Raw genomic sequence first — 115343 nt, forward strand, 5'->3', positions numbered from 1 at the left:
AATTTGCAGCATTTAACGCTGTCTAGTTTTGTCGAATGAGTACATCCTATGTCACATTCCAGTTATACAGTTACCCTGGAAAACGGCGTTGGTGATATTCTCGACTTTAATACGATGGTAGAAGCAGATGAAGACGAATTAACTAATTACGGGGTCTTATAGGGCTCCTTTTTGTATCATCTCCTTTTGTATATAAAAGCGCATACGGCCTTATGGCTCACACATTTAATTTAAATGGTTGTCTTTCACTTTAAATACTTGGTCCAACACTTTCCCGATAGACGATATAACAAATTAAGGAGGTGTTCTCCATTTTCAGAAAGTCTAAAATTAATTTTAGAGAGTAACTTCTATCCAGTTGTTCTCTCTTTTACTTTATTGGTATGTAACTTAGTCCTCGCTCGATATAAGTATTTCAAGCCTTTTATACTTATTTGTAATGTTCTTAGTTAACCGGCTTTTGTTTTCGTTAAACGATTGTAATGACCTACTTGGATTAAGCGCCGTATTAAAAAATGGTTGTGTCAATGAAGTCTATTAATCATTGACACTCTCCCTCACCTAAAGGCCCCTTGTCATTTCCCCGCTTTAAAAACCTTAACCAATTATTATAGATAAAATGCTTTTCTTTAGATTTAGGCCATTCACCTATTACTAGGTACGCTCATACACTATCCCATCCACCTACGAAAGAAGGATGCCTAATGGACTTAACTGCACCGCATTGGCTGTATTTTGTCGGGATTTTGCTGATCATTGGCACGATGCTGATGCGCAAAAATGTCGTTGTCCCTGCAATCCTGATGACGTTTTTAGTTGGTTATGCCTTTAGCGGTTCGATCGCAGCCGCCTTACAGACTATTTTCTCAGCGAGCCTTGTGGCAGCTGGAGAATTATTTAGTATTTTTTTGATCATCGCTATTATGACGGCATTGTTGCAAAGCCTTGACTCCCTAGGGGCAAACGAACAAATGATTAAACCATTTGGGAAAGTCATGAAAAATGCCACTCTCTCTTACCTCATTCTCATTGCCATTACGTATGTCATATCGCTATTCTTTTGGCCTACCCCCGCTGTGCCTGAGGTAGTGGGAGGTACCTTCTTTAGCATACGTCTTTTTCTTTTGGTCGAAATTACCACTAGAATACCGAACAAACATTTGCACATAATACAAACATACGTTCTATTTATAAGGAGTGTTTGCATTGAAAAGCATGGACGATGTTAAAAAAGAAATTTGGCGTGGCAACCTACTATGGGAAGGAAGTCGAATGATGTTGCCTGAGCATAAGCAGGCATGGATTGAAATGCAGAAAGAGGAAAATAAAGTTGAGCTTCACGGTGAACTCGATGATGACCAGTGGCGTGAGATTGGCGAAGTTATCATGGACGCGCTTAATCATACATTGGTCGTACGGCTCACTTACTGGCAGGATGGCTACTACATAAACAAGGATTGTCACATCTACAAAGTAGATGAACTGAATAAAAAGATTAGGATTGAATACGGCCCCTTAAACGATTCTATCCGAGAATGGATTGACATGCGTGTCATATACGATGTACAGCGCATCTAATTCCAGCTATCCCCTAAAGCATATCGCCTTTGCTCTATAATAAAATTAGGTAGAGTGATTTCTATTTTTGTTTTCCCAATGCTTCTTAAACGAATAGACGAACCCACTAAGGATGACTGGCTGACTGAACTAAAATTCGATGGAATTCGTTTGATCTTATCTAAACATGAGGGTGTAACACGGCTGTATACTAGACATAAAACTGAGGTTACAAACCGATTTCCCGAACTGTGCAACAATGATATTGCCGACGGATTAATACTGGATGGCGAATTGATTGTACTAAACGAAGATGGCCAGCCCGACTTTGAGTTGGTCATGTCTCGCTTTCGCTCTTATAAATCAACTCCCCTACTCCCCGTACAGTTTGTGGTATTTGACATAATTAAGCACAAACACACCTGGGCTACTGCCCTGCCCCTCATACAACGTAAAGAAATCCTATCCAAGGCCTTACATCCACATCCTCATATGTTTGAGATTAAATGGATAGAAGGCTAAGCTACCGCTTATTTTGATGCTGTAAAAGATAGAGAGTTAGAAGGGATTGTCATAAAAAATCCTGCGTCTACTTACAAAATAAACAAACGATCAGAGGATTGGCTCAAGGTTATTAATTATCAGTACGCAGAAGGTTTAATTACGGGATATAGAAAAGACGAATTCGGCTTGCTGCTAGAAAGTTTTGAGGGCGAGTCATGGGGAGTCATGGAGCATATGCCTATCAAGTCATGCAGAGAGTTTTACGAAATTTCCAGGAGGCAGCATGTGAGCGACAGCAAAAAGTTCGTGTTTTTAGAAACGCCGCTCCCCTGTAAAATTCGTTATAGGTATACTACAAGCAAGGGCTACCTTCATATCCCACTTTTTTGGATTGGTTGATATGAAGGCTGTTTAACGGGCGCGTTTATCGAGTAACGCTTCTTTTTGTATTTATAGAACCATATAGTTGGAAGATCAGCAGGGAATTAGTAAAAAGGAAATAGATTGACTTTGTTGAAGTATTTAGGAGTAAAAAAGAATTCGAGGAGATGAAGCATGGATTTTGTATTAACAGAAGAAATGGTATTGAACGACCTTTTAATACTTGTAATCAACATTTTGGATTTAAGGTATTAGATGCTACACCTATAAAACGTGGTTGGTTAAATTTAAAGTGGAAAATAACGACAAATTCTGGTGTTTTTTTAATCAAGCAATATAACAAGGAAAGATACAAACTGTATAACCATGAAGAACTACTACTAGCCTTCTCTCAACAAATGCGATTACATAATAGTGGTCTTCCATGCCCTAAGCTATATACTCATGAAGGTCAGTTTCTTATTGAATCTGAGAAGGGCGAACTTTTTATGTTAATGGATTATTGTAATGGAACTGTGATCCCTCCAGGAAAATTAAATGTTCATCAAATGTATGATTTAGGACAAGTTACAGGGTATATGCATCATTTGTTAAATGACGGTACACTTGGGGTTAAGAAACGCCCTGAATTTATCCCCCCAAGCCGTGAGGAGCGTTTAACTCATTGGGAATCTGTTTGGAATCACGCAAATAATACTGACAAATCGCATTTGTTACCGATAATAGAAACACAATATAAAGTAACAGAAGCTATAAATTTAGGAGATTTTAAACTTAATGAAACCGGTTGGGCTCACCGTGATCTCTGGGTAGACAATTTATTGTTTGAAGAGAAAAAAATAAGTGCTGTTTTAGATTTTGATAGAATGAAATATGACTATCCACAGCTTGATGTTGCAAGAGCTGTTATATCTGGGGCCTTAAATGAAAATAACTTTAATGTTTCTCTTGTTCAGGCTTTTATAGAAGGGTATAGTGAGCAACGTTTACTTGAGAAGGGATTTATAAATACCTCTTTAAAAATGTTATGGTTTATGGAAAGTACATGGTGGATAAATTCAAGCATGGATCAGCATAGTGGACCTCCAGAGCGTTTTGCAAAGGAAATGCTGTGGCTTTCGGAAAATCATAAAGAATTAGAATCCATGTTAGAGAATATATAATTAAATGATATCCGATTATCTGATCGAGTCAAATGCAACCTTTATTATACTTGCCTCCACTCCTATATGGACGGTAAGGCAAGCAAAGGCTTACAAACGTAAGCCTGATGACCAGTAAAATGAGTAGCCCCGCCAAAGATTAGCTCGTATGTTGCAGGCTTAAATGGGGTAATAGAATCTGGCGTAAACATTACAGCACTTGCCGGCTACATTGCTTCTCAAGATGTGCCACCGGAAATAAAGGCAATGCATCCGATGCTAAACAGCACGTACAGTGTTTTAAACCCGTATCAGTCTTTAAGACCAAGCCGTACATACGCAGAACTTTTCGTTTTCGCCAAACCCGTTTGGATTTATCTATTTTAGTAACCGTTCATCGTAAACGTTGCAAGAATTTAATTACAGGTCGAGAATTAGAAGAATGGGAACGGTACCTGGCAGGTGCTGCTATTATAGGTGGACCCATAGCAAAAGGAACTTCCAAAGGAATAAGGGCGGTTAATAACGTTAGCAACGGAACACGAATCAGTAATCCAGCCCATAGCGCCGCACAGTATGATAGACTTCAAACTCATTATTACCAGAGCGAAAGGTATGGAGTCGCTAGTGTAAGAGAACTACCAGACGGTAGGTACAGATATTACGCTGAATTACAGACAGCATCTAAACCAGGTGAAATGGCAGGAAGGCGCACAGTAAGAGAATGGGATCCGTTAACAGGTCGAAAAAGAACATGGATGGAAACGATCGATCATTCAGGGAACATAAGGCAGGTAAGACCAGACACTCAATTTACTAATAACGTAAAGATTCACTATCAATTTGACAGAGACGGAAAATATATTGGAAAGTGGTAAAGGAAATGAGTGAGCCTACTAAAAAGGAAATTATTAATAAGCTAGAGCTTGTTCTTAAAAACCAGCTAACCAGGGAGGAAGTTACTGATTGGGCAAGTGAATATACGATGAAAGAAAAACATTATGTATCTGACCTAAAAGTGTGGGATATGTTGATGACTGTATCAGGGTTGGACCTTCAGGACAGCCCAGGCGAATATCTGCATACTGACGACGACATTCGAGATTGGATCAAAGAGTTTTCAAACAAGTGATTATGTAAGCATCCCCGCTACTTCAGCGGGGACTTTTTGTTTTAGTTCACCACTTTATCCAATTCGCGATAAGTGTTAGGCCCTGCAACTCCATCAACCTCTCGCGGAAGATATACCTTTTGAAAGCGTCGGACCGCATCTTCAGTCAGTTTACCAAAGTCGCCGTCTATTTTACCGACCTTAAAATTTGCAGCATTTAACGCTGTCTAGTTTTGTCGAATGAGTACATCCTATGTCACATTCCAGTTATACAGTTACCCTGGAAAACGGCGTTGGTGATATTCTCGACTTTAATACGATGGTAGAAGCAGATGAAGACGAATTAACTAATTACGGGGTCTTATAGGGCTCCTTTTTGTATCATCTCCTTTTGTATATAAAAGCGCATACGGCCTTATGGCTCACACATTTAATTTAAATGGTTGTCTTTCACTTTAAATACTTGGTCCAACACTTTCCCGATAGACGATATAACAAATTAAGGAGGTGTTCTCCATTTTCAGAAAGTCTAAAATTAATTTTAGAGAGTAACTTCTATCCAGTTGTTCTCTCTTTTACTTTATTGGTATGTAACTTAGTCCTCGCTCGATATAAGTATTTCAAGCCTTTTATACTTATTTGTAATGTTCTTAGTTAACCGGCTTTTGTTTTCGTTAAACGATTGTAATGACCTACTTGGATTAAGCGCCGTATTAAAAAATGGTTGTGTCAATGAAGTCTATTAATCATTGACACTCTCCCTCACCTAAAGGCCCCTTGTCATTTCCCCGCTTTAAAAACCTTAACCAATTATTATAGATAAAATGCTTTTCTTTAGATTTAGGCCATTCACCTATTACTAGGTACGCTCATACACTATCCCATCCACCTACGAAAGAAGGATGCCTAATGGACTTAACTGCACCGCATTGGCTGTATTTTGTCGGGATTTTGCTGATCATTGGCACGATGCTGATGCGCAAAAATGTCGTTGTCCCTGCAATCCTGATGACGTTTTTAGTTGGTTATGCCTTTAGCGGTTCGATCGCAGCCGCCTTACAGACTATTTTCTCAGCGAGCCTTGTGGCAGCTGGAGAATTATTTAGTATTTTTTTGATCATCGCTATTATGACGGCATTGTTGCAAAGCCTTGACTCCCTAGGGGCAAACGAACAAATGATTAAACCATTTGGGAAAGTCATGAAAAATGCCACTCTCTCTTACCTCATTCTCATTGCCATTACGTATGTCATATCGCTATTCTTTTGGCCTACCCCCGCTGTGCCGCTTGTAGGCACATTGTTGCTCCCAGTTGCGATCCGCGCGGGCCTGCCTCCTTTAGTGGGAGCGGCAGCAATTGCCATCGCTGGGCAAGGCATGGCTCTATCAAGTGATTATATGATTCAAATTGCTCCTATGCTAAGCGCAACAGCCGCTGGTGTCCCTGTGTCTGTTATTGCTGACCGGGCTTTGGTGCTATCTTTAATTGCAGGCAGCACGGCCATGCTCGTGCTGTATTTGCTGGCACGGAGACGGAAAGAACAGCTTCGTGCGTCCTTCCCTAAGGAATGGATGCAACCATACAAGCAAAGGTACTCAGCGGTAGCGTCGTGGAAGGCTAAACTATTTGCTGCTTTTGTGCCATTGGCTTTTTTAGCAGTGATTTTGTATATGCTATATACGTCTTTTTTTACAAATTTGCAGTTGGAAGGCGGCAGTGGAGCCGCATTGGTTGGTGGAGCCGCGCTCTTGCTTTTGCTAGTGGCAAGCTTGTTTTACCGGCCAAAACAACTATTTGAAAATGTCAGCAATCATTTAGTCGATGGCTTTTTGTTTGCTTTTAAAGCAATGGGGCCGGTTATTCCTATTGCCGGGTTCTTTTTTCTCGGTAGCAGCGATTTCGCTCCGGCCATTCTTGCTATTGACGAAGCGCCAGCGTTTTTATTTGAATTAGTCGAAGCAGGCGAATCATATATTCCTACCGAACCAGGTTGGACTGCATTTGGATTGTTAATGATTGGCATGATTACAGGCCTTGATGGCTCTGGATTTTCTGGTTTGCCATTGACTGGAGCTCTTGCTGGTGCATTGGCGCCTGTTTCAGGGATCGATCCAGCCACTTTGGCGGCGATTGGGCAAATGGGGGCGATCTGGGTTGGCGGCGGTACGTTGATCGCTTGGTCTTCTCTCGTTGCTGTTGCAGGAATTGCTCGCGTTCATGTTCAAGATTTAGTGCGGATCTGTTTTATCCCTGTGATTGCCGGTTTACTCGTTTCAACCATTCTCGCGCTTGTGATTTGGTAGGCGAATGGAAATGGCCCCCACAAAGCCAGCCTAACAAGAAGGCTGGCTTTGTATAGCTCTGCTGTGCCATCCGAGCTGCTACGATTCCCTTTGCAATACGCTTTCTGCGGCGGCTTGGACGACCATGTCGTCCATGGGCGGATTGTGGAGACCGGCGCGGACATTTTTATAATACCGCGATAATGGCGACTGATTGGATAGGCTATGGGCGCCAACAGCTCTCATCACGAAGTCGACGATTCTGTTTGCGTTGTTGACTACTGCGTATTTGACCATTTTTAATTCTGTGTTTAACTGCATACGGGTTTCTTTGTCGCTTTCATCCCACGTTTTGGCAACGCCGTACAGAAAGCGGCGGCTTTGTTCATATAAAATAGCAGCTTCACCAAACTTTTGTTTAACGTGTGGCAATTGAGCAATCGTTCCTTGAATGCTATTAGGGGAATACGAATTGGCAAACTTCGCTGCGTCTCGGATGGCAGCACGGGCCATTCCCAAATAGCAGGCAGGAATGTGGAGCAGCCATGCTGTTGGCAGGCCATCTTTTTCTTGCTTTTTAATAAAATGGTTATCTGGCAGCTTGACGTTTATTAAGTGCAAATCTTCGCTTCCAGTAGACCCCATTGCCATCATGTCCCATGTTTTTTCGACGGTCACTCCTGGCGTGTTTCGCGGTACAATAAACAAACCTACCTGTTTTTCTGGTTCGACAGTAGCGAGAATTAAGTAATAATCTAAGTGTTCGGCAAGTGTCGTAAAGGTTTTTGCACCATTTAGGACCCACTCGCCTCGTTCGTACGTGGCTGTCGTTTGAAAAGCTCCCCCTCGTGTCGGACTTCCTGTCGCTTTTTCCGTTGCAGCCGTATTCAGGAGAACCCCTTTTTCGACAACTTCACAACTGATCCGCTCGTGCCAATGCTCAGGCCAATTTTCTCCTCTGCCAATTGGTACATCGTCCCCATATGCCAGCCGATGCACAAGGCGGTCGGGCCGTCCGCTTCGGCAATCAATTGTTGAAGGAATAGCATTTCGCTAAGGGAAATCTGTCTTCCTCCATATTTCGTTTCTACCGGCAACGCTGTATAGCCAGATTCCTTAAGTACGGCAATATTTTCAATCGGCACCGTTTGTTCGTGGTCGTGGATGGCGCCAATTTCAGAAAAACCTTTTAAAATCTGGCGCAATGCTTGTTCCCGGCCCACTGCTGATTGTTCATCCAAAATTGACAACTTTGCCTCATCCTTTTCTGTGTATTCCGATAAAGTATACCATATATAAAAAGCATGTGGATCTGCCACATGCTTATTTTTTATTTTGCTGTTTTCTTTTTTGTTTATCGTCTTCCGATGTTCCTTGGTGCAACGACTCGTTAAATTGGCGTTTGACAATGTCCTCGCCTTTTTCTTTATGGTTATTGTTTTGCTTTTGCTCATTCATTTGTCTACACTCCCTTTCTCTTCGTTGCTGCCAGTATACCCTTTGTGCATGAATGCAAACCATGTTTGAACGACAGCAAAACGGAAATACAAAGGAAAAAGGAGGTGTTGGCTATGCCATGGACAATGGATGACTATCCCTCATCTTTAAAGAATTTCGAGAAAGCCGTCCGCAAAAAAGCGATTGAAATTGGCAATTCGATGGTCAAAGACGGCTACTCTGAAAGCCGCGCCATTCCAATTGCCACCGAACAGGCGAAAAAATGGAAAGAAAACGCTGACGAAAACGAAGTCGCCCACTTTTTGAAACACGGTAAAGTAACTCCGTCTAAACATGATTCCTCGTCGTCTTCACCAGAAACAGCCGACAAGCCTGAGCATGTTGTCAAGCGCGAAGATGGATGGGCTGTTTATGCAGAAGGAGCAAAGCGTGCTTCCTATGTTGCAAATACAAAAGAAGAAGCGTTGCAAAGAGCACGCAAAATTGCAAAAAACAAAGGAGCAGGCGTTAAAATCGACGATTAAGTGCCTGAGTCATCTTCGACAAATGCGTGGATTTGGCGGAGCGGTACAGCAAGCCCTTCGCCATTTCCGTTTTCCCCACTACTGCGGGCATAGACCATTCCTACGACCTCTCCTTCTTCTGACAACACCGGCGAACCGCTATGTCCAGGGAAGACAGCGTTGGTAATTGCTAAAACTTGGTAGGCATCATGGCTTTCTTTTACTTCCCCTTTATTCGTGATGTACGAATGCGTCATCGGATGGCCAATCACGTACACCGTGTTTCCTGGATTCGCTGACGTTTCGGCAAGCGTTAATGTCGGTAAATTGTCTGGCTGCCCTTCAAGCGCCAACATGGCCAAATCATTCGTTTCGTCTGTCTTCGTCTCAGTCGCCAGGTAACGCTTTCCATCTGGCAAATGGACATAAATAGACGAAGCTCCACGAATCACGTGTTCATTGGTGAGCACGTCGCCGCTTTCTGAAATGATAAAGCCTGTCCCATGGCCTCGGTCTGTTTGCACAGCAACGACCGCTTCTTTAAATCGATCAAAATCGCCTTCTTTTTCCAATTGTTGGCTTTCGCTCGTAAAGCGGAGTGCGTCTAAACTGAAATGCTGAAACAAAAAGGCACTTCCTTGCACAAGCATAGCCAACGCAACAACAGCTGCTACAATGATAACGATCGCTTTTTGTAGAGGTTTCGTTTTTTTGGGAGGCTCTTCTTCCATAAACGCCTCAAGTGGCGGCTCTTCTTCAAATCGTTCTTCTTCTGGAGGTTGGTTGGTTACCATCAGATCAATGCGCCTTTTTCACTGTTAGTAGCTACCAGTTTTTTGTACGTAGCAACAGCTTCGTTGGGTTCAACCGATCCCCTCGCTGTACGAGGCAAAGTCAATGTTATTATGATCAATAGCCACACACCCTTTCGCAAAAAATCAGGCCGATGCCTTCACCGTTGTCTTCTCTTACATTCAGTATACCATCGCTCTTCCCTTTCCTACAAAAATGACTGCCCTGCCTGTCAAGTCGTTGCCGTTGCCAGCCTTGGATCGTTCACTTATAATGTGGATACATAGATGCTACTTGCTGGAGGTTTAAAATGGAACCGATTGAGAAAGAACGCCTTCAATCGTTGCTTGATTCTTTTCTGAACGAAGACGTTTACTTGCATTTAGAAACGACAAATGGGGCTTACGCTTCCCATTTTGACGAATCGTTTTTTTCAGCCAGCGCCTACATCCGCAATGCCCTTATTTCGTACGAACATGGCGTTGTCGCTGGCAACGGCCCATACAGAGTTGGTTTAAAAATGAACATTGGCTGGGTATATGGCGAAGGGTTAACCCATTTTGAGCTAGACAAAAAGGGGCGGCTACTAATGGCTGGCCATGGCCCCGACGGAAAACTTGGCGTCGCCTTTGAAATTTCACGCACGCCTTTTGACGATTAATTGATTGCTGGGAGTTGAACGAGCATGAAAAAACAAAGCCATGTCCTTGTCATCTTTCCTCATCCAGATGATGAAGCATTCGGTGTTTCAGGAACAATATCTGCTTATATTGATGCAGGAACGCCAGTGACATACGCCTGCCTGACGCTTGGGCAAATGGGACGCAACCTAGGGAATCCTCCCTTTGCGACACGTGAGTCATTGGCAGACATCCGTCGGAAAGAATTGCAACAGGCTGCCGCCGTTATGGGCATCACCGACTTGCGGACGATGGGTTATCGCGACAAAACGCTTGAATTTGAACAACCAGGACGCTTGAAGCAAATGGTGCTTAACCTTGTTGCTGAACTTAAGCCTTCCCTCGTTATCTCGTTTTACCCAGGGTATGCTGTTCACCCTGACCATGACGCTACTGGACTAGCCGTCGCGTCCGCACTGGCAGAGTTGCCAAAGAGCGAGCGTCCTACTTTTTACGCAGTGGCGTTCTCAAACAACCACGAAAAAGAGATTGGCCCAGCGGATATCGTCCATGACGTTTCAGCATACGCCATTCGCAAGCTTGATACGTTACGCGCCCACGCTTCCCAGTTAGCATGGACGTTGCCAAGCTTGGAAAAAGCCTATTATGACGGCGTCGAAGAAGCGAAGGAACGTCTTTGCAACGAACGTTTCTGGACGTATCCGTTCGCGTAAAACGCCTCCCACTATTAGGGAGGCGGCTTTTTTCCATTAAAAAGGAGGAACTGTTTTGGCCAATGAACAGGCTCTGCTATTAGTCGACGGCTTTAACTTATTGAGCCGCGGGTATTTTGCGACGAGCTACAACCGCCCGATTGAAAAGTTAGAACGAAACGCAGAAGGCTTATATGTGAATGGCCTTCGTGTGTTTATCCAAAAACTATTTAAGCTGGTTACCGATTATTCGATTTCCCATTGCATTGTCACTTGGGACGTGCCTCGGGAGGAAGCATTACGAAGAAAGACGTTTCCTGACTACAAATTGACGCGAAATGAGCTTCCAGAACCATTAATCCAACAGTATCAACAATGTGTGAAAACACTTGACCACATTGGTGTTGAGCAATTAAAAGTGCCGCCGTATGAGGCAGATGACATTATCGGTGCTATTTCGGCCAAATGGGAAGCAGAAACGAGCGGCCCTTGTTATATTTACAGCAATGATAAAGATTTGTTTCAATTGCTGACTTCCCGCACCACTCAAATTGTTGCTAAGAAGCAAACAGAAGTGTTATTGGATGAAGCCTCATTTAAAGACAGTTACGGCCTCTCCCCTACCCAGTGGGTTGATGTAAAGGCGCTCGTCGGCGATACAAGTGATAATATTCCAGGCTGTCCGGGGATAGGCGAAAAAACCGCCCTTCCTCTAATTGCTGCGTACGGGTCAATTGAATCGCTTTATCAGCAAATCGACACACTCCAGCCTCCATTAAAGCGGGCGCAGAAAAAACTACTAGCTGGAAAAGCGTCTACTCAGCTTTCAAAAAAGCTTTCTGCGATTATCTGCGACATTCCCGAACTCCGCCACTATTCTATCAATGACGCTGTTCTCTCTTTGAATCGGGGCGAAGTTGACAAGGAACTTTCACGTCTCGCCATTCGCGTTAAATTGGCGGACGATCTGGCTTTTATTTCTTAACAGACGCCTTTACCGTTGGTTTGGCGCGTATTCCATTCTTCGCGTGTTAGCCCGTAACGAATTGAGTCATAATAGACTCCTTGGTAATAGCGAACTTTGCGAATGCGCGCTTCACGGGTAAAACCTAATTTTTCGCCAACTGCGATCATCCGCTTATTGCCTGACCATGTTGTAAAACCTACACGTTCAATTTGCGGATGCATATGAAACACGATAGCCGACCACCGCCGCAGCGCCTCAGTCCCGTAACCGCCATTCCAATAAGCAGGATTAAAGATGACAATGCCTAGCTCGAGCCAGCGGGTTTTTTCGCATTCCCAATAATACGACACCGTACCAATTAATTCGTCTTCTACAAAAATTCCTTGTACGTCTTGACGATTGACCCAGTTTTCTGCTGTTTCACGAAAATCCTCATAAGGGAGCGAATGATGCTCAAAATAAGGAGCATCCCATTTTTTCCATTCTGGGTTGTCTTGAGAAAAGACCCATTTCCACAAATGTTTCGAATACTTTATGCTTATTGGCGCGATCGCCATTTCTTTCATTCCCCCGCCCTCCTAGTCCTAGCCACATTTTTTTGCACCCATACACTTCTTCCTTTATACTAGAACACGGTGTCAAATTCAAGAGGAGTGATTCTGTGACAACAATCGATATACGGGGTGCTGACCAGACAGACATTCAGCTCATCCGTATGCAGCAACAAGTTCGGGAAATTGCGAAAGAAGAACAGAAAGAAGTGATTGGCGTTGAACAAACGCCCAACGAAGAATGGGTGATTGTGTCCAAAAAAGAACATGGGCGCACGCTCCAGCTTATGGTTAACGATTGTCATTCGCCCTATGATGGCCATTGGGATTTTGCCCTACAAGCTGAATACGTTAACGCCCATCGTCTTTTTATTGACGATATAAAAGGTGACCCGAACCGTGGTTTTGGTTCCATTTGCATGGCATACTTAAAGGATGCGGCCTGGCAACACAATTGTTTGATTGAAGGCAAGCTTGCCAAGCGTGATTGGGATCATTTGGATAGACTCATCCATTTTTACAAAAAGCACCATTTCCATGTCTCCGTGAATGAAGAAACACAATCAGGCCACGTTATTTGGCACGGTTAACTGCAAGGACCGAACCCCATAGGGCTCGGTCCTTCAAACTGTAGCCAAGCGTTTTCTATCAGCCTGAGTGCGGTTGTTTTTTCTTTCAGAATAAATTCGCCTGTGAGCGGGAACCTACATGCAAGGAGGCGGAAAAATGGATTGGTTTTCTGTCATTCAGCGGATCTGTTCACTGCTTGTGATTGGGTTCGTTTTATTCACGTATGGCTGCATCCTTAAACAAGACAAAGCGGCCAAAAGCAGAAACGAGCGCTAGCGCTCGTTTTCGACATGTTCGGCAATTGTTTGCTTTTTAATATTCCAATGCGATTCTGTCCATAGCACGGATTTGTTTTTTAAAACAAACACTTGTGGTGACTTATGAACGGTATCTAAGTCTTCCGCAATTTTGTTTGAAACTGGCCGGGATTCGATCACTTTTACGAACCCGTAACGGAAGGAATTGTTTTCACTAGCAAATTGCTTGTACTCTTCAAACGCTTCTGCAGATACAGGGCATTGCGTACTATGTTTAAATAGCAGAGATACTGTGTCCGTACTCCCCTGTAAAAACGTTTGCCATTCTGCTTCTGTTGTTAACTCTTCAATCATGCGATCATCCCCTTTAGCGTTCTGATTTTGTTGTACCATACCACAGCCGTAAGCTGCAACCGCTCTTTCTCAAAATCCGTCACCTAATTCAATGACAATACGTATCTCTGTATAAGATACCCCTTCACCGGCATGTTCCTTAATCGGCTTTAAATAAGAAGAACCGACTTCTTTGATTGCTTGGCGGATCAAGGCCGCTTTCTCTTTCTCGACGAGCTTGGCGACACCTGTCGTCTCATTGTTTTTCTCAGCAGCGATTAAATGTTTCACTATCGTTTGTTCACTAAAACCGAGCGTTGACGCGATTTGAGCTGGTGCTTGCCCAGCTTCAAAGTGCTTGATGACTTCCTCACGGCTTACACGTTTGTGCCCGGTAGACGGTGCCTTATCCAAAGGCAAATTCGTGCTTTCCCGCTTATCAAATTGGGTAAGGGTTTTTAAAAAAGCTTCTCCGTATTTGTTAAGCTTATGTTCGCCCACGCCAGAAATCGTAGCCAACGTTTCCAATGACTGAGGGATCACAGCGGCCATTTCTCTCAATGTCTTATCGGAGAAGATCAAATAAGGAGGAATTCCTTGCTCATCAGCCAATGCTTTCCGCTCAGCCCGGAGTGCGGCAAAGATGGGATCTTCGTCACTTACTGTTCGTTCAACCGTTTCTTTGTACTGATAAACTTGACCTTCTCCTTTTAAAACAGCTACGCCTTTTGGCAGCAATTGAATTGTCGGATACGAAACAGGCGTTAAACCAATGTATTCTTCTGCTAATAAAAAGTCGATAAACGCCTGGACTTCTTTTGCGGATCTGTCTTTCATCAACCCGTATGTCGACAATTTATCTAAACCGAGCTGTTCGATTTTCTTGTTTTTTGATCCTGTCAACACTTGGGCTATCACCGTTTTTCCAAACCGCTCTTTGACGCGAACCACGCAGGAAAGCACTTTTTGCGCATCGCGCGTGACATCTTGCTGTTCCCCTTCCCGTTTGCAATTGCTGCATTTTCCACACGGTTTCCCTCCATCCTCGCCAAAATAGCTTAAAATAAATTGCTCTAAACATTGGTTGGTATGGGCATAACGGCTCATCCATTGCAGTTTTTCAAAGTCATGTTTCCGTTTTTCTTCGGATGCATCGGACTGTTCAATAAAAAAACGTTGCGTTTGAACGTCTTGTGCTTGGTACAGCAACATGCACTCACTTGGCTCGCCATCTCGACCGGCACGCCCCGCTTCTTGATAATAAGCTTCGAGCGTCCCTGGCATATTGGCGTGAAGCACGTAGCGAACATTGGCTTTATTGACGCCCATGCCAAACGCATTTGTGGCAACCATGACATCAGCCCGGTCATAGACAAACGCTTCCTGACTTTCGGTCCGTTCCTTCTCTGGAAGGCCGCCATGGTAGAGAACAGCGTTTGTTTTTCCATCGATTGCTCTGTAAATGGCTTCTGCTTCTTTCCGCGTTGATGCATAAATAATACCTGGAACACCTTGGTTTGCTTCAACGTATTGCTGTAAAAAGGATGTTTTTTTCTGTCCTTTCAACACACGCAATGTCAAATTGGTTCGTTTAAATCCAGTAAGATGTTGGTTGCTTTCATCAATGTGAAGGCGCCTGCATATGTCGCGAGCCACATCCGGTGTCGCTGTCGCCGTAAGCGCTACAACTTGCACTTTTCCTGGAAGTGATGCAATCCAGTCGGCCATTGTCAAATAGCTTGGCCGAAAGTCATGCCCCCACTGTGACATGCAATGGGCTTCATCAATGGCAATTAAGGCAAGGGGTTGCTTTGCCAACGCCGCTTGAAACGATGGCTCATAAAGGCGTTCAGGTGCCACATACAACAACGAAATGTTTCCGTCAGCGACATCTTTCAAACGCTTTCGTTCTTCTGCTTTCGTCAATGAACTATTAATGTAAGTAGCTGGTATGCCGATTTCATTGACAGCGTCTACTTGGTCTTTCATTAGCGCAATTAAAGGGGAAATCACGAGCGTGACACCTTCAAGCACGGCAGCCGGAATTTGATAGCATAGAGACTTGCCGCCGCCAGTTGGCATGACGACAAGGGCACCTTCCTTATTTAAAATGGACTCAATGATTTTTTGTTGGCCAGGCCGAAAAGCCGTATAGCCATACAGTGATCGCAACACGTGCTCCGCTTGATCCAATAACGCCTGTCCCATTTGAACACTTCCTTACATAGACTTATCTGTTCTAATTAGTATAGTACGAGGCTCATGATAAAGTCGACTCCCCCTTAAGAGAAATCCTTTAACATAAAAACAACATTCAGTTGTCTTAATAAGCAAGCATAAAAAAGGACAAGTATCGGTAGATGTCGTATACTATCATAGAGTTGATCCAATTCCGATAAAGGAGTGTCTGAACATGAGAATGGTGACATTAAACAATGGTGTAAAAATGCCGCAGCTTGGTTTCGGCGTTTGGCAAGTGCCCGATGAAGAAGCAACACCCGCTGTTGCTAAAGCCCTAGAAGTGGGGTATACATCGATTGACACAGCAATGATTTACAAAAACGAAGCCGGCGTTGGAGAAGCCATTAAAGAATCGGGCATTGATCGAGAGAAGCTATTTATTACAACGAAAGTATGGAATGCAGACCAAGGGTACGAGCAAACACTGAAAGCGTTTGATGCGAGTCTGGAGCGTCTTGGCCTTGACTACATTGACCTCTATTTGATTCATTGGCCAACGCCTCACTATGACCAGTACATTGAGACATACAAAGCGCTTGAAAAATTGTACAACGATGGCCGCGTCCGGGCAATTGGCGTTTGTAACTTCGACATTGACCACTTAGAGCGCCTCCTTGACGAGTGCGATGTAACGCCTGTATTAAACCAAGTGGAATGCCATCCATACTTTGCCCAAAATGAACTGAAAGACTTTTGTGCAAAACACAATATTTATGTGGAAGCATGGAGTCCTCTTGACCAAGGCGGCGAGGTATTAACCGACGAAGTCGTTGAAAAAATTGCGAAAGCACATGGCAAAACAACGGCACAAGTCGTACTCCGCTGGCACTTGCAAAATAATACAATTGCGATTCCTAAATCAGTAACGCCATCGCGGATTGAAGAAAACTTTGATGTCTTCGATTTTGAACTGTCCAACGAGGAAATGGAGGCGATTAATCGTCTTGACCGCAACCAACGCCGGGGCGCTAAACCGAGCGAAATGAATACTCGTTAAATCCAACCAGCAAGCCCCTTCGGGTTTGCTGGTTTTTTCCTTTTTGACATTTCCAGTGATCGTAAAAAATAGGGATTTCTATGATTTTCGTGAAAATCGCTGCTTTTCGTTTACATGCATCGGTTTAAACGGTAAACTACGTAGTAGTAGTAGATGAAAGAGATAGGGATCCGACAGCGGCATCCTTTTATGCTCAATGTGTAGGAGGCTTTTTTTATGATTACTGTAGCGAACGTTGGTTTGCAATATGGCGGACGCAAACTATTTGAAGACGTTAATATTAAATTTACGCCAGGCAACTGTTATGGTTTAATCGGCGCCAATGGAGCTGGCAAATCGACCTTTCTGAAAATCCTTTCAGGGGAAATCGAATCTCAGACAGGGCATGTTTCGATGAAAGAAGGTTCGCGCCTAGCTGTTCTTAAGCAAAACCATTTCGAATATGAACATGAAGAAGTGTTGCAAACCGTCATTATGGGACATGCGCGCCTCTATGAAGTGATGAAAGAAAAAGACGCCATTTATATGAAAGCCGATTTTTCAGACGAAGATGGCATGAAAGCAGCTGAGCTTGAAGGCGAATTTGCAGAATTAAACGGTTGGGAAGCCGAATCAGATGCAGCAGTCCTATTAAAAGGGCTTGGCATTAGCGAAGACCAGCACCATAAAACCTTGTCTGAGCTTGCCGAATCAGACAAAGTCAAAGTGCTTCTGGCCCAAGCGCTATTTGGCAAGCCGGACGTGCTTTTGCTGGACGAGCCGACGAACGGCCTCGATTTAAAAGCGATTCAATGGTTGGAAGATTTTCTTATTAATTTTGAGAATACGGTCATTGTCGTTTCCCATGACCGTCATTTCTTAAACAATGTCTGCACGCATATTGCTGATCTCGACTACGGCAAAATTGAGCTGTACGTCGGAAACTATGACTTTTGGTATGAATCGAGCCAATTGGCATTAAAAATGGCACAAGACCAAAACAAAAAGAAAGAAGAAAAAATTAAAGAGCTTGAGAGCTTTATCGCCCGCTTTAGCGCCAATGCCTCTAAATCCAAACAGGCGACTTCGCGTAAAAAGCAATTAGAAAAAATTACCCTTGACGACATTAAACCTTCCTCGCGCAAATACCCATACATCCACTTTTCGCCAGCTCGTGAAATTGGAAATGATTTGCTTTTGGTTGAAGGGTTGTCAAAAACCGTTGATGGCGAAAAAGTGTTGAACAATGTGTCGTTCCGAATGAACAAAGACGATAAAATTGCTCTTGTTGGTTCAAACGATGTCGCCAAAACGACGCTTTTTAAAATCTTGATGGGTGAAATCGAGCCTGACGAGGGTACATTTAAATGGGGAATTACAACAAGCCAATCATATTTTCCAAAAGACAACTCTGCTTTTTTTGAAGGAAACGAGCTAAATCTTGTTGATTGGTTGCGCCAATTCTCTCCTGAAGATGACAGTGATACGTTCTTGCGTGGCTTTCTTGGCAGAATGCTTTTCTCTGGCGAAGAAGTGCTTAAACAGGCAAACGTCTTATCAGGCGGTGAAAAAGTCCGCTGCATGCTGTCAAAAATGATGCTCTCAGGAGCGAATGTGTTGCTGCTGGATGAGCCAACAAACCACCTGGACTTAGAATCGATTACAGCGCTCAACAATGGGCTAATCAATTTTAAAGGGTCGCTCCTTTTCAGTTCCCATGACCAACAATTCATTCGCACGATTTCAAATCGCGTCATTGAGTTGACAGCGGATGGCATCATTGACGAAGACTCGTATGAAGATTATTTAAAACATGTAAAGTAAACATCGAACCCCCCGTTGCCTTAGCACGGGGGGTTCCTATTGTCGACAAAAGCCAATCGACTTATTTTTATCTGTTTCTGTTTAAGCGCCTACTAGCCTTGAAAATACTCTTTATAATAGCCGCCCACTTTTCCGGTATTGTCAATGACAAAATAAAACTCGTCCGTTTCGTTTTTAAGCGGGTATTCTTTCCCTGCTGTTAAAGCACGGTTGACAATATATTTTTTTGCATCGGTATGTACACATTTCACCATGCGTATCGTCGGTGCATTCGTCCACGTTTGGTGAATCACTGATCGTCCCTCCTTGTGCTGCATTCCTTTATTGTACAGCAAACAGGGCTGGTTCGCCAGCCCTGTGCTGTCTTATCTCCTTAGCCTTCCAGCAACAATTGTTCAGGATCTTCAATCAGCTGTTTAATTTTCACGAGGAAGCTAACAGCTTCTTTGCCATCGACAATGCGATGGTCATAAGAGAGAGCCAAATACATCATTGGACGATTTTCGAAACGTTCGTTGTCAATCGCTACTGGGCGCATTTGGATTTTATGCATACCGAGAATGCCTACTTGGGGCGCGTTCAAGATTGGCGTTGACCAGAGGGAGCCAAACACACCACCGTTCGTAATCGTAAACGTACCGCCTTGCATATCCGCTAATTGCAATTTATTGTCCCGTGCTTTTTTGCCAAGTTCGCCAATGCCTTTCTCAATACCAGCAAAGCTGAGGCGATCGGCATCCCGTAAGACAGGGACAACGAGGCCGCTATCTGTCGAAACAGCAATGCCAATGTCATAAAACTTCTTGATGAGAAGCTCATCGCCTTGGATTTCTGCGTTTAGAAGCGGAAACTCTTTTAAAGCGCCAACAACGGCTTTTGTAAAGAAAGACATAAATCCTAACTTAACACCATGTTTTTCAGAAAATGCATCTTTGCGGCGACTACGCAAATCCATGACTGCGGTCATATCAACTTCGTTAAAAGTCGTCAACATCGCTGTTTCATGTTGAACATCGACAAGCCGCTTTGCAATCGTTTGGCGGCGCCGTGACATTTTTTGCCGCTCGACAGGTTTGCCTGCTTCCCCTTCGCTTACTGGTGCAGGAGACTGCTGTGCTTTCGGCGCTTCTGGCTGTTTTGGTTTTGCTTGATGGGCTTCGATATCTTGGCGGCGAATTTTTCCTGCTGGGTCCGTTGGCGTAATGGCATCAAGGGAAATGCCTTTTTCACGTGCCAATTTCCGTGCTGCTGGCGAGGCAAGCGGGCGATTGTTGCTTACAGCTTCCTCTTTTTCTGGCTGTTGCGTTTGCTCAGCTGGCTTCTCTTCTTGTGGTGCTTCCTCTTTTGCCGTGGCTTCTTCCTTTGTGCTTTCGCTTGTTGCAGAGGTGTCGCCAGCAGAGCCGCTTTCATCGATAATCGCGATGACTTCGCCAATTTCTACGGTATCGCCTGGTTCCCGTTTGAATTCTTTAATCACACCAGCCGTATCAACGGGAATTTCGGCGTTAACTTTATCTGTCTCAAGTTCAGCAATAAACTCCCCTTGCTCGACATAATCGCCTACTTCTTTTAACCACTGGGAAATGGTGCCCTCTGTAATCGATTCTCCAAGCTCAGGTACTTTGATTTCAGTCACGTCAAAAAGCCTCCTTAGTTTTTGCGAGTCAATGACTCAGTTACGATGCGTTTTTGTTCCACTTTGTGGGCATTGGATACGCCTTCAGCCGGGCTTGACCGGTACGTGCGGCCAATGTAGCTCAACGGAACCCCTGGAGGCAAGATTTCGCGAATGCGCGGCTCCATAAAAGTCCAAGCACCCATATTTTTAGGCTCTTCTTGTACCCATTTGACTTCTTCTAAGTTAGGAAACTCTTTTAATCGTTCGCGAATCGCGCGGCGCGGAAACGGGTACAGCTCTTCTACCCGGATAATGTGAACCCAACTCCAGTCCTTCTCATTTTTGTTCACATAATCTTGCAACTCAATCGCTAGTTTTCCGCTGCACAATATAATCCGTTTAACAGCATTGGGATCATGACCAAGCGTTGGCTCTTCCAAGATCGGCTGAAACTCGCCTTCTGTAAAAGCAGACGTTGGCGAGGCAACCACTTGGTTACGGAGCAAGCTTTTTGGCGTCATGATAATAAGTGGCCGCACTGTGTTCTTTTGCAAAATCTTTGCCTGACGCCGCAAAATATGGAAGTATTGTGCGGCTGATGTACAGTTGGCAACTGTCCAGTTATTCTCTGCTGCCGAGCTCAAAAAGCGCTCGACGCGCCCGCTGGAATGCTCAGGGCCGGCGCCTTCATACCCATGAGGCAACAAGACAACAAGACCTGATTTTTGGCCCCATTTTGCTCGCCCAGCCGACACCCACTGGTCAAACATCACTTGGGCGCCGTTGACGAAGTCGCCAAATTGCGCTTCCCATAACACAAGCGTCTCTTTTGAAAATACATTGTATCCGTACTCAAAGCCAACGCATGCCTGCTCCGTAAGAGGGCTGTTGTAAACGGCAAAGGATGCGTTGGCATCTTTAAACGTTTGCAGCGGTACATGCGTTTCATTGGTTTCCCGGTCATGCAAGACAAAATGTCGGTGTGCAAATGTCCCACGCTCACTATCTTGGCCACTTAAGCGGACCGGCGTGCCATCATGGAGAATCGAAGCAAACGCTAGAATTTCAGCCAGTCCCCAATCGACATTGCCTTCGCCGTCAAATGCATTGGCACGGCGCTTTAGGATTTTTTCAAGCTTTTGGTTAGGCTTAAACGAACTTGGCCAGTCAAGCAACTGTTCATTAATGGCAACAAGCTTTTCTTTTTCGATAGCGGTTTTCACTTTTGGCAAGCCGTCAACAATAAAGTCAGGAGGGCTCAGCTCATATTTCTTCTCTGATTTATCGCTGTTGACTTTGTTGTATTCTTCAAGCAAGTAGTTGTACATATCGGTATCTAGCTTCTGTGCTTCTTTGGCCGTAATCACTTGTTCAGCCTCAAGCTGTTTGGCGTAGATAGCGCGCACTGTTGGATGTTTGCGAATCTGCGCGTAAAGATCAGGCTGTGTCACCGCTGGCTCATCGCCTTCATTGTGGCCAAATCGGCGGTAGCCAATTAAATCGATCAAAAAGTCTTTTTGGAATTTACGACGGTACTCGACTGCAAATTTGATTGCCCTCACGCAGGCTTCCGCATCATCTGCATTCACATGCACAATTGGAATTTCAAAACCTTTAGCCGGATCGCTTGCGTATGTAGTTGAACGCGAATCATGCGTTTCAGTCGTATAACCGATATTGTTGTTGGCGATAATGTGGAGCGAACCACCAACATGATAACCGTTCAAACGGCTTAAGTTAAGTGTTTCCGTCACGACGCCTTGCCCTGGAAAGGCGGCATCGCCGTGGATAAGGATCGAATAAGCCCTTGTTGTGTCTTGCTTAGGCGCGCCTTTGCTGCTGCGATCCTCTTGTGCAGCTCTTGCGTATCCTTCAACAATTGGCGAAACAAACTCCAAATGGCTTGGGTTGTTAGCAAGGGACACAATCGTTTGCGCGCTTTTGTCATCGCTAATTTGCCGGTCGGCCCCTAAATGGTATTTTACATCGCCGGTCCAGCCTGTATAAGTTTCTCCGAGGCCTTCTGACGGGGCATTTAATTTGTTAGGCGCTTGCAGGAATTCCGAAAAGATCGCTTTATATGGTTTCCCAAGTGTATGGGCTAATACATTTAGACGGCCTCTATGGGCCATGCCGATCATAACGTGATCTGTCTTTTCTTTTCTGACTTCCCTAATCGCTTTGTCAAGCATCGGCACAAGCGCGTCAAGCCCTTCAATTGAAAAGCGTTTCTGCCCAACAAATGTGCGGTGGATAAACTTCTCAAAGCCTTCTACAGACGTTAGGCGCTCAAGCAGCGCTTTTTTTTCTTTATTCGGCAGCTCATCGGCATACGCTTCAGATTCGACTTGCTTGCGCAGCCAATTGCGTTCTTCTTCATCTTGAACGTGGCCAAATTCAAATGCCATCGTCTGCGTATACACCTTTTTCAAATGTTTGATCGCTTCGAGCCCATTTTTTAAATGCGGCGGAGCATCCTTGCAAATCAGCTTGACAGGTACTTTTTTCAATTCTTCTTCCGTTACGTTAAAGCGTTCATAGTCTAGCAAATTGCTGTTTTTGTCGGTTTTCCAAATGGGCTGTATGTCAGACACCAAATGACCTTTGGCACGGATATAATCAGCCAGCCTCACCGCTCCTACTACTGCGCTTATCATGTCCGCCCCGATTGTTCCCTTTGCATTAGACGAGCTGACGTTCTCTTCTAAAGCTGGCGGACCCCATTTCTCAAAGTGGGCACGCGTTTGTTCATCTACGGAGTTCGGGTCTTCCACATATTGATCGTACAGCTCAATCACGGCTCCAAGGTTAGGACCATAAAATCCTTGCCAAGGCTTTTCCGGGCTGTGTTCCTTGCTGGACATGTGATATAAACCTCCTAAAACGTTTCATTCGCAAAAAAGCGAATTCATTTTCAAGCGCTTACAAACCTATTTTACCATTTTCCAGCCTGTATCTCAAAAAAAAATGCATAATAATTGACGAATTATGCCACATTTTTTGGATCATCGAGGATGGAAGCGGTCACTTCGATTTTAGCGCGTTTGCGCGCGAAAATCCAGTGTTTTTATCGAGCATTCTGCCTATTTCGTCAAAAAGCGTTTCCGCCTTTCGGATCAGGTACGATTTCCCAATTTTTTGCCGCGATTGATTGCAGCTGTTTCACCTCCTCTTCTTCTAGTTGAATGATCGGTTCATCGCATTGCTCTTCTTGAAACGTTGCCTCTATCAAAGAGCCGTCTTTTGCAATAATGAGCTGAGCCCCTGGCGCTTCCATATCAGCAAGAGGCGGTTCCAGTTCAAAAGCTAGCTGAACAACGATCCAGTCCGGCAATACGTCTACATGGACAAGCGTGACATTCGTAAAGGCGGCCTGATGGCGTGTATACCTATCCATTCGAATCATCTATTGTTCACTCCCCCTCTTCATCATACCAGTGGTAGCACAAGGTTGGAAGCGGACAAATAGTCCACGGTCTTTCCTAGCGTTTATAGCAATTTTCTTTTTCGTACTTGCCGTGTTTCTCAAATAAAAGAAACTGCCAGCCTCCTTCTTTGACAATTGTCTTAGCAGACAACAAACGAAAATGAGCCTGTTTGCTTGTTCTGACCAACTCCTTCTTTGAAGGAAGAGGGTGCATCTTTTTATGTGCGCTCATGAAACTGTTAAAAGCAGTAGCGAACCGCTTGCCGTGCTTCCCATCAGTAACAGGGCTAATGACAATGAGCACTCCGTCGGTTGCTAGTTGCGCCGCCGCCCGTTTAAAGATCTCAACGCGTGTATCTGTCGAAAAGTAATAGAGGATATTGTTGAACATTAAAACGTCATAGGCACGCTTGCCTTGAAAATGAAAAAAATCACCTTCGATAATGGAAACATTTTCGTTTAGATTGTTTTTTCTAGCGGAAACGCATACGTCGTGGTCCACTTCAATCCCTTCAAATTTCGTGCGGGGGAACGTGTGCGCCAATCGTTTTAAATAGCCACCGTAGCCGCAGCCGACATCGAGGACAGATTCGGCTTTGCGTTTTTTTATGATGGCAGCGATTTTAGGCACAGCCAACGCTTCAAGGAAACTGGAAGTGCCCGCCACCATATCGGCCATATTAGGAGGAGGCTCTTGCTGCTTGTTGGGAAGTTGTTCTCGGTAGCTCAAAAGGGTAGGCATATGCAATTCAAACAGCTCCTCAAGTAAGATGCCGACTGAATGCTTGCTTTCTTTCGTTAAATATTTGCCCATCTTTTGTTTTGTTTTGATTTTGTCGCCCTTGCTTTCACGCAAATGGCCGACTGCAAGTCCAACCTCGACCCAGCGTGACAATAACTCAACTTTGAGACCGTGTTTATCCGCTACTTCGGCGACTTTAGCGCCATTCTTAAAATAGGAAAATAAATTTAAACTATAGCCCAAATAGGCATGCCACACCTTTAAAAATGGTTCCGCCTCTTTCAGCCATTTTCGTGCGTTCCATACTTTTACATATTCATTAACGGCCATTTGTCCACCCCTTTGGTTCCATTTCGCAACAATCCGCTTAGTGTGTGGTGAGTTCGCCTTTTGCGAATCCAACATAACGTTTGACTCCATTTATTTTCCACCAATAGAATTCTAGCCTGTACAGCTGGCGTTCCCTTGCTGTGTTGCCCCTTCTTGCCATTCCCAAAATCGTCAACATTGAAACGATTCTTTTTATGTTCTTTTTTCAATTGTCATGTTACGATAAGAAGGTAATTTGTGCAGAAAGAGGCTCGACTCATGCGAAAATGGTTTTTAGGTATTTCCTTGTTTTTTCTTGTTTGCTTGGTCGCTATCGTCTTGTTGTTTGAACAGAGTGACCGCTTTCGCCAAAATGTTTACAAAACCATTATTGCCGAAAACCAAATTCCCGAAGATTATGTGCCTATATACAAAGAGGCCGGCGAAGAATATGGCGTGCCTTGGGAACTACTTGCTTCCGTTCATCGTGTCGAAACGATCTTTTCGACAATGGATCCACTCGAAAGCCCTGTTGGCGCCCTTGGGCATTTTCAATTTATGCCCCGCACATGGATCGGTTGGTCTTACCCAGGCATTGACGACATCGGCAATGTCGCTGAAGATGTTGACATCACTGATACCGATCTAATTGCAGCCCATAACGGATATGGCACTGACGCCTCAGGTAGCGGGAAAGCGGATCCATTTGACCTAGCCGACTCCGCTTACTCTGCTGCTCGGTACTTGGCTGACCACGGCGCACGTGAAGGCAACTATGAAGAAGCCCTTTTTTCTTATAACAAAAGCGAAGATTACGTAGAAGAAGTAATGGGCTACTACCACACGTATACAGAGGAAGGGTACGAGCTTATACAACTTCCACTAAACAGGCACAAAGCAGGAACGTAAAACGCACACCTCCATTTCTAGGTGTGCGTTTTTTATGAAGCCGTAATCGGCTCTTCTTCGACGAGCTTCACTGGAATAGGTTCCACGTAGCCTTCTGGCTTGTCGTTCGTCTCAAAATGTTCGTCTTCCCCTTGACAACCAGCAAGCAGCGATATCGAAAGGAAGGTGACGACAGAAAAGACAGTTGCCAGACGCTTATTCATCGCTATCCACTGCTTTCACATTCGGTGTAACAGACACGGCAACATTACCGGCGACTGCTTTTGTAATCATGCAAGAAGATTCTGCTTTAAACGCTAAGCGTTCCGCTTTCTCCGCCTGTGTCTGTTCTCTAAGAACCACTGTCGGAAAATGACGAATCGCTCGGAATTCAAAGACGTTGTTCGTCACATCAACATCAGCCTCTGCATGAAGCGTCAATGACTCCACCTCGATTTGAGCCCGCTCAAGCATCGCTGCATACGTGATCAGAAAACAAGTAGCGGCAGCACCGAGCAGCATTTCGTCTGGATTTGTGCCGATCCCAGGTCCGCCCATTTCTTTCGGGATCGATATGGAATGAGTTAAGTTGCCTGTTTCGATCGTACCAGTGCTGTTGCGGCCGCCGTTCCAGGTGGCATCCAATAAAAATCGGTGGATCATTGTCCATCACCTCGCTTAGGAAATTCGAGAATCCAGCTAAAATAGCTGCCTTGCTGCTGGTAGCGCAACGTAGCTGAAAACGATTTTCCGTTTTTTGATTTTAGCCCCTTTACGTTTACTGAGCCCTGTTTTAGCAATGATTTAACCATCGTTTTCGTTGGCTTTTTTTTGAAGCGAGCCAAATACTTGTCATTTTTCCAGATGACAAAGCGGCAACCGCTTTTCCAGCCACTGCAGCCAAACGCTTTGCTTGTTTCGATCACAGGCTTTTCGCAAAGGGGGCACTTGCCAAGCGTTTCTGTCACTTGGCGTTTCTTCGCAGCCGATTCGATCTTCCGTGTCTCATCCGCTTTGATTTCCTGCACAGCTGTTTCAATAAAGGTAAAAATGTTTTGTAAAAATGACTGTTTGTCCAAGCGCCCTTTCTCAATATCGAATAACTGCTTCTCCAATCTTCCAGTAAAAGCCAAATCGAACAATCTCTGAACTGGAAATTGTTCCACTAGCTTGGCACCCGTTTCCGTACAATGGAGCGCTTTTCCAGACGCTTGAATATAACCAATATCTTTCAGTTTTTTAATGGTATCTGCCCTCGTTGCAGCCGTGCCAATCGCATACCCTTTCATAAGCTGTTCTGCCTCGTCTTTGTCGAGCTTCCGCCCACATGTTTCCATAATATGCAACAACGTTTTTTCAGTATGTGGTTTAGGGGGTGTTGTCATATGATCGCTCGTCTTTCCAGAAAGCGCTTTGACACGTTCCCCTTCTTCCACATTGGGCAAAAACGTTTCTTTCCCATTTACTTTCTCTACTTGGTGCCAGCCATCAGCTCGCTTTTCCCTTCCCTTTGAAACAAAAAAACCCTCTGCTACGCCTTCTTCTAGCTTTGTATGAATGATCGTTTCTAAAAATTCTGCTGGCGGCATAAATTGCATCAGAAACCGGTTTTTTACCGCATTGTAGACGACTGCTTCTTCAGCGTTCAACCGTTTTGGCAACATGTACGTCGGAATGATTGCGCTGTGACTTTCAACTTTGGCATTGTTAAAAATTCGTTTGCTCGTTGTAAAACGAATGTCCTTTTCATAAGGTAAGCCTTTGCTAATGGTCTTAAGGACTGCCGCCGTTTTCTTGACTAAACTCTCTTCCAACGCCGTGCTTGACGTACGTGGATACGTAATCAACTTTTTCTCATATAACGACTGGGCGACTTTTAAAACTTTCTCTGCCGTCCATCCCTTGTATTTAGTCGTAATATGACCTTGCAGCTGTGACAAATTGAACAAAACGGGCGGGTATTCTTTTTTTTCGTTTCTTTCGACGTGAACAGCGAGTGCTGGTTTTTCAGGCAGCAGCGAAGCCACTTGCTCTAGCCCTTGTTTTTCCGAAAAGGCGGTCTGCTTCTTGAATGTATACACGCCTTCATATGTAGCACCACCAGCTGTTTCAAACAAAGCAACCAACTTATAGTAAGGTTCAGGCGTGAACGCTGCAATTTCCTTATCCCGGTCATAAATAATCTTTAACGTCGGCAGCAAGACACGTCCGATGTTTAATACGCTCCCACGCCCAGGCTGGTACTTCAATGTCGCCACAGACGTTAAATTAATTCCGATTGCCCAGTCCGCCCATTGTCGGCTAAGCCCAGCATCGCGCAACGTTATTAGCTCGGAATTGGGGCGCGCATGTTTTAAGCCGCGGAGCACTTCTTGTTTTGTCCATTCATTTAAAAGCATCCGTAACACAGGCTTATCGACACGGAGGTTGGAAATGATGCTGTCGCCAATCAACTGGCCTTCCCGGTCATAGTCGCATGCTGAAATAATGCGGCTAACGTCATTGCGTCGCGCAAGGCGAGAAATAATTGCAAGTTGTTTTTTCGCTCCTGTATCTGGTTTATTGTGGTTTGATTTCACTTTATATTTAAACCGAGTTGGAATAAACGGAAAGTGACTCTCCTGCCATCTGGCGAATTTGGGATCATAATCTTTCGCGTCATACAGTTCTAAAAGATGGCCAAACGCCCAAGTGATTAGGTAGGCATCCCCTTCATAGTACCCGTCTTTTTTCGCTTTGATCCCTAACGCATCAGCAATGTTTTTGGCCACTGATGGCTTTTCCGCGAGGATAAGATCCACCTTGATTCCTCCACTTTTTTGATTTAATCTCCCTCCATCATACCACACTTGCCCAAACCGTAAGACACATCTTGCTTGCTTAAAGTCTGCGGAAGAATAGTAAGCAATTATAGGTTTAGACTTGCTGATCATAGGGAAAAAGAAGCTATTACCTTTAAATAGGAGTGAGATCGGCATGTTAAGCGATTTGCAAGATGATGTCCTTTACGAAGCATGGAACAAAGCTGTGGAACAGAAACTCGATGAAGCGTTTATTGCCATTTTAAAAAAAGAAATAGAAAAGCGTGGTTTAGTTCCATCCAATTAACCGATCGTCCTTGTCTTGGAAAACGAGGCGTCTTACGAACAAACCGATTACTCCTATATCGATTCAATTATAGCTTTATAAAAAAACAAACTGATTCAACGACGACATGAGCAACACGATAGCAAACGACCACTTTCAGTTGGCATGGTCTCATGATTTTATTGGCAGCGGATCTAGCTGCTTAGGCGATAACCACTCGTATACGTGTTTGCCTTATACGAGCGTATTGGTGCGAGCTCATTTAGTCGTTTCTTTCATTAAAAGGGAGTTCGCCTCTGGCCGGATGATTGTGACATTTGTCATATTGGATCCTTTTCAAGAAATAGGTTCCGATCCACTCATGGCTTGCTTTATACAAAAGTCGCAAGCATCCGCCATCTTCTTTTCATTTAGTGACAAATGGAACTACTCGTTGGTTTTAATTTACGCGATACTAGATGTATCCTACACACGAAAAGGTGATGAACATGGCGATTGCCTCTTTGCGAGAAGTTGTCAAACGATATGGCTCCCATCTTGCCTTGGATCATGTCGACTTGGACATTCATGAAGGTGAAATTGTCGGTTTGCTTGGCCCTAACGGTGCCGGGAAAACGACACTCATTCATACACTAACGGGCATGATTCCTTTTGATCGAGGAACAATCGAGTTATTTGGATCAACGAAAAACCCATTTACGAAAAAAAACAAATCGAAGTTGGGGCTTGTTACTCAAGAATTAACTGTATTTGAAGAATTAACTGCAAAGGAGAACTTAGAATTTTTTGCTGGTGTTTACGGCCTACGAGGAGAGAAACGAAAAAAACGCGTGGCTGAAGCGCTCGATTTTGTCGGCCTTTCTGCAAATGCACGCTCCGCCCCCAACAAATTTTCAGGCGGAATGAAACGCCGCTTAAATATTGCTTGCGCGCTCACTCACCAACCAAAGCTGTTAATCATGGATGAACCGACAGTCGGTATCGACCCTCAATCCCGCAACCATATTCTAGAAGCTGTACAAGAATTACGAAAGCGCGGCACAACGATTTTGTACACGACTCATTATATGGAAGAAGTGCAAGCGATCGCTTCTCGTGTCGTAATCGTCGACCAAGGGCAAATCATAACGGAAGGTACCGTCGATGAGCTTATTAAAAATATTCAACATGAAGAAAAAATCAAAATGGATGTAACGGAGCCAGCGCTTGTGCCTATTACGCGCTTGGAACAATTGGATGGGGTAAAACAAGTCGTTGTTAATGGCAGCAACATAACCGTTATTTCGAAAGTCGGTGCCGGCAATCTTGACCGCGTGGTTTCGATTATCAAAGAGCATGGTGGCTTGCTCGGCATCCATGCAGAAAAACCAAACTTAGAAGACGTTTTTCTAACCCTTACTGGCAAGCAGCTGCGTGATGGGGAGGCGAAAGAATGACGAATGTCCTTTCTACGCTGCGGTTTACCGTATTACGGCTGATCCGCAATTGGATTGTGTTATTGTTGCTGCTCGGCATTCCAATTGTGTTGATTACCTTTTTTGCAATTATTTTAGGTGATTCTAAAACAGAAGATGGCATACCTTACATTCAAGAATCAACGATTTTCATGGTTCTTGCCTTCCAGCTGTTTGGAGGGTCGATCGTCATGTCCTATATACATGATGACTTTTTTACGGAGCGCCGTTTTCGCATTCAGTCATTGCCTTTTAGCCAAACGCTGTATGCATTCTCCATCAGTGTCCTAGGTACGCTATTTTCTATTTTCCTAGGGGTAATTTTAGTCTTCTATTCTTTATGGGTCTTTAATGTTGCCTGGGGAAACATCGGCTGGGCCGTGTTTGTGATCGCTTTAATGGCACTATTATCAAGTATCGTTTGCCTGATTTTCACGTTCGCCGTTAAACAGTTTAAAGTGGCAGAACGACTGAGTGAAGTGTATGGGATCGGTGCGATTGTACTTGCTGGTTTATTTTTCCCAATGCCAGAAAATGCTTTTTTTGAGTTTATGGGTTCATATGGCAATCCATTGACGCTCGCTAGCGCAGCCATTTTTGAACACCAAGCCGGAAACGATGCAGAAGTATGGCTCAATACAAGCATTTTACTCGGAGCAATCATTGTTGCCTTCTTTGTCATGCTTGCGCTTGGACGGAGGCGAATGCAATGACGATTTTTCAATTTGCACTTAAACGAAGTTTTCGCAACAAGACCAATCTTCTATTTTTAACACTCTTTCCTGTCGGAGCGATTTTTCTCCCTGCCAGTGAGTTGTGGCCTTTTCTTCCTTTTGGCTACCATTATTTTGGTGTGCTCATCCTTTTTGTCAGTATTCGCTTGGCTTCGATTATGTTGGAAGATCGGACCAAAGGAGTTGTCAAACGTTTAGCCGTTGCCCCCATCAGCCATGTGCACTATCTTTGGCAAAACTTACTTGCCTACATGCTCATTCTCCTTATCCAATGTGCGCTAGCAGTTGGCGGGGGCGTTCTGTATGGCCAAGAGTTATATTCGCCCTTTGCTTTGTTCTGCTTGTATGTCACTTTTAGTTTGACATCCCTTGCTTTCGCGCTTGCCTGGATTTCACTGTTTCGCAACAAAGAGACATCTTTTCTCGTGTTTATGTCCATTGTTGTGTTAATTGCTCTTCTTGGCGGAGTAATTATGCCAATCGAGATGATGCCAGCCGTTTTTGAACGCCTCGCAGTCATTTTTCCGACTTATTGGTTATCGTCAGGCATGAAGTGGATCGCACTTGGAGGGCAGACAACGGACATATTGCTAATCCATGGGATGCTCTTGCTCTACACCGTATGTTTTCTCATCATTGGCAGTATCCGCAAAATCGCTTAGGTCTTTTTAGCAGACGTTCTAACAAAGCTTTTGTTTAGACTCCTGGCACTTGAGCTAGGAGTCAGATGTCGTTATAGTTAAAGCTAGAAAAATGGTAGGAGGGCTAGCCGATGGCAAAACTGGCAAGACCAAGCTTCTATATGGGATTATGGCGAATCGGCAGCTTGTTTTTTCTTACACTTTTATGGTTCATCGAAAACGGAACGAGCGGTGCTTTTGTCTTGATTATTCTGCTGGCAATCATGGCAGCGCTGCGCTGGCGAATGCGATTGCCAGACTGGACTGTGCTCATTGATCTATGTTTTTGCCTGCTCTTTTCACCATTTTGGATTGGAAGCTTATATGGCCTTGCCTTGCCTTTAGTGGAGAGTTTATGGCGAGGAAAGCTCCGTTATTGTGCCCCTATCCCTTTTGTCTTTTTCGCAAGTGAAGCTTCCGCTGTTTATTTCGTTGCCTTTCTTTTAAGCGCTGCCTTGTTCGGGACTGTGCTTTACCATTGGCAGCAACAACGGACTTCTTTTTGGCGTGAAATCGACCAAGAACGGAAGGCTCGTTATGAGCTAGAGCGGTTAAAAATCGATTTGCTTCAGGCTAATAGCGAAACGGCACAAATGGCAGAATTAACGGAAAGGAATCGCATTGCCCGGGATCTCCACGACCACCTCGGCCACGATCTCACTGGTGCGCTACTCGCCCTTCAAGCCTATGAACAGTTTCAACAAGGAGAGCAGGCAGAAAAAATGCTTGCGCATGTGAAAGAACGGTTAACGCGGAGCACGAAACGGTTACGGGACACTGTCCATGATATGACTCCTGTCGCCTTAATCGGTGAACAAACAATCGAATCGACTACCGAAAACTTTACACATTGCCCTGTTTCTTATCAAAAGTCAGGGAATGTGGCCAGTGTCCCTGTTTATCTTTGGAGTTTGCTTATCCCTTGTTTGAAAGAGGCATTAACGAATGTCGCTCGGCATAGCAATGCCACAAAAGTCGCTGTCCATCTAGATGTCACAGAGACGATTGTCCGCCTTAGCATCCAAGATAACGGCACTCGTTCTGCTCAGTCCACAAACGGCAGTGGCTTGAGAAATTTAAAAATCCGCGCACGTGCCGCTGGCGGGAGCTTGTCTGTTAACCGCTCATCAGGTTATTCGATTGTTTGTGTCCTGCCAATCCAAGAAAGGAAAGAAGCGAGATGAACATTCTCATTGTTGATGACGATGCACTCGTTTGCCAGAGTCTCGAGCTGCTTCTTGGCAAAGAAGATGATTTTACTGTCGTAGGGACTGCCAGCAATGGCCGTGAAGCGCTTGTACATATAGAGGAAAAAGCGCCTGACCTCGTATTGATGGACATTCGCATGCCAGAAATGGATGGTATTGAAAGCACACAAGAGATCAAAAACCGCTGGCCAGAAATTTTAATTGTGATGCTAACAACGTTCCAAGACGAACAGAATATCCGCCTTGCCTTGCAGGCTGGAGCAGAAGGCTATTTGCTTAAATCGACAGCGGTGGCCAATATGGCCAAGCAAATCCGTGCCTTAGGCGCTGGTTCATCTGTACTTGACGCCCTTGTGCTCAAGCAATTAGTGAAACCAAGTGCCGATGCGCTCTCCGGATTAACAAAGCGGGAAAGTGAGATTGCCGCATGCATCGCCCAAGGGCTTTCAAACAAAGAGATTGCTGCGCACCTATTCTTAAGTGTCGGCACCGTACGGAATACACTGTCTGTCATTCTTGATAAGCTTGAACTCCGCGATCGTACACAACTGGCGATCTACTATTGGAAACACCAAGCAAACGGATAATATGCATAGACCGACTTTGTTTTCTATTTGATCAGCAAAAGACTCTGCTTAGCATTTAAAACAAAAAAGTGCAGGGCTTCCCCTGCACTTTTTCTAGAAACACACCGATTTCCCTTAATCAAGGTTTATTAGCGGTTTGTTATCGTTTCTGGATACAGATCATGGTTCATTAACCGATAGTTCGCGATTTCCTCGTACTTTGTCCCTTTTTTGCCATAGTTGCAGTAAGGGTCTATGGAAATGCCACCACGTGGCGTAAATTTTCCCCACACTTCAATATAGCGTGGATCCATTAATTCAATTAAGTCATTCATAATTGTATTGACACTATCCTCGTGGAAATCGCCATGGTTGCGAAAACTGAATAAGTACAACTTCAGTGATTTGCTCTCAACCATTTTTTGTTCAGGGATATAGCTAATGTACAAGGTCGCAAAATCAGGTTGCCCGGTTTTCGGACATAACGTCGTAAATTCAGGGCAATTAAATTTAACCATGTAATCCCGGTAAGGGTGCTGATTGTCAAATGTCTCAAGAACCCCAGGGTCATAACTGTATTTGTATTTAGTTTGCTCACTGCCGAGCAATGTCACATTTTGAAGCTCTTTTTCTTGTCTTCCTGCCATTTTCTCTCCCCCTAAACGCCCCGCTTATTGCCCCATAGCCATGTGTGCAGCTGTGGGAGAACACGGACGTTGTTCATTTCCTTGTCAGCTAGCGTCTTTTCGACGAGAGCTTCGTATGCGCCCATTCGTTTGTCCAAGTAATGGGGATCTTCTTTTTTGGCAAAATCTTCGTTCCCCGTTTGCAAGTAAAAAGGCACTGTTGGATAGCGCTTATGCACATGCTTCGCGTATTGATAGTCTGCATCGTCAAACACGACAACTTTTAAGCTCACCGCTGGTGCTTGTAATTGTTGCAAAAACAAATCGAGCTTTGTCCAATCTGTTTCCATTCCTGAACTTGGCGGTTTCGGACTAACTGTCACTTCATCGACACGATTGATCCAACGTTGAAAGATGCTTCCTTGTGTTTCAATCGCTGTGGCAACGCCCTTCTCATCGAGCAATGCCACCAGTTCACCTATGCCTTTATGAAGGGCTGGATTTCCGCCGGAAATGGTGACATGGCTATACCCATTTTCGCAAAGTGAATCAAGGCGCTTTATAATTTCTTCTGCAGACAATGGTTCACTCTTTTCACTGCCATCCCATGTAAAAGCAGAATCACACCAGCGACAACGGTAATCACACCCGCCTGTACGCACAAACATCGTCTTCTGTCCGATGACCATTCCTTCTCCTTGAATGGTTGGCCCAAACAGTTCAACAACTGGAATCAATTTAGCCACGGGCATGCTCCTTTGGTCGGTAGACAACATAACTAGTAGGCGTCTCTCTTACATACACTTGAATGCACAGTGGCCGATTTGGACAAGTGTCAAGTTGCTCTTGGACGACCTTGCAAATGGTCTCCGCCATTTTTTCAGTAGAAGGAGGAGCCGTATCAAACAGCGCGTCTTCATTAAGAAGACGATGGTCGAAACGGCCATGAACCGCTTGTTTTAACTTGCTAAAATTAACGAGGAATCCGGTCTCGTCAAGTTCATCCCCAACAATCGTCAAATTGATAAAATACGTGTGCCCATGGACACGTTGGCATTGGCCAGCCCGTTTATCATCAATGTAATGAGCAGCGGCCACATGCATATCTTTGTTTAGTTCATAGCGATATGAATGGATTGGCGTCGGATAAATTTGCTGGATCATCGGCTCGCACCTGCTTTCTCGCGCAAATAGAGATCCAATCCATTTTGGCGGAGCTGGCAAGATGGGCAAGTCCCACAACCGTCTCCACGAATCCCTTCATAACAAGTGAGCGTATTTGCCCGAATGTATTCGAGTTGCCCCATTTTGTCAGCCAATGCCCATGTTTCTTTTTTATTCAGCCACATGAGCGGAGTATGAATCACAAATTGTTCGTCCATCGCTAAATTCAACGTCACATTTAATGACTTAACGAACACATCGCGACAATCTGGGTAACCACTAAAATCTGTTTCACAAACACCAGTGATAATGTGCTTTGCTCCAATTTCCCGTGCATAGACAGCGGCAAATGATAGAAACAAATGGTTGCGCCCTGCGACGAATGTGCTAGGCGATTCCCCTGCTTCACCGGCTTGGACGCGGATATTTTCCCTAGTTAGCGCATTTGCCGTAAGCTGGTTCAACAAGCCCATATCAAAGACTTTATAAGCAACCCCTTGCTCATTGGCGATGTCAACAGCACATTGGATTTCCTCTTTGTGGCGCTGACCATAGTCAAAAATGACCGCATGGAGCGAACGATAACGCTCCTTTGCCCAGAACAGGCAAGTCGTGCTGTCTTGGCCGCCGCTAAAGACGACCACGGCCTTGTCTTCTAACATGCTACATTTCTCCTTTTGAGAACGAGCATTCGGATACTCCAACAATTGGTTAGTTTTTTATAGAGGGAGTTCGCGAACCTCTTCTTTCTAATTATTGTGCAGCCTTCATTTTACCATGTTCTCGTGTGGATTTGTTTGCATATCTCCATGAAATTGGTAAACTACTATAGAAGGTAAATCATTCGTGCAGAAAGAAGGCGTTCGTTATGTCATTTCAAGAAAAAGTCGAGAATTACGCAAATTTGGCTGTGCGTGTTGGCGTGAACATCCAAAAAGGGCAAACATTGTTTGTGCGTGCGCCACTTTTTGCCGCAGACTTTGTACGTCTAGTCGCCAAAAAAGCGTATGAAGCCGGTGCCAAACATGTCCGTGTGGAGTGGAGCGACGAGGAATTAACAAAAATAAAATTTGAGCTCGCTCCAGATGATGCGTTTGATGAATACCCAAATTGGCAAGCGAAAGCGCTTGAAGAAGAAGCAGACAACAATGCCGCCTTTTTAAGTATAACCGGCGAAAACCCTGACTTATTAAAAGAGGCAGACCCTGACCGCGTCGCTAGAGCCAACAAAGCTGGAGGCATGGCATTAGACACGTTCCGACGCTACATCCAATCTGATAAAGTGAGCTGGTCGATCGTTGCCGTCCCTTCCGTCAGTTGGGCAGAAAAAGTCTTCCCTGAGGCGAAAGGCGAAGAAGCAGTGGCAAAGTTATGGGAAGCAATATTTGCAGCAACACGTATCAATGAAACAGACCCTGTAGCCGCTTGGAAACAGCACCTTGCCACACTAGATGAAAAAAGAAACAAATTAAACGAGCATCATTTCCATGCTCTTCATTACAAAGGAAAAGGTACTGACTTAACCATTGAGCTGCCTGAAACCCACATTTGGACATCTGGGGGAAGCACAAGCAAAGCAGGCGTTGACTTTGTTGCCAATATGCCGACAGAAGAAGTATTTTCAGCAGCTAAAAAAGATGGTGTAACCGGTACTGTCACAAGCACGAAACCGCTCAATTATGGCGGCACGCTGATTACCAATTTCACGTTGACCTTTAAAAACGGCAAAGTCGTCGATTTTTCGGCAGAACGAGGCGAAGAAACGCTGAAACGCCTACTTGACAGTGATGAAGGCGCACGTTACATAGGCGAAGTTGCACTAGTGCCACACCGATCGCCGATTTCAGATACAAACCTTATTTTCTACAACACTCTTTTTGATGAAAATGCTTCGAACCACTTGGCTCTTGGGAGCGCTTATGCCTTTAATATTGAAGGCGGCAAAACGATGAGCCCTGAAGAACTTGAAAAACATGGCCTAAACCAAAGCATTACCCATGTTGACTTTATGATGGGCGCCGCCGATATGGATATCGACGGGATTGATAAAGACGGAAACCGAGTACCTGTGTTCCGAAACGGCGATTGGGCGATTTAACTCGTTAAAAAGCGATGTGCTGGCTGCACATCGCTTTTCTTTTATGAACGCTAAGCAGCAAACGAATCCTAGCTGACTATTTGCTTACTCGTTCGTTTAGCTTGCTGTCGTTCTTGCAAACGGACTTTCTTAAATTTTTCAGTTTCGCTGACAATCACATTAGAGAGCAATAACAATCCGATTAAGTTTGGAATCGCCATAAGACCATTAAAGATATCAGCAATATCCCAGACAATTTGCACGCTTGTACCAGCGCCAATCATAACGACAATCACAAAAATAACTTTGTAAATAATTGTATTTTTATCGCCAAATAAATAGCCAAAGCATTTTTCACCATAATAAGACCAGCCAATAATCGTCGAATAGGCGAAAAAGATAATGCCAAATACAACAATATAATTGCCTACGCCAGGGAGGAAAAGTTCAAATGCTTCCCCTGTAATGAGCGCTTGGTCATCACTTGGTCGGCCTATGTACAAGCCGCTTAAAACAACCGTCAATCCTGTAATTGTACAGACAATAATTGTATCAAGAAATGTACCTGTCATTGATACAAGCGCTTGTCGGCCAGGATAATCCGTTTTTGCGGCAGCGGCAGCAATTGGCGCTGACCCAAGGCCTGCCTCATTTGAAAAGACACCGCGTGCAATCCCATAACGAATCGCCATGCCAATCGTGCCTCCTAACGCGGCATCTGTGTTAAAGGCTTCGCGGAATATTGTCGCAAACGCTTCAGGCACTTGTGTAATATTCATCATGATAATAATTAAACCGCCAGCCAAATAAAAGAGCGCCATAAATGGGACAAATATAGCAGTTACACGGCCAATACCTTTAATTCCTCCTAGCAACACCAAGCTTGTCAATACCATTAAAATAAAGCCCGTTACCCATGGATTAACGTCAAAATTGGTTGCCAATGAGCTTGCCACTGTATTGGATTGTGTCATATTGCCAATGCCAAAAGACGCCAAACAACCAAACAATGCAAACAAAACAGCAAGCCATTTCCAGCCTAACCCTTTTTCAATATAGTACATCGGCCCGCCAGATATTTCGCCTTTATGGTTGACGACGCGGTATTTGACAGCTAGAATGGCTTCCCCATACTTGGTCGCCATACCAAATGAGGCGGCTACCCACATCCAAAAAAGAGCGCCAACGCCTCCTAAAAGAATCGCCGAAGCCACACCTGTCATATTGCCGATGCCAAGTGTCGCCGCCATGGCGGTCATTAATGACTGAAAATGGGAAATATCACCTTGTCCACTCTTTCCTTTCTTTTTGTTTCTGCCAAACGTCAATTTTAATGCATAAGGCAAGTCCCTAATTTGCAAAAAACGAAGCCTGACCGTTAAATAAATCCCTGTTCCTACAATGAGGAACAAAGTGATAGGTCCCCATACTACATTATTAATTGCATCGACTATGCCACTAAAACTCACAAACATGCCCCCTTTTGTCGATTTTTTTCTTTTTAAATTGAATAAATTTAGTTTAGTGAAATTATACGCGGAAGTCTACTATAAAAAAAACCAATTTCGCTATTTAAGCGAAATTGGCGAACAATCGCGTTAATAGATAGTTGAAAAACGCGCCTCCTTTTCTTTTTGGGGAATTTCCTTCTTCTCCATGTGTTCAACTTTTGCAAAATGGTTACCCTGACCGACTTTCGTTAAAAACCGTTCAATTTCAGTCTCCTCACCTTGGACTTGGATGACAACGGAACCTTCTGGGCGATTTTGGACTGTGCCAGTTACGCTATATTGGCTCGCTGTCAGTTCCACAAAAGCGCGAAAACCGACACCTTGCACTCTTCCTGTTACTTCAACTTCATACCGTTTCACAATCTGCTCCCCCTTTACCGATTTGCTTGATTGTACCATACACATTTACCGAAACAAAAAAAGTCGCCCAAATTTACGCAAACGCTTTCAATTGTTTCGATTTTGTGATAGCATAAATGTACACAAAACAGACACAATATTGACATCTATTGTTCACAAAGATGGAATACTTGGGAAAGGAGTGGTTCATAATGGATTTGTTTTTCGCCTATATGTTTGTCGCCAGCGCGACGCCATTATTTCTGTGGCTGGAACACCGAAAAATTGCCCTTGCCAGCATTCCGTTTATCATTGTCATGTGGGTGCTAGCCCTTGCTCACATTTTTGAAGGATTTTTATTCGACCTTCACCACTCTGCTTTTGTCACGGCGTTTCTTGTCAACGTCTTTATCGCCCATTTTGCTGCCCTTGTTCTTTATGTTTACCCACACTTCCGCAGCAAATCAAGGCGTTTTACACAGTCCACTGAATAAAAAAAGCGCATTCCAGCAATGGGAATGCGCTTTTTTTTAAATGTGGCCCGTTCTCAGTACAAGATAAGAGCCAATTACAATAATCACCGCAATGATAATGGCAAACCATGTGTGGCCAACTTGCACGTAACCTGCTTTGCCTTCACCTATATGCATAAACATATGAAGCTGTACTGTCATCTGGATAAAGGCAAACACAAAGACAATAATGATTCGTACGTCCCATGCCAAATTTGTTTGCGACATGACCCATACTGCTAGTAGCGTGAGGACAATCGAGAGCACAAAGCCAATCACATGTTTCCAAGGAAAACCGTGGTGGTTGGCTGCTGTTTCTTTTTCCTGTGCCATTTACACCCACTCCATTCCTAGCAAATATACGCCGGTAAAGATCATAATCCATACAACATCTAAAAAGTGCCAATACAAGCTAGCAATGAAAAATTTAGACGTTGTCCGCGGCGTAAACCCGCGTTTTAGCATTTGAATCGCCAACAACACAATCCAGCCGATACCAATCGAGACATGCAAGCCGTGTGTGCCAAGAAGCACAAAGAATGTTGACCAATGGGCGCTTGCCGACAAGGTCGCCCCTTCATGAACATAATGGATAAACTCGTATATCTCAAAGCCAACAAACCCAAGGCCTAATAAAAGCGTCAAACCAATCCAAACGAGCGTTTGTTTCATTCTGCCGGCCCGCATTTCATGGATGGCGATCCCACAAGTAAACGAACTTGTCAAAAGCAGGAACGTCATGATTAACACCAGGTTTAAATCAAACAGTTCCGCTGACGGCACTGCCCCAGCATTTCTGTCAACGAGGACAAAATACGAGGCGAACAGCGTTGCAAACAAAGCGAATTCAGCGCCAAGAAAAATCCAGAAACCTAGGATATTGTTGCGGCCTTCAGATGATTGATATTCAAGTGGTTCGTTTGGATTTATCGTTTCATGTGATGCCACGTTTTACGCCTCCCTCGCTTTATTTTCAATTTCTGTAATTTCTTCTACACTTACATAATACCCGTCGTTGTAATCAAAGGAGCGGATGATCATGCAAATGAAAATTCCAATACCGCCTAGAATCGCAAGCGGGAACCAACTAAATACGAGGGCAAAGGAAGCAATGAACATCATCAAACTCATTACTGGTCCAAGCCATGTATTGCTCGGCATATGGATTTTCTGGTAATTCGTGTCGGCATTCGGATCAATGCCTTTTTCTTTCATATCCCAGAGAGCATCACGTTCTGATACCTCAGGGACTTTTGCAAAGTTGTAAAATGGCGGTATTGCTGAAGACGTTGCCCACTCCAATGTGCGGCCGTCCCATGGATCGCCAGTTGTATCGCGTTTTTCGTAACGCCAGCTGTAGTAAATATTATAGACGAACAACGCAAATCCGATCGCCATCATGAAAGCGCCCGCTGTGGAGATCGCATTAAGCGAAAACCAATTGTCGGATTCCAAGTATGTGTAAATCCGCCGCGGCATGCCGTCAAGCCCGAGAAAATACTGCGGGAAAAAGCAGATATTGAAACCGATCATGAAAATCCAAAAGACCCATTTGCCGATTTTTTCGTTCAAACGATGGCCAAACATTTTCGGATACCAGTAAACCAAACCAGCAAAGCAGGCAAACACCGTTCCGGCAATAAGGACATAATGGAAATGGGACACGAGAAAATACGTGTTGTGGTACTGGTAATCGGCTGCTGCCATAGCCAACATCACGCCTGTGACCCCGCCGATTACAAAGTTCGGGATAAAGCCAAGCGACCAAAGCATCGGCACCGTTATTCTAATTTTTCCTTTGTGTAGCGTAAAGAGCCAGTTAAAGATTTTGACACCTGTCGGAATCGAAATCGCCATTGTTGTAATCGAGAAAAACGAGTTAACAGCCGCGTTATTCCCCATTGTAAAGAAGTGGTGAACCCATACAAGGAAACTTAAAAACGAAATGATCACAACGGAAGCGACCATCGCATTATAGCCAAACAGCTTTTTGCGCGCAAACGTTGAAATAATTTCTGAAAAAATCCCAAATGCAGGGAGAATAACAATATACACTTCAGGGTGGCCCCAAATCCAGAATAAGTTGGCCCATAGCATATCAAGGCCTTGACCTTGCAGGGTAAAGAACGCCGATCCAAACAGACGGTCAAATGTCATCATTGCTAGCGCTACAGTCAACACTGGAAAGGCAAGGACAATAATCATTGATGTGATTAAAACCGTCCATGTAAACATCGGCATTTTCATTAGCGTCATGCCTTTAGTGCGCATTTTAAAGATCGTGACGATAAAGTTGATCCCTGTGGCCAGCGTTCCGATACCGGAAAGCTGAAGACCGAGCGCATAAAAGTTTTGACCGACGCCAGGGCTGAAATCATTCGAAGCAAGTGGAAAGTAAGACGTCCATCCTGCCGCTGGCGAACCGCCAATGATAAAGGAAATATTAAAAAGTGCCATTCCAAAAAAGAATGTCCAAAAACTTAAATTGTTCAAGAATGGAAATGCAACGTCGCGTGCGCCGATTTGCAGCGGTACGACCACGTTCATTAAACCAATAAGGAAAGGCATCGCCATGAAAATAATCATGATTGTGCCATGCGTCGTAAAAATTTCATTGTAATGCTGGCTGTTTAAAAACGTCATGCCTGGGGCAGTCAATTGCAAACGCATCATCATCGCGTCGACGCCACCCCGGAAAAGCATTAACAAAGCACACGCAATGTACATAATCCCAATCTTTTTATGGTCAACGGATGTGATCCAGTCCGTCCAGAGCACTTTCCATTTTTTAAAATAAGTAAGGGCGACAATTGCAATTATACTTGATAAGGCAATGGAAATTTGCGCACCAAGTATAAGCGGGTCTCCCGTTACTATAAATTCATCCCATCTCAACGGTAAATCCCCTCTCTTCCGTTGTTTGCGCCATTACTCATCATCCAATTCCACTTTGTATGTTCTTGATGTGTCAATTGGCTGCGTCAGTTTTGGCATTTCATACGCTTTGCCTTCTCTCGAATGCGGATTAAGTGGCTCATATCCAAGTTCTGCACTTTTCTCAAGCGCGTATGTCGGATCATAAGCATGGTTGACAAACTCAAGATGTGTCGAAGAGAATGTCATTTCTTCAGCATGACCTGGAACCATTAGATGTGCATATTCTTCTTCTGACAATGGTGGCGCTTCTGCTTGCACTTCTTCCACCCATGAATCATAGCTTTCATCTGTTACCGCATTAACAAGGAACCGTTGCTCCGTAAATCCTTCGCCTGTAAAGTTTGCATTGCGGCCATTGTACGTGCCTGGTTCACTAGCCATTAAAAACAATTCTGTTTCCATGCCAGACATGCTGTATTTTTGTCCACCAAGCTGCGGCACCCAGAACGATGCCATTGAATCTGCTGAAGTCAATTTGAACTGGACTGGACGATCAACAGGGATATTTACATAATTGACCGTTTCAATATTTTCCTCTGGATAGCTAAAGATCCATTTCCAGTTTACGCTTGTTGCATGAATGACAAGCGGATCAACTTGGACGCTGCCTTCAGCCACTTCAGGAGCTTCTTCCAAATTATAAATGGTTATGACAGTTGGCACAGAAAGAATGGTGACAATAATAATTGGAATAATCGTCCAAATAAATTCCAACTTATGGCTACCCTCAATTGACGGATCATAATTGTCATTGTTTCCTCGGTCACGGTACTTGACAATCATAACTGTAAGCAAAACAAACACGACTAAAACAATGAAAATCATAAACCAGATTGATAGCATGATCAAATCGCTTTGCTGTTCCGCTACAGGACCTTGTGGGTCAAGGACCGTCAAATTCCCACAACCACTCAGAAAGAGACTGACCATCGCTAGAGCAATCCATTTAAAGACTTTCGATGGTGTACGCAATAAAATCACCTTTCTTTTGGCAAAATAACTAATTGTTGCATGTATACTTTGTGAAGCAGAAACCAGCAACATAGCTGTACTCCATCCTACCACTTTCGCCTAAAAAATGCGCTGCTATTAAAGCGGTTACCAACAATTATCATAAATTCGACAAAAAATAGTTGAGAAGCAGACACAACTTTCCCAAACTTTTCTTGTTAACCAATCATGCCTTTCCCTTTTTTTGTCCATACTAAACGTAAGGAGTGATAATATGAATGATCCATATTTATGTCCAAAGTGCAAAACCAACCGGACACGGTTCCACCGCATCGTTCAACAAGCCGAACCTGTCAAATTAAGCCCACAAACTGGTGAAATCGTTGAAACGTACAACGAAGATTCACTTGATGCCTTCCATATGCCTTACAGAGGGCCATCGATTCGCATCCAATGCGGGGCGTGTGGGTTAAACGAGGCTGAAGACACGTTTGTCGCTTTTGCGCGAAATAATCAGTTTCAATAAAAACCAGCCCGACAATATGGGCTGGTTTTTATTGAAATGCTTGGATCATTTGCTTAAACAATACGTACACACCAATCACATACGCTTCTGCCTCATCCCGCCAAGAATCACGGCCGTCGATCACTTCAACTGCAAATGGCTGGCTATTTTGGGGCTCAGGCAATTTCTCGTTTAACGCTTCTTTCAAAAAAGCCGCCGCTGAGTGCAGCCCTTTATCGCCTCGCTCCATCACTTCATAGAAAGAGATAAAGCCGTGCATCACTCCATTAAACCGCTGTGCTTGTACATAGATCCCTTCATTATACAAACGTTTTGCCAAAGCTTCCCCTTCATCGCGCAACGGATCAAACTCGCCTGTTATGACAAGCGTGCTCGGCATCATCGACACATCTTCGGCATTAAGAGGCGATGTGTAAGGCGATGCCCAATCCGCTTCATTTGGCGCATACGATTGCTGCGCCATTTCCATAACAGCACGGGACAAAAAATAAAAGCCGCTTGCATACATGTCACGTGACGGGAACTCCGCATCTTCAAAAGTAGCCAGCGGGTAAAGGAGCGCTTGCCCCGACAAGGCAGGACCGCCCTCTTCTCCAGACATGATGGCAACAGCCGCAGCAAGGTTTCCTCCAGCGCTATCGCCAGCTACTGCAAGCCTATCCCCATCGCCGTCTAAAACGTCTGCATTCTCATAGACCCAGGTAAGGGCATCATAGCTATCGTTTACTGCTGTAGGAAAAGCATACGTCGGAGCAAGGCGATAAGCTGGGGCAACCACAATAGCACCAGTTCGGGCCGCAAGCGAACGGATAATATTATCATGAGTATCCAAGTCGCCGTAGCCTTCCAAAAATGCGCCTCCATGATAGTAGACAATGATCGGGTGTGGCCCCGCAGCGATAGGCTGATAAACGGTTGCTGGAATGTCTCCCCCATCCCTAGTCGGAATCGTGACTCGATGATGTTCAATCGTTGGCGGCGCCTTGACTGCTAATAAAGCAGGCGCCTCCAGTTTCCCTTCAGGCAAAAGCCGATTGTTGACGGCGTGAAGCAACACAGCCGTTTTCGGAGGCACTTTTCCCGCTTCTGTGTAACGCCAGCTTTGTACAAAAAAAATCGAGATTAAGCTGATTGTAACGACTGCCAAAGCCAAAAACGCTACTCCCTTTATTACAGATTTGGAAAACCTCTCCATGCGTGCCTCCTTCCTGACTACCTCGATTTGTTTCCTTTCCAGTTCGTTGCGATAAATTCGTCTCTTCCGCTTTGCGCGCGGTCTTGCTTATACGCCTTTGGCTGCTTTTTATAAAAATCTTGATGCTCTTCCTCGGCCCGATAAAACGTGGACGCAGGAAGAATCGCAGTAACAATTGGCTTGTTAAAACGGCTGCTGTTGTTTAATTCTGCTTTCGAAGCTTCCGCTAACCGCTTTTGTTCTTCTGTATAATAAAAAATAGCCGTCCGGTACTGGCTTCCACGATCATGGAATTGGCCGCCGTCATCTGTTGGGTCAATTTGCGGCCAGTACAGCTCAAGCAACTTGCTGTAAGGAAACAGCTCAGGATCATACGTAATCTCTACAACTTCATAATGTCCAGTTTCGCCGGTTTTTACTTGTTCATAGGTTGGATTTTTCGTGTCTCCGCCTGAATAGCCTGACACAATTGCTTTTATGCCTGGCAGCTCATCAAACGGCTGAACCATGCACCAAAAACAGCCTCCTGCAAACATTGCTTTCTCGATTGCCATTCCTATTCCCCATTTCTTCCTTTTCACAAAGGCATATCTATTATTTCACGTTAAAATGTCGCCTGTATTGGCTACTGTTCGCGATTGACTTGTTGTTCGTATTCAAATTCGATTTCGTCCTTCTTACGACTATATTTCACCCGTACAAGCTGATCTTTAAAATACCAGCTATCTTGTTCTTCAATAAAAAACAAAAAACCGCCCTCTTCATACACGACAGCCGGTTCAGTTGGTTCCGTTTGGCTCATCCCCATTGAAAAACCGCTTTGTAAGGATCCACAGCCACCGTAGCGTCCATAAAAACGAATCGGGACAGGTTCTTCTGCTTCCGAAAACTCTTGTTTAAACCAATTTATTGCAGGTTTTGTAACCTTAATTTCCATCTAGTTAGCCTCCTTGTAGAGTCTTGCTTTGTCTTTCTATCATACCAAGATTTTTGATGACCGTCCAAAATCCAGCTTTTAGCGGCCTATTTTTTTTGCGTAAGGGAAACTTTTTTGCGCAAGAGAATAAACTGTTTGAAAAGGAGTGACACAGCATGTTTGTTAAAAAAAATCCTTACTTTTATGCATGCCTCCTCCATAAAGCCGGCCTTATTACAACTGAGCAGCTTGAATTACTAATACCAAAAAAGCGAATCCGTTAAACGGACTCACTTTTCCAGTAGTTGCCGATCAAGGGCATCGACAAGTTGATGGATGTCTGGCTTGGCCACATGCTCGGTTACACCGGCTTCTTCCCCTCTTCGTTCCATCAGTCCTTTGTCTAGCGAAGAGAACGCAATAACGGGGGTTTCTTGATAGCGACTGTCTTGACGTAAATGTCTCGTCAGTTCGTGGCCGTTCATATAAGGCATTTCTATATCGGTAACGACCGCCTCATATCGAGGGCATGCATCATCTGACAAATAACGAGACGCATCCCTTCCATTATCAAATGTTGTAACATCTTCATAGCCAGCCTCTCTCAACGCATCGGCAAGGAGCGAACGCAACGTCTTTGAATCTTCTACTAATAGAAGCGGATAGTTACGACGGCGCTCATCCGTTGCCATTGCCCCTTGCATGTGTGACGGCTGGATAAAGTGGAGCACCTTCTCCAAATCAAGGGAGAAGGCAACGCCATTGTCCGGCAACGGAATCACCCCACTCACAAAAGCTTCTTTTCCTTTTGTGACAGCGTCTGGCTGTTTGATTATGCTAGAGTGGGTGCGGTGAACGTGGGTAACAGGCCCCGTTTTTAGCGCAAATAGTTGCTCACCCATCTCAATCACAAGAAAATAGACTGTTTCACTTTCGTCAATTTCCAAGAGGCGGTACAAGTTGATTAATGGGATGACTTGTCCGCGCACTTGAATGACGCCCTCAACGATGCTATGCCTGTTTGGTGATTCCGTAACTGGAACCGGTCGAATAATTTCTTTCACTTTTAATACATTTAATGCATAGGTGGACTGCCCTGCTTTAAACAAAACAAGCTCCTGGTCATAACGTTGCTCTTCCCTTTCAAACATGTTAAGCGCCATACGATTCCCTCCGAACTAAGCCTTCATCCTTTTATATCGGCGCTTCTACCAAAGCGGTTTAGCCTCGACCAGCAAAAATATTCGTACTAGCGTAGTTGTTATCACGCAACGCCTTATCCACTTATTGCTTTTTCAATGAAATTTCTACTGCAAAACCCTTCGACTTCCGATTCCTTATAATGTTTTAATAGTTCGTTCACTAAATGTTCATACATGCCAGCATGCTCTAATTTGTCTACATGAACTGAGATGCCATCGAAGTCTGAGCCAAAACCGATATGATCGATCCCGCCTCGGCTCGCTATGTGGTCGATATGACAAAGGAGGTCGCGAATGGAGGCGCCAAGCTCGCTTTTTATAAAAGTGGGAAAGAAAACAACGCCAATGAAACTGTCGCTTGCAATCAGGGCATCGATTTGGTCATCGTGCAAATTGCGGGGATGATGGCAAACAGCATACGCATTTGAATGGCTGGCAATCGTTTTTTTTGAGCATTCAAGGACATCCCAAAACGCAGCGATGCTCAAATGAGAGACATCATTTAGCACATGGTGTTTGTTATTCAATGCGATCACTTTTTTGCCAAATTCGGTCAGTCCGGCGCCACGCATTTCCCCAATACCATCGGCGCATAAATTGGCGTCATTCCATGTTAAGCCAATGGAGGAAACCCCTTTCTCATACAACCATTCCAATTTGCCCATATCTGTTCCTAAAGCATCCATCCCTTCTAAAGCAAGGACAGCGCCAATTTCTCCCTCTTTCAAGGAAGCAATTTCATCCAATGAGCGAATCGCCTTCATGTTAGGCACAGCAAGGACACGCTCATAGAATGCATTCATTTGCTTTTGCACCACTTGAAATTTTGATTCTTGCGGCACGGTTGACGGCACCCAAATCGCAAAAAACTGAACAAACACATTCCCTTGTTTTAACCTTGCTGCATTTGTTGCAATGTCTTCGTCATCGGCAAACGCTTTGTCCTCATCACGCCACAGTTTATAAAGAGCATCACAGTGTGTGTCAATTATCTTCATGTCTCAAATCACCTTTCTTTCCCTTCTCTCATATTATAGAGCAGTTAAAAGGGATGGAGGTTTGATGATGTCTGAACATTTCCCACGGAAGCCAGGGGGCGGCCATGACTTTATGGCGTCAATCGATCATTTTTTTCAATCGGCATTTCGGAACTTTTCAACACAATTGTTTGGCCCCTCCATACCGGTACGTATAAGAGAAGAACCAGACCGTTTTGTGATAGAGGCCGAACTTACAGGAATCAACAAAGAGCAAATTGAGTTGGAATCGCTGCGGCAAGCGCTTATAATCCGTGTTCGCCACAAAGGCGAAGTCACGACAATCGATGACGAAACGAAACTAATCACCAAACAACATGCTTCTTCCAAGAGTGAGCGCGCGATTCCTGTCCCATTTCCTTTTAATGAAGATGACATTCATGCCCATTATGAAAATGGTTTGCTGCGCATCGTCATTAAAGGAAAGCGGAAAACGATTTCCATTAAATGAAAGGAGGCTATGCCATGTTTCCTGCGCCACGACGTCCCCATCATCAGCAAATGATCCACAATCAGGCGTTTTTGCAACGGCAACAGCCTGGTTTTCAACATCCCCCTTATCAGCGCCGACCTTATCGCCAAATGCCACAGCCCTTCCAACAAAGCGGATACCCGCAACAGGCGGCGCCTAAAAAGAAGTCAATCTGGACAGCTCCGTTTACAGACGATGAAGGAAAATTCGACCTCTCCCGAACAGCCACTTCAGTTGATAAATTTGTGAAAACATTCCAGCAAGTGTCGCCGTATGTATCAAGAATTAGCAGTTTTTTCACTAGATAGCGCGTGCCAGGCTAAAGTGCTGCCTGGCACAAATGCCTTATTGTCCACAGCGGCTGCCGCCACTTTCTGCTGGCATGGAGCTTGAGCGGACTCGCTGGGCATAGGCAAGCACTCCTGTTGGTGCCATTAGCTTTAGTCCTTGTGATGGTACGTAGTCCACTTTTACTTCGTTCCCAATTTCCGCTTCTGCTTTTTCGTTATAAATCACCGTAAGCCCTTCAACCTCAACGATTTGATCGCCTGCTTCCACGATACCTTCTTGGATAAAGTACTCCACCATTGTGCTACATTCATACGTATCCTTGGCGGCAATACGGACGATTTCATGCCCTCGTTCGCTTAGATAGGTATGGGCTGCAGCTGTTATCGTAATGTTCATTCTTTCTCCTTCCTACGGCTAACTTGACCCGCGCGCTGCTTTACAACAATCCATTTTGTTCAAACAAAAATGCATAAGGAATGTCAACAAAAACGTAAAGCTTGTCGTTAAGCGGATAAGAATAGGTGCGAATTTGCTCATCTCGTTCAATGTCTGTATATAAATCCGATAAGATCCCTTTTTTCTCTACATTCATCCGCACAATGTTCTCAAGAAAATAAGGGCGCCAGCTCCAGTTTTTAGCGCGGCTTTCTTTCAAAAGCAGCCAATTTCCTTCTGCATCTTTTTCTGCATTGGCCGATTGTTGGATGCCATCTTCATCGCAAATGTAGACGCGGAATGTATAAGGATTTAACGCTTTCGCCACGTTTAAAACAATTTCATCGTAGCCTTGGTCTTGTTTCAAACCCTTCATTGCTTGTTTTAATGTTTGCGACAATTGGTTAGACAGCGTAAACTGTGCCTTCATTTTTTCTCTTTCATAATGGATAAAGTGATGCATATCTTTTTTTAATTTGTCTTTAAAGCTGTTTTCATCGACAAACCCTTTGGTCGCTTGTCGAAAATAAGGACCTTGATAGTAGCGCCCACCGCTGCGCCACGCATAATTAAACTGTGCAAACGTCTCAACTCCTTGAAACAAAAGGGTCGCGCCAATTTTGCGGGCGAAAAGAGCTAACGGCTGGTGGACATCTCGATACAGCCCTGGCAACGAATTTTCTTCTAGAAACGAGCAGTTGACGCAAATAACATTCGGTTTTAGCTTTGTGAACAACTCCAGCTGGTTGGCCACTGAATAATCGGCATTCACTGCAAGCTGCACGCCTAAGCTTTGCATATAGACCATCGTATGTTTGACTTCCAGCAGCTCTTCAACGCTATGTTCACACACGATGTTGACAATGACACGCTTTAATGGGATGCCAAGTTGCTGCATTGCTTCCAGTCGGTCCAACAGCATCTGACCTGCCTGTTTTTTTAATAGCCTGACATCATAATTGAAATAAAGCATTTTTTTCCCGTTTTCAGCGGTGTACAAGTCAATTGCTTTTTTCTGCAAATCGTCTTCTAGTTCGAGGCGGTATTCGCTAGGAATGCTTCTATCTTCGAAAAACCAGTTCAGCTTGATCCGTTCATTTGCCTCCATCCAATAAGGCTGGACTTCATAGCCAACCACTTGCTGTTTGTCTGCACTTACGATCGGAAGAAAAAAAGGGATAACCCGGTTCTTGTTCATCATAATATCTAGCGGGTCCAATGGAATCACCTCTCCCCCCATTGTACCATACTATCATCGTTCAAAAACGCGCTTATGTCTTTCTCAGAAACCGTTTCATCTGTTTCGCTATGAGGTTAGGCTGTTCCTCTGGCAACAAATGGCCACAGCGCTTTAGCAAAATGAGTTTGCTGTTTGCTAAGTCTTTTGCTAAACGCACACTTGTTTGCACAGGAATAACGGGGTCTTCTCGTCCATTGATGATTAAACAAGGCTTGGCAATGGTTTGCAATTCTGTTGACGTTAAATCACCTTCCCTTTGCCGTGCAAGTTGGATCAACCCCTTGCCAATCGAGGTGTCGCTAAGGGGCAAAGTATAGGCGCTAACCATTGCTTTCGTTACGACCCGCTTATCGTAAACAGCCTCACATAAAAACGCCCGTACATCTTGGCGGCGAATGGCTGCGTAAATGGCCGGGGCCGCAAAAGGCAAATAGGATATAGCGCGGTATGTTCTTTTAACACGTTGTAAATAACCAGAGCTTGCCAACAGCACAAGGCGTTCAATTTGGTCAGGGAATGCTTTGGCCGCATGCAGCGCCACTTGTCCGCCCATAGAATGGCCAACAATTGTCACATAGGTGTGTCCAAGCCTAGCTGCCAGTTCAATGACAAGCCGGGCATAACCATAAAGGGAATAGACCGTTCCTGGTGCCTTACTTGAGCGGCCAAACACAGGCAAATCACAACTGATCAGATGATAATCCTTGTGTAAATAAGGAATCAATTGATGAAAACAGGCTGATGATGCTAAAAAACCATGCAACAAAAGCAACGTTCCTTTTGCTTCTTGCCCTTGGCAACGGTAGTATTCAAAATAAACGCTCGCTCCCTGGATGTATAGAAATGAGGTGCGATCCGGCCGAACCTTTTGCACAATCAGCCCTCCCTTTTTGATTAGTGTTTCGCATGAACATAAAAAAAAACCGATTGCTCGGTTTTTTAATCATCTAAATGGTATGGGGTTTCTTGATATACGTAGTAATTAAGCCAATTAGAAAACAACAAATTCGAATGGGCACGCCATTGCAAAGGTGGGAGCGCATCGACATTGCCTTCTGGAAAATAATTGAACGGCGGATCACAGGCAATCCCACGTTTTACGTCGCGTTCGTATTCTTGTTTTAGTGTATGTGCATCATATTCAGAGTGGCCCATGACAAATACACGCTTCCCATCTTTAGAAGAGGCAATATAGACACCCGCCTCTTCCGAAGAGCTTAAAACAATCAGCTCATCAACGCGCTCAATATCTTCGCGGCTAACCGTGGTATGGCGAGAATGGGGCGCGTAAAAAACATCGTCAAAGCCCCGTAGCAAATTGATGTTTTTCACATCTAGCTTGTGTGAATAGACGCCAAAAAGCTTTGTTGTAAGCGGCTTTTTCTTAATGCCATAATGGTGGTAAAGACCAGCTTGGGCACCCCAACAAATATGTAAAGTCGACGTGACATTGGTAGTCGTCCAATCAAGGATAGACGTTAGTTCATTCCAATAATTGACATCATGGAAAGGCAGCGTCTCTACTGGGGCGCCAGTAATAATCATTCCGTCAAATTTTTGTTGTTTTACTTCATCAATGGTTTTATAAAAAAGGTTCAAATGTTCTTTTGATGTATTGCGCGGCGAATGGGTGCTTGGATGCAACAGAGAAACATCGACTTGCAAAGGTGTGTTCCCTAACAGCCGTAGCAATTGTGTTTCGGTTTCTTGTTTAGTCGGCATTAAGTTTAAAATGCAAATTTTTAAAGGCCGGATATCTTGTGTGTACGCCCGACTTTCATCCATTATAAAAATATTCTCTTTTAACAGAATTTCCTTCGCAGGTAGGTGATCTGGAATTTTTATCGGCATGGCAACTCGCTCCCGCATCTTTGTTTTTAACCATCTTAACGCAATAAGGACAGTGTTTCAAGAATAGTGATGAAGTCAATAACCCCACTCAGACTGCTAGAAAACGCTTGCCAAACAACAATGTATGCGAACGCTTGTCTACAGTCTAAGGCTATGCATTCGCATAGCCTTAGTCCGTTACTTCAATTGGAAAAAACAGTTGGCCCGTCCGAAAATGATCCGTATAAACGAGTTCGTAAGTGGTATCTTTCGGGACAATAAAGGCCACTTCGCCACTGACAGACCGCCCTGAAGAAATTTGACCACCGAGAATGCCCTTTGTTTCTACATTTGATTCATGGCTATACGCATAATGTTCACTGTCCATTAAAGTCAAATTCATTAACGAAAAATTAACGGTCGATTCCCGTTTGTTTTCAATCGTTAAATCGACTTTGATCAACAGCTCTTCCTCGTTCTCCTCTTTGACAGAATAACCATTTAATGTAATCTCGATATCACTAATCTCTTGCGACTCCTGTTTGTTCTCTTCTTGATCAGATGCGTTGCCTTGGACCGTTTCTGGTTTTGAAAGGCCGTTCGTCGCAAAACCGACTATCAACAAAAGACAAACAATCAAGCCTAGCAATACTAGCACTTTTTCTTTCATCTTTTTCCTTCTCTCCCTATCATACATGCTCATACAACCCTATTTATATGAACCTCGTACGCTCGTCATGTCTGATTTGTACAGCATAAAGCATAACAAGAAGAAGCGGGAGAAAGACCTTTAGCCTTTCCCAGACTGTAGCCAAACGCTCGCATACAATTGTCGTTTGCCTCGATTTGACAAGCGTGTTCGATCAGCCTTTCCACCATGTATCATATACACTTATCGGGTCTTTGCGTTTATGCGCTGTTGCCATATAACGCTTTTCTAATTTTTCCTGTATGGCGCTGTCAATGGGCTTGCCTTCCAGATAATCATCAATTTGCTCATACGTCATGCCAAGCGCTTCTTCATCAGGCAATCCTGGTTTGTCGTCTTCAAGATCTGCAGTTGGGACTTTTTGGTACAGTGCCTCTGGTGCGCCAAGTTCTTGGAGAAGCGCTTTGCCTTGTCGCTTGGTCAGTCCATATAGCGGAACGACATCGCAAGCCCCATCGCCAAATTTTGTAAAAAATCCAGTCACCGCTTCGGCAGCGTGGTCGGTACCAAGCACAAGGCATTGGTAGTGGGCAGCCAAATCAAATTGGACTTTCATCCGTTCCCGCGCTTTTGTATTGCCTTTTATAAACCCAGACAGCTCTTCTCCTGTCGCTTCCACAAAAGAGGCAACAGCAGCATCAACAGCTGGCTTAATGTTAACCGTATGGATCTTATCAGGACCAATAAACGACAGCGCCACTTGTGCATCTTCTTCATCATGCTGGACGCCATAAGGCAAACGAACGGCATGAAATTGGTACGTGCCTGGAGCTTTTTGATTGAGCTCATCTACCGCCATTTGCGCAAGTTTTGCCGCAAGCGTAGAATCCTGGCCTCCCGATATTCCAAGTACAAATCCTTTTGTGCCTGCTTTTAGCGTATAGTTTTTCAAAAAATCTACACGGGTGCGAATTTCTTCTTTTGGATCAATGTCTGCTTTCGTATGTAAGTCACGGCGAATGGAATCTTGGTTTACTTTCATCATAAGACCTCCAGTGTTGTAAAGTTGCTTATGGAAACGGCGCAATTGGTCTAATTTTCCCTCCGCTGCTAAAATGGTGGCTTGCTTTTCCCCGAGCAAGTCGAAATGGGGAAATTCGTTGCGATTGTCGATCCACTGTGGGTTTAATCCGTACGTTTTGCCCCATTCAATTAACTTAGAGACATCGACGCAAGCGGCCTTGGTAACAGTAGTCGCCTGGGGAAAGCGTGGGTCGTGCCAGTAATGGGTCAGAAACGCAATTTCCCCTGCCCGTGCTTTCGCTTTCCAGCCTTCTAGCTCCGTACGGTTAATGCCAAACGCCATTTTATTGCTCCTTCAACTCTTCATAACGTTGGTACCACTCAGGGAACGCCCGCTTAAAAGGAACTGGCTTGAACGTGTCTTTTTTCACAATCACATGTGTCGTCGACCCTGTTACACAAAGCTCCCCGTTTTGGTTCGTAATATCGTAGGCATAAACGGTTTTAACACCGTCATTTAGGGAAAGACGTGTCTCCACGATTGCCGTATCTCCGTAGCGGAGCGCCTTGCGGTAAGTTGCTTGCACATCATACACAGGAGCAAAGTAGCCATCTTCCTCCATCTTTACGTAGCTGTAACCGGCATCTTCAATATAAGCCGTACGACCAAGTTCAAAATATTTTAAGTAGTTAGCATGGTATACGACGCCCATCATGTCGGTGTCAGCGTACTGAGGAACAATTTTTGTTTGCACTTTATGGGTCACTACTTCCCCTCCTTTCTCCCGCCAAACCCTTTACCGAGTTTTCCATCAGTATAACACAGGTCGCTCTATTCCTAAAAACATTTCCGCCTTACTTTGCCTTATAAGCACCAGTATAAGCAAAAGGTCATAGTCCTATCATCCTTCTATCTCTCCACTATTTTATAAATAACCGTTCGCCAAACAACTAAACCTCTTTTTTTCACATAGCAGTTCTCCCATTTTTTTGCAGTAAAGCAAAAACAATAGCCCCTCCAGCTAATCGCTTTAGGGGCTATTGTTAAAGGCGTTCATGATTGTGGTTTGACAATGCTCGCTCTACATCTTCTTTCTCAATTTGCATAAAAGCAGTTTGGCCGACTTCTATGTGTGCCACACGCAGAGCCTGCTCTTGGATGATAGCTTCAAACACTTTCATGACGTAGCGGCCATTGCCTCCCCTATTCGCTGATTTAAAATGGCCTTTTATTAAATCAAGTGCTGCTTGTGACCATTCATACCGATAGCTCTTCGCTTTTGCGAGTAGCATCTCGTACCGTTCGTCAGGCGTGTAATCTGGAAAATGGATGGTTTTACGCACTCGCGATTGCAGACCAGGATTGCTTTTTAACAGCTGTGTCATTTCTTTGGCGTAGCCTGCAAAGACGACAACTAAGTTGGCTTCATGGGTCGTCATTGCTTGCGTTAATGCTGTCAACGCTTCCCTTCCATAGTCATTCGCGCCGCCTTGTGCCAGGGAATATGCTTCATCAATAAACAAAACGCCGCCAAGTGCATCTTCAATCACTCTTTCTGTTTTCAATGCCGTCTGTCCGACAAATCCGCTAACGAGATCACTGCGAGAAACCTCGACCACATGGCCTTTTTTCAACAAACCGATTTGGTTAAGCGCTTCTGCATAAAGCCTGGCAACGGTCGTTTTCCCTGTGCCAGGAGCCCCTGAAAACACCGTATGGAGCGGCATAGGTGGTACGGCTAAGCCGATGTCACGCCGTGCTTCTTTTACTTTCGCGTACGCAGTCAGCTTTTTTATTTCTCGCTTCACTTCTTCGAGCCCGATAAGTGCATCAAGGCGGGAAAGGGCATTTTCGGCTCGTTGGGGCGCTGTCGATTGGATATGCGTTTCATCCACCAACACCAAATCTGCCTCTGACTTGCCGCTGCCAGAAGCCCCTTTTTCAAAAATGGCGGCGCGGACAATGTTTTCGACGACACGAGCATTGCCAAACGATTGGTCGATTTTTGCCCGTTCAATTTCCACTGATACTTTTTTTAAGGCTTGTTCGGTGAAAACAAAGTCGTTTTCCAGCGCTATTGTTTCAGCTATATCCAAGAGTTCACTTTCCGTGTAATTTTGCAAATGAAGTTGATTTTGTTCTGGGAAACGGCTCCTTAGCCCTGGGTTGGAACGTATAAAGGTGGCCATTTCTTTTGGGTAGCCTGCAAGGATAACGGCAAAATTGCCTGCATACTTGCCGCTTGTCATTGCCGCTACAAGCGTATCAATGACCGCTTGCCCGTAATCATTGCCTCCTTGCCCGGCTCGTTTTAAACTGTACGCTTCGTCAATAAACAGGACGCCGCCAGCAGCGCGTTCAATTGCTGCCATTGTTTGCTCTTCTGTTTGCCCGACATAGCCAGCAACCAGTTGGGCACGGTCTACTTCATACACTTCTGGTTTAGAGAGAATGCCCAACTCATAATAAATTTTAGCAAGCAGCCTTGCTAAAGTCGTTTTTCCTGTTCCTGGGTTTCCTGTCATAATCATATTCAAATTGAGCAATCGCTTTGTTTGCAGTCCACGCTTTTTCCGTTCCTGTTGGTACTTTAAAAACGCGTACAGTTTATGGATCCTTGCCTTTACGTCTGCAAGACCGACCATTTCATCGAGCTCTGCCAAAGCAGACGGATGCTCTTGCGGTTTGGCCAATTTAGCAGCCTGTTCATAAAACCGATGTCCAAGCGTTGTCGCCTCAGCCACAAGTTGTTTTAGCGTTTGAAACAATGGCTTCGAATAGTATTGACCTTGAAAGCTTTCAAGCAGCTGTGAAGCTGTATCAGCAAGGGCTTGCGCTTTATCGCGAAATGTGTTGGCAATGTCCTCAAGTTCTCCATTGCCAGCCGATTCCGTCTGCTCCCAATCTGCCAGAAACCGGTCTGCTTGTTCTCGAATGCGGGCAATCGCTTGTTGTTTACCGCGAAGTTGGTCGGTTTCGCGGAGGTGTGGCCATTGTTTCGGGATCAGTTCAGATCCTACCCATTCTGTTGCCTGGCCACGCTGCTTCAGCTGATGGACGATTTGCTTAGAAGCACCCATTTCCTCTGCTTGTTTTAACCATTGGTGCACAAACGAGTCAAGCTGCTGGCGCCGCGCGAACCGGTACCGAGCCAGCTCAACGAGTTCATTTGCAGACATGGGCTCCGTAGCGTCACTTCTTGTCAAACGTTTCCGCCAGAGCGCGGCTTCTGCCTGTATTGATTGTTGTCTGTCTTGCGCCACGCTGGTTCCTTCCTTTCTATTAATGGGAATGCCCTTCGTGGATAAATTGTCGTTTTTCCACTTCCAAAACCTTGCCATTAGTCGGTTTTATTAAGTAGCGATGGGCCTCTGGAAACGTTTCATTTGTCGATTCTACATGGATAAAGACATTGTTTTTGACGTTAGCGTCACGCCGTTCGCCATCAAGCTCAATTTCCACAGATTCGATGTCTTTGTCTGCGTATCCTAAAGAAACATACGTACTTGCCCGTTCATTGTCTACCCAATCATTTGTTGTAAACATAAATGTGTCCATAAATTGGTCACCGCCTGTTAAAAAGCCGTTTTCAATTTCTATGGAAGCATCCAAATACTTGCGGTAGCCTTCGTCTTCCATTTTCAACCGTTCCGCCGCCAAATGGCGTTCATTGATTTGGTAAACAGCAAAAACTTCTTCATGTTCCTCTTCAAATACGGCCAATAACTCTACTTGTTCGTTTTCATGGCCAACCGCGATGGCGTCTTCAATCGTATCATGCACAGTCAAGTTCACTGGAATGTCGCCAGGGCCAGCGCTGATCATAAGCCCGCTGTAAGTGACAAGTGTCCATGCGACTAGCAGCACTCCGACGATCACTGTCTTTTTAAACCACCATGCTGCAAATAAAGCGCCCACAAGCAGGATGACCGATGCGATGAGCAACAAGGTACCGCTGATTCCTGGAGAAAACGAAATCAGCTGGTTTTCTAACAAAGGTTCTTGTAAAAACCAGTCCATTAGCGGGCTCATCGGTTCGTTTTGCAATGTCCGCAGTACATTATGAGGCGGCTCCGTTTCCGTTAGCCAGGAAGTCACGATGAAAACGAGAAGCGCAACCACCCCTTCGGCACGAAAGGATTTTTGTCGTTCAGCGGGCGATAGCTCGGCCCCTTTGCCGCTTAAAGATAGCAAATGCCGAAAACCAAAGACAAGCAACGGAATAAAGAGAATGTGCTTGATGAGCAACAATTGGCCGTAAGACAGCATCCAGCTATTCACATACTCTGGTGCAATTTCCCCCATCATGATGAAGCCACTCGTTACAAGTAATAACAAACTAAAAACAGCCACAACCGAAAACCATTGGTGAAACTTCAAAGCATTGATAAGTGCCGTTCCATAAAGACCAACGACTAGTAATGGTCCAATCCAAAAAGCCATCGCCACCATATGAAGACTACTGCTAATCATCCCGTGCAACCCGTTTAAGGAAGCACTATGGCTCGACAGACTGATTGCAAAAGTCAGCAAAACGATGAACACAAGATTGATTCCTGCGGCCACAGGCCGTAGCGCCGTTACTTTTGCCATTGCCAACCATACAGCAGCCATGAGCACGACAATCAAGCTCCCATATAGAAAACTAGCGCCAACAGCATGGTCAGCAATGACAGTCATAAGCGCATCGGGGTAAGAAATATCGAAAAAATCGGCGTAAGTAACCGCCAATTTGGCCACATAGCCAAATAACACAACAACAATCCCGCCTAGCAACAGCACAGCCGTTTGTTGTTTTGGCTCAGCACTGAGCCCCCGTTCGCCTGGAGCAAGGGCGACGGTAAAAATCCCTGTCGTAAACGCCAAAAGCGTATAGAGCAGCATATTTAAAATTGCTTCAATCATATCTCTCCTCCATTAAAAATCTCTATCCCCATCATAGCAACCTGTTGTTGCCATGAATAGCAAATCGCTCAAACTGAGCGAAAAACGTCAAAAAAGCCGCCAATTTTGGCGGCTGCAGACCAATCTGCGTGATATGGTCAACAAAGTGTGTACTTAATGGAACTACCCTTTTGGAGGAACATAGTTCGGCTGTTCATTGGACTTGTTGGCCATTTTCTTGCCGTTGTTCCGATCTGATTTGCGTGATTGTTCGCCTAAATGGTCAGGCGTAAATTGGGCAAACCGATTGTTGTCTCCCATGTGATCCCCTCCATGAGTTTAGCTTGCCCAATGCAACGCCTACGAAGACTTCCTTATTTTGGCACCGAGTGTTTTTGTTCGAACCGTGCTTCTAGACGCTCCATGGCCTCCCGGTCCTGAGTAAGGCGCTCACGGTTTTGCCGCACCAATTCGGCAAAAGATACTTTTCCTACTCGCCTCATCGTTGTTCACCTCTTTTTTTCTATTACTATTACCTGAATTCTCATTTTTTAAACCATTGCCATTTAGCCGCCATTCGCCAATTTTTTCACTTTCTCCTCCGATTGACGTCTACGACAGCAATCTTGTTCATATAAGTAAACCATCACGACAAAAAAGGGTGAATATCATGGAAAAAAAGCAACTTGAACAACTTTTTGAAACAAAATTACAACGGCCGTTATCAAAAAAAGAACAGCACTTTCTTTCTTGGTTGGCACAAAAAAGCCATCATCACGACCAGCGTCCTCATCCCGCAGCTAATAAAAGCACGAATTGGCGATAAAAAAATACCTGCCTATGCCATACAAAAAACCTGCCTGAGAGCCTCAGGCAGGTGTTCATTTCATTACACAGTAGCCAATTTTTCACGTAACACCATTTGCAAAATACCGCCATGGCGATAATAATCGATTTCTACATCGCTATCGAAACGGACAAGCGCCTCGAATTCCGTTTTGTTGCCATCTTCGCTAACAGCCGTAACCGTCACATAATCCCGTGGTTTTATATCGTTGCTAATGGCGACAGAAATCGTTTCTTTTCCTGTCAGGCCAAGGGATTCTGCGCTTTCGCCTGCTTTAAATTGAAGAGGCAGCACGCCCATGAGCACCAAGTTGGAACGATGGATACGCTCATAGCTTTCAGCAATAACCGTTTTAATGCCAAGCAAGTTCGTACCTTTGGCTGCCCAGTCACGAGAAGAACCCATGCCGTAATCTTGGCCGGCTAGAATAACAAGGCCCGTATTGTCTTCCTTGTATTTCATAGCAGCATCATAAATAGACATCACTTCCCCAGTCGGCCAATAAGTCGTGTAGCCGCCTTCCGTTCCTGGAGCGATTTGGTTGCGAATGCGGATATTGGCGAACGTGCCACGCATCATGACTTCATGGTTGCCTCGACGAGAGCCATATGAGTTAAAGTCTTTTGGCTTAACACCTTTTTCCATCAGATACTTACCTGCTGGCGTATTTTTGCCAATCGCTCCTGCTGGAGAAATATGGTCCGTTGTGACAGAGTCACCAAATTTTCCAATTACACGCAAGCCATTAAGCGGTTTAACTTCTTCTGGATCTTTGGCAAGCCCTTCAAAGAACGGCGGGTTGGCAATGTAAGTTGAATCATCATCCCACTGGTAGAGAGCGTCGTCCGTCGTGTTGATTTGATTCCAGCGTTCATTGCTCGTGAACACATCAGCATATTCACGACGGAATAGCTCAGGTGTAACCGTTTTATCAACAATTGTGCGGACTTCATCAGACGTTGGCCAGATATCTTTAAAATAAACATCGTTGCCGTCTTTGTCTTTGGCAATTGGGTCATTTAAAAGATCGACATCCACTGTACCTGCTAATGCATAAGCAACAACAAGCGGCGGCGATGCCAAATAGTTCGCCTTTACAAGTGGATGGATGCGCCCTTCAAAGTTACGGTTTCCAGACAGGACAGAAGTTACTGTCAGATCATTGGCTGCAATCGCTTGTTCCACTTCCTCTTCAAGCGGGCCAGAGTTTCCGATACATGTGGTGCAGCCGTATCCGACTAAATGGAAGCCGAGGTTTTCAAGATAAGGCATCAAGCCAGAATCATTCAAATAGCCTGTTACCACTTTAGAACCAGGCGCTAGCGATGTCTTCACGTACTCAGGCACTTTCAGACCTAGCTCGCTCGCTTTTTTGGCAACAAGTCCTGCGGCTACAAGCACATATGGGTTGGATGTATTTGTACAGCTCGTAATAGCAGCAATCGCTACAGCACCGGTTTTCATCGTCGTTTCGCGGCCATCGGCAAAGTTGACTTCAACGGTTTTATTAAATTCATCTTTCGATAGACCGAGTCCTTGGTTTCCTGCTGGCGCAACGACGGCATCTTGGAAGGACTTTTGCATGTCTGGTAGCTCGATTAAATCTTGTGGGCGCTTAGGGCCTGACAAGTTGGCATGGATCTTAGACAGATCCACTTCCACCACATCTGTGTAAACAGGATCAGGCGTTTCACCAGGGACATAGAACATGCCGTTTGCTTTGCAGTACGTGCGAACCAAATCAATTTGCTCTTCAGAGCGTCCTGTAAGGCGCAAATAATTCAACGCTTCTTCGTCAATTGGGAAAAAGCCGCAAGTCGCGCCGTATTCAGGTGCCATATTTGAAATCGTCGCCCGGTCAGCAAGAGGCATATCGGCAAGGCCAGGGCCAAAGTATTCGACAAATTTGCCGACAACATTCTTTTTACGCAACACTTGCGTCACTTTTAAAGCGACATCCGTTGCCGTTGTCCCACTTGGCAGTGAGCCTGTAAATTTCAAGCCAATCACTTCAGGAACCGGGAAGTAAGAAGGCTGTCCAAGCATGCCAGCTTCCGCCTCAATGCCGCCAACACCCCAACCGAGGACACCCAAACCGTTAATCATGGTCGTATGGGAATCGGTTCCCACTAAAGTGTCTGGAAACGCAACTGTTTCGCCGTCCTGTTCAACAGCATGGACAACGTTGGCAATGTACTCTAAATTCACTTGGTGGACAATACCGGTCGCTGGTGGCACGGCATTGTAATTGTCGAACGCTTTTTTGGCCCAATTTAAAAATTGGTAGCGCTCTGCATTGCGTTCAAATTCCAAATTCATATTATGAAGCAATGAGTCGTCTGTTCCGAACTTGTCAACTTGGACAGAGTGGTCAATGACAAGGTCGACTGGGATTTCCGGATTGATTTGGTCGGGATTCCCTCCGAGGTCAGCCATTGCTTTGCGGAGCGCAGCTAAGTCGACGACAGCCGGGACGCCAGTAAAATCTTGGAGAATAACACGTGAAGGCTTAAACGGGACGTCGATCTCCTTTACGTCCTTTGTCCCCCATTTTGCTAGGTTTTCAACATGCTCTTTTTTAATGACATAATCATCGTACTGCCTTAACACGGATTCAAGCAGGACTTTAACGGAATAAGGCAGCTTGCTCACTTTTCCGATCCCGGCTTTTTCCAACGCATCAAGCGCATAGTAATGGTATGTTTTCCCATTCAGGTCAAAAGAAGACTTAGCATTAAACACGTCTTGTTTTTTTGACATCGAAAGACCCCCTTATCAGCATTATCATAACGTATTATGAGAGCGTTGTCTAAAGATTTACCCATCCGTAAGCGCTTTTACAAACAGGCGTTCAGGAAGATTTCCCTTCATTAGGATAGCAAAAGTTGCGCCAAGTTTAAATCTTTTTTCGACAAAAACATTAAATTTGAATAGAAAAAATGGTTGCCGCCTTATACTAATGGGGAAGGAGGAGTGCTTCATGACGGAACGCCATACGTTTAAAAGCCAACGCCGCAACCAGCCAAAAGGCAAGCAAGGAAGCGGACAGCCAGAACCATTGAGTGGCTCACACAAAACAAAAAAAGCCAACCAAGTTAATCAAACAAATGGCGAATAATGATGAAAGTCCGCCCATACGCTTTTTTTTCGCTTGCATAGACTAGAACATACCTTGTTAAAAGGAGGTTCAACTATGAGCGGATATGGTGGAGGCTTTGCTCTTATCGTTGTTTTGTTTATCTTGCTAGTAATTGTCGGCGCAAGCTGGTTCTAATCTCGTAAAAGGCTGCCATTGCAGCCTTTTATCGCATTTTCCTTTACGCAGTCCAGCCAGGCTCGTACGTATAAACAACCGTACCGAAATGTTTGGCTGCCCCTCGAAAGCTTTTCATATCCTCTTGTTTCGTCAATACGTTGCGAAACACTGGAAACTCTTCTTTTGAAACCGTCACTTCGGTTACTTCCTTCGTCCGTAATGCTTGCAGCAATTGCTCTGCTTTTTCTTCTGTCATTATCCAGCCCCCTTGATCAACGCAACAGTAAAGTCAATATACGTTAGCGAGAACCTATTTTACTCAAGCGAAAAAACGCCATGTTGCTAGCGCCTATACCCATTTTATGATACAGTGAATGCGAAGAACAAGCAAAATGGGAGGATGAACATGTCAGGCTGGGATTGGTTTATGAGTTTTATTATTCTATGGACGTTCATCTTGCTTGGACTCATGCTCATCGGTGGCTATTTTATGTTCCGCAAATTTTTAAAGCGCTTGCCAAAAGCGGATGGCAAATCGATTCTTGATTGGCAAGAACATTACATTAACCAAGCATTGCCTCTATGGGGAGAAGACCAACGTACGTTGCTTAATGAACTCGTTGAGCCTGTCCCCGAACTGTTCCGCGATGTTGCAAAGGAAAAGATCGCCGGGAAAATTAGCGAGATTGCCATTAAAGAAAAAGCGACTACATTGACGCTCGACATGATGATCCGCGGCTACATTATCGCTACCCCAAAACGCGACCATAAATTCTTGATTAAAAAACTAACGGAAAAAGAAATTGATTTGGCTCCGTACGAACATTTGCTTGATCGGAATGCAGAAAGCCGTAAAATGAACGCACAATGACGGTAAGCCTGTTGGCCAGTGGCCGGACAGGCTTAGTCGATTTATATAGCGGCTGTTTTTTCTCTAGCTTGTAGCAAATACATTTTATAATAGAGCCCTTTTTTGCGTAGCAACTCCTCATGGGAGCCTTGTTCCACAATCTCTCCTCGGTGGAGAACCAAAATTCGGTCAGCGTGCTTTATCGTCGAAAGGCGATGGGCAATGGCAATCGTCGTCCGGTTTTGCTCCATGGCAACAAGTGCTTTTTGAATCGCTTCTTCTGTCTCCGTATCAACCATAGCCGTCGCTTCATCGAGGACAAGGATAGGCGGGTCGGCTATCATCGTTCGTGCAAAGGAAAGCAGTTGCCGTTCGCCACTAGAAAACGTTCCTCCCCTTTCAGTCATTTCCGTATGATAGCCGTCAGGCAACTTATGAATGAATGCATCAGCGCCGACAAAAGCGGCAGCAGCTTCTACATCAGCTTGGGTATACCCGTCACGCGAGAGCGTAATATTGCTGGCAATTGTACCGCTATACATAAACGGGTCTTGTAACACAAGACCGACTTTTTGCCGCAGCTCTTCCTCTGGATAGGCGGATAACTCGCTATTGTCTATGCGAATAGAGCCTTGCTTCAGCGGATAAAAACGGAGCAACAAATGAATGATGGAGCTTTTCCCGCTACCAGTGTGGCCAACAATGGCAAGTGTCTCGCCTTTTTTGACGGTAAATGAAATGTTTTTTAGTACATCCGTTTTCCCATCATAAGAAAAAGTCACATTGTCAAATTCAATTTCACCCTCTGCCATTTGCGGCCTGTCATCCCCCTGTTTACCTGGGGCAAACTCCTGTTGGTCCATTAAACGGAAGACGCGCCCAGCTGAAACAATCGCTTGTTGGAATAAAGATAGCCGCTGCATCATTTGGTTGACCGGCTCAAAAAAACGATCAAGATAATTAACAAAAGCATACAAAACGCCAATCTCTACTGGACCAGCAAAGGAGCCAAAGCCAAAGTACAAAAGAATGATGGCAATGGCAAGGTGGCTTAACACATCGACGATCGGCCTAAGAAGCAAGCCGTCTGCTTTCATCGCCCGAAACCCTGCGCGGTAATGGGATTCATTTGTGTCCGCAAATTCTTTTTGCAGGCGCTTCTCTTGCCGGAACGCTTGAATAATGGCCATCCCTTGGATCGACTCGCTCAACTTCGCATTGATCTCACTCAATTTGGCGCTAACTTGTTCATAGAACCGAGAGCTGATTTTACGGTACATGCCAACTACTGCAAGAAGCAGCGGCAGAAAAGCCAAACAATAGAAGGCGAGTGTCGCATTTAAGTAAAACATGGCCAAAAACGTCCCAATTATAAATACGCTGTTTTTGACAAAGACAGCGAGCACGCTAACATATAGTTCCTTGATGGCTTCGGTGTCGTTTGTAATTCGTGAAATAAGGGCGCCACCAGGCATGCGGTCAAAAAAAGACAGCCCTAACTTTTGCACGTGGGCAAATACATCGAGCCGCAATGCTTGGACAATGTTTAACGCAATCCGCCAAAAAAGGACGCTTTGAACATACTGGCCAACCACAGCCGCTACTAATAACCCTACATACAAGACCGAAAGCGCCAACAGTGGTTTAAGTTCAAATAATTGCGGAGTTAAATAATCATCAATAAAGCGGGCAATCAAAATCGGTTGCAGCAGTTCCGCTCCGGCGGCCACCATCATAATGGCAAGGGCCAGCATGAACCGCTTCTTATGCGGGCTGGTGTAACAGAGAAGTCGCCAAAAAACGGCTCGCTGCTCACGTCCTGTCATCACGCCATCTGTATGTTTCATTCATTCTCCCCCTGTTCCACGGCCGATTCTAGCTGCTGGCGCTCATACATTTCTTTGTACCAGCCACCTTGTTGCATTAGTTCAGCATGAGTGCCTGATTGGCTAACCTTTCCGTCTGCAAGCACGAGAATAAGGGAGGCGTGGCTAATCGCACTTAAGCGGTGGGCCGTCATGATAATCGTCCGTTCCCGTTTTTCTGTTTGAAGGGCTTGTAAAATCGCTTCCTCTGTTTTCGCATCGACAGCTGACAGGGCATCGTCAAGTACGAGCAAAGTTGGGTCGCTTAACAGCGTCCGCGCAATGGAAATTCGCTGCTTTTGCCCACCAGAAAGGGTCACGCCCCGCTCTCCTACAACGGTGTCATAACCAGCAGGGAAACGAACAATGTCTTCATGCACTTGCGCTAACTTGCACACAGCGATAATTTCTGCCATTGACGCTTCTGGCTTCGCAAAAGCGACGTTTTCAGCAATGGTCGCTGAGAAAAGAAAATGTTCTTGGGGTACAAGGCCAAATGCCTCTTTGATACGACTAAGTTGATAAGCTCGAATCGAATGACCATCAATGAGGATATCCCCCTCCGTAACATCGATTGTTCGCTGCAACAGTGACAACAATGTTGTTTTGCCGCTGCCTGTCCTTCCGACAATGCCAAGTGTCCCCCCTTTTGGCAAGGAAAAAGCGACATGTTCAAGGACATTTGGTCCGTCTAGCGAATAGCGAAAAGAGTCAATACGGACATCGATCTCGCCTTGGATGGCCAAATCAAGTGCCTGTTCGCTTTCATGAATGTCTGATTTTTCATTCAACACAGCGCGGATGCGGTCATACGATGCATGCCCCCTTTCAACTACATTAAAGAACATGCCAATCGCCAACATCGGCCAGATCAAAAGGCCTAAGTAAACGAAAAAAGACGTCAACTGGCCAATTGTCATAGTCCCATCAGCTACAAAAAAACTACCAACAGCTACTGCTAGCAAATAACAACTGCCGATCACAATCGTAATCGTCGGATCAAACAACGCATCGATCCTCGCGACAGCCATGTTCTTTTCGACAACATGGGCTGACTTTTGCGCAAAACGGGAAACCTCTTCTTGTTCACGGCCAAATGCTTTTGTTACTTTCATTCCGCCTATACTTTCTTGAACGGTGTTGTTTAAAGCACTAAAGGCAGCTTGTGCACCAGCAAAACGACGATGAAGCAATTTCCCATAATAACTCGTTAACAGCGCCATCAACGGCAATGGCAACAATGTGATGAACGTTAACTGCCAACTGATCGAAACAGCCATTGTCACTACGACCATCCCACCTAGCAAGCACGCGTCCACTATCGTTAACACGCCTTCCCCAGCAGTGGCTTGGACAGCGCGCACGTCGTTTGTGGAGACAGCCATCAAGTCCCCCGTTGTCCGCTTATGGTAAAAGGAAGCAGGCATGTTCGTAAAATGCCGATACAAATCGAAGCGAATTTGCCGAGCTAACTTCAGCGACGTCCCAAAAATGAGTAAACGCCACAAAAAACGCAATATGTATAAAACAACAGCAATCCCCACTATCAAGCCAACCTCATTTAACAATGCCGAAGGCGTTAAGCTAGCGTCGGCAATCCCATCGACAACTTCCCCAATCACACGAGGAGGAATCAGCGATAAAAAAGAGACAACTGCAAGCACTGCAATCCCGCTTGCATAAGCCCGCCAATGTTTTTTAAAAAACCAGTTTAAGTCGACAAAAACCCGCATATCCCTGCCTCCCACTTGGATCGATTCAGTAAAAATTCATATTATTAAAAAACTAAATGACAGTGAACACCCTGCCGCTCAGACAGGGTGTTCACTTATTTAGACTGTTGCTTTTGCATCGCTTTCATCATTTGCGTGATTTTCTTCTGCGACGGATTTTGACCCATTTGTTGCATCATGACACGCAACATCTGTTCATTGATTGGCGGATTTTTTTTCAAATAGGACATCATTGTTTTGCGGGCAATGAAAAAACCAATGGCTAATCCCGCAAGAACAGCGACTGTATAGCCGATAATATGCCAAACCATTCCTGCTTCTTCCTCCTTAACCCTTCTTGTTAGCTCTTATACAACCTAATCTATTATACATGAGCCCTTTCTAATTTAAAAGGACTTGCGATTGATTCGGTCATTATTATTCAGGGAACGGACAGACACACGTCAAAATTAGCAAGCCTTTCCATGAAAAAAAAGCGCGCTTAAAGCACGCGTTGTTTTTCAAAAGGTTGGAGCCAGCCAAACCGCCCATCTGCGACATTCACTGCAAAAAAATGACTGTTGACTTCCTTCAAAACATCAAACACAGTCGTCTCGGCACTTAAATCACCGATTGCTTCCAACTGAATGCTTTTATCGCCAATCTCAACGAGGCATCTGTTTTTCTCATTAAACGTCGAACGCAGCTCATAACCATTTCCTTTTTTAAGTCCATACCGTTTATGCAGCGCTTCGTGGAGTTTGGCTTTCGGAAGCGGTTTCGTAATGTAATCCACTTGCCGATCGTAGATGTGCCGTTCGCTTTGCTTCGCCTTTGCCCGTTCTGTAAACAATTGAAACAGCTTGGCCTCTTTTCCTGAATAGGAAGCGGCCACTTCATCACTAAGCAAATAAAGCTCATAGTGCCTCATTGTCTATCGCCTCCCGGATAAGCTACTGCTAGTATACACTTTTTGTTCTGAAATAACTGTCTTTTTTCGCTGAAATTGATCGCTAGTTTTGTCGAAAAAGAAAAAGGCTCAGGTAGAGCCTTTTTCTTTTTCGTTACTCTTAATTAGGACAAAACAAATGCCTTATTTCTTTAATAACGCTTTTGCCCGTGAAACGACATTCTCAACCGTAAAGCCGAACTCAGCAATAACCGCTTCACCTGCGCCAGAAGCGCCAAACGTGTCAATGCCAAGCACGTCTCCTTCGTCACCTACGTATTTTGCCCATCCAAACGAAGAGCCCATTTCAATCGCCAGGCGCGCTTTTACATCTCTCGGAATCACCGCGTCTTTGTATTCCTGTGGCTGCTCCTCAAAACGATCCCAAGACGGCATGCTGACTACTGACGCATCGATCCCCTCGTCAGCAAGTGCAGCTTGTGCTTTCACAGCTAGCGGTACTTCTGAACCAGTTGCCAACAGCACGATTTCCGGTTTATCTTTTGGCTCCGATACAATGTATGCCCCTTTTTTGACCCCTTCATAAGCCTTTTTGTCCGTACCTTTTAACGTATCGACATTTTGACGGCTAAGAACGAGCGCCGTTGGGCGGCCTTTCGACTCTAGTGCGATTTTCCAAGCAGCAGCCGTTTCATTTCCGTCACCTGGACGAACAACGGACAAGCCAGGCATCGCCCGCAATGCCGCAAGATGCTCTACCGGTTCATGGGTTGGACCGTCTTCGCCAACAGCGACGCTATCGTGAGTAAGCACATACGTGACTGGCACACCCATAAGCGCAGATAAGCGAATGGCCGGACGTAGGTAGTCGGAGAAGACAAAAAAGGTTCCTCCAAATACTTTCAATCCGCCGTGAAGCGCCATTCCGTTTAAGGCGGCCCCCATCGCAAATTCGCGGACACCAAACCAAATATTGCGCCCGCCATAGTTGTCGCGACTAAAGTTGCTTTCCCCTTTTAGCGTTGTTTTGTTTGAGCCAGCAAGGTCAGCAGAGCCGCCAAACAATTCAGGCGTGTGGGCTGCAAGGGCATTGAGCGCTTCGCCTGAAGAAGCCCGCGTTGCAAGGCTTGTCCCATGCTCATAGACAGGCAAAGCTTGGTCAAATCCTTCTGGCAACTCCCCTGAGAAAGCGCGCTCGTACTGCGCAGCCAATTCAGGATTCTCTGCCTTGTATGCAGCAAACAAGTCGTTCCATTCTGCCTCTTTTGCTGCCCCATCTTCTTTAACCGCAGCAAAATAAGCTTTCACTTCCTCTGGAATGTAGAAGTCTTCCTCAAACGTCCACTTGTATGCTTCTTTTGTTAACTTTACTTCTTCAGCGCCAAGTGGAGATCCGTGCGAAGCCGATGAAGCTGCTTTGTTCGGTGAACCATAGCCAATGACTGTTTTGACTTCAATTAGAGTCGGACGGTCGACACTTTTTGCTTCTTCAATCGCGCGGTGAATTTCTTCCATGTCCGTGCCATCTTCTACACGAACAACATGCCAGCCGTAAGCTTTGAAACGGTCTTCCACACTCTCAGAGAACGATTCATGCAAATCGCCGTCAAGTGAAATGTCATTTGAATCATAAAGGAGAATTAAACGTTCAAGCTTCAAGTGACCAGCTAACGAAGCCGCTTCTTGTGAAACGCCTTCCATTAGGTCGCCATCGCCGCAAATCGCATACGTATAATGGTCAACAATCGGATATTTATCAGTATTGTATGTAGCGGCTAAATGGCGCTCTGCCATTGCCATACCGACTGCCATGGCAATCCCTTGCCCAAGCGGCCCTGTCGTTGCTTCGACTCCGTCTGTATGGCCGTATTCAGGATGGCCTGGTGTACGGCTGCCAAGCTGGCGGAAAGACTTCAAGTCGTCAAGCGTCACGTCGTATCCACTTAAATGGAGCAAACTATATAGCAGCATGGAACCATGGCCAGCAGAGAGTACGAAACGGTCGCGGTTTGACCACTTCGGGTTCGCAGGGTTGTGGTTCATATGCTTTGTCCACAAATTTAATGCCATCGGCGCTGCGCCCATCGGCATCCCTGGATGGCCGGAATTCGCTTTTTCAATGCTGTCGATTGATAGCGTACGGATTGTGTTAACAGCCAATTCTTCAACTTTTTTTGTCAATGGATAACACCCTTTCTGCTGCCTTCTTTCCCTCTCATCATATACTTTCTGAAAAAAATGTACAAGCCTGAGTAGACTTGTACAGTTAATGCAATCGTTTATGTTTTTGCGCTTTGCTGTCCTTTAATTTTTGTGGAGTAACGTCATTTCCTTTCGCGTCGACGACTTTTACGGTATGGAGATGGTCCGTAAACGACGAACGGAAAGCCGACAAATATTCGTTGCGGAGTGCTTTTTGTTCCATTGCTTGTTTTTTTGTCAAGCCAACTGTTTTTGATAGCTTTGACAATTCATTGATGCGATCAAGTTTTTCTTTTGACAACATCGTCATCACCTACCTTTTGTTCGCCCCCATCATAGCATTCATCCAACACGAGAGCAAACAATCAGCTTACGGCAGACTAGACGAACAATATCCACGCCTTGCCCCGCTCATAGCCCTGGAAGCGTCGTTCCATGCACAAGAAAACCGTCGCTCAATTCGCTTCTTCTCTCGCCCCGTGCCCCTGTCTAGCAACTGTTTATCATTCTTTGCTAACAACCACCAGCCTATGCGTTCCCTTTCACATATTTTTGATAACGGCGATGAACAGTTGCTTTTGAACAATCAACGCCCATCCCTTTTAAAGTTAAGGCGATTTCATAAAAAGTCAGCCCCCGATCACGGAGCCTCACAATTTCTTCCACCGGCAAATCGAGCTCGTAGCGTCCGCCGCCTCGTTTTTTCGATAAGTTCTGTTCTGGACGGTATCCGCTAGCTACTGCTGCCCTCATTCCCCGTTTAATTTTTAAATTATGTAGTTTTCGTTGGTATTCTTCTACAATACCGACAATTTCCAGCACCATTTCATCCGCTTCAGACAATACAAGCTCCCCTTGATGGTGGGCTGTATAAATGGTAACGCCATATTTTTTCAATTGGTACAAGAGCGCAATTTTTGTTTTCCCTCTACCTAGGCGAGTATCATCTGTAATAAGCAAACAAGAGACAACCCCTTCTTTGCATAAATCCAATAAAGCGAGGAGGCAATCCCTTTCCAGGCTATAGCCGCTCGCCTGCTCTTTAAAAACAGTGTATACATCCATGCCATTCGTCCTTGCCAATTCGACCAGTTCTTTTTCTTGCCGCTCTAAAGAACTGGTTTGGTTTTCCTTCGTCGTGCTCACCCGGCAATAGATAGCCGCCTGTTGTTTTTGTCCATTTTCCGCCAATTTCCCGCGGCCTCCTTCCCGTGATAATTTGCTTAACCACCTGCAGCATGTCCACTAACAGATAAGAACGAACTCAATCGCGCCAACGTTAATGCGGCATTGCCATCGTCCTCAACCTATTTATTTTATCAACAAAGGGCCTCCGACCTAAAGGCTTTCACTCCTCTGCTTAGCACAACCCTTCCAATTATGTTTTTGCTGTTGTATTCTTAATTGTCAATTAAAAAAACGCGATCAATTGAAGTCGTTTCAACGATTTGCTCTGGCATGATTTGCTGTTCGTGTTTCTTGTTTTCGTTTTTTTCCTGCTCCCCAGGCCATACCAAGCTTGAGAAAATAAACAATACCGTCAAAATGCCGCCGCCTACTAGCCCCATATCTTGTTTCCTCAATACGATCACCCGTTCCTAGAGAATGTTTGTTCTGTTAACAGAATACAAGGAACAACTGTTCGTGTCAACTGCTTTTTTAGAACTTATGTTTGCGTTCATACGTTCGATATGGTAAAGTTTGTTTAGAACAGTCATATGAAAGCAGGTGGGAAAATGTCGAAATTGTCGAAGCGCCAAGAAGAAATTTTGGCGTACATAAAAGAGGAAGTAAAGAAAAAAGGGTACCCGCCGTCCGTCCGGGAAATTGGTGAAGCAGTTGGGCTCGCTTCAAGTTCCACTGTACATGGCCACTTAGCCAGACTAGAAAAAAAAGGCTATATTCGCCGCGACCCTACTAAACCGCGGGCGATTGAAGTCCTTTCTCTCGGATTTGATAATGATACATTTGTCAAAAAAGAGACAGCAAGCTTTATTCCGGTAATCGGAAAAGTTACCGCAGGTGTTCCAATTACTGCAGTTGAAAACATCGAAGATTACTTGCCCCTCCCAGACCATCTAGCCGCTTATGACAATACGTATGCGCTTGTCATTCAAGGGGAGAGCATGATTGAAGCGGGTATTTACGATGGAGACCAAGTAATCATACGGCAACAGCAAACAGCCGATAATGGCGATATTATTGTGGCCATGACAGAAGACAACGAAGCAACAGTAAAACGGTTTTTCCGGGAAAAAGACTACATTCGTCTCCAACCAGAGAATTCTTCAATGGAGCCGATTATCCTTGAAAACTGCACGATTCTCGGAAAAGTCATCGGAGTCTTCCGCACGATCCACTAACAGGCCAATAGCTCTTTCAGGTTGTTGACTAAGCTCCAACAATAAACAAGATTAAATGAAGACGCTTGTCCGACAAGAAGCAAGCCGCGGGAAGACGTAAACCGAACGTACTTTAAAAAAAAGCTTTCGTGCTTGGAACGACTATTCCAATATGACATGGTAACCACACATATGGGAGTGTTTTTCTACAAACTAAAGACTCTTTCATCGATGATAAAAGAGTCTTTTTTGTGTAGCTGCCATCTTGCAAATGACCAAGCAGTTTCTTCGCTGGTACATACAATAAATAATAAGAAGGTGGTTCTACTTATGCCGTAACAAATCCTTTTAACAGCCAAGCCGCTGCCAAAGGAAAACAAGCTTAGTTGCTACGATAACGGTAAATAGGCGATGCTACTAGCATGACAGCTATGCTCCTACTAACGCCATAACATTCGCTGTTCCGAAAAGGACAAGAACGATCAAGCACTTGTCAGAGTTGACCATTAAATCAGCTGTAGAACCCCTCTCGCCCAACGTATTAGCCTGATTCCATTTGCTTTCTTGCGAGCAGAGCGCTCGCAGAAAGCTTTTTTAGTCTGGTAGGCTGCTTTGTTCCTTTTGTTGGTGGCTAAGAGTCCATTTAAGCACAACTGCTGTCATAAGGAACAGCAAACCGGCCGAAATAAATACATAAGGAATGCCATAGCCGCTTGCAATCATTCCACCGAGAACGGGCCCAAGCACATTTCCAAGAAAGCGAAAACTTTGGTTATAGCCAAGCACTTCCCCTTGCATGGCAACAGGGCAAGCTTGGCGGATAAAAGCAGTTGTGCACGGTAGTAAGCCTCCTACGGCCATGCCGAACAGAAAACGCAAGACAATCAGTTGCCAAAGAGAACCGACAAATGCTTGTGGGATAAACAAAAGGCCTGATAATAGCAACAAAATCAACATGACTTTTTCATGGCCAATCCGATCACCGAATTGCCCCCAAGTACGAGTTAGCATTAAATTGCCAAGCCCAGTGATTGAGAAGGCAGCTCCTGCTAAAAAAGCCATATTTTCAGTGGTATGGGCAATTTGGTTGACATATAAGGCGAGCAAAGGTTGAACACTAAACAGAGCCATTTGCACAATTAAGGCAACAAACATCACCATTAAGAGCAGCGGGCTTTTTACGATACGGCCAAGTACTTCTTTAGAACGATACTTTCTTTTTCTTTCTCCTTTTTCTTCGTAAACGACTTCCTTCACGCCGAATAAAACGAGCACTGTTGCAATTAAAAGAATAGATGAAGTCAACAAAAATGTAAGTTCCATCCCCACTGTATCAGCGATCAATCCACCAAAAAGAGGTCCTAGCAAACCGCCGGAAACCGTCCCTGTTTGCAATGTTCCTAGCATTTCCCCTGCTGTTTTTTTGCTACTTTGGGCAGCAATCAACGCCATTGAGGCGGGAATGAACCCCGTGGCAAGGCCCATAAAAGCGCGCAATACAAACAATTGTTCTGCTGAATGTACGTATCCCATTAAAAAGACGGATAAGGCGATACCGAATCCTGTACCAAGCAATACTTTTTTTCGTCCAAACCGGTCGCCAACTTTTCCCCAAAGCGGAGCAACAAGAAAGGCGACTAGAAAAGCGACAGCAAACACATATCCTGCCCAGCGCTGGACTTCATCAACATTGTAGTGGCCTAAAGATTCAATGTATAGCGATAAAAAAGGAATGACCATTGTCATACTTGCCGAAACAAAAAAGTTGGCAAACCACATGATGAGTAAATTTCGTTTTTCAGGTTGTATTCCAATCACCTTCGTTTACAATACTACTTTCCATTTATTTCGCCAATCTAAATATATAGCGGAAAAGAAGAGCCGTCAAACCGTGAAAATCGCGATTTGAGGGCGCTATAATCGCAGGCAACGGAAAAAGGGCGCTTATTATTCCGTTATCACCATATTTCATGTAGTTGAATAGGCTAACAAAGGAAGGCAAGGAGGGGTTATATGGATAACAACAACGGCTGGACTTTATTTGTAACCATCCTCGTGTTGTTTATTTTGTTGATTATTGTTGGGATTATTTTGTTTTTTCTATAGGAGTCTTATAAAGGAAACAACGAAATCATTTGATGTTCAACAGGCTCCAGTTTAGTGGCGGTTACGCCGAGCAGGCGAATTTCTCGGTCCACCTGGCCGAATTTGTCCCAAAGTTCTGCTGCGTAACTATAAATGTCGGCGCTGTCTCGGATCGGTGCCGTGAAACTGATTTGCCTTGTCAGCGTCTCAAAGGAACGGTACCTAATTTTTACAACGATGGTTTTACATTGTTTGCCGTGTCGTTCCAAAACCGCCTCCACTTCTTTTGCTAAACGGCGCAACTCCGTCAAGACAGCCGATTCAGACGTTAAAGGCTGGAAATACGTATGTTCTTTCCCGACCGATTTCCGCTCACGCTGCAAGTTCAATGGCTTATTATCAATCCCACGGGCTTTTCTGTAATAGGAAATTCCCGCTTTGCCAAAATGATGGATCAGATCAAGCTGTTCCATTTGATAGAGGTCTGCGCCTGTGTAGATTTTTAACTCGTGCATTTTTTTGCTTGTTTTTGGGCCGATGCCTGGAAATTTTTCAATCGGCAATTGGTGGATGAAGCCAAGTGCTTGTTTAGGCGTAATAACCGTCAATCCTGCTGGCTTCCGGTAATCGGAAGCGATTTTCGCGATAAATTTATTGTAGGAGACGCCCGCAGAACTTGTCAGCCTAGTTTCCCGCCAAATATCTTGCTGAATTTTTTTAGCAAGAAGGGTCGCACTTTTTACGTTTAACTTATTTTCTGTTACATCCAAGTAAGCTTCATCAATGGACATCGGCTCGACTAAGTCTGTATAGCGATGCATAATGTCCCTAATTTGAAGAGAAGCCTCTCTGTAGGCGCTAAAGTTCCCTTCTATAAAGATCCCCTCAGGACAACGTTTATAAGCCTCATAAGCGCTCATAGCCGAGCGGATGCCGTATTGCCGTGCTACATAATTCGCTGTGGCGACAATACCCTTCCCACCCGTTTTACGAGGATGTTTTGCAATGATAACCGGCTTCCCACGTAAAGAAGGGCAGTCCCGTTCCTCTACAGAAGAAAAAAAAGCATCCATATCAATGTGAATGATTTTCCGTGTTGTATCCCGATGAGGTTCTGGCAATTGAATCCCTGCAGAAAACGGCATCTTCGCTCTTCCCTTTCCAATCAGTATCCATTTTTATTTTAGCGAACGTTTGATCGGGTGTCAATTGCCATGTTTTAGTATGGTACGTGAAATTATGAAAGCGAACATCCGTTTCAAGCTCGTCCTTTTGTTTGCCAGATTGCCGGCGATGCTGTTTTCGATCCGAGTAGCTTTGTATTGCTACAACCATTCAGCACTCCATTAAATCGAGTCCTCCTCTTTTTTTGTTTATGCTATCCTGTAAATAGAACCTTCTTTTGCGATTATAAAGGAGCGCACTTACTTATGAAAACGTTCGCTGACTTACAAACTGGCACACACTCTCAACAACTTGCCTATCGGCTTTTAACAGAACTCGACTTGATGAATGCACTCAAACACTACTCCCCAGTATTATGCGGAACGATCCCTTTAGGCATTGACACCCCGTCTTCCGACTTAGACATTATTTGTGACGTCCGCGATTTTGAGCGTTTTGAACGAACCGTAACAGCACTGTATGGCGGACTCCCCCAATTTCAGCTTAAACGGAAAACGATTCGCGGCGTACCGACAATAAAGGCGAACTTTCGCTATCAAGGAAAGGTGTTCGAGCTATTTGGCCAGCCGCAACGTGTGGAATGCCAATATGCCTATTTGCATATGAAAATTGAACACCGGCTTCTGTTAGCCCATCCTGAATGGAAAGAAAAAGCGCTATACATGAAAAAACAAGGCGTGAAAACAGAACCAGCGTTTGCTTCTTTACTTGGCATTAGCGGCGATCCTTATGAGGGGCTTTTGGCATATGGAAAAGAGGCATTTGGAATTGGCTGCTAAAAACGGCATTTACCAAAAAACCCCAAAACCAAGAATGGCAGTTTTTACAACAAACATGTCAGCTAGCTTTCTCCATCTTAACGCGGAATCATGAAACTTTTATTCCGTGTCCTCGTATTTTGATTATAAAGATCGTTCTAGAGTTAGACAGAAAGGGTGTTCGATCGTGCTAAGCTTTAAAATAAAAGATGGGCTTAACCTTAATGATAAAAAGAGCGTTACCGTTCTAGACGGACAAGATCATATAATTGGGGAAATAAAGAAAACGACTGTTCCTGGAAACGAGAAAGGCACTACGTTTGTCTTTGAACAGGAAGGCGTAAAAGCGACGTTAGGGATAAAAAAAGGCCGTTTGTTGTTTGCAACTTACCGGTTCCAAGTCAATGGCGAAGAATTTCAGTTAAAAGACAACACGCTTAATAGCATGCTTTACTTTTGCGTCAGGGGCACCATTAACGGAAAAAAATGGCGGATTGATGAAAATTGGGATCAAGAACTAGACGTAAGTGTAGACGGAAAAAAGATCGCACTCATTAAACCTCATTCGTTTTTAGGAGCTGATCTTCTCATCGACGCAGAAGCATCGCGCCATCCACTGCCCTTTTCTTTAACGTGTTTGATGTATTTTATGCTAAAAATTTATCAGGAGGAGACCGAATTCATCGAAGACATCATTGATGAGCTTCTTTAATGAATTTGTGCCATCTACGGCACATTTTTTGCGAAATTCGTTTGCACACTATAATTGACGTAATTAATATTATGTTAACTAAATAGTATTAGCTTACTCATCACTTGATTCTATCTCGTTCCATAGAAACAACTTGACAAGTTGCCGAGATAGCAAAATGGGACGAATCGCTATAAATTATACCTAGTTATAAAAAATAAAAGCTCCCCCATTTACTGGTAGGCAAATGGGGGGATTCAACATAAAGCTACTTATTCTTAGGGATCTGATTAAGGCGATTGTTCAATTGTTTGACCATTTCCTGCGTAATCGCTTTGCCTGCCTGCTTAAGCATTTTTTCCAGCGGCATGGTGTCAATTTGACGCTGTATCGATTCAGGCAATGTCACATTTTTAGCAACATCTCCATATGAACGTTTGGCACGTTCCATCACTTTGGCCAACAATTGTGCTGCTCGTGGTTCTGCTTTTAAATCGGCGATGCTGTCAAGAATCGAATAATACCCTTCTCTGGCAATTTCATCAGGACGGTCAAACCAGTTGACAATTTCATACCCCTCCTTGATATAGGTTTTATTAAGCGTCTCCACTTTCTGGATACGAATCGTATCCGACAGCTCACCTGATTTTGCCTCAATTGCATGTTCATTTGAAATGGGGACATGGAACTTGAACACCTTCTCCCCTTCTTGCGTAGAAAATGCCTTTCCATCCACAAATAGTGTCACATTTGGTTGGTTCGTATATACTTTAACTTCTGTGACATCTTCAGTCCGTTGTACGTATCTTCTTCCGCATATATGAATAAATGGTTCTTTTGAAAGATAGGCTTTATAAACATAAAATGCATCCTTTTTCAGCTTGCGGTCAAATGTGACAACCCCTTTTTGGTTTTGACCTGGTTTTCCACCTTCATTGCGACCATCAGCACCAAAATCGAACATGTTCCAGCAATGCATCGCCCAGATATAAGGACGCTCACTCCACATTTTCAACATGTGTTCATGGTATAGAGCCTGATATGGTTCTGACCAGTCCCCTTTTTCTGGTTTGCCGTTCTGATAAGCCGGATTTGCATCAGCACCGTACTCAGACAAGCCAATGACCGTGTTAGGGTGCTTTGCATGAAACTCATCGAACCATGCGTCGTTCTGCTCGACGTCACCTACATACCATCCATAATAAAGATTATAGCTGCAAATATCGGACAGTAACATAAAAGGATGATCGATATCCAACATAAATGCATGCGCCATGGTGGTGGGACGAGTATCGTCCAGTTTATGACATAGATTATGAAGCAGTTTGTGATTTTCCACAATATCATCGGTAACCCCTGCCGCTACTGTGATTTCATTGGACAGTCCCCAGCAAACAATCGAAGGATGGTTGTAGTTTTGCACAACGAGTTCCCTCATCTGACTAAGTGTATTGTCCCGCCCTTCTGGCATATGTTCCGTAATATAGGGAATTTCAGCCCATACAATCATTCCATATTCGTCGCAGAGGTCATAGAAATACTGGTCATGCTGATAATGGGCAAGCCTCACCGTATTTGCACCCATCTCTCTCAATAAAGCCATATCTTCATCTTGCATTTCCGTTGTCATTGCATTGCCCACACCTTGGCGATCTTGATGGCGAGCTGCTCCACACAGGCGATAGGGACGTCCATTCAACATAAAACCATTTTCCGGATCGATGGCAAAAGTACGGCAGCCAAAACGGGTTTCTAAGAGATCGCCACTTTCCAGTTCTGCCTTGACCGTGTACAAATACGGGTCTGCCACACCATCCCATAGACGGGCATTTTCAATTGTAAATACACATTCGGCATGGCCATCGTGAACCTTTGCTTCCAGTGTTCTCTCTTCTATCGTAAATTTCACAACATCCGCAACGCCAGTTACCCAGGCTTCCACTTTTACCCCAGCATTCCTGCCCTCTACATTGGGTGTCACTTTTATGCCTGTTCCTCCGTAATAGCCCAGTTCAAAATGAGTCGCCGGCACAGTGATCATAAACACATCACGGTAAATTCCCCCATAGAATGTGAAATCAGCTTTTTGGGGATATACCGTATGATTTTTGCTATTGTCGACGGCAACTTCGAGGATGTTGGATGCACGAATAACATCCGTTATGTTTACGCGAAAGGTAGAATAACCCCCTTCGTGATGACACAAATGCTGACCGTTGACATAAACTTGCGCGGTCATCGCAACACCTCTAAATTCCAGCCACACCTCGTCCCCTTCACTCATTTCTGGCCTGGCAAATTCTTTTACATACCAGCAAGTGCCCCGATAGTAATCATTGCCCCCGTCCTGCCCATCGGCCGCATTCCAAGTATGGGGCAAGTCTAACCTCTCCCCTTCTGCTTCCAATGTAAACCCGGCCCCAACATCTTCTTTGATAAATTTCCATTTATGGTTAAAAAGCGTCTGTTTTCTCATAAAAAAGCGACCTCCTAACTATTTTGGCGCCCTATCATTCCACATGTTATTGTTGGAAACAGGACAGATTATCGTTTGCTGAAATGCCTGCGCACCGTGATAAACAACTATCAATCATCTAAAAGGGTAGGTACACCTTAATACTACGTTTGCTCCGTACAAAAATCTTTGAAGCGACTACTAGTGATTGTTTTTATTTGATTTCTTCCTTCCCAATTACATAATGGAAATAGTTAAAATGTGCAGGAGCAGTTGACTTTTTCCCATTACCCGTTGCATACAAGGCGAAATAAACCCCCGTAAATCCACCTGCTACTTGAGAGGAAAGAAGAGACGTTTCTCCACTACCAATCACTGTTTCTTCACCTGTCGCACTTGTATAGCTAAAAGTAAAGCACGTGTCCGAAGCCTTTACCGTAAATACAACGCTTGATTCGTTATACTCTATTTCCTTTTCTACCTTCCATAGGCTTCCAACATGGCGACGAAATAGAATAACAGATTTTCCTTGTTGTCTAGTTTTTGCGATATCATAGTGATAATTTTCGTTCATGAATACTGTTAAACCAGCTTCCTCCCCCACTTCATTAGGAGAAAACTCCATTAAAGTAGAAATCCTACAGTTAAAATGTTGTTGTCTTCGACCAACAAAGGCTGGGGCTTCAGAATCATTTAACGTACAAGATTGACCGTAAAGTGTTAGTGAACCCGGCTTGTCAACTAGCGACCAACAATCGTTTTGTGGATTACGATAAAAATTCCAAACAGGTGGGAGTGAATCGCTTTCAAAATTCTCCACTTCTTTCCATGGGGTTGGGTTGCTTAATGGAAGAGATGTTGCCTCATGCTCTAATTCAACTCGACCATTGTTCCCAATTATCGGCCATCCTTCTTCCGACCATTCGACTGGAGCGAGATTCGTTTCCCGACCTAGATGATGGACCTTTGTACTTTTAACTGGCCTAAAACCTAGGAATACCGCCCACCAAGTACCATCGTTTGTTAAGACTAGATCGGCATGACCGGTTGCTTGAATGGGTAACTTCGTACTCCTGTTAGATAATATTGGGTTATCTGGATTGCTAACAAATGGGCCATAGGGACTTTCACTCCTGGCAATCGTCACCATATGACCATACTCTGTGCCACCTTCGGCAATTAATAAGTAATATAAACCGTTGATTTTATATAGGTGTGGACCTTCTGGTGAACTTCCACCTGTTCCTTCCCATATATACCTAATTTCACTTTTCAGTTTTCCAGAATTAATATCCAACTCTGCTTGGATAATCCCTTCAGACCCTATATTAGGAAATGCAGCACCCGTTACATAAACTTTGCCATCATCGTCAAATAACAAAGATGGGTCATATCCTTTATAACCATCAATAAAAATCGGATTTGACCATGGACCTTCTATATAATCCGCCCAAACAAAGAAAGTCTTTCGAATCGTTATATTCGTTGTAATGACATAAAACCGTCCATTATAATGACGAATGGTTGGAGCAAAAATACCTTGAGATGGAATATAAGAATGCTCACGTTTAAGCTGCAACTGACTTTCACGTGTTAGGACATGGCCAATTTGCTCCCAATTCACTAAGTCCTTACTGTGATAAATCGGGATTCCAGGAAAATATTCAAAGGAACTCGTGACTAAATAATAATCTTCTCCGACTCTACATATGCTAGGATCTGGATGAAACCCAGGAATGATTGGATTCGTGTATTTCATCTGAGCAAGTCCTTTCTGCTAATTCTTTATGGTTTTTATTAATGGTGACATCTCCTTCTTTAACACTTCTCTAACAGCAAATCTTCATGTCATGCCTAATAAGCAATCATTATCAAATTATGGTAGCATTACTTTGACAATAGTTATGGTAATTTGGCTTTTATTTTAGTGTTATTTATAGATATGTGTATTATTTTCATAAGGCTGTGGAGCTTTTTTCCTTTATTCCCTAAACACACACAATAATTTTAAAAATAGGTTGTTCAAAAAATATTATATTGGCATTTTTGAACAACGCTAATGATTATATTATGAAATTCAAGTACTATTTTGTAAGGACATTTGGCGCGTCGTCAATAATATCAACTTGTCTCCGTCTTTCAAGTTCTACTTGAATTTCTTCCATACGATCTTTATCTAACTCGTAGAATTTCATTGCAATTAATGATGCAATGTAAGCTAACATCACGACTCCAAGATTAAGAAACATCGTCATCCAAAAAATCTTGTCAGAATATGGAGTATTTACATCTGGAAACGCAGTTTTAAAACCAATAAATGCTAGCAACAACCCTACAATAGTTTGTTGTAATGATGAAACCACTTTATCAATAAGACCATAGATAGCAGATATTGTACCTGCCGCATAGGTGTTTGTTTGATACGTATTATAATCGACAACGTCTGCTAACATCGGATTTACAAGACCGGAAGATACATAGCGAGCTGCATTTTTAGCAATGTATAAAAACAAGAAAGCGATTGTCATAAAGCCCATATTATCCATACGAATTTGGGTTGGGTCACCCAACCATAAGAGTAAGAACATCGCAGCATAAAGAATTAAACATGCCCATGTTGCAATTACATACCCTCTTTTTGACCCGACTTTCATTGCATAACTGATTCCTAAAATAAGAACTAGAATATTAGGAAGCGTTGAAATACCTTGTGTAGCACCCAACATAGCGTAATCACCTATGACTATAGCAAATAGCATTACGTTTACAATCGCATTACCAGCAATTTGCAAACTCAATTTATCCGTAACCATAGCAACGGAAAACATTTGCAATGGTCTATTCCCTTTCAGTAAAGGCCACAAGTCTTTCGCTTTAATCTTCACTGTATTTTTCCCAATACCAAAATTTTCAAGATGATCTTTCGACCAAATCCCTATAATTTGTGCTAAACAACATATCCCCCCTACTATTAGAGTGAAGATTAACATTTCGTGAAATAGTTCTACATCATCATACGTGTATTTTCTTGTTAAATAAAAAGAAAGAAAAATGGTACCTGCTGCATAAAAAAGCATCGTATAAATCATATTAAGTCCACCAAAGATTGGGCGTTGTTTAGGGTCATTAGTAAGAATAGTATTACCAATATTACCAGCCACTCCATTTATAGTATAACCAATGGTGAATAATAGATATAATATAATAAAGTAAATCATCCTAAAGCCATCAGGTACTAGATGGGTTGTTAAAAACATAACCGAAGTTGACGTGGCCATCGTTAAGTAGCCAATTAACGCAGTTGGTCTAACCTTTCCAAATTTCCCTTTTGTTTTATCAATAATCAAAGCAATAATTGGATCTGTAATACCATCAAAAATCCGAGTACCGGTAATAATAAATGAGGCAATAACAGTACCAAGACCTACAGGACCAGCTGCATAGTATGCTACTATCCCCATCATAAACGAAAATGCATTATGCCCCATACCATACATGGGGTATAGAGCTAATTGCCACCATTTTGCACGTCTGAACTTTTTGTTTCTTTCAACAATTTCCATTTTCCTTTGTTCTTTCTTTAACTTCCTCGCTTCTTTGTTACTCATAATATTTCCCCCTCCTCACTAATTAACCCAATGTAGGCTGTTTATATGCTCTTTCCCTCTTTTAAGCGCTTTCAAATAACATTTTGTATAGTGGTGTGGGTGTTAACGCTTTAAATTCTGAAATAGAAAAGATATTATTACATTTCCTTTTCGCTGTATTTATTCTAAGACAGACAGTACAGATCTAAAACAACACCTTGACTATTAAGTAACTCAATTTCATTACCCTAAACCGTAGAATCAGTCTAAAATGTTTTTTAAATAAACCCAATTACTTGTCTGTGTACGCCAGACTTATGTTATCACTTACCCTCCCAGCGTAATCCTTTAGGTTATTAGGGATTTGATACTTACTATACTTATTCTTAGAATACAGACAATAAATTTTTCGCTAAAATAGTTAAAATTCTGTCACCTTAAATAAACCTGACAATATTTTTTTCTTTTTGTCATTACTTTTATCTTTCATTAACAAACCCTTGACTCTAAGAATCTATCTGAGTAATTAATGTCTTCCAAAACAAATTTTACCTATTTTTTAGTGGCGCACAGTAGAACTTATTGATTAACCAATAGTTACTGTCTCATCATCTGTTCAGATCTTTGAATTATTAATTAAAAGTCTCCCTACTTATTTAAATATCTTTTCATAGGAAGAAGAATTCATTAAGCAACGTAGAACATTAGCAGCACATTTTTGAAGGTCTCCCAAAGATAGATAAGACCCCTTGTTAGTACCACGATAAGTAACTACCTTACTACCATCGGCCTGTTCAACAACGGTAGCAATGCCATCTGCCACAAGTTTCATTACTTGTTCACTAAGTTCTATACCTGCTTCAACTTTCGTAGAGACTGTATCCATTCCTACTGCATTCGGCTCAAATGCGTTCCAGCTCTGTATGATCTCCTTTTTAAAGCCGCCGTATACTTCAAAAACCTCTTCTTTCACAGCTCCATCAGGCGTAAATACTGGTTGCTGCCCTATCAATGCTGCTATCAGTTGCTCGCTACGGTAACCACCCATAATCAGATCATTACCTGCATGTAGATCAAATGGTTTTATACTATTTGAGCCCCAGTCTGTCATAACTAATCCATCAAATCCCCACTCTCCTCTTAAAACCTCTGTCAACAGTTCATAGTGTGAAGAAGTATAAATTCCATTTAACTTGTTATAACTTGTCATTACAGTTGCAGGACTTGCCTCCCTAACGCAGATTTCAAATCCTCTTAAGTAAATTTCACGCAATGCTCGTTCAGAAACGGTACTGTTGGTAAAAGAACGATTAGCTTCCTGATTATTACAAGCAAAGTGCTTAATAGCTACATACTCTCCCGGAATACTCTGTACTCCAAGCGTCACTGCTGCCGCCATTTTCCCAGAAATTAATGGATCTTCTGAATAGTATTCAAAGTTTCGTCCACACAATGGATCTCTGTGTATATTCATTCCGGGTCCTAAAATCACACTATAATTGTAGTGCGCTAATTCTTTACCTAAACCAATTCCAACTTCTTTACAAAAATCCACATCCCAAGTCTGCGCCATTACCATGCCCACTGGATAAGAAGTAGTTGCACCACCTATGATATGTAAACCTGCAGGTCCATCTGTCATAGGCATATTAGGAATACCGAGAGATTCAACAAATAGGCTAGTTGTACTTCCCGAAGAACGAGGTGCTTCAACTGGCTTTACTTTTTTTGTCATACGTTTAGACACAGTGTATGGTGTTTCCCTAGCATCGCCGGCTACCAATCGTGTTAAGACTTCTGGAGCTAAGGTCGCGATAAATTCTTCCACGGTTACATTACCTTGTTTTACATCAAGTAATGTAGCATTAGGATGATTTTTTACCATAACCACTTCCTGTTTAGTAGGAAAAGGAATTTCAGAATAACTATCAGTTGTTGGCTTTTTATAAACAGTTCCTTCCGGCACGTAAGTCATCGTCTTACGAGAAATAAGGTTCGCACCATCTATAGTAATACACTCAGCCGCCTTTAACTCTACCACTGGTGCATTTATCGATTCGGTTTTTCTAGTAGGAGGTATCAGTATTTGCAATTTACGATCTGGAGACATTTCATTCTTTACTTTTCTAACAGTTGCTTTGTGATCCAATCTTATAATGGCACTTACAGTAGTATCTTTACTGTCATTACCTACTCGAATAAGATAATCTCCTTTCTCCATTACAAAAGCTGCTAAATTAGTATCATAAGATGCTAGACTTTCAGTAGAAATTTTTATTATAAGCGTTTCTGTCTCTCCTGGTTGCAACAATTTTGTTTTAGCAAAACCTTTTAATTCCTGGTATGGTTTAGGTAATCTACCTTCAGGGGAACTAACGTACACCTGAGTGACATCCCTTCCAGGTACTGGTCCAATATTTTTAACAGCAATGGTGACTGCTACCTGCTCCCAGGTAGCAGTCACAGACTGTACATCTTTTTCAAAAGTTGTGTAGCTAAGACCATATCCAAAAGGATAAAGTGGTTCTACTCCAAACGTATCAAAATAGCGATATCCTACAAAAATATCTTCTACATAATCTTCTTGCATAGAATCACCATCATTTTCTCCGAACGTAGCTGATGCAGGGTTATCACTGTATTTTTTTGCCCAAGTATCCGTTAGTTTTCCACTAGGACATACTTTTCCTGTCAGCACATCTGCAAGTGCATTTCCTCCCTCATTACCTGCTAAACCCATCAAAACTAAAGCATCTAAACCTGGTATCTCATTGATAAAGTTAGCATCAATAACACAGGTGTTTAATACTATGATCGTCTTTTTAAAGGTGGAGGACAGTAATTTGAGGTTATTACGCTCAAAAGCAGATAGATAATAATCACCGTCCACTGTCTTTCTATCACCATTTTCTCCAGCATTTCTGCTAATGACATATATAGCTGTATCAGCCTTGGCTGCCTCTTTTAGTTCCTCCTTGGTAATCTCCAAATCATCAATTCGAATTTTCTTGCCACTCCAAACTCGTTCAACAAAAGTAAGTGTAGAATCCTCATCATTTGCCTTTTTACTAGCAGCCATAAATCGATTTAACCATGAAGTGGAAGTAAGTTTTAATTTTGCATTCAAGAGACCTTCCATAACATTTACCGTATAAGGAGCAGGTGCAAATCCACTTCCACTCCCACACGTTACAGTTTCTGTAGCACCTGAACCAAACAATGCCACTTGATTGTCTTTTAATGGTAACGCTTCGTTAGCGTTTTTTAATAGGACCATTCCATCAGCAGCACAGGAACGCGCTGTTTGCATATTTTCAGGGTAGGGATGTTCAACTGGTTCTGCAAGAATTTTATTAATAAGGTTTTCCATTCAAGTACCTCCCCGTCTAGTATGTTTAAGTCCCAGTTTTTTGATGATCTGAGGCTTTGGTATCGAGATAGTTCTAGATAAATGGTGAATTGAATTATGTTAGAACGAGCTTCATAATCTTTCAAAACATCCAAATTAATATTCAGATATCCATCTTTATATTGACATTCAGCTTTACCGCCCCTCAAGGGTTCAATATTTACACTTTCTTTCACACCTTTCAAGCGCAGTGAGATATTGTTTATCGGTATGGGAGAAAAGTAGCTATTGGCAAAACAGCCAGAATTGTTGACCAGTTGTATGATTTGTTGTTCCTTGTTTCTGCAGATATTTACTATCATAGGCGTTAGATCTGGAGCTATCTCTTCTATTCCACATAGTGAGAAAAGAATATCCTGTATGATGTTCAGCGTATTCTGGTAACCCTCTTGGTGATAGAACGTTCCGATTTTCCAAGGAATGTAGACAGCACGTCCCTTATGATATTTCGACACAAGGATTCCTGGCTCTTGGCTAACCTCATTATAGTAGCAGATTTCGGGCGGTCCAAACGCGTGTTCCGGAATTAGCCGTAGATACTTGTTTACGTTTTCTTTTGGTTCAACCATTACGAGATTGGGTCCCGGTGCAATCAATGGAGTTTTCATGCATCGTGGGAACAAGTCTTTCTCCGCCTCCGGAATTTCAAATATTGAAGACATCAGGTCACTTTTGATTTCTTTGACATGTTCAATTCCTAGACAATTCAACCCCGTACTGTTGCGAGCTTCAAATTGATGATTATAGAGTCCTGTTTCTCCTGTTGCGATGATCGTTCCGCCATTTGCTGCAAACTCATTCACATACATCAAAAAGACTTCCAAAGGCGTTTTATAGTCTAACGATTTTCTCGGAATATGGTTTCGCTTTGACGCAACGGAATAAACAAACGATTGGCTGGCATTATTAAAATCCATTTTTTTCGGTAGGCCATCTTTTCGTAATAACCCATTTGATCCCCCTCGTTTAATGCGCACTGAGAAGGGGTTCCGGGATCAGCGAAATAAATGGAAAGATCATGGTTGTTGCTGATTTCACGCCAGTTTGAGAATTCTTTTCCGCAATCAAAGGTAATGGAGCAAATGAGATGGCTTGAAACGCTCCAAAGCCAAGCATTCAAGGCATTCTCAACGGCTTGGGCCGTCCGGGCATGAGGCTTTAGCGTGATAATCACCTTGGATAAACGCTCAATCTCCAAACTTACCATTTAAGCCTTTACGATTTCATGGTAATTCTTGAATCATCCCAACGTTTTTTACAATAAAACCTATTACATCATTGATTGACGCTTTACGACTAAGTGAGTCGGCTTATCGTCCACACCTGTGTCAAAAAGCAGTATTGCAGGTGTTGGTCTTCAACTCCTCTGGATGAATTCACTTTTTAATTTTTGACAGTTCTTTATTTAATACGAATACCAACTTTTCAGGGAAAGATTGAGGGGCAATATCCACCAATTTATCGATCGTAAATCCTTGGATCAAGCTATACGAAGAACTATCTCTAAAACTTTCCCCTAAATATTTATTAAGCACTGCTTTCGCTTCTTTATTATCATAAAGCTCTTTAAACGTACAGTGAATGGAATAAACATCATCTGTAATCTGTAATTCCTCTATCTCTACTCCATCCAAATCAGGAATTTGGAACACGTTACTTGTTTCTCCTCCTTTGTCCTCTTCCTGATCCGGCGTATATATATCACTTTCCCTCAGTTGATTGAGAAGCGGCTCGCCAGCACGATAACGCCTAATATTCTCACTGATAATGTCAATAGTACGGCCGGTGCGGTCGGGTACCTGTGGCGTCGTATGCGGTGTAATCAAGGTATTAGGCGCATCCCATAAAGGACTATCCACAGGTAGAGGTTCCTTTGTGAACGTGTCGAGACCGGCGCCGCCGATTAGCCCTTCATACAGCGCTTCCGTCAATGCTTCTTCATCAATGACAGCTCCGCGGGCCATATTGATAATATAGGCAGAGCGTTTCATCAGCGACAGTTCCCGCCGGCCGATCAAGTGGTGTGTCGCATTGTTCAGCGGCACAGCCAACACGACGAAATCACTCTCAGCGAGCAGTTCATCCAGCGTGTCGCCATTCTCCGCACAGTAGAGCTGATCAACTCCCGGCGGCGGGGAACCGGCACTGCGACGGTAGCCGAGCACATTCATGCCCATCGCTTTCAGCCGCACCGCCAGCTCGCTGCCGGTATGTCCGAGACCGACGACGCCTACCGTGCGCCCGTACAATCCGCGAAGATCGTCCTGACCGGGAACTCCAAATTGGTGAGCCCTCTGAGCATCAAGGAACCGCGGGTATTGATACGCCAAGGCCAACATGAAAAATATCGCATGCTCCGCAAGCACCGGAGCCGAACGCCCCGCAGAGCTCGTTACAAGCAGCTCCCTTTCAAATATCTTAGGCGAGGCGAATTTGTTTAATCCGGCGTGATCGCAGTGGACCCAGCGGAGCAACGGCGCCTGTAGAAACCGTTCATCGAGGTCTCCTCCGAGCACAGCTACATCGGCGGTTTCTAGCGCTTTCTGTATCCCTTCGTGATTGTTTCTTCGTAAGCGAATGACTTTTGCTGGCGCGAAGCCATCAACCAATTTCTGAAAATGTTCATCGCTGTAGTTTACGGTAGTAAGTACGACGCGTATATCCCTCATTTTATATCCTCCGAATTTTTGTGCAGAACTTCTACGAGCGGCATCAAATATTTTGGCCAAGCATCTCGAACGTTCCGCAGCTAATTTGATTTTCAAATTCATGTCCTCCGGTGATACAGTGCTGAAATCGATCAAGGTCAATCCGCTCCTCCCTTGGTTGACAATGCCTTCCGTACCGAGATACATCTCTTCCACGTCCGAAGGCATCGAGAAGTCATCACGATATCCGCTTCACCTGCGAGTTCCTTTAGCGTAAACCCGATCTTGCCACAAGCAGCCGCGAAGCTTTATTCGTTGCCTTTACTCCGATTCAGCCCAAACACCTCGAACCCATCCTTTACCAGATTCGTGGCCATTGACAATCCCATATTCAAAGTCCGATAAATGCAATTTTCATAATTATTTCCACCCTTCAATAATCTCTTTGTTTAAGGAATACAAGTGTTTTAATCCTCAAGTACAATTGTCTCAAATAAATCAAGTTCTCCCAGACTGAATGATACTTGACCGTCGTTGTAAACGAATGGGATGTCCCCGGAACGGCGCAGGGCATGGACGCGAGACGGTTCACGTTCTGCCTTCAAGCTGAAATGTATATTCCGAATTGGCAGCGGTTCATGAAATGCCGTTCCGAGCTGACCAGATACGTTTACAGCGCTTACCAAGCGACGCGAACTACCTCGTGCTTCGTGGAGCGATACTTCAACTAGTGGAGAAGCCGTTACCTCCAACTGTTCACGGTGATCAAGCACATCTCGGAGCGTGGCCAGAAACACACGGGCATGACCGTGATTGCTCATTTTTTCATAGTGAGCACCAAGACCCCAAGGAATATAGGCGGCCTCCCCTTTTCCATAACGATTGAAAATCAATCCCGGTGTATCAGTCTCCTCGGTGATATAACACTTTTCCGGCGGCCCAAACATACAGGAAGGAATTAAACCAAGAAAACCTTTTGCATCATCGTCCAACTTGCACTCCAAAGCATCTCCATTAAGGTACACAAGGTCGAGCGATTCAAAGCCGTTCATCTTGGATTTATCCTCTTCTCTAATACGATAATAGGCACCCTGTGTCTTTGGTTTATGGGTGAAATCCTTCACCCCCAGGCTCTTTAAGCGTACCTGCCCCAGAGGACGGCCTTTCTTATCGCAGGTAGATGTCATACCTGTAGCGAGCAGTTTTCCTCCCTGTTCAACATATCGATCAACGGTAGCCACCGCCACATCGTTCATATTTTTAAGGTCAGCTAGAATGATCAGCTTGTAACGCTGAAGTTTCTCAAAAGCCTCTGGTGATTCTAACACACTTTCATTTAATAAATTGTATTGTATTTGGTTCTCGCTTAGCATCCTCACAATTCCATTAAATTCCCTTTTACTGTCGGGTTTTTTGGTGTCAGGAGCAACCAAGCAAACCTCAGCCAACGATTGAAGGTTCGTATAATAGTGCTCATGTTCTTTATGAAAATGGTAAATATCTTTCACCAAATCAAAGCAAAGTCTATCGTCCTGATTGACGAGGGTACCGATCACGTAATAATCGAGCCAGCCACCGTTCACCAGATCCTGTACTAGTCGCAATGCAGTCAAATGAGGGGAAACTGCCGAATGACGCATGGCAAAATCAACGAAATGAACTGCTGCATTGCTCACAGCCATCCCCTCCCAGGAGCCTGTTACCGTTCGTACATTTTCAGTAGCCGAGTAGTTCCATTCCGGTAAAGGGAAATACATACTCGAACCGGACTCTTTACGGTAGATATCGGCGTTAGTGTGGGTATAATTACTTATAGCGATATTGGGGTTGATGTTCTTAACCACAGCCACTCGTCGATCAAAAAGTTCTTTTACTGTTTCGATGCAGAACTGTGCATGGTCACGGAATACTGGGTCATTCGGATCTGCCTTTAATGGCAGCCGATCGTGGCCGGCAAACTCCGCAAATCGTCTCAAGCAGTTATCGCATTGGCAAATCCCGTGAAAATTGTAGCTGTAGTCCATCGTTACATAACCGATCATATTAAAAAATACGCCATCTACAGGGTATTTCTCAACCACTTCCTTCAATATTTTTAATGAATATTCTTGTTGGTAATACCCATTGATGCAGGTATGAACCTGACCATTGTAATTGACGATATTCCCCTCGGTGCTGCGATACAACCAATCCGGATTGGATAGAGCATGCACCTCGTTTAACCGGCTGAAGTCGAAGCGGGCTATAAACTTCATCCCTTTCTCGTGTGCGCGTTCGATCACCTTACCAGTAAAATCGTCCTTCAAGAATGGGTTTACATAATGATATTCAAGCTCTGATGGGTAATTAGCCGCAATTCCTCCGACGTTAAACAGCAGTGCGTTTGCGGAAAATTGCTCAAGACTCTGCATGTACGTATCGACATCAAGCGTTGCATCAATCTCTCTTAAATTTGTCTGAATTAGACGCATCGGTTTCTCTTGCCACCAAACCATAATTAATTCCTCCTCTAAAATTAACTAATAACTATTATCTGTAGACCAGAGCCTCCACGAATCATTAAAATCGCTTTCCTGTTAATCATATCGATTTGTTGAATGAGCGATTAACAGTATTATTTACTTTATTGCTATAATAGTAATTTATGTAAATTACTTGCACACGGTCCAATCAACAAAGCAATAATTTCTCTAACATCGTAATTTGAACTAAGGGGAAACAGGATTTCCCCCTTATAGTATTTTTCTATCATTTTTTATTCATAAATTGTTAGATTTTCATTATGATAGAACCAGAGCTTCATAGTCTTTTAATACATCCAATTTAATATTTAGAAATCCACCATCATATTTATATTCAACTTTACCGCCCCTCAAGGTTTCAATATTTACACTTTCTTTCACACCTTTCAAACGCAGTGAGATATTGTTTATCGGTATGGGAGAAAAGTAGCTATTGGCAAAACAGCCAGAATTGTTGACCAGTTGTATGATTTGTTGTTCCTTGTTTCTGCAGATATTTACTTCTACCATAGGCGTTAGATCTGGAGCTATCTCTTCTATTCCACATAATGAGAAAAGAATATCCTGTATGATGTTCAGTGTATTTTGGTAGCCCTGCTCATGATAGAAGCTTCCGATTTTCCAAGGAATATAGACACCACGTCCCTTATGATATTTCGACACAAGGATTCCTGGCTCTTGGCTAACCTCATTATAGTAGCAGATTTCGGGCGGTCCAAACGGGTGTTCCGGAATTAACTGTAGATATTTTTTTGCGTTTTCTTTTGGTTCAACCATTACGAGATTGGGTCCCGGTGCAATCAATGGAGTTTTCATGCATCGTGGGAACAGGTCTTTCTCCGCCTCCGGAATTTCAAATATTGAAGACATCAGGTCACTTTTGATTTCTTTGACCTGTTCCATTCCTAGACAATTCAACCCCGTACTGTTGCGAGCTTCAAATTGATCATTATAGAATCCTGTTTCTCCTGTTGCGATGATCGTTCCGCCATTTGCTGCAAACTCATCAAACAACTTCACCTGTTGGTCTGATAAAAATTTGATATCCCCAAGAACCACAAACTCTTTGCCATCAAGCTGGGATAGGTCATTCAGTTCCGAAATGCGTATCTCATCGAAAGGAATATGGCTTTCTGTAAGTGCCCGAATCCACCCTAACACTTCAGAATCGACCCGATACAATGATGCATTCCTCACGACAACACCCTTAGCCATCGAAACAAGGTTACTATACAGTTGTTCGTGCTTTTTGTGGAACTGAAACACTTTTTTGGTACCTTCAAAGCCTGAAGTGTCTCTATGATTATCAAGTCTGCCCATAATATACATACTCAGGCTGCCGGCATTCGCCAAGTTCTGCCACTGCCGAAGTTCCATCAACGCAGGCGATACTGAAGTATGACGGTATCGGAAGCCCATGAAATCAACACTGGCATTGTCAGTAGGTCGGGTACGATTTGGCCCACTGATTACCCTAGAATTTGATGAAGCACTGTACTGCCATGAGGGTCTTCCTATATCAGCATTAGACTCACCTCGTATATAATCTAATCCATTTATTGCAATATTTGGATTTATATCTTTCACTAAACGCCTTAGACGTGCTGTATGGTCCTTCTCACAATCTTTTTTGAACATCATATATTTTTTGTACGATGGATTGCGCGGATCATCCTTTTCTGGAAGTTCTAGTCCGTATTGCTCTTTAAATTTTTTCTGGCAGTTCTCACAATGGCAAGGTCCATGATAGGTATAACTGTAATCGACTACTAGAAATCCACTCATATTACAGAACAAGCCGTCAAAGTCATGCGTTGTAAGCATTTCTCGAAGAATACCGAACATATATTCCTGCTGATAACCACCGTTGGGGCAAGTGTGTACATAGCCGTTGTAATTAACAATTTTTCCCTCACTCGTTCGATAAGCCCAATCTGGATTCTGTTCATAAACTGAATAACGAATTTTTGAAAAATCGGTTCTTGCGATTACTCGTATTCCCTGCTTATGGCATTCATCTATAATCTTATCTAGGCTATCACCATTCAAATATTCGCTATTAGGCTGAAATGCCAGCTTCGAATCGTAGCTGGCGATAATACCTGCCGCATTAAGCAATACCACAGTTGCACCAAATTCTTTCAAGTCCCTCACATAGCTAACAGCATCCATATTTTCCGTATCAATTTCTCTAAAATTTGTCTGGATCATCCGCCAAGGATATCCATTCCACCAATGTTTCATTTTAATCCTCCCTCAATAAAGTTTCATTTCCTCTCGAGCTGTTTACTGGAACTCTGATTTCGCTTTCATGAGCAACAGTTTTTTTGTAAAAAAAGCTCAACATTTTATTGTTTGAAACAGGACAGAATGTCGTTTAGTGAAATGGCGAGTGCACCGTGATATACAATAATCAATTAACACTGGCAGCAAACCTTCAAAAGACATTACTAGGAAAGTTATCTTATCCATTTATTGGACCTTGGAATTTCACACCCTCTCCTAATTAAACGAAAAACGGCTAGACGATACAGTTTTGTTTTAAACCATACCGTCCAACCATACTCTCTCCTTAATTGCCGATGTTTACTATTTTCAAAAGGAGTAAAATAGATAGCATACATCAGTTATTTATGGATTAGGCACGAGCGATGGTCTACCAATACGGATACCAGTTAGATTTTCGTAATATTTAGCAATCGCGGAATGATCATCCTGACCATGGCCACTGTGGTGCAAATATTGGAAAATCTCTTGTACTCCTGCTGTCATAGGTACGAGTGCACCTACCGTATGAGCGCAATCCAAGGCATTGTTTAAGTCTTTGATGTGTAGATCAATCTTAAATCCTGGCTTGTCATTTCCAGCAATCATCATTGGTGCTTTGGCATTCATCACGGTGGATCCGGCCAAACCTCCTCTGATCGCCTCAAACACCAACTGTGGATCCACTCCCGCTTTCTGAGCAAGAGTCAGTGCCTCAGCAAGAGCCTGTATATTACATGCTACAATAATTTGATTGGCCAATTTTGTCGTATTCCCGGCACCGATTTCACCGCAGCGAACGACAGATGCTCCCATTGTTTCTAGTAACGGTTTGTATTTATCAAACACGTTCTGTTTTCCGCCCACCATGATGCTCAAGGTGCCGTCGATTGCTTTTGGCTCTCCCCCTGAAACAGGAGCATCGAGCATTTCTACGCCTTTTTTTTCTAGTTCCGCTGCAATTTCCTTGCTTGCGACAGGATTGATGGAACTCATATCAATAAAGACTTGGCCAGCTTTCATATAATTGGCAACACCGTTCTCTCCTAGCATAACCGCTTTTACATGAGGGGAGTTTGGCAGCATTGTCATGACAAGATCACAGGAAGAACCGATTTCTGCATTTGTACCTGCTATAGCGCCGAGTTCTACCAGTTCTTCAACCGAAGCTTTGTTTAAATCATTTACCATTAAATCGCTGTAGCCACCTTTGATGATATTTTTCGCCATCGGTTTGCCCATGATTCCTAAACCAATCAATCCAATTTTCATCTCCATGACCTCCGTAATTTCATTTTTAATGACCACTATCTTAAAATCTTTTGATCTTGCTAAACCATTACAGCTTTCGTTTTTCTATAATCACTTGGTGTTTTACCTGTATTCTTGCGGAAAATATAAGTAAAGTAGCTTCGTGAGCCGAACCCCAGTTGCATACTTATTTCTTCAATACTGCTCGTCGTTGTCGTCAATAAATATTTCGCTTTTTCCAGGCGCGCGTTTTGGATATAATCAATAAACGAGCATCCCATCTCTTTTTTGAATTTCCGCGACAAGTAGTATTCACTGTAACCAATTTCTTTTGCCACAAAGTCCAATACAAGTTCTTCGCCTAAATGCTGGTCGATATATTCACAACATGCCCTGATTTGGCTGGAACAGGAAGCGACTTTTTTTGACTCCTGCACACAATGAACATATTCTAGCAACAGCTCTCTGCTCAATGCTGTCACCTCACTAAGCGATGAGCATTTTTCCAAAATTCGCCGATAATCGGCACATAATGAATAGGATCGCTTTTGCGACATGCCTCCTTCTACAGCAGCGCGAGACACTAACGTAAGCAAGATATGAATCTTTTGTTTATAAAATCCGACACTCTTTTTATCACCTTCAAAAATTCCGTTTATTAGTGTAGCTTTGTTCACCACTTTAGCTACATCCAAGTCTCCAGTGCGGACGCCGTTTAACAGTTCTTGTTCAATGTTCCAGTAGCCACTTTTCCTCTCAAATTGATCGATCCATATTTTTACCGTGCCTTTCTTCTTTTGCTTTTTGGGGATTGTCGAACTTAAAGGTGTCACATCCTCTACAGCGATGGGCTTGCCAGTCAGACAATAATGTAGCATCAATGCAAATTGCAAAATACTAGAAGATGTCAACTCTGGCAGCGTTTTCAGACAGTTAACCATAATTTCCTCAGTCTCTTGTGTGAGTCCCGCCTCATTGGCTATGTCGCTATAACTCATTCGGTCATTGTACCCACTAAAAAAAGGCCCTTTTACATAGATCGTCTGAATTCCTTCTGGAGACGGTTCAAAAGCAACAATCCAAGTAAGCATCGCCGATGTCGTGTAAACAAGCGGCAATTGACTTTTCGCCATATGTTTTTCAATTGCGGCGCGACGATTACATGCAAGGAAAAGGCAATTAAACAAAGATTCGTGAGGACAGTCGCTCTCAATGACATTTAAGCGGTTGTCATACTTCCAGTTCCATATGTTATAGCAGCAGCCAGTAAGTTGCCGAAAGGAGTCCAACATTTCAAACTTTCCCGTCATATTACAATCACCTCTGTAAATATTTTTTCAAAAACGTGATGAAGACGGTCTTCGATTTTTTTGATTTGGAGGTTTTTATAATCGAGTGTATGCGTTTTCATCTTAATATTTAAACCACTTGATTATCAACTTCCGGCAGAAATTTCATTTGCTTTCTTAATGAACTCCTACTGTTTAACTGCTAGCCTTGACGTAAGCTTCTGTTTTCGTTTTTGCGCGAATGTCCTGATTGTGACGCTGAATTTCAATCATCTTTTCTTTATCAAGCGGATAGAACTTCATCACAATAAGGGTAAAAAAGTATCCAATCAACGGTAGACCCATCCACAGAAACATCGCCATCCAAAAGAGCGCTGGCGTAACGGGATCTCCAGGCTGAGGCTGGACATTGACATATCCAATGGCCGCAATGGAGACAGCGACGATCGTGCTTCCAAACGATGAGATCATTTTATCTATAAAGGCATAGACGGCAGCGACCGTGCCTGGCAAATAGCTGCCAGTCATATACAACTCGTAATCGACAATATCAGGCTTCATTGATTGTGTGCAAGTAGAAGTTACAATCATGATAGCGGAGAAAGACACGGACAAGATAACGAAAATCACTGTTTGAACAGGTGCTACACTAATTTTTGTCGGATCGATGATGGCCATGAAAGCAATCATAGCTGCAGCCAGTACCATTCCAATGCTCGACCACTTAATGAGTGCTTTTTTTGTGCCACCTTTCACCGCCATTCGTGTCCCGTAGATTAGAAGGAGTACTGTTGGGATGACGTTGATCAAATTAACAGTGCCAAAAAACGAATAGTTTCCAATAACAATCCCAAAGATCATTGTCGTAATGACTGCCTGCCCTGCGGCTTGCTGCGCTAGTTTATCACTCGTTCCGGCGATAATTAACGCTTGTAAGCCCCGATTATTCTTTATTAACGCCCAAGCATCTTTGAAATTAATTTTGCCTTGCGCTTTTTTCGGAAAGTTTTCCGGTTTATCCTTTTCGATTATTGCAATAAAAGCTAAAATTTCTAAAACGATCGATGCGCCTACAACAGTAAAGCATAACTCCTGCAATGCCTCAATGGAAATAGATCCATATTTTTCAAATAGCACATTTGAGAGATAAACGCTTGAAAGTGATGCAAGTACGGTTGTATAGATCGAGCTCCATTGGTAAATTTTTGGACGCTGACGGGGATCGTTTGTTAGAACTGTATTACCGATATTGGTCGCAACACCACTGAACGTGGAACCAATGTAATAGATCACATACATGATCGTATAAAAGACCATTCCTTGCCCAATTCCCCACACAAATAAAACGAGAATCGCCGTTATTTGAATGACAAAACCGGTGAGCATAATGATTCGTATTTTCCCGAATTTCGTCTCCAATCTGTCAGTGATGATTGCAATCAATGGATCCGTAATTCCATCAAAAATCCGTGTATAGGTAGAGATCAAACCTGCCGTTGCCACTGCGATTCCGTACCCACCGACCGCAATGTAACTAATAAACATTAGCAACACATATAAAAGAGCATTGATCGTTGTATTTCCAGGCCAAAGCATAAGCTGCCAAGTTTTTGCGCGATTGTATTGGATTGCTGTATCCCCACCCATAATAAGCCCCCTTATTATTCGCAAGCCATCTGGTTATCAGATTGTTCTACGTGCATATACATCCTTAGCACGATCCCTTTTTCCTTTTTTCACATTGACTTTGGCATAGAACGACAGCAATTTTGCTTTATGAAGAAAGATCGCTTCATAGGCTTGTAAGACATCTAAATTTACATGGAGATACCGCGAATTGTACTTATTTTCGACTTTTCGACCATTCAACGCATTTATGTATGCGCTTTCTTTTCTGTCTGTCAAGTGCAGTTAAATTGTGTGTTGTATAGGCAAAGGGGGAAAGTAGCTACTGCAATCGGTATCAACCCTTGACTTTTCCCTTTGTAAAAATGCTCTTTTGTGTCAGACGGTTAATGAAACCACTGCCTTTGCGGTACGCTTCAATATTCTGGTAGACGTACTCTAATGCACGCTCTTCCCTGTCAGGCAGCCGTGGCGTAATATGGGGTGTAATGAGCACGTTTTCCATATCCCAAAGGGGGTTCTCCTTCGGTAGAGGCTCCACTTCAAAGGTATCCAAGCCCGCACCGGCAATCTTTCCACTCTGCAACGCCTCAATCATTACTGGTTCATCGATAAGTTCTCCTCGGCCCATATTGATAACAAAGGCTGACGGCTTCATCCAGTCAAATTCTGTCTTGCCTAACGTGTGCCATGTTTGATCATTCAGTTCCGTACACAAAACAACATAATCAGAGGCTTCAAGAAGGGGGCGTAAGCTGTCCTGACGGTCAGTGGAGTACACGACGTCTACATTTTCAGGCACTTCAGTAGAACGCCTCCACCCAAGGACTTTCATGTCAAACATTTTTGCCAGCCTTGCCACCTCACGCCCTGTCTTTCCGAGACCTAGGATACCGATCGTTTTTCCGTACATCCCTGTTTTATAAAAGTACTCTCTTGTTGCTGCCCACCGGTGCTCTGCTTTCGCTTTCATAAGCATCGGAAGGTCGTATGTCAATGCAAGCATGAACATCAGTATATGTTCGGCAAGAGCAGGGGCAGAACGCCCTGATGAACTTGTTAAAATGATGCCACGCTCAAAAATTTCAGGTTTAGCAGATTTGTCTAAGCCTGCGCGGCAGCAGTGAATCCAGCGCAAATTAGGGCCAGTGAGGATTAAATCATCTACGTTACTATTTAGAATGGCAACATCCACTTTTTGGATGGCTTTGGCTATCGTCTCCGTATCATCCGGTTTACAAAACACCACTTCCGCCGGTTCGAGCGCCTTGCGAAGCTGTTCCTGATTTTCCGGTGTTAGATACGTCGTCACAAGAGCAGAATCGATTTCTGGCACGGAACAATTACCTCCCTTAGTTATTCGGTTTAACTTATGGTATCGAAGCTACAATCACTGCTCTACTGTACTGCCAAGTAGACATTTTCGAGCCATCTCCCTTATTAGTGTCCAAATGTGTTAAGCACGCCCTTTTAACTAAATTAACCCTGACAGTAAGCGTTTTCAAAAACGACTAACTTCCATTTTTAGTTGCTTCTCCCTTCTCATTATTACTCCCCTTTGAGAATCCTTTCATATTCCAAGGATTTTCTCTTTGATTATAAAATGTGAAAAAAATTCTAACAATAAATTTCTTGCTATAATGGTAATAATGTTGTCTAATTTATAAAACAGAACAACATTTTTATCATATTATCCATTAATTTATCAGCCAAAGCCCTTTTCGTTCATTATATCGAATTATGTTCACCGTTTTGGTTAAAAAATTATTAACTCCCTTTACATATCTATATGCCTGAATGTACTTCTAAAGAAATGGCGACTAGCCGCCCCTCCAAAATTTCCAGCACCGTTTAGCCATGCTCATTGGACAATATACTTGACTAATGGACCCTCAGAAGCTCACGAGAGGGCATCGTCGCTTGTGGTGCTAGAGAAAAATCTTAGAGTTTTCCTTTCTTTTTGGAGTGTGTTCGCGTTCTATCGTGGATCAAATGTCGTAAGCACTCGTTCCGCTTTTTGTTTGACGGACTATCATCTAAAATGGTACGATCATAATTGTTCATAATACCGAACAATATGCTGTTTTAGGAAGTGAATTTATAAAATGGAGCAAAAATATAATGTGCCTGCCTTAGATCGAGCGAATGCTGTACTGAATGTTCTAAGAGACGAGCCATACAGATGGAAGCTATCCGATTTGTCGAAAATGATCGGGATTAGCAAAAGCACGCTACACTCGCTGTTGGTTACAATGGAGCGCCTGCAATGGGTGAGTCGTGATCGCAATGAGACATACGCTATTGGGAGCGCTATTGGACGTTTTGGGAGTGCTTTCTTCCGGCAGTTCGATCTGACTGAAGATTTTCGACGCTTGGCGGAGCCGGTGATGCGCAATCTTCAAGAATCGATCCAATTAGCAGTGCTTGAAGGTAGTGACGTCCAATATTTAGCTAAAGTAGAAGCCCCCAGTCCGGTCCAGATGGTTTCAGGTCCTGGTGTCCGCTTCCCTGCACATGCAACTGGTCTAGGAAAAGCTTTAATGGCCGACATGAGCGAACAACAAATATGCAACTTATATCCAGAAGAATCACTTCCTAAAATTACCGTTCATACGATCGGCTCCCGAGAAGCTTTGATTCAAGAGCTTAAGAACGTACGGAAAGCGGGATATGCAATGGATATTCAAGAGGGCGTTATGGGCTTTTGCTGTACGGCCGCGCCAATACATAAAGCGAACGGCGAAATCGCAGCCGCCATCAGTTGTTCCATGCCCATTCACCATTGGGAGGGGAAGAAAGAGCGTGCCTTGGAAGAAATGATCCAACTTGCCCAGCGCCTTTCTCACATTTAATCATTAAAACCCACAAAGAAATTAGAACGCTTTTCCTCTGGACGGGCACGTTTGCTCTCCATCTCCTTGTTGGTGAAACCACTAGGCAAAGGGCCGCTTATCTGAGTTCTGACAGGTATGTACGGCCCCATTCACTCCAATGCTGTATTTGCTCTCCCCTTGACCGGATGTTTTTCCTTCAGCAATGTCCGCATCTTTCTTGTTTCCACCAGCCGAATCCTCGATTCTTTGTCTGCTTGTTGTTCGCCTCCTATTGGCAACTCCCGCAAAAAGTCGATATCAGAATCGTTGTCCTGTCTGTCTCTATCGGGCCAATCATTCGCAATCACGCCCCTAACCTGTTTACATATTGCTGTATGGATCGCAATCATTTTGTTTTAAAGCGTCTACATTTGAGGAAAGATGAAAAACAGCCTTGTTCCGACATGTTCAAGTTTCGGAGCAAGGCTACGTGGTTTCAAGTTAGTTGCCGCTTTGTCCTACTCTTTTGGGATTTTCCGAGCGACATTGGTCTCAATAGCTGCGCGAATCACAGCTTCGCTAACGGCTTTAACTACTTTTTGATTAAATACGGTAGGGATAATATAATGTGAACTTAGCTCCTCTTCTGAAATAATAGAAGCGATCGCCTGCGCACTGGCAAGCTTCATTTCTTCATTAATGACACTGGCCTGGCAGTCCAGCGCCCCTCGAAATATGCCTGGAAAGCAGAGGACGTTGTTAATCTGGTTCGGATAATCCGACCGACCTGTTGCCACAACAGCAGCAATGTCTTCTATTTCTTCAGGCGTAATCTCAGGGGTCGGATTCGCCATGGCAAAAATAATCGGGTCTGGATTCATGAGCTGGATGTCTTCTCGCTTCAAAGTCCCTCCTGAGGATAAACCAATAAAGACATCGGCCTCTCTCAGGACGTCGCGAACCGTTCCCGTTATTCCGTAAGGATTGGTATTATCTGCAAACCATCGCTTCATCTCGTTGTCGCCAAATTCGCGCTGCTTGGATAATACGCCAGTTCGGTCTACGCCGATTATGTTTTTCACACCTGCATACAGCAGCAATTTGGTGCAAGCGATCCCAGCAGCGCCTACACCTGCGACCACGACCTTAATTTTATCGATGGATTTGCCTGTTAATTTTAATGCGTTGATCAGCCCTGCATACATGACAACGGCGGTTCCATGCTGATCGTCATGAAACACAGGGATATCCAATTCCTCGCGGAGTCGCCTCTCAATGTCAAAACATCTAGGCGATGAGATATCTTCGAGGTTAATCCCTCCAAAAACAGGGGCAATATGCTTTATCGTTTGAATCATTTCCTCCGTATCCTGTGTGTCTAAGCAAATGGGAAAAGAGTCTACATCGGCAAATTGCTTGAACAATACAGATTTGCCCTCCATGACGGGCATTGCCGCTTTAGGCCCGATATTCCCAAGGCCTAAGACAGCACTCCCGTCAGAGATTACTGCGACTGTATTCCGCTTTATCGTTAAGGCATGAACCTTGTCTGGCTCCTCATGAATCGCCATACACACTCGCGCTACATCAGGCGTATACACCCTTGATAAGTCATCACGATTTTGAACTGGGTTTTTTGGCTCCGTCCTTAGCTTGCCGCCAAGATGGAGCAAAAACGTGCGGTCAGAGACATGAACCAAACGAACGCCCTTTGTACCATTGATTGTCTCGACGATTGCTTCTACACTGCCTGTATCCTCAACATTTACTGTTACATCACGAACAACATGAGTTGAACTGGAACTGGCGATATCCATCCCTACAATATTTCCTCCAGCCATTACAATGCGCGTGACCAGTTCACTAAATTGAATACGGTCTTGGCTCATCTCTAATCTGAAGATGACATTTTTTCCACTTAGAGCCTGCCTAACTTGCATAGAGCCCCCTCCTACCTTGTCTCATTTTAAGACTTTCCCAAACAGCACAAACGCAATGATTGACAGCTTATTTATGATAACTGGTCTACAAATATATTCTTCAGCTTTCCAATTCCTTGAATCTCACACTCTATCACATTCCCTGCTCCTACTAGTTCTGCTCCAAGTGGGCTGCCTGTCAGAATGACGTCTCCTGGCTTCAACGTCATAACGCGGGACAAATAAGCGATCATTTCACGAAGGGGTACAATCATTAATTCCGTACCACTGTTTTGCTTCTCTTCCCCATTCAAGCGCGCTTCTACTCGGACGGTATCGGGATTCAATTCCGTTTCGATAACGGGTCCCAGTGGTGTAAACGTATCGAATGATTTACCGATCATCCAATGGCCAGCTTCATGAAAATATTGCGGTGCCGTTACGTCATTGCCAATGGTATAGCCAAAAACGTAGTCCAACACGTCTGCCTCGTCAATATTTTTCGCTTCCTTCCCGATCACGACTGCTAATTCAGATTCAAACTTTACCTGCTCGTTAGAGCCTGGGATCACGACAGGATCCTCAGGCCCAATGACAGAAGAAGTTGGCTTAAAGAAAAATACAGGGATATCAGGCAATGTGTCAGGACGCTCTTCAACTTTAGCGACATAGTTAGCACCAATTCCAATTATTTGGTTTGGCACAAGCGGAGCAAGCCATTTTACATCCTGTGCTGCATACGTTTTGCCTGTAAAACGCCACTCAGCGAACAAATCGCCTTGGATGGCTTTAATCGTATCGTGTTCAAGAACTCCTTGGCTTGTCTTTGTATTTACGGTAAATCGTACAAATTTCATGGATGGCCACTCCTTTTGAATCGCTTATTTTCTCGTCATCACACTGGCTTTCGTTTTGGCTTCTTTCCGGCGCCGATGAAGAATCGGCTCTGTATAACCGCTCGGTTGGCGGTAGCCTTCGAACACCAGATCGCATGCCGCTTGGAAAGCAACAGAGTTTTCATAGTCCGGCGCCATAGGAACGTATTCAGGATCGCCTGCGTTTTGCTGATCCACCACCTTGGCCATGCGTTTCAACGTTTCAAGCACTTGCTCCTTCGTGCAGATGCCGTGATGGAGCCAATTCGCCATATGCTGACTGGAGATACGCAGTGTCGCACGGTCCTCCATTAGCGCAACGTTGTTGATATCAGGCACCTTGGAGCAACCGATCCCCATTTCTACCCAACGGACGACGTATCCAAGAATGCCTTGCGCATTATTATCGAGCTCTTCCTGGATTTCTTGTGGACTCCAATTTGGCGCTTCAGCCACTGGAATCTGCAAAATTTCATCTCTATAGTCGATTTGCTCAGCCGCAATCTCTTGCTGAACAGCTTTTACATTGATTTGGTGATAATGAATGGCGTGCAAAACGGCAGCGGTTGGTGAAGGCACCCAGGCTGTATTGCCACCGGCCTGAAGCTGACCACCTTTTTGTTGAAGCATATCGGCCATTCGATCAGGCATGGCCCACATGCCCTTGCCAATTTGCGCTTTTCCCCTCAATCCAGCTGCGAGGCCAACCGCTACATTGGCTTGCTCGTAGCCATTGAGCCAAGTGGAAGATTTCATATCCTGCTTGCGAATCATTGGACCAGCTTCCATAGACGTATGAATTTCGTCACCAGTGCGGTCCAGGAAGCCTGTATTGATGAATACCACTCGTTCCTTTACCGCATGGATGCAATTTTTAAGGTTAAGTGATGTGCGGCGTTCTTCATCCATTACACCGATCTTAAGGGTATTGCGAGTAAGGCCGATGATATCTTCAACACGGTTAAATAGTTCATTGGCAAATGCCACTTCTTCAGAACCGTGCATTTTTGGTTTTACAATATAAATAGAACCCTTTTGTGAGTTTCGATAGTCTCCATTGCCCAATAGGGAGTGCTTGCCGATTAGACCGGTAACGATACAATCAAGGAAGCCTTCTGGCACCTCTTGACCATCTTCATCTAGCACCGCATTCGTGGTCATTAAGTGGCCAACATTACGGACGAACAGTAACGAACGACCGGATAAAGTGATAGAGCTTCCGTCTGGGGAAATATACGCTCGGTTAGGATTCAATGTTCGATTGATCGTCCGGTCCCCTTTAACGAATGTAGATGTCAAGTCGCCTTTCATTAATCCTAGCCAGTTATCGTAAACAAGCACCTTGTCTTCGGCATCAACTGCCGTCACAGAGTCCTCACAGTCCATAATCGTCGTAATGGCAGCCTCTAGCACAATATCCTTTACGTTTGCTGGATCGGTTTGCCCAATAGGATGTGTGGCATCGATTTGAACCTCTAAGTGAAGGCCATGGTGTACGAATAACAGAGCGGATGGCGCTGCCATATCGCCTTGATACCCGGTAAACTGGGTACGGTCCTTCAAACCTGTTGTCGTTCCGTCGTTTAGCTTTACTGCTAAAGCGCCGTCAACGATGCTATAGCGCACAACATTGTTATGGGAACCTTGGTTCAAAGGTACCGTCTTATCTAGAAATTGCTTCGCAAATGCAATCACTTTTGCTCCTCTAGCTGGGTTGTACCCATTTCCTTTGTCGGCACCGGCTTCTTCGCTAATCGCATCTGTTCCATACAAAGCATCATATAGACTTCCCCAGCGGGCATTCGCCGCATTAATGGCAAAGCGTGCATTGTTCACTGGAACCACAAGCTGCGGTCCAGCTTGAAATGCAATCTCGTCATCCACATCTTGGGTTGTGATTTGAAAATCATCCACCTCAGGCTCCAAATAGCCAATCTCTTTCAAAAATGCTTTGTAGTCTTGAAAGCGATACGGTTTATTCGCTCTATGCCAGGCATGTATCTGGTCTTGAATGCGGTCGCGCTTCGCTAATAAAGCTTTGTTAATAGGAACAAGGTCTTTAACGAGACTGGCAAAGCCAGACCAGAATTCGTTCTTCGTCACGCCGCTGTCTGGAATTACCTTTGTATTGATAAATTCATAAAGGACCTGCGCAATCTGCAAATTGCCATTTTTTACGTAGTTTGTCATTTCAACCTCTCCTTTATTAGGCTTGCTTCGCCGAAGCAACTTCTTTCATATTTTTTTTGACCTCTACACAACGCCCTGGGCTTGGGAACAGCTTCCCGCCATTTAGTAGATTATCTGGGTTAAAAACCTCACGGATTCGTGTCTGAGCAGCAATTTCCTCTTCGTTGAAAATAAACCGCATTTCTTCCATTTTTTCGATTCCTACGCCATGCTCTCCTGTAATCGATCCGCCGAAATCGGCACAAGCTTTCAAGCATGCGCTGCCCGCTTCTAACGCTTTTTCTGTCTCCCCTGGAATTCTGGCATCAAACAGCACAAGGGGATGAAGATTGCCGTCCCCCGCGTGGAAGATATTGGCGATCCGAAGCCCGAATTGCTCGCTAATTTGATTGATTCGCTCCAGAACCTCGGGTAACTTGCTGCGCGGAATCACACCGTCTTGGACTAAATAATCAGGTGAAATGGCTCCCATCGCCCCGAATCCAGTCTTGCGATTCGCCCACCACCTGGCCCGTTCTTGCTCATTTTCGGCAACTTTCACCTCGCGGACATGTCGCCGCTTGCAAATGTCGAGAATCTGATTTATTTGTTCATCGATCCCTGCCGAAATGCCATCCACTTCAATGAGTAGAAGGGCAGCAATGTCTTTGGGATGGCCAACAGGAAACGCAGCCGCTTCTACGCCTTCAATTGCGGTCTTATCCATCATTTCAAGTGCCGCCGGGACAATTCCGGCAGATACGATATCTGATACGGCATAGCTGCCGTCTGATACTTCATCGAAGTAGGCGAGCACCGTCTGCTTAGCTTCAGGATTCTTCAAAATACGAACCGTGATTTTGGTGACGATTCCTAATGTTCCTTCAGAGCCTGTTAACAAGCCAAGCAAGTCATACCCTGGCACATCCGCTACCCCTTCACAGTTGATATCGATGATGTCGCCATTAGGAAGAACAACCTCTAGTCCGAGAATATGGTTGGTGGTGACGCCATACTTTAAACAATGGGCGCCGCCTGCGTTCTCCGCCACATTGCCGCCGATCGTACAACAGTATTGACTAGAAGGGTCAGGCGCATAGTAATAGCCTTTATCAGCAATCGTGTTCGTCAATTTCAAGTTGACATAGCCCGGCTCTACAACCGCACGACGATTTTCCAAATCAACGCTGATTAAACGCTTCATACGAACCATGCTAATAATGACTTCCCCATTGATCGGGATCGCCCCGCCACTGAGACCGGTGCCGGCACCTCTGGCAAGAAAAGGAAGATCGTGTGAAGCGCAGTATTTGACGATCTTAGCGACCTCTTCCGTATTTTTCGGGAAGACCACTGCTTTGGGCAAATGCTTATGAATCGTAAAGCCGTCACAATCATAAGCAATCAAGTCTTCCTTTAAATAAAGGATCGACTTCCGACCGTCTACAAGCTTCGCAAGATTGAGAATATGGGGATCGTTTGTTTTCATCTTACGCGCCACAGCTTTCACCTCCTAAATTGTATTTTTATTTATTCAACTGTTCATCGTCTCGCTTGTACGCCCAATCCAACAGCTGCACCGTATGCACGATCTTTTGGCTTCGCCCATACTTTTGTACGCCAACTGCCATTTGCAGCATACAACCTGGGTTGCCCATTGAGATCATCTCCACGTCTTCCGGCACATTCTCCATTTTCCTTTCCAAGACAGCGCCAGCCATCTCAGGATTGGTAATGTTATAGATTCCAGCGCTGCCACAGCAACGATCGGCATTCGGCATATGAACGATCTCGACCCCTGGAATATCGAGCAATAGCTCGCGCGGTTCTTGCCGGATTCCTTGGCCATGCGCCAAGTGGCAAGCATCGTGGTAAGTCAAGCGCGTTTTCATTTCTGACTTCGGCTTTTCATAGCCTGTGTCGTGAAGATACTTCGATATGTCCTGTACTTTAGCAGAGAATGCCTCAGCTTTTTCATGCCACTCTGGGTCTTCGCGAAACAATTCTGGGTAATCCTTCAGCATGCAGCCGCAGCCAGCAGCATTGACGATGACTGTATCTGCGTTTTCGAACGCCTCGATGTTTTGCTTGGCTAATCTTCTGCCAGTCTCCCGATCACCTGCATGAACATGCAAGGCGCCGCAGCATGTTTGCTGCTTCGGAATGGTGACATTATTTCCGTTGCGCGTCAGCACATGAATTGTAGACTCGTTGATATCGCTGAACATGACATCCATAATACAGCCAGTTAAGAAAGCGACAGTATGCGTTGCTTCTCCCTTAGCTGGAATGATGGTCTCATTTTTATATTTCTTACGGACAGGAACACCAATATCGGGCATAATCGCTTCCATTTCAACAAGGTGCTTTGGCATAACACGAATCAACCCTGTCGCGCGAACAAACTTCTGCACGCCACTCTTCTGATAAACTTTTAACAACCCGCCCAAAGATTGCATCCGTTTCGGATGAGGAAACAACCCTTCCAGGAAAAATTTACTCACTAGCCCCTTGACACCTGTTAACGGCATCGCTTGGCGAATTTGTCCTCTTGCTTCTTCAATCAAGCCGCCTACATCAACATCAGCCGGACAGGCAGTCGTGCATGCACGGCAATCTAAACACTGGTACACCGGATCCATAAACTGTTCATTCACTTCAAGCTTGCCTTCGGCTACCGACTTGATTAGATGGACACGCCCTCGCGGCGAGTGCTGTTCTTGGCCTGTGATCTCATAGGTGGGGCATGATTCCAGGCACATCCCGCAGTGTACGCAATCAGCCCATTTATTCTCATCTGGCGCATCATTCCATAAATAATTGCTCTTGCTGTTAGGAGAACAAGGCGGATCCATGTTCAACTCGCTTTCTTTCAAACTCATGATTTAAATCCCCCCAATAAACCTTGTCTCATTTAGCACACGCCGTGGATCGATCCTGGCTTTGATGCCCTCGAATAGGAAAAAGGAATCTGGTTTGTCTCCCCACACATTGATGCTTTTCCGCAGAAAAAACGGAATATGCTTGACAATGACATAGCCATTAAGCTTTCTTGCAGTACCGCGTAACGCTTGAATGACAGCCTCCACGTTCCCGCTAGTACCTTGTAAGACGACGTGGCATAGGCCATGGCCAAAACCGCCGTGTCCATAAACAACGAGATTGTGATGTTGCTGTAGCTCTACGCATTCTTCCAGCACCTGAAGCACGTCGATGTTCTTCACGCCAATTTTTAATCCAACTTTCATCTCTGCTTGCTCAGCCGGCTCCCCAATGCCATTAGGGCTTATGCTCAATAGCCTGTTCCAAAAATCTCTAGCTTCTTCATAGCGGAAAATATGAACGTCTGTGTGCTTGGGCACTGCCTGTTTCACCCTATTTTCTTGGTAGATGACGGAGCTTTCTACATCCTCCAAGCTGATCGCTAACGCCCATCGTTTATGCCCGGTAAGCTGCTCCACTAACGAAGGGCTAATGAGTTCGAAAGCTGTAGGCTCGAGCGTAGAATCAAATTGCTGGACAACAAAAGAGCGCAGCTCATCCAACCGATTGTCCTGAAATGAAACAAAAACAAGGCTCTCGCATTTCGGCAAAGGGCGCAGCTTTAACGTAATTTCAGTAATTACACCAATTGTACCCATTGATCCAATAAACAGCTTATTCATATCATAGCCGGCAACATTTTTGACGACTTTCCCGCCAGTGCGGATAATGGTCCCATCTGGGTAAACCACTTTCAATCCGAGCACAATATCTCTCGCAGAACCGTAGCCCATGCGCTTGGGTCCGCTGTCATTGGAAGCGATTACACCACCGACCGTAGACAAGTGCGGCATCGCCGGATCAAGTGATACTTGCTGCTGATGCTTTGCTAAATAAGCCTGAAGTTCGTGAAAGGGTGTCCCCGCTTTTACAGTGACGACCATGTCCCCTGGAGAATGCTCTATGACACCGGTATATTTTGATAAAGACAAAAGCACATCATACGATTCCTTCAGACCGCCGAACCCTCGCTTCGATCCGTTGCCTTGAACCGATACCGTCTTGCCGTGATCGTGGGCAAACTTGAGCAAGCCTACAACTTCCTTTTCTGAGGTTGGATATACATGGACATGTCCACCATTCCCTAACCAACTGTCAGTAGAACCTGGTTCCATCACTAGATCAGGAAAGGCAGATTTTAAATCAGATAACATTACTGCAACACCTCCCTAATTCAATTAAATTGAGGTATATCTGGCTGCTATTCACTCGTGCGAAAACGGCGAGAACAACATTGGCTAAACGAGATGCAATCGCCCATTTCACAGTAACTAGTACAGAGAAAATCACGTTACATGAAATATACACGGCAACGCGGTCGCTGATGGATTGTTTTCGTTATAAACTTTCATTCACCTAATAACCATTGTATAAAGATAGACTTCGCCGCTTACCAATCCTTTCGTTCGTTATTTTGAACAAAATTCGTCAATTTGAACTTTCTATATACTATCGCATAGAATTGGGTTTCTGTCAATTGTCAAATGAATCATCCTTGTAGGCAGTTATGCATCATCGTTGTGATGAGATGACAGGGAGAGGCTATAAAGTGATCGATATACAGGCAATGGATTGATTTAGCGTCGTTTCTTTTCAATAACGCTTTCACCTTCCCCCATCTTTCTATTCTAGAAAAAAGGAACCTCTATAACAGCATAAAAGCTGTTATAGAGGCTTTTTCTTACAATTCCAGTCACCAGCTGCTTAAATATCCTTTAAATGCGGTAAAGTTCTATCATTCTTTTCTTGGCGCTCTCAAGAATATAGGAGAAGAAGGTTTCACCTTCTTAAACTTAAAAACCCCCGACACCAACAGTGCCAAGGGTTCCTCTCCTTAATAATTCTGCATGAACTGTTCCCGCTCCCACGGATGGACTTGCGTTCTAAACATGTCCCATTCGATTTCTTTCGCTTCTACGAAATGTTCTAGCGCATGTTCGCCGAGTGCTTTGACGAGCACTTCGTCTTTTAGGAGGCTGTCAATCGCTTCTTTTAATGTAGATGGCAAATCTTTGATGCCTTCATCAAGGCGTTCTTCTTTGCTCATGATGTAAATGTTGCGGTCCGTTGCTTCAGGCGGGTTGATTTTCTTTTTAATGCCGTCAAGGCCTGAAGCGAGCATAACCGCCATCGCTAAATATGGGTTCGCCGATGGGTCCGGGCTTCTCACTTCAATCCGGGTTGATACGCCTCGCGAGGATGGAATGCGGACAAGAGGCGAGCGATTCCGCATCGACCAGGCGATGTACACTGGCGCTTCATAGCCTGGCACCAACCGTTTATAAGAATTGACAATTGGATTGGTAATCGCAGTAAAGCCTTCGGCATGCTTAAGGATGCCGCCTAAAAATTGCATCGCTGTTTTGCTAAGTTGGCTTTCTGTATTTTTGTCGTAAAAGGCGTTGCCCTCTTGGTTGAATAGCGACATGTTCAAATGCATGCCTGAACCGTTGACGCCAAACAGCGGCTTTGGCATAAACGTCGCATGCAAGCCGTGCTTACGGGCAATGGTTTTGACAACGAGCTTAAACGTTTGGATGTTGTCGCATGTAGAGACAGCGTCCGCATATTTAAAATCGATTTCGTGTTGGCCTGGGGCGACTTCGTGGTGGGATGCCTCAATTTCGAAGCCCATATCTTCCAGCTCCAGCACGATATCGCGGCGACAGTTTTCACCTAGGTCTGTCGGCGCTAAGTCAAAATAGCCGCCGCGGTCGTTTAGTTCAAGTGTCGGCTCGCCTTTCTCGTCATTTTTAAAGAGGAAAAACTCTGGCTCCGGTCCAATGTTGAAATCGGTAAAGCCAAGTTCCTGTGCTTCCTTGAGGACACGCTTTAAAATCCCCCGTGGGTCCCCTTCAAACGGCTTTGGCTCCTCCCCTGGCTTTCCTGGTTGGTAAATGTCACAAATCAAACGGGCGACTTTCCCTTTTTCTGGCGTCCATGGGAAAACGACCCATGTATTTAAATCAGGGTACAAATACATGTCCGATTCTTCAATGCGGACAAACCCTTCAATCGATGAACCATCAAACATCATTTTGTTGTCAAGGGCTTTAGAAAGCTGATCGACTGGAATTTCAACGTTCTTGATCGTTCCGAGCAGGTCGGTAAACTGGAGACGGATAAAGCGGACATTGTTATCTTGAGCTTGGCGGACAATATCTTCTTTTGTAAACTTTGGCATGCGTGGTTTTTCTCCTCTCGTTTTTCATCTATGTAGAAAGGGGGATATCCCCTGTTCCCAAGCCATTCATCCACTCGTTCGTGAAAGGGTTGCAAAACAACGTAAGGCCCATTGGCTAGTCGTCTTCGTTGTTTCCTTGCCTCTTTCAGGTCTATCTTTTTTAGTATCGTACTAAAGGCTTATTTTGAAGTCAAGCACGGCCTGGCGCCTTACCCGATTTTGCGTCGTTACATCAAAATTTGCTCTCTTTATTTGCCTGATGGGCTCCGTTCGTCTTTTTCCCGAACTTTTTCAGTCATAAACGTTTTTTCACAAGCAGCACTGACCGCTAGCTTCACATGTTCATACGTGAGCCCACCTTGGATGTAGGCGGCATACGGGGGACGCAGTGGGCCATCCGCCGATAGCTCAATGCTTGCCCCTTGGACAAACGTACCAGCCGCCATAATGACATCATCCGCATAGCCTGGCATATAGCTTGGTTGCGGCTTCACATGAGCGTTGACTGGCGATGCTTGTTGGATCGCTTGGCAAAATGCCACCATTTGTTCGCCCGTTTTGAAATGGACCGCTTGAATCAAATCTGTGCGCCGTTCATGGGAACTAGGTCTCGTTTCTAAACCGAGTTCTTCAAGCAAAGCAGCGGTAAAAACAGCGCCTTTGACGCTTTGGGCAACAACATGGGGGGCAAGAAAAAAGCCTTGGTACATGTCTAAAAGTGTGCCTAACGTGGCTCCCCCTTCCGCGCCAATCCCTGGCGCCGCCAAGCGATAGGAAGCGAGCTCAATTGCCTGTGTTTGACCAACCAAGTAACCGCCTGTTTTTGCAAGCCCACCACCTGGATTCTTAATGAGCGAACCAGCAATGATGTCAGCACCAACGTGGCACGGTTCTTTTGTTTCCACAAACTCGCCATAGCAATTATCGACAAATACGAGCACTTCTTGTTTAATCGATTTGACAAACGCGATCACATCAGCAAGTTCATCGATATGGAATGAAGGTCGATCGCCGTAGCCTTTGGATCGTTGAATGCCAATCACTTTTGTTTTTTCCGTGATCGCCTCTTTGATCGCCTGCTTGTCCATGCGTCCTTCTCTTAATGGCACCATGTTGTAAGAAATGCCGTAATCACGAAGGGAGCCAGAGCCGTGTCCGCGAATGCCCACGATTTCTTCAAGCGTGTCATAAGGTTTTCCAGATATATAAAGCAGTTCATCGCCTGGACGCAACAAGCCAAATAGAGCTATTGCGATCGCGTGGGTGCCTGAGACGATTTGGTGCCTGACAAGAGCAGCCTCTCCCCCGAAGACATCAGCATAAATGGCTTCTAGCGTGTCTCTGCCCAAATCGTCGTACCCGTAACCAGTGGAAGGGCTAAAGTGAAAATCGGCAACTTGATGGCGGGCAAAGCTATCCATTACCCGTTTTTGATTGATTAAAGCAATCCCATCAATTTCTTGATGATGAGCCGCGATCCGTTTTTCAGCTCGGATGATTTTTTCTTGTATTTCTTCGTTGAATAAAAACTCTGTCACCATTTGTTCTCTCCTACTCTGCTGTCTCCTTTCTAGCTTACCATGTGATAAGCTAGAAAGGAAACGGAAAACGAAGCACCATAAAATATACACACAGGTAGTGTTACATAAAGCGTTTATGTTTAAACTGGAAATCTTCTTTTTTCAGCAGCTCCATCGCTGTTTTCGTATAATCGTTTTGTTTTAAAATCCGTACCGCTTGCTGACGGATTGCCTCTTCGACCATATTGCGGATGTAACGCCCATTGCTAAATGTCCTTTCCTGTTCAGACGCGACTTTGCGAATATGCTCACGGCATTCTTGCAAAGCCTCCTCCGACAGCATGTAATCTCGTTCTTTTGCCATCCCGATTAACATTTCCATCAATTCGTCAACATTATAATTGGGAAACGTGATCGAAATCGGAAACCGTGAAGGCAAGCCAGGGTTTAATGATAGAAAGTAATCCATTTCTTTTGAATAGCCGGCGATAATAAGCACAAAGTCATTGGCGTTGTTTTCCATCCCTTTCACCAACGTATCGATCGCTTCCTTGCCGAAGTCTTTCTCCCCACCTCGTGATAACGAGTACGCTTCATCAATAAAGAGCACGCCACCGCTTGCCTGCTTCAGCACTTCCCGCGTCTTTTGCGCCGTATGGCCAATGTATTCGCCAACTAAATCAGCACGTTCCATTTCCAGTAAGTGGCCCTTTGAGAGCACGTTCATTTCGTGTAAAAAAGAAGCAACAATT

109 protein-coding genes, 3 pseudogenes and 1 riboswitch (1 of these 113 running past the window's edge) are annotated in these 115343 nt (G+C 44.2%); of the genes and pseudogenes, 35 read left to right on the forward strand and 77 right to left on the reverse strand.

The features are described from left to right. Positions 1-704: 704 nt before the first annotated feature. The 6 genes and pseudogenes from N6H06_RS14175 (at position 705) to N6H06_RS14195 (ending at position 4716) form a co-directional block, all read left to right on the forward strand. The gene (locus N6H06_RS14175; RefSeq protein WP_263707324.1) at positions 705-1229 is read left to right on the forward strand and encodes a hypothetical protein; all 525 of its coding nucleotides are present in this window, start codon (positions 705-707) and stop codon (positions 1227-1229) included. Beyond that, positions 1216-1578 carry a YolD-like family protein gene (locus N6H06_RS14180; RefSeq protein ID WP_263707514.1) on the forward strand — a complete coding sequence of 121 codons (363 nt, stop codon included), beginning with the start codon at positions 1216-1218 and terminating at the stop codon, positions 1576-1578. Before N6H06_RS14175 ends, N6H06_RS14180 begins: the two co-directional genes overlap by 14 nt. Before the next feature lie 78 nt (positions 1579-1656). Further along, positions 1657-2460, forward strand: a pseudogene (locus N6H06_RS14185) (ATP-dependent DNA ligase). A gap of 149 nt (positions 2461-2609) precedes the next feature. Next, positions 2610-3605 carry a phosphotransferase gene (locus N6H06_RS14190; RefSeq protein WP_263707325.1) on the forward strand — a complete coding sequence of 332 codons (996 nt, stop codon included), beginning with the start codon at positions 2610-2612 and terminating at the stop codon, positions 3603-3605. A gap of 347 nt (positions 3606-3952) precedes the next feature. Then, a complete protein-coding gene (locus N6H06_RS23190; protein WP_404830354.1) occupies positions 3953-4462 on the forward strand; it encodes a pre-toxin TG domain-containing protein in 510 nt (169 codons plus the stop codon). Between the two features lie 5 nt (positions 4463-4467). Continuing rightward, entirely contained in the window at positions 4468-4716 is a 249-nt protein-coding gene (locus N6H06_RS14195; RefSeq protein ID WP_263707327.1) for a hypothetical protein, read from the forward strand. A 41-nt stretch (positions 4717-4757) separates the two neighbouring features. On the opposite strand, the pseudogene N6H06_RS14200 reads toward N6H06_RS14195, so the two are convergent. Beyond that, positions 4758-4907 (reverse strand): annotated as a pseudogene (locus tag N6H06_RS14200) (peptidoglycan-binding domain-containing protein); the annotation flags it as partial. A gap of 697 nt (positions 4908-5604) precedes the next feature. Here N6H06_RS14200 and N6H06_RS14205 point away from each other — a divergent pair. Continuing rightward, complete coding sequence (locus N6H06_RS14205; protein WP_062750450.1) at positions 5605-6999, forward strand: hypothetical protein; 1395 nt, start codon at positions 5605-5607, stop codon at positions 6997-6999. A gap of 78 nt (positions 7000-7077) precedes the next feature. Here the strand turns inward: N6H06_RS14205 and N6H06_RS14210 are convergent, their stop codons facing one another. From N6H06_RS14210 to N6H06_RS14220, 3 genes are all read right to left on the reverse strand, one after another. Beyond that, positions 7078-7977, reverse strand: coding sequence for an acyl-CoA dehydrogenase (locus tag N6H06_RS14210; protein ID WP_263707331.1), 900 nt, complete (start codon positions 7975-7977; stop codon positions 7078-7080). After that, on the reverse strand, positions 7866-8228 hold the full coding sequence (locus N6H06_RS14215) for an acyl-CoA dehydrogenase family protein (protein ID WP_263707332.1): 363 nt from the start codon (positions 8226-8228) through the stop codon (positions 7866-7868). The genes N6H06_RS14210 and N6H06_RS14215 overlap by 112 nt, the downstream gene beginning before the upstream one ends. Positions 8229-8301: 73 nt before the next feature. Continuing rightward, positions 8302-8436, reverse strand: coding sequence for a hypothetical protein (locus N6H06_RS14220; protein WP_263707334.1), 135 nt, complete (start codon positions 8434-8436; stop codon positions 8302-8304). A gap of 113 nt (positions 8437-8549) precedes the next feature. Between N6H06_RS14220 and N6H06_RS14225 the strand changes: the two genes are divergently transcribed. After that, complete coding sequence (locus tag N6H06_RS14225; RefSeq protein WP_062750452.1) at positions 8550-8960, forward strand: DUF2188 domain-containing protein; 411 nt, start codon at positions 8550-8552, stop codon at positions 8958-8960. On the opposite strand, the gene N6H06_RS14230 is transcribed toward N6H06_RS14225, so the two are convergent. Next, on the reverse strand, positions 8957-9733 hold the full coding sequence (locus N6H06_RS14230) for a S1C family serine protease (protein WP_062750454.1): 777 nt from the start codon (positions 9731-9733) through the stop codon (positions 8957-8959). The two genes, N6H06_RS14225 and N6H06_RS14230, sit on opposite strands and share 4 nt — an antisense overlap. A gap of 308 nt (positions 9734-10041) precedes the next feature. On the opposite strand from N6H06_RS14230, the gene N6H06_RS14235 reads away from it, so the two are divergent. The 3 genes from N6H06_RS14235 to N6H06_RS14245 are packed head-to-tail and all read left to right on the forward strand — an operon-like array spanning position 10042 to position 12049. Then, on the forward strand, positions 10042-10392 hold the full coding sequence (locus N6H06_RS14235; protein WP_062750456.1) for a YojF family protein: 351 nt from the start codon (positions 10042-10044) through the stop codon (positions 10390-10392). Between the two features lie 24 nt (positions 10393-10416). After that, positions 10417-11085 carry a bacillithiol biosynthesis deacetylase BshB2 gene (bshB2, locus tag N6H06_RS14240; protein ID WP_263707339.1) on the forward strand — a complete coding sequence of 223 codons (669 nt, stop codon included), beginning with the start codon at positions 10417-10419 and terminating at the stop codon, positions 11083-11085. Positions 11086-11140: 55 nt separating this feature from the next. Further along, positions 11141-12049, forward strand: a complete 909-nt coding sequence (locus N6H06_RS14245) for a 5'-3' exonuclease (RefSeq protein WP_263707340.1) — start codon at positions 11141-11143, stop codon at positions 12047-12049. Here N6H06_RS14245 and N6H06_RS14250 read toward each other — a convergent pair. Beyond that, positions 12046-12588 (reverse strand): GNAT family N-acetyltransferase, encoded by a 543-nt coding sequence (locus N6H06_RS14250; RefSeq protein ID WP_404830355.1) that lies wholly within the window; start codon positions 12586-12588, stop codon positions 12046-12048. The genes N6H06_RS14245 and N6H06_RS14250 overlap by 4 nt on opposite strands. Before the next feature lie 104 nt (positions 12589-12692). Between N6H06_RS14250 and N6H06_RS14255 the strand changes: the two genes are divergently transcribed. After that, the gene (locus tag N6H06_RS14255; RefSeq protein ID WP_095239425.1) at positions 12693-13172 is read left to right on the forward strand and encodes a hypothetical protein; all 480 of its coding nucleotides are present in this window, start codon (positions 12693-12695) and stop codon (positions 13170-13172) included. Between the two features lie 252 nt (positions 13173-13424). On the opposite strand, the gene ytxJ is transcribed toward N6H06_RS14255, so the two are convergent. Further along, positions 13425-13763 carry a bacillithiol system redox-active protein YtxJ gene (ytxJ, locus tag N6H06_RS14260; RefSeq protein WP_062750466.1) on the reverse strand — a complete coding sequence of 113 codons (339 nt, stop codon included), beginning with the start codon at positions 13761-13763 and terminating at the stop codon, positions 13425-13427. A gap of 69 nt (positions 13764-13832) precedes the next feature. Continuing rightward, complete coding sequence (gene recQ / locus N6H06_RS14265) at positions 13833-15950, reverse strand: DNA helicase RecQ (RefSeq protein ID WP_263707346.1); 2118 nt, start codon at positions 15948-15950, stop codon at positions 13833-13835. A 205-nt stretch (positions 15951-16155) separates the two neighbouring features. Here recQ and N6H06_RS14270 point away from each other — a divergent pair, with 205 nt between their 5' ends. Both N6H06_RS14270 and N6H06_RS14275 read left to right on the forward strand, forming a co-directional pair. Next, positions 16156-16980 carry an aldo/keto reductase gene (locus tag N6H06_RS14270; RefSeq protein WP_062750468.1) on the forward strand — a complete coding sequence of 275 codons (825 nt, stop codon included), beginning with the start codon at positions 16156-16158 and terminating at the stop codon, positions 16978-16980. Between the two features lie 216 nt (positions 16981-17196). Next, positions 17197-18783, forward strand: coding sequence for an ABC-F family ATP-binding cassette domain-containing protein (locus N6H06_RS14275; RefSeq protein WP_263707348.1), 1587 nt, complete (start codon positions 17197-17199; stop codon positions 18781-18783). A 92-nt stretch (positions 18784-18875) separates the two neighbouring features. On the opposite strand, the gene N6H06_RS14280 is transcribed toward N6H06_RS14275, so the two are convergent. The 5 genes from N6H06_RS14280 to N6H06_RS14300 form a co-directional block, all read right to left on the reverse strand. Further along, a complete protein-coding gene (locus N6H06_RS14280) occupies positions 18876-19076 on the reverse strand; it encodes a DUF6501 family protein (RefSeq protein ID WP_011246955.1) in 201 nt (66 codons plus the stop codon). Between the two features lie 80 nt (positions 19077-19156). Continuing rightward, complete coding sequence (odhB, locus tag N6H06_RS14285) at positions 19157-20419, reverse strand: 2-oxoglutarate dehydrogenase complex dihydrolipoyllysine-residue succinyltransferase (protein WP_263707353.1); 1263 nt, start codon at positions 20417-20419, stop codon at positions 19157-19159. Between the two features lie 14 nt (positions 20420-20433). After that, on the reverse strand, positions 20434-23265 hold the full coding sequence (locus N6H06_RS14290; protein ID WP_263707355.1) for a 2-oxoglutarate dehydrogenase E1 component: 2832 nt from the start codon (positions 23263-23265) through the stop codon (positions 20434-20436). Between the two features lie 227 nt (positions 23266-23492). Continuing rightward, positions 23493-23807 carry a hypothetical protein gene (locus N6H06_RS14295; protein ID WP_062750477.1) on the reverse strand — a complete coding sequence of 105 codons (315 nt, stop codon included), beginning with the start codon at positions 23805-23807 and terminating at the stop codon, positions 23493-23495. A 76-nt stretch (positions 23808-23883) separates the two neighbouring features. Then, positions 23884-24990 (reverse strand): class I SAM-dependent methyltransferase, encoded by a 1107-nt coding sequence (locus tag N6H06_RS14300; RefSeq protein ID WP_062750478.1) that lies wholly within the window; start codon positions 24988-24990, stop codon positions 23884-23886. A gap of 168 nt (positions 24991-25158) precedes the next feature. Here N6H06_RS14300 and N6H06_RS14305 point away from each other — a divergent pair, with 168 nt between their 5' ends. Continuing rightward, complete coding sequence (locus N6H06_RS14305) at positions 25159-25788, forward strand: lytic transglycosylase domain-containing protein (RefSeq protein WP_062750480.1); 630 nt, start codon at positions 25159-25161, stop codon at positions 25786-25788. Positions 25789-25820: 32 nt separating this feature from the next. Here the strand turns inward: N6H06_RS14305 and N6H06_RS14310 are convergent, their stop codons facing one another. From N6H06_RS14310 to N6H06_RS14320, 3 genes are read right to left on the reverse strand one after another with little or no spacing between them, the layout of a single operon-like run. Continuing rightward, the gene (locus tag N6H06_RS14310; RefSeq protein WP_193754539.1) at positions 25821-25991 is read right to left on the reverse strand and encodes a hypothetical protein; all 171 of its coding nucleotides are present in this window, start codon (positions 25989-25991) and stop codon (positions 25821-25823) included. Then, a complete protein-coding gene (locus tag N6H06_RS14315) occupies positions 25984-26430 on the reverse strand; it encodes an OsmC family protein (RefSeq protein ID WP_062750482.1) in 447 nt (148 codons plus the stop codon). The genes N6H06_RS14310 and N6H06_RS14315 overlap by 8 nt, the downstream gene beginning before the upstream one ends. Then, a complete protein-coding gene (locus N6H06_RS14320; RefSeq protein WP_062750484.1) occupies positions 26427-28568 on the reverse strand; it encodes a type IA DNA topoisomerase in 2142 nt (713 codons plus the stop codon). Before N6H06_RS14320 ends, N6H06_RS14315 begins: the two co-directional genes overlap by 4 nt. A gap of 175 nt (positions 28569-28743) precedes the next feature. On the opposite strand from N6H06_RS14320, the gene sda reads away from it, so the two are divergent. The 6 genes from sda to N6H06_RS14350 all read left to right on the forward strand — a co-directional run bounded on the left by sda (position 28744) and on the right by N6H06_RS14350 (position 33517). Further along, a complete protein-coding gene (gene sda / locus N6H06_RS14325) occupies positions 28744-28875 on the forward strand; it encodes a sporulation histidine kinase inhibitor Sda (protein ID WP_212953700.1) in 132 nt (43 codons plus the stop codon). A 467-nt stretch (positions 28876-29342) separates the two neighbouring features. Further along, a complete protein-coding gene (locus tag N6H06_RS14330) occupies positions 29343-30290 on the forward strand; it encodes an ABC transporter ATP-binding protein (RefSeq protein WP_212953701.1) in 948 nt (315 codons plus the stop codon). After that, complete coding sequence (locus tag N6H06_RS14335) at positions 30287-31021, forward strand: ABC transporter permease (protein ID WP_062750488.1); 735 nt, start codon at positions 30287-30289, stop codon at positions 31019-31021. Before N6H06_RS14330 ends, N6H06_RS14335 begins: the two co-directional genes overlap by 4 nt. Then, a complete protein-coding gene (locus N6H06_RS14340; protein ID WP_263707364.1) occupies positions 31018-31704 on the forward strand; it encodes an ABC transporter permease in 687 nt (228 codons plus the stop codon). Before N6H06_RS14335 ends, N6H06_RS14340 begins: the two co-directional genes overlap by 4 nt. 110 nt (positions 31705-31814) lie before the next feature. After that, the gene (locus tag N6H06_RS14345; protein WP_263707366.1) at positions 31815-32906 is read left to right on the forward strand and encodes a sensor histidine kinase; all 1092 of its coding nucleotides are present in this window, start codon (positions 31815-31817) and stop codon (positions 32904-32906) included. After that, positions 32903-33517, forward strand: a complete 615-nt coding sequence (locus N6H06_RS14350; protein WP_062750494.1) for a response regulator — start codon at positions 32903-32905, stop codon at positions 33515-33517. Before N6H06_RS14345 ends, N6H06_RS14350 begins: the two co-directional genes overlap by 4 nt. Before the next feature lie 128 nt (positions 33518-33645). Here N6H06_RS14350 and queF read toward each other — a convergent pair whose 3' ends face one another. The 4 genes from queF to queC are packed head-to-tail and all read right to left on the reverse strand — an operon-like array spanning position 33646 to position 35948. Continuing rightward, entirely contained in the window at positions 33646-34143 is a 498-nt protein-coding gene (gene queF / locus N6H06_RS14355) for a preQ(1) synthase (RefSeq protein ID WP_212953707.1), read from the reverse strand. Positions 34144-34154: 11 nt separating this feature from the next. Next, entirely contained in the window at positions 34155-34868 is a 714-nt protein-coding gene (gene queE / locus N6H06_RS14360) for a 7-carboxy-7-deazaguanine synthase QueE (RefSeq protein WP_212953709.1), read from the reverse strand. Beyond that, positions 34861-35286: a 6-carboxytetrahydropterin synthase QueD gene (gene queD, locus N6H06_RS14365; RefSeq protein ID WP_062750499.1), complete on the reverse strand. Its 426-nt coding sequence runs from the start codon at positions 35284-35286 to the stop codon at positions 34861-34863. The genes queE and queD overlap by 8 nt, the downstream gene beginning before the upstream one ends. Next, the gene (gene queC, locus N6H06_RS14370) at positions 35283-35948 is read right to left on the reverse strand and encodes a 7-cyano-7-deazaguanine synthase QueC (protein ID WP_062750501.1); all 666 of its coding nucleotides are present in this window, start codon (positions 35946-35948) and stop codon (positions 35283-35285) included. Before queC ends, queD begins: the two co-directional genes overlap by 4 nt. Before the next feature lie 43 nt (positions 35949-35991). Continuing rightward, positions 35992-36035, reverse strand: a riboswitch (PreQ1 riboswitch). Positions 36036-36154: 119 nt separating this feature from the next. On the opposite strand from queC, the gene N6H06_RS14375 reads away from it, so the two are divergent. Next, the gene (locus N6H06_RS14375) at positions 36155-37384 is read left to right on the forward strand and encodes an aminopeptidase (protein WP_263707372.1); all 1230 of its coding nucleotides are present in this window, start codon (positions 36155-36157) and stop codon (positions 37382-37384) included. A 68-nt stretch (positions 37385-37452) separates the two neighbouring features. On the opposite strand, the gene N6H06_RS14380 is transcribed toward N6H06_RS14375, so the two are convergent. Further along, the gene (locus N6H06_RS14380) at positions 37453-38832 is read right to left on the reverse strand and encodes an alanine/glycine:cation symporter family protein (protein WP_238583383.1); all 1380 of its coding nucleotides are present in this window, start codon (positions 38830-38832) and stop codon (positions 37453-37455) included. A 129-nt stretch (positions 38833-38961) separates the two neighbouring features. Then, a complete protein-coding gene (locus tag N6H06_RS14385) occupies positions 38962-39234 on the reverse strand; it encodes an acylphosphatase (protein WP_062750507.1) in 273 nt (90 codons plus the stop codon). 191 nt (positions 39235-39425) lie between these two features. On the opposite strand from N6H06_RS14385, the gene ywcE reads away from it, so the two are divergent. Then, positions 39426-39707: a spore morphogenesis/germination protein YwcE gene (ywcE, locus tag N6H06_RS14390; RefSeq protein WP_062750509.1), complete on the forward strand. Its 282-nt coding sequence runs from the start codon at positions 39426-39428 to the stop codon at positions 39705-39707. A 36-nt stretch (positions 39708-39743) separates the two neighbouring features. On the opposite strand, the gene qoxD is transcribed toward ywcE, so the two are convergent. The 4 genes from qoxD to qoxA are packed head-to-tail and all read right to left on the reverse strand — an operon-like array spanning position 39744 to position 43592. Then, on the reverse strand, positions 39744-40058 hold the full coding sequence (gene qoxD, locus N6H06_RS14395) for a cytochrome aa3 quinol oxidase subunit IV (RefSeq protein ID WP_011246977.1): 315 nt from the start codon (positions 40056-40058) through the stop codon (positions 39744-39746). Continuing rightward, positions 40059-40673, reverse strand: coding sequence for a cytochrome aa3 quinol oxidase subunit III (gene qoxC / locus N6H06_RS14400; protein ID WP_062750511.1), 615 nt, complete (start codon positions 40671-40673; stop codon positions 40059-40061). Between the two features lie 3 nt (positions 40674-40676). Further along, a complete protein-coding gene (qoxB, locus tag N6H06_RS14405; RefSeq protein WP_062750513.1) occupies positions 40677-42620 on the reverse strand; it encodes a cytochrome aa3 quinol oxidase subunit I in 1944 nt (647 codons plus the stop codon). A 33-nt stretch (positions 42621-42653) separates the two neighbouring features. After that, positions 42654-43592, reverse strand: coding sequence for a cytochrome aa3 quinol oxidase subunit II (gene qoxA, locus N6H06_RS14410; protein WP_263707515.1), 939 nt, complete (start codon positions 43590-43592; stop codon positions 42654-42656). A 295-nt stretch (positions 43593-43887) separates the two neighbouring features. On the opposite strand from qoxA, the gene N6H06_RS14415 reads away from it, so the two are divergent. Further along, entirely contained in the window at positions 43888-44139 is a 252-nt protein-coding gene (locus N6H06_RS14415) for a hypothetical protein (RefSeq protein ID WP_062750514.1), read from the forward strand. A 28-nt stretch (positions 44140-44167) separates the two neighbouring features. Here N6H06_RS14415 and N6H06_RS14420 read toward each other — a convergent pair whose 3' ends face one another. From N6H06_RS14420 to N6H06_RS14440, 5 genes are all read right to left on the reverse strand, one after another. Further along, positions 44168-45334 carry an alpha/beta hydrolase gene (locus tag N6H06_RS14420; RefSeq protein ID WP_062750516.1) on the reverse strand — a complete coding sequence of 389 codons (1167 nt, stop codon included), beginning with the start codon at positions 45332-45334 and terminating at the stop codon, positions 44168-44170. Positions 45335-45351: 17 nt separating this feature from the next. Next, positions 45352-45882 carry a peptide-methionine (S)-S-oxide reductase MsrA gene (gene msrA / locus N6H06_RS14425; RefSeq protein ID WP_263707516.1) on the reverse strand — a complete coding sequence of 177 codons (531 nt, stop codon included), beginning with the start codon at positions 45880-45882 and terminating at the stop codon, positions 45352-45354. A gap of 77 nt (positions 45883-45959) precedes the next feature. After that, positions 45960-46271: a HesB/YadR/YfhF family protein gene (locus N6H06_RS14430; protein ID WP_062750518.1), complete on the reverse strand. Its 312-nt coding sequence runs from the start codon at positions 46269-46271 to the stop codon at positions 45960-45962. 269 nt (positions 46272-46540) lie between these two features. Further along, positions 46541-47413, reverse strand: coding sequence for a chemotaxis protein (locus tag N6H06_RS14435; protein ID WP_263707390.1), 873 nt, complete (start codon positions 47411-47413; stop codon positions 46541-46543). A gap of 113 nt (positions 47414-47526) precedes the next feature. Next, entirely contained in the window at positions 47527-48450 is a 924-nt protein-coding gene (locus N6H06_RS14440; RefSeq protein WP_062750521.1) for a dipeptidase, read from the reverse strand. A gap of 67 nt (positions 48451-48517) precedes the next feature. Between N6H06_RS14440 and N6H06_RS14445 the strand changes: the two genes are divergently transcribed. Both N6H06_RS14445 and N6H06_RS14450 read left to right on the forward strand, forming a co-directional pair. Further along, the gene (locus tag N6H06_RS14445) at positions 48518-48940 is read left to right on the forward strand and encodes an Hsp20/alpha crystallin family protein (protein WP_062750523.1); all 423 of its coding nucleotides are present in this window, start codon (positions 48518-48520) and stop codon (positions 48938-48940) included. A gap of 14 nt (positions 48941-48954) precedes the next feature. After that, a complete protein-coding gene (locus N6H06_RS14450; protein WP_062750525.1) occupies positions 48955-49269 on the forward strand; it encodes a YppG family protein in 315 nt (104 codons plus the stop codon). A 37-nt stretch (positions 49270-49306) separates the two neighbouring features. Here N6H06_RS14450 and N6H06_RS14455 read toward each other — a convergent pair whose 3' ends face one another. From N6H06_RS14455 to N6H06_RS14505, 11 genes are all read right to left on the reverse strand, one after another. After that, positions 49307-49648, reverse strand: a complete 342-nt coding sequence (locus tag N6H06_RS14455) for an iron-sulfur cluster biosynthesis family protein (RefSeq protein WP_212953725.1) — start codon at positions 49646-49648, stop codon at positions 49307-49309. A gap of 40 nt (positions 49649-49688) precedes the next feature. Then, a complete protein-coding gene (locus N6H06_RS14460) occupies positions 49689-50915 on the reverse strand; it encodes an EAL domain-containing protein (RefSeq protein ID WP_238583384.1) in 1227 nt (408 codons plus the stop codon). A gap of 43 nt (positions 50916-50958) precedes the next feature. Further along, entirely contained in the window at positions 50959-51801 is an 843-nt protein-coding gene (locus N6H06_RS14465) for an alpha/beta fold hydrolase (RefSeq protein WP_062750529.1), read from the reverse strand. Between the two features lie 65 nt (positions 51802-51866). Then, entirely contained in the window at positions 51867-52778 is a 912-nt protein-coding gene (gene metA, locus N6H06_RS14470; RefSeq protein ID WP_062750531.1) for a homoserine O-acetyltransferase MetA, read from the reverse strand. A gap of 169 nt (positions 52779-52947) precedes the next feature. Continuing rightward, entirely contained in the window at positions 52948-53427 is a 480-nt protein-coding gene (locus tag N6H06_RS14475) for a DUF4352 domain-containing protein (RefSeq protein WP_062750532.1), read from the reverse strand. 193 nt (positions 53428-53620) lie between these two features. Next, positions 53621-54451, reverse strand: a complete 831-nt coding sequence (gene nadE / locus N6H06_RS14480; RefSeq protein ID WP_082808475.1) for an ammonia-dependent NAD(+) synthetase — start codon at positions 54449-54451, stop codon at positions 53621-53623. A 322-nt stretch (positions 54452-54773) separates the two neighbouring features. Beyond that, on the reverse strand, positions 54774-55196 hold the full coding sequence (locus N6H06_RS14485; protein ID WP_082808458.1) for an acyl-CoA thioesterase: 423 nt from the start codon (positions 55194-55196) through the stop codon (positions 54774-54776). Positions 55197-55473: 277 nt separating this feature from the next. Continuing rightward, the gene (locus N6H06_RS14490) at positions 55474-57693 is read right to left on the reverse strand and encodes an AAA family ATPase (RefSeq protein WP_263707397.1); all 2220 of its coding nucleotides are present in this window, start codon (positions 57691-57693) and stop codon (positions 55474-55476) included. A 19-nt stretch (positions 57694-57712) separates the two neighbouring features. Continuing rightward, positions 57713-59335 carry a copper resistance D family protein gene (locus N6H06_RS14495; protein ID WP_263707399.1) on the reverse strand — a complete coding sequence of 541 codons (1623 nt, stop codon included), beginning with the start codon at positions 59333-59335 and terminating at the stop codon, positions 57713-57715. A gap of 162 nt (positions 59336-59497) precedes the next feature. Next, entirely contained in the window at positions 59498-59635 is a 138-nt protein-coding gene (locus N6H06_RS14500) for an acid-soluble spore protein N (RefSeq protein WP_035201379.1), read from the reverse strand. Between the two features lie 53 nt (positions 59636-59688). After that, the gene (locus N6H06_RS14505; RefSeq protein ID WP_082808460.1) at positions 59689-59817 is read right to left on the reverse strand and encodes an FbpB family small basic protein; all 129 of its coding nucleotides are present in this window, start codon (positions 59815-59817) and stop codon (positions 59689-59691) included. A gap of 167 nt (positions 59818-59984) precedes the next feature. Between N6H06_RS14505 and N6H06_RS14510 the strand changes: the two genes are divergently transcribed. Beyond that, positions 59985-60140 carry a hypothetical protein gene (locus N6H06_RS14510; protein ID WP_193754540.1) on the forward strand — a complete coding sequence of 52 codons (156 nt, stop codon included), beginning with the start codon at positions 59985-59987 and terminating at the stop codon, positions 60138-60140. Between the two features lie 63 nt (positions 60141-60203). On the opposite strand, the gene acnA is transcribed toward N6H06_RS14510, so the two are convergent. Beyond that, on the reverse strand, positions 60204-62921 hold the full coding sequence (gene acnA / locus N6H06_RS14515; RefSeq protein ID WP_062750538.1) for an aconitate hydratase AcnA: 2718 nt from the start codon (positions 62919-62921) through the stop codon (positions 60204-60206). Positions 62922-63141: 220 nt separating this feature from the next. On the opposite strand from acnA, the gene N6H06_RS14520 reads away from it, so the two are divergent. Both N6H06_RS14520 and N6H06_RS14525 read left to right on the forward strand, forming a co-directional pair. After that, complete coding sequence (locus N6H06_RS14520) at positions 63142-63279, forward strand: small acid-soluble spore protein P (protein WP_035201383.1); 138 nt, start codon at positions 63142-63144, stop codon at positions 63277-63279. Positions 63280-63354: 75 nt separating this feature from the next. Beyond that, the gene (locus N6H06_RS14525; protein ID WP_062750540.1) at positions 63355-63435 is read left to right on the forward strand and encodes a YjcZ family sporulation protein; all 81 of its coding nucleotides are present in this window, start codon (positions 63355-63357) and stop codon (positions 63433-63435) included. 43 nt (positions 63436-63478) lie between these two features. Here N6H06_RS14525 and N6H06_RS14530 read toward each other — a convergent pair whose 3' ends face one another. Further along, positions 63479-63673: a hypothetical protein gene (locus N6H06_RS14530; RefSeq protein WP_062750542.1), complete on the reverse strand. Its 195-nt coding sequence runs from the start codon at positions 63671-63673 to the stop codon at positions 63479-63481. Between the two features lie 150 nt (positions 63674-63823). Between N6H06_RS14530 and N6H06_RS14535 the strand changes: the two genes are divergently transcribed. Beyond that, positions 63824-64288 (forward strand): DUF2621 domain-containing protein, encoded by a 465-nt coding sequence (locus N6H06_RS14535; RefSeq protein ID WP_062750544.1) that lies wholly within the window; start codon positions 63824-63826, stop codon positions 64286-64288. Between the two features lie 41 nt (positions 64289-64329). On the opposite strand, the gene N6H06_RS14540 is transcribed toward N6H06_RS14535, so the two are convergent. The 8 genes from N6H06_RS14540 to N6H06_RS14575 all read right to left on the reverse strand — a co-directional run bounded on the left by N6H06_RS14540 (position 64330) and on the right by N6H06_RS14575 (position 72539). Then, complete coding sequence (locus tag N6H06_RS14540) at positions 64330-66114, reverse strand: ABC transporter ATP-binding protein (protein ID WP_263707403.1); 1785 nt, start codon at positions 66112-66114, stop codon at positions 64330-64332. Beyond that, complete coding sequence (locus N6H06_RS14545; protein WP_263707405.1) at positions 66111-67865, reverse strand: ABC transporter transmembrane domain-containing protein; 1755 nt, start codon at positions 67863-67865, stop codon at positions 66111-66113. The genes N6H06_RS14540 and N6H06_RS14545 overlap by 4 nt, the downstream gene beginning before the upstream one ends. A gap of 95 nt (positions 67866-67960) precedes the next feature. Next, positions 67961-68176 carry a YneF family protein gene (locus N6H06_RS14550; RefSeq protein WP_011247005.1) on the reverse strand — a complete coding sequence of 72 codons (216 nt, stop codon included), beginning with the start codon at positions 68174-68176 and terminating at the stop codon, positions 67961-67963. Between the two features lie 170 nt (positions 68177-68346). After that, positions 68347-68775: a sporulation inhibitor of replication protein SirA gene (gene sirA / locus N6H06_RS14555; protein WP_062750550.1), complete on the reverse strand. Its 429-nt coding sequence runs from the start codon at positions 68773-68775 to the stop codon at positions 68347-68349. A gap of 162 nt (positions 68776-68937) precedes the next feature. Further along, entirely contained in the window at positions 68938-70935 is a 1998-nt protein-coding gene (gene tkt / locus N6H06_RS14560) for a transketolase (protein ID WP_263707406.1), read from the reverse strand. Between the two features lie 85 nt (positions 70936-71020). After that, the gene (locus N6H06_RS14565) at positions 71021-71260 is read right to left on the reverse strand and encodes a DUF896 domain-containing protein (protein WP_062750815.1); all 240 of its coding nucleotides are present in this window, start codon (positions 71258-71260) and stop codon (positions 71021-71023) included. A 224-nt stretch (positions 71261-71484) separates the two neighbouring features. After that, positions 71485-72147, reverse strand: a complete 663-nt coding sequence (locus N6H06_RS14570; RefSeq protein ID WP_062750554.1) for a YneB family resolvase-like protein — start codon at positions 72145-72147, stop codon at positions 71485-71487. 209 nt (positions 72148-72356) lie between these two features. Beyond that, complete coding sequence (locus N6H06_RS14575; protein ID WP_153020579.1) at positions 72357-72539, reverse strand: hypothetical protein; 183 nt, start codon at positions 72537-72539, stop codon at positions 72357-72359. 153 nt (positions 72540-72692) lie between these two features. Here N6H06_RS14575 and lexA point away from each other — a divergent pair, with 153 nt between their 5' ends. Continuing rightward, entirely contained in the window at positions 72693-73319 is a 627-nt protein-coding gene (gene lexA / locus N6H06_RS14580; protein ID WP_062750556.1) for a transcriptional repressor LexA, read from the forward strand. Between the two features lie 573 nt (positions 73320-73892). On the opposite strand, the gene N6H06_RS14585 is transcribed toward lexA, so the two are convergent. Further along, positions 73893-75116, reverse strand: coding sequence for an MFS transporter (locus tag N6H06_RS14585; RefSeq protein ID WP_238583385.1), 1224 nt, complete (start codon positions 75114-75116; stop codon positions 73893-73895). Between the two features lie 195 nt (positions 75117-75311). On the opposite strand from N6H06_RS14585, the gene N6H06_RS14590 reads away from it, so the two are divergent. Continuing rightward, positions 75312-75404 carry a sporulation protein YjcZ gene (locus tag N6H06_RS14590; protein WP_082808461.1) on the forward strand — a complete coding sequence of 31 codons (93 nt, stop codon included), beginning with the start codon at positions 75312-75314 and terminating at the stop codon, positions 75402-75404. Positions 75405-75409: 5 nt separating this feature from the next. Here N6H06_RS14590 and dinB read toward each other — a convergent pair whose 3' ends face one another. Next, a complete protein-coding gene (dinB, locus tag N6H06_RS14595) occupies positions 75410-76528 on the reverse strand; it encodes a DNA polymerase IV (RefSeq protein WP_062750557.1) in 1119 nt (372 codons plus the stop codon). Positions 76529-76813: 285 nt separating this feature from the next. Here dinB and N6H06_RS14600 point away from each other — a divergent pair, with 285 nt between their 5' ends. Both N6H06_RS14600 and N6H06_RS14605 read left to right on the forward strand, forming a co-directional pair. Further along, positions 76814-77347 (forward strand): DUF4269 domain-containing protein, encoded by a 534-nt coding sequence (locus N6H06_RS14600; protein WP_263707407.1) that lies wholly within the window; start codon positions 76814-76816, stop codon positions 77345-77347. 166 nt (positions 77348-77513) lie between these two features. After that, positions 77514-78038 carry a hypothetical protein gene (locus N6H06_RS14605; RefSeq protein WP_062750561.1) on the forward strand — a complete coding sequence of 175 codons (525 nt, stop codon included), beginning with the start codon at positions 77514-77516 and terminating at the stop codon, positions 78036-78038. A gap of 247 nt (positions 78039-78285) precedes the next feature. Here N6H06_RS14605 and N6H06_RS14610 read toward each other — a convergent pair whose 3' ends face one another. The 13 genes and pseudogenes from N6H06_RS14610 to N6H06_RS14670 all read right to left on the reverse strand — a co-directional run bounded on the left by N6H06_RS14610 (position 78286) and on the right by N6H06_RS14670 (position 100405). Continuing rightward, complete coding sequence (locus tag N6H06_RS14610) at positions 78286-80493, reverse strand: glycoside hydrolase family 2 protein (protein ID WP_263707408.1); 2208 nt, start codon at positions 80491-80493, stop codon at positions 78286-78288. A gap of 193 nt (positions 80494-80686) precedes the next feature. Beyond that, positions 80687-82231, reverse strand: a complete 1545-nt coding sequence (locus N6H06_RS14615) for a glycoside hydrolase family 43 protein (protein ID WP_263707409.1) — start codon at positions 82229-82231, stop codon at positions 80687-80689. A gap of 325 nt (positions 82232-82556) precedes the next feature. Beyond that, a complete protein-coding gene (locus N6H06_RS14620) occupies positions 82557-84080 on the reverse strand; it encodes an MFS transporter (RefSeq protein WP_263707410.1) in 1524 nt (507 codons plus the stop codon). 631 nt (positions 84081-84711) lie between these two features. Further along, positions 84712-87429 (reverse strand): glycoside hydrolase family 3 protein, encoded by a 2718-nt coding sequence (locus N6H06_RS14625; protein ID WP_263707411.1) that lies wholly within the window; start codon positions 87427-87429, stop codon positions 84712-84714. Continuing rightward, positions 87324-88277 carry a hypothetical protein gene (locus N6H06_RS14630; protein ID WP_263707524.1) on the reverse strand — a complete coding sequence of 318 codons (954 nt, stop codon included), beginning with the start codon at positions 88275-88277 and terminating at the stop codon, positions 87324-87326. The genes N6H06_RS14625 and N6H06_RS14630 overlap by 106 nt, the downstream gene beginning before the upstream one ends. After that, positions 88263-88660: pseudogene (locus tag N6H06_RS14635) on the reverse strand (IS30 family transposase); the annotation flags it as partial. The pseudogene N6H06_RS14635 and the gene N6H06_RS14630, both read right to left, overlap by 15 nt. A gap of 184 nt (positions 88661-88844) precedes the next feature. Beyond that, positions 88845-90137, reverse strand: a complete 1293-nt coding sequence (locus tag N6H06_RS14640; protein ID WP_263707412.1) for a D-2-hydroxyacid dehydrogenase — start codon at positions 90135-90137, stop codon at positions 88845-88847. 446 nt (positions 90138-90583) lie between these two features. Further along, positions 90584-92611: an alpha-amylase family protein gene (locus tag N6H06_RS14645; protein WP_263707413.1), complete on the reverse strand. Its 2028-nt coding sequence runs from the start codon at positions 92609-92611 to the stop codon at positions 90584-90586. Between the two features lie 285 nt (positions 92612-92896). Next, positions 92897-94882 (reverse strand): alpha-amylase family protein, encoded by a 1986-nt coding sequence (locus N6H06_RS14650; RefSeq protein ID WP_263707414.1) that lies wholly within the window; start codon positions 94880-94882, stop codon positions 92897-92899. 387 nt (positions 94883-95269) lie between these two features. Then, complete coding sequence (gene garR / locus N6H06_RS14655; protein WP_318527564.1) at positions 95270-96211, reverse strand: 2-hydroxy-3-oxopropionate reductase; 942 nt, start codon at positions 96209-96211, stop codon at positions 95270-95272. Between the two features lie 23 nt (positions 96212-96234). Continuing rightward, complete coding sequence (locus N6H06_RS14660) at positions 96235-97464, reverse strand: helix-turn-helix domain-containing protein (RefSeq protein ID WP_263707415.1); 1230 nt, start codon at positions 97462-97464, stop codon at positions 96235-96237. A gap of 174 nt (positions 97465-97638) precedes the next feature. Further along, positions 97639-99090 carry an MFS transporter gene (locus N6H06_RS14665; protein ID WP_263707416.1) on the reverse strand — a complete coding sequence of 484 codons (1452 nt, stop codon included), beginning with the start codon at positions 99088-99090 and terminating at the stop codon, positions 97639-97641. A 316-nt stretch (positions 99091-99406) separates the two neighbouring features. After that, the gene (locus tag N6H06_RS14670) at positions 99407-100405 is read right to left on the reverse strand and encodes a D-2-hydroxyacid dehydrogenase (RefSeq protein WP_263707417.1); all 999 of its coding nucleotides are present in this window, start codon (positions 100403-100405) and stop codon (positions 99407-99409) included. A 769-nt stretch (positions 100406-101174) separates the two neighbouring features. Here N6H06_RS14670 and N6H06_RS14675 point away from each other — a divergent pair. Then, on the forward strand, positions 101175-101921 hold the full coding sequence (locus N6H06_RS14675) for an IclR family transcriptional regulator (RefSeq protein WP_263707418.1): 747 nt from the start codon (positions 101175-101177) through the stop codon (positions 101919-101921). Between the two features lie 131 nt (positions 101922-102052). Here N6H06_RS14675 and N6H06_RS14680 read toward each other — a convergent pair whose 3' ends face one another. The 10 genes from N6H06_RS14680 to spoVK all read right to left on the reverse strand — a co-directional run. Continuing rightward, on the reverse strand, positions 102053-102250 hold the full coding sequence (locus tag N6H06_RS14680) for a hypothetical protein (protein WP_263707419.1): 198 nt from the start codon (positions 102248-102250) through the stop codon (positions 102053-102055). Positions 102251-102400: 150 nt separating this feature from the next. Beyond that, positions 102401-103822 (reverse strand): NAD-dependent malic enzyme, encoded by a 1422-nt coding sequence (locus N6H06_RS14685; RefSeq protein WP_212953755.1) that lies wholly within the window; start codon positions 103820-103822, stop codon positions 102401-102403. A gap of 71 nt (positions 103823-103893) precedes the next feature. After that, a complete protein-coding gene (locus N6H06_RS14690; protein WP_263707420.1) occupies positions 103894-104658 on the reverse strand; it encodes a fumarylacetoacetate hydrolase family protein in 765 nt (254 codons plus the stop codon). A gap of 24 nt (positions 104659-104682) precedes the next feature. After that, positions 104683-106866: a malate synthase G gene (locus N6H06_RS14695; protein WP_212953757.1), complete on the reverse strand. Its 2184-nt coding sequence runs from the start codon at positions 106864-106866 to the stop codon at positions 104683-104685. Positions 106867-106882: 16 nt separating this feature from the next. Beyond that, positions 106883-108334 carry an FAD-binding oxidoreductase gene (locus tag N6H06_RS14700; RefSeq protein WP_263707518.1) on the reverse strand — a complete coding sequence of 484 codons (1452 nt, stop codon included), beginning with the start codon at positions 108332-108334 and terminating at the stop codon, positions 106883-106885. A 37-nt stretch (positions 108335-108371) separates the two neighbouring features. Beyond that, complete coding sequence (locus N6H06_RS14705; protein WP_062750587.1) at positions 108372-109727, reverse strand: (Fe-S)-binding protein; 1356 nt, start codon at positions 109725-109727, stop codon at positions 108372-108374. A 3-nt stretch (positions 109728-109730) separates the two neighbouring features. Next, the gene (locus tag N6H06_RS14710; RefSeq protein WP_212953760.1) at positions 109731-111041 is read right to left on the reverse strand and encodes an FAD-binding oxidoreductase; all 1311 of its coding nucleotides are present in this window, start codon (positions 111039-111041) and stop codon (positions 109731-109733) included. A gap of 680 nt (positions 111042-111721) precedes the next feature. Beyond that, a complete protein-coding gene (gene glnA / locus N6H06_RS14715; RefSeq protein ID WP_062750590.1) occupies positions 111722-113071 on the reverse strand; it encodes a type I glutamate--ammonia ligase in 1350 nt (449 codons plus the stop codon). Between the two features lie 248 nt (positions 113072-113319). Then, positions 113320-114612, reverse strand: coding sequence for a methionine gamma-lyase family protein (locus N6H06_RS14720; RefSeq protein WP_062750592.1), 1293 nt, complete (start codon positions 114610-114612; stop codon positions 113320-113322). A 100-nt stretch (positions 114613-114712) separates the two neighbouring features. Then, positions 114713-115343 carry the 3' portion of a stage V sporulation protein K gene (gene spoVK, locus N6H06_RS14725; protein ID WP_094427690.1) on the reverse strand. 311 nt of this gene lie beyond the right edge of the window, so only the last 631 of its 942 coding nucleotides appear in the window; its start codon lies off the right edge, out of view; the stop codon is at positions 114713-114715.

The organism is Shouchella tritolerans, from assembly GCF_025770735.1.
Taxonomy (GTDB): domain Bacteria; phylum Bacillota; class Bacilli; order Bacillales; family Bacillaceae_D; genus Shouchella; species Shouchella tritolerans.

Bases quoted from the DNA above. Each gene is read 5' to 3' on its own strand.
- N6H06_RS14175 (WP_263707324.1), top strand. From the start codon at position 705: ATGGACTTAACTGCACCGCATTGGCTGTATTTTGTCGGGATTTTGCTG.
- N6H06_RS14180 (WP_263707514.1), top strand. From the start codon at position 1,216: ATGGACGATGTTAAAAAAGAAATTTGGCGTGGCAACCTACTATGGGAA.
- N6H06_RS14190 (WP_263707325.1), top strand. From the start codon at position 2,610: ATGAAGCATGGATTTTGTATTAACAGAAGAAATGGTATTGAACGACCT.
- N6H06_RS14195 (WP_263707327.1), top strand. From the start codon at position 4,468: ATGAGTGAGCCTACTAAAAAGGAAATTATTAATAAGCTAGAGCTTGTT.
- N6H06_RS14205 (WP_062750450.1), top strand. From the start codon at position 5,605: ATGGACTTAACTGCACCGCATTGGCTGTATTTTGTCGGGATTTTGCTG.
- N6H06_RS14220 (WP_263707334.1), bottom strand. From the start codon at position 8,436: ATGAATGAGCAAAAGCAAAACAATAACCATAAAGAAAAAGGCGAGGAC.
- N6H06_RS14225 (WP_062750452.1), top strand. From the start codon at position 8,550: ATGCCATGGACAATGGATGACTATCCCTCATCTTTAAAGAATTTCGAG.
- N6H06_RS14230 (WP_062750454.1), bottom strand. From the start codon at position 9,733: ATGGTAACCAACCAACCTCCAGAAGAAGAACGATTTGAAGAAGAGCCG.
- N6H06_RS14235 (WP_062750456.1), top strand. From the start codon at position 10,042: ATGGAACCGATTGAGAAAGAACGCCTTCAATCGTTGCTTGATTCTTTT.
- bshB2 (WP_263707339.1), top strand. From the start codon at position 10,417: ATGAAAAAACAAAGCCATGTCCTTGTCATCTTTCCTCATCCAGATGAT.
- N6H06_RS14250 (WP_404830355.1), bottom strand. From the start codon at position 12,588: ATGGCGATCGCGCCAATAAGCATAAAGTATTCGAAACATTTGTGGAAA.
- ytxJ (WP_062750466.1), bottom strand. From the start codon at position 13,763: ATGATTGAAGAGTTAACAACAGAAGCAGAATGGCAAACGTTTTTACAG.
- recQ (WP_263707346.1), bottom strand. From the start codon at position 15,950: ATGGGACAGGCGTTATTGGATCAAGCGGAGCACGTGTTGCGATCACTG.
- N6H06_RS14270 (WP_062750468.1), top strand. From the start codon at position 16,156: ATGAGAATGGTGACATTAAACAATGGTGTAAAAATGCCGCAGCTTGGT.
- N6H06_RS14275 (WP_263707348.1), top strand. From the start codon at position 17,197: ATGATTACTGTAGCGAACGTTGGTTTGCAATATGGCGGACGCAAACTA.
- N6H06_RS14290 (WP_263707355.1), bottom strand. From the start codon at position 23,265: ATGTCCAGCAAGGAACACAGCCCGGAAAAGCCTTGGCAAGGATTTTAT.
- N6H06_RS14295 (WP_062750477.1), bottom strand. From the start codon at position 23,807: ATGATTCGAATGGATAGGTATACACGCCATCAGGCCGCCTTTACGAAT.
- N6H06_RS14300 (WP_062750478.1), bottom strand. From the start codon at position 24,990: ATGGAGTCAAACGTTATGTTGGATTCGCAAAAGGCGAACTCACCACAC.
- N6H06_RS14305 (WP_062750480.1), top strand. From the start codon at position 25,159: ATGCGAAAATGGTTTTTAGGTATTTCCTTGTTTTTTCTTGTTTGCTTG.
- N6H06_RS14310 (WP_193754539.1), bottom strand. From the start codon at position 25,991: ATGAATAAGCGTCTGGCAACTGTCTTTTCTGTCGTCACCTTCCTTTCG.
- N6H06_RS14315 (WP_062750482.1), bottom strand. From the start codon at position 26,430: ATGATCCACCGATTTTTATTGGATGCCACCTGGAACGGCGGCCGCAAC.
- sda (WP_212953700.1), top strand. From the start codon at position 28,744: ATGTTAAGCGATTTGCAAGATGATGTCCTTTACGAAGCATGGAACAAA.
- N6H06_RS14330 (WP_212953701.1), top strand. From the start codon at position 29,343: ATGGCGATTGCCTCTTTGCGAGAAGTTGTCAAACGATATGGCTCCCAT.
- N6H06_RS14335 (WP_062750488.1), top strand. From the start codon at position 30,287: ATGACGAATGTCCTTTCTACGCTGCGGTTTACCGTATTACGGCTGATC.
- N6H06_RS14340 (WP_263707364.1), top strand. From the start codon at position 31,018: ATGACGATTTTTCAATTTGCACTTAAACGAAGTTTTCGCAACAAGACC.
- N6H06_RS14345 (WP_263707366.1), top strand. From the start codon at position 31,815: ATGGCAAAACTGGCAAGACCAAGCTTCTATATGGGATTATGGCGAATC.
- N6H06_RS14350 (WP_062750494.1), top strand. From the start codon at position 32,903: ATGAACATTCTCATTGTTGATGACGATGCACTCGTTTGCCAGAGTCTC.
- queF (WP_212953707.1), bottom strand. From the start codon at position 34,143: ATGGCAGGAAGACAAGAAAAAGAGCTTCAAAATGTGACATTGCTCGGC.
- queD (WP_062750499.1), bottom strand. From the start codon at position 35,286: ATGATCCAGCAAATTTATCCGACGCCAATCCATTCATATCGCTATGAA.
- queC (WP_062750501.1), bottom strand. From the start codon at position 35,948: ATGTTAGAAGACAAGGCCGTGGTCGTCTTTAGCGGCGGCCAAGACAGC.
- N6H06_RS14375 (WP_263707372.1), top strand. From the start codon at position 36,155: ATGTCATTTCAAGAAAAAGTCGAGAATTACGCAAATTTGGCTGTGCGT.
- ywcE (WP_062750509.1), top strand. From the start codon at position 39,426: ATGGATTTGTTTTTCGCCTATATGTTTGTCGCCAGCGCGACGCCATTA.
- qoxD (WP_011246977.1), bottom strand. From the start codon at position 40,058: ATGGCACAGGAAAAAGAAACAGCAGCCAACCACCACGGTTTTCCTTGG.
- qoxA (WP_263707515.1), bottom strand. From the start codon at position 43,592: ATGGTCAGTCTCTTTCTGAGTGGTTGTGGGAATTTGACGGTCCTTGAC.
- N6H06_RS14415 (WP_062750514.1), top strand. From the start codon at position 43,888: ATGAATGATCCATATTTATGTCCAAAGTGCAAAACCAACCGGACACGG.
- N6H06_RS14420 (WP_062750516.1), bottom strand. From the start codon at position 45,334: ATGGAGAGGTTTTCCAAATCTGTAATAAAGGGAGTAGCGTTTTTGGCT.
- N6H06_RS14430 (WP_062750518.1), bottom strand. From the start codon at position 46,271: ATGGAAATTAAGGTTACAAAACCTGCAATAAATTGGTTTAAACAAGAG.
- N6H06_RS14435 (WP_263707390.1), bottom strand. From the start codon at position 47,413: ATGGCGCTTAACATGTTTGAAAGGGAAGAGCAACGTTATGACCAGGAG.
- N6H06_RS14440 (WP_062750521.1), bottom strand. From the start codon at position 48,450: ATGAAGATAATTGACACACACTGTGATGCTCTTTATAAACTGTGGCGT.
- N6H06_RS14445 (WP_062750523.1), top strand. From the start codon at position 48,518: ATGTCTGAACATTTCCCACGGAAGCCAGGGGGCGGCCATGACTTTATG.
- N6H06_RS14450 (WP_062750525.1), top strand. From the start codon at position 48,955: ATGTTTCCTGCGCCACGACGTCCCCATCATCAGCAAATGATCCACAAT.
- N6H06_RS14455 (WP_212953725.1), bottom strand. From the start codon at position 49,648: ATGAACATTACGATAACAGCTGCAGCCCATACCTATCTAAGCGAACGA.
- metA (WP_062750531.1), bottom strand. From the start codon at position 52,778: ATGCCGATAAAAATTCCAGATCACCTACCTGCGAAGGAAATTCTGTTA.
- N6H06_RS14475 (WP_062750532.1), bottom strand. From the start codon at position 53,427: ATGAAAGAAAAAGTGCTAGTATTGCTAGGCTTGATTGTTTGTCTTTTG.
- nadE (WP_082808475.1), bottom strand. From the start codon at position 54,451: ATGATGAAAGTAAACCAAGATTCCATTCGCCGTGACTTACATACGAAA.
- N6H06_RS14495 (WP_263707399.1), bottom strand. From the start codon at position 59,335: ATGATTGAAGCAATTTTAAATATGCTGCTCTATACGCTTTTGGCGTTT.
- N6H06_RS14500 (WP_035201379.1), bottom strand. From the start codon at position 59,635: ATGGGAGACAACAATCGGTTTGCCCAATTTACGCCTGACCATTTAGGC.
- N6H06_RS14505 (WP_082808460.1), bottom strand. From the start codon at position 59,817: ATGAGGCGAGTAGGAAAAGTATCTTTTGCCGAATTGGTGCGGCAAAAC.
- N6H06_RS14510 (WP_193754540.1), top strand. From the start codon at position 59,985: ATGGAAAAAAAGCAACTTGAACAACTTTTTGAAACAAAATTACAACGG.
- acnA (WP_062750538.1), bottom strand. From the start codon at position 62,921: ATGTCAAAAAAACAAGACGTGTTTAATGCTAAGTCTTCTTTTGACCTG.
- N6H06_RS14520 (WP_035201383.1), top strand. From the start codon at position 63,142: ATGACGGAACGCCATACGTTTAAAAGCCAACGCCGCAACCAGCCAAAA.
- N6H06_RS14525 (WP_062750540.1), top strand. From the start codon at position 63,355: ATGAGCGGATATGGTGGAGGCTTTGCTCTTATCGTTGTTTTGTTTATC.
- N6H06_RS14530 (WP_062750542.1), bottom strand. From the start codon at position 63,673: ATGACAGAAGAAAAAGCAGAGCAATTGCTGCAAGCATTACGGACGAAG.
- N6H06_RS14535 (WP_062750544.1), top strand. From the start codon at position 63,824: ATGTCAGGCTGGGATTGGTTTATGAGTTTTATTATTCTATGGACGTTC.
- N6H06_RS14540 (WP_263707403.1), bottom strand. From the start codon at position 66,114: ATGAAACATACAGATGGCGTGATGACAGGACGTGAGCAGCGAGCCGTT.
- N6H06_RS14545 (WP_263707405.1), bottom strand. From the start codon at position 67,865: ATGCGGGTTTTTGTCGACTTAAACTGGTTTTTTAAAAAACATTGGCGG.
- N6H06_RS14550 (WP_011247005.1), bottom strand. From the start codon at position 68,176: ATGGTTTGGCATATTATCGGCTATACAGTCGCTGTTCTTGCGGGATTA.
- sirA (WP_062750550.1), bottom strand. From the start codon at position 68,775: ATGAGGCACTATGAGCTTTATTTGCTTAGTGATGAAGTGGCCGCTTCC.
- N6H06_RS14565 (WP_062750815.1), bottom strand. From the start codon at position 71,260: ATGTTGTCAAAAGAAAAACTTGATCGCATCAATGAATTGTCAAAGCTA.
- lexA (WP_062750556.1), top strand. From the start codon at position 72,693: ATGTCGAAATTGTCGAAGCGCCAAGAAGAAATTTTGGCGTACATAAAA.
- N6H06_RS14590 (WP_082808461.1), top strand. From the start codon at position 75,312: ATGGATAACAACAACGGCTGGACTTTATTTGTAACCATCCTCGTGTTG.
- dinB (WP_062750557.1), bottom strand. From the start codon at position 76,528: ATGCCGTTTTCTGCAGGGATTCAATTGCCAGAACCTCATCGGGATACA.
- N6H06_RS14600 (WP_263707407.1), top strand. From the start codon at position 76,814: ATGAAAACGTTCGCTGACTTACAAACTGGCACACACTCTCAACAACTT.
- N6H06_RS14610 (WP_263707408.1), bottom strand. From the start codon at position 80,493: ATGAGAAAACAGACGCTTTTTAACCATAAATGGAAATTTATCAAAGAA.
- N6H06_RS14615 (WP_263707409.1), bottom strand. From the start codon at position 82,231: ATGAAATACACGAATCCAATCATTCCTGGGTTTCATCCAGATCCTAGC.
- N6H06_RS14620 (WP_263707410.1), bottom strand. From the start codon at position 84,080: ATGAGTAACAAAGAAGCGAGGAAGTTAAAGAAAGAACAAAGGAAAATG.
- N6H06_RS14625 (WP_263707411.1), bottom strand. From the start codon at position 87,429: ATGGAAAACCTTATTAATAAAATTCTTGCAGAACCAGTTGAACATCCC.
- N6H06_RS14630 (WP_263707524.1), bottom strand. From the start codon at position 88,277: ATGTATGTGAATGAGTTTGCAGCAAATGGCGGAACGATCATCGCAACA.
- N6H06_RS14640 (WP_263707412.1), bottom strand. From the start codon at position 90,137: ATGAGGGATATACGCGTCGTACTTACTACCGTAAACTACAGCGATGAA.
- N6H06_RS14645 (WP_263707413.1), bottom strand. From the start codon at position 92,611: ATGGTTTGGTGGCAAGAGAAACCGATGCGTCTAATTCAGACAAATTTA.
- N6H06_RS14650 (WP_263707414.1), bottom strand. From the start codon at position 94,882: ATGAAACATTGGTGGAATGGATATCCTTGGCGGATGATCCAGACAAAT.
- N6H06_RS14660 (WP_263707415.1), bottom strand. From the start codon at position 97,464: ATGACGGGAAAGTTTGAAATGTTGGACTCCTTTCGGCAACTTACTGGC.
- N6H06_RS14665 (WP_263707416.1), bottom strand. From the start codon at position 99,090: ATGGGTGGGGATACAGCAATCCAATACAATCGCGCAAAAACTTGGCAG.
- N6H06_RS14675 (WP_263707418.1), top strand. From the start codon at position 101,175: ATGGAGCAAAAATATAATGTGCCTGCCTTAGATCGAGCGAATGCTGTA.
- N6H06_RS14685 (WP_212953755.1), bottom strand. From the start codon at position 103,822: ATGCAAGTTAGGCAGGCTCTAAGTGGAAAAAATGTCATCTTCAGATTA.
- N6H06_RS14690 (WP_263707420.1), bottom strand. From the start codon at position 104,658: ATGAAATTTGTACGATTTACCGTAAATACAAAGACAAGCCAAGGAGTT.
- N6H06_RS14695 (WP_212953757.1), bottom strand. From the start codon at position 106,866: ATGACAAACTACGTAAAAAATGGCAATTTGCAGATTGCGCAGGTCCTT.
- N6H06_RS14700 (WP_263707518.1), bottom strand. From the start codon at position 108,334: ATGAAAACAAACGATCCCCATATTCTCAATCTTGCGAAGCTTGTAGAC.
- N6H06_RS14705 (WP_062750587.1), bottom strand. From the start codon at position 109,727: ATGAGTTTGAAAGAAAGCGAGTTGAACATGGATCCGCCTTGTTCTCCT.
- N6H06_RS14710 (WP_212953760.1), bottom strand. From the start codon at position 111,041: ATGTTATCTGATTTAAAATCTGCCTTTCCTGATCTAGTGATGGAACCA.
- glnA (WP_062750590.1), bottom strand. From the start codon at position 113,071: ATGCCAAAGTTTACAAAAGAAGATATTGTCCGCCAAGCTCAAGATAAC.
- N6H06_RS14720 (WP_062750592.1), bottom strand. From the start codon at position 114,612: ATGGTGACAGAGTTTTTATTCAACGAAGAAATACAAGAAAAAATCATC.